Origin of the sequence: Paraburkholderia nodosa DSM 21604 (assembly GCF_000519185.1) — a bacterium.
Taxonomy (GTDB): Bacteria; Pseudomonadota; Gammaproteobacteria; order Burkholderiales; family Burkholderiaceae; genus Paraburkholderia; species Paraburkholderia nodosa.
On record NZ_JAFA01000010.1, the window covers coordinates 111,471 to 226,813 of the forward strand.

The 115,343-nt window shown below is 64.0% G+C and carries 98 protein-coding genes (2 of these 98 cut by a window edge); 29 read left to right on the top strand and 69 right to left on the bottom strand.

Annotated elements, in window-relative coordinates; all coding sequences use genetic code 11:
- On the bottom strand, positions 1–349 hold the beginning of the coding sequence (locus tag A3CW_RS0116895; protein WP_028204626.1) for an ATP-binding response regulator. It extends 1,664 nt beyond the left edge of the window; the window shows 349 of its 2,013 coding nt (coding positions 1–349); it begins with the start codon at positions 347–349; its stop codon lies off the left edge, out of view.
- A gap of 578 nt (positions 350–927) precedes the next feature.
- Here A3CW_RS0116895 and A3CW_RS46570 point away from each other — a divergent pair.
- The 5 genes from A3CW_RS46570 (at position 928) to A3CW_RS0116920 (ending at position 4,952) form a co-directional block, all read left to right on the top strand.
- Entirely contained in the window at positions 928–1,725 is a 798-nt protein-coding gene (locus A3CW_RS46570) for an acetoacetate decarboxylase (protein ID WP_051481520.1), read from the top strand.
- A 34-nt stretch (positions 1,726–1,759) separates the two neighbouring features.
- Entirely contained in the window at positions 1,760–2,542 is a 783-nt protein-coding gene (locus A3CW_RS0116905) for a 3-hydroxybutyrate dehydrogenase (protein ID WP_028204627.1), read from the top strand.
- A 26-nt stretch (positions 2,543–2,568) separates the two neighbouring features.
- Positions 2,569–3,831, top strand: coding sequence for a DUF3734 domain-containing protein (locus tag A3CW_RS46575; protein WP_051481521.1), 1,263 nt, complete (start codon positions 2,569–2,571; stop codon positions 3,829–3,831).
- A gap of 164 nt (positions 3,832–3,995) precedes the next feature.
- Complete coding sequence (locus A3CW_RS0116915; RefSeq protein WP_028204628.1) at positions 3,996–4,457, top strand: hypothetical protein; 462 nt, start codon at positions 3,996–3,998, stop codon at positions 4,455–4,457.
- A gap of 117 nt (positions 4,458–4,574) precedes the next feature.
- Positions 4,575–4,952: a hypothetical protein gene (locus A3CW_RS0116920; protein ID WP_028204629.1), complete on the top strand. Its 378-nt coding sequence runs from the start codon at positions 4,575–4,577 to the stop codon at positions 4,950–4,952.
- A gap of 41 nt (positions 4,953–4,993) precedes the next feature.
- On the opposite strand, the gene A3CW_RS46580 is transcribed toward A3CW_RS0116920, so the two are convergent.
- From A3CW_RS46580 to A3CW_RS0116975, 11 genes are all read right to left on the bottom strand, one after another.
- Complete coding sequence (locus tag A3CW_RS46580) at positions 4,994–6,160, bottom strand: alginate O-acetyltransferase AlgX-related protein (protein ID WP_035513181.1); 1,167 nt, start codon at positions 6,158–6,160, stop codon at positions 4,994–4,996.
- Positions 6,161–6,164: 4 nt separating this feature from the next.
- On the bottom strand, positions 6,165–7,574 hold the full coding sequence (locus A3CW_RS0116930; protein ID WP_028204630.1) for an MBOAT family O-acyltransferase: 1,410 nt from the start codon (positions 7,572–7,574) through the stop codon (positions 6,165–6,167).
- A 4-nt stretch (positions 7,575–7,578) separates the two neighbouring features.
- A complete protein-coding gene (locus A3CW_RS0116935; protein ID WP_245623671.1) occupies positions 7,579–8,319 on the bottom strand; it encodes an alginate O-acetyltransferase AlgF in 741 nt (246 codons plus the stop codon).
- A gap of 43 nt (positions 8,320–8,362) precedes the next feature.
- The gene (locus A3CW_RS0116940; protein ID WP_028204632.1) at positions 8,363–9,013 is read right to left on the bottom strand and encodes an SGNH/GDSL hydrolase family protein; all 651 of its coding nucleotides are present in this window, start codon (positions 9,011–9,013) and stop codon (positions 8,363–8,365) included.
- Positions 9,014–9,057: 44 nt separating this feature from the next.
- Positions 9,058–13,056, bottom strand: a complete 3,999-nt coding sequence (locus tag A3CW_RS0116945; RefSeq protein WP_035513214.1) for a cellulose biosynthesis protein BcsC — start codon at positions 13,054–13,056, stop codon at positions 9,058–9,060.
- A gap of 13 nt (positions 13,057–13,069) precedes the next feature.
- A complete protein-coding gene (bcsB, locus tag A3CW_RS46585; protein ID WP_081771696.1) occupies positions 13,070–15,397 on the bottom strand; it encodes a cellulose biosynthesis cyclic di-GMP-binding regulatory protein BcsB in 2,328 nt (775 codons plus the stop codon).
- A 40-nt stretch (positions 15,398–15,437) separates the two neighbouring features.
- Positions 15,438–17,804, bottom strand: coding sequence for a cellulose biosynthesis cyclic di-GMP-binding regulatory protein BcsB (gene bcsB / locus A3CW_RS46590; protein ID WP_051481523.1), 2,367 nt, complete (start codon positions 17,802–17,804; stop codon positions 15,438–15,440).
- Positions 17,801–20,026, bottom strand: a complete 2,226-nt coding sequence (gene bcsA / locus A3CW_RS46595) for a UDP-forming cellulose synthase catalytic subunit (protein ID WP_245623672.1) — start codon at positions 20,024–20,026, stop codon at positions 17,801–17,803. Before bcsA ends, bcsB (A3CW_RS46590) begins: the two co-directional genes overlap by 4 nt.
- Before the next feature lie 17 nt (positions 20,027–20,043).
- On the bottom strand, positions 20,044–20,490 hold the full coding sequence (bcsR, locus tag A3CW_RS0116965; RefSeq protein WP_028204634.1) for a BcsR/BcsP family cellulose biosynthesis protein: 447 nt from the start codon (positions 20,488–20,490) through the stop codon (positions 20,044–20,046).
- A gap of 97 nt (positions 20,491–20,587) precedes the next feature.
- Positions 20,588–21,007 carry a cellulose biosynthesis protein BcsD gene (bcsD, locus tag A3CW_RS0116970; protein WP_245623673.1) on the bottom strand — a complete coding sequence of 140 codons (420 nt, stop codon included), beginning with the start codon at positions 21,005–21,007 and terminating at the stop codon, positions 20,588–20,590.
- Positions 21,008–21,469: 462 nt separating this feature from the next.
- Positions 21,470–23,086: an MFS transporter gene (locus A3CW_RS0116975; RefSeq protein WP_028204636.1), complete on the bottom strand. Its 1,617-nt coding sequence runs from the start codon at positions 23,084–23,086 to the stop codon at positions 21,470–21,472.
- A 211-nt stretch (positions 23,087–23,297) separates the two neighbouring features.
- On the opposite strand from A3CW_RS0116975, the gene A3CW_RS46600 reads away from it, so the two are divergent.
- Positions 23,298–25,376 (top strand): esterase/lipase family protein, encoded by a 2,079-nt coding sequence (locus tag A3CW_RS46600; protein WP_081771699.1) that lies wholly within the window; start codon positions 23,298–23,300, stop codon positions 25,374–25,376.
- A 13-nt stretch (positions 25,377–25,389) separates the two neighbouring features.
- Here the strand turns inward: A3CW_RS46600 and A3CW_RS0116985 are convergent, their stop codons facing one another.
- Positions 25,390–25,842: a monooxygenase family protein gene (locus A3CW_RS0116985; RefSeq protein WP_028204637.1), complete on the bottom strand. Its 453-nt coding sequence runs from the start codon at positions 25,840–25,842 to the stop codon at positions 25,390–25,392.
- A 61-nt stretch (positions 25,843–25,903) separates the two neighbouring features.
- Here A3CW_RS0116985 and A3CW_RS46605 point away from each other — a divergent pair, with 61 nt between their 5' ends.
- From A3CW_RS46605 to A3CW_RS50190, 5 genes are all read left to right on the top strand, one after another.
- On the top strand, positions 25,904–26,467 hold the full coding sequence (locus A3CW_RS46605) for a TetR/AcrR family transcriptional regulator (RefSeq protein ID WP_035513183.1): 564 nt from the start codon (positions 25,904–25,906) through the stop codon (positions 26,465–26,467).
- Between the two features lie 75 nt (positions 26,468–26,542).
- Positions 26,543–27,661: a patatin-like phospholipase family protein gene (locus A3CW_RS0116995; RefSeq protein WP_035513184.1), complete on the top strand. Its 1,119-nt coding sequence runs from the start codon at positions 26,543–26,545 to the stop codon at positions 27,659–27,661.
- 114 nt (positions 27,662–27,775) lie between these two features.
- On the top strand, positions 27,776–28,513 hold the full coding sequence (locus tag A3CW_RS0117000) for a glutathione S-transferase family protein (RefSeq protein ID WP_245623674.1): 738 nt from the start codon (positions 27,776–27,778) through the stop codon (positions 28,511–28,513).
- A 19-nt stretch (positions 28,514–28,532) separates the two neighbouring features.
- A complete protein-coding gene (locus A3CW_RS0117005; RefSeq protein ID WP_028204640.1) occupies positions 28,533–29,315 on the top strand; it encodes a phosphoribosyltransferase in 783 nt (260 codons plus the stop codon).
- A gap of 353 nt (positions 29,316–29,668) precedes the next feature.
- Positions 29,669–30,520 (top strand): lipase family protein, encoded by an 852-nt coding sequence (locus tag A3CW_RS50190; protein WP_081771711.1) that lies wholly within the window; start codon positions 29,669–29,671, stop codon positions 30,518–30,520.
- 24 nt (positions 30,521–30,544) lie between these two features.
- Here the strand turns inward: A3CW_RS50190 and hydA are convergent, their stop codons facing one another.
- The 5 genes from hydA to A3CW_RS0117035 form a co-directional block, all read right to left on the bottom strand.
- Positions 30,545–32,020 (bottom strand): dihydropyrimidinase, encoded by a 1,476-nt coding sequence (hydA, locus tag A3CW_RS0117015; protein WP_028204641.1) that lies wholly within the window; start codon positions 32,018–32,020, stop codon positions 30,545–30,547.
- Positions 32,021–32,064: 44 nt separating this feature from the next.
- Positions 32,065–33,567 carry an NCS1 family nucleobase:cation symporter-1 gene (locus A3CW_RS0117020; protein ID WP_035513185.1) on the bottom strand — a complete coding sequence of 501 codons (1,503 nt, stop codon included), beginning with the start codon at positions 33,565–33,567 and terminating at the stop codon, positions 32,065–32,067.
- 79 nt (positions 33,568–33,646) lie between these two features.
- Positions 33,647–34,924 carry an NAD-dependent dihydropyrimidine dehydrogenase subunit PreA gene (preA, locus tag A3CW_RS0117025; RefSeq protein WP_028204643.1) on the bottom strand — a complete coding sequence of 426 codons (1,278 nt, stop codon included), beginning with the start codon at positions 34,922–34,924 and terminating at the stop codon, positions 33,647–33,649.
- Positions 34,925–34,986: 62 nt separating this feature from the next.
- Positions 34,987–36,381 (bottom strand): NAD(P)-dependent oxidoreductase, encoded by a 1,395-nt coding sequence (locus A3CW_RS0117030; RefSeq protein WP_028204644.1) that lies wholly within the window; start codon positions 36,379–36,381, stop codon positions 34,987–34,989.
- Between the two features lie 123 nt (positions 36,382–36,504).
- Positions 36,505–37,770: a Zn-dependent hydrolase gene (locus A3CW_RS0117035; RefSeq protein ID WP_028204645.1), complete on the bottom strand. Its 1,266-nt coding sequence runs from the start codon at positions 37,768–37,770 to the stop codon at positions 36,505–36,507.
- 348 nt (positions 37,771–38,118) lie between these two features.
- Between A3CW_RS0117035 and A3CW_RS0117040 the strand changes: the two genes are divergently transcribed.
- Positions 38,119–38,838: a TetR/AcrR family transcriptional regulator gene (locus tag A3CW_RS0117040; RefSeq protein WP_028204646.1), complete on the top strand. Its 720-nt coding sequence runs from the start codon at positions 38,119–38,121 to the stop codon at positions 38,836–38,838.
- Positions 38,839–38,880: 42 nt separating this feature from the next.
- Here the strand turns inward: A3CW_RS0117040 and A3CW_RS0117045 are convergent, their stop codons facing one another.
- Positions 38,881–39,657 (bottom strand): AraC family transcriptional regulator, encoded by a 777-nt coding sequence (locus A3CW_RS0117045; RefSeq protein ID WP_028204647.1) that lies wholly within the window; start codon positions 39,655–39,657, stop codon positions 38,881–38,883.
- Positions 39,658–39,779: 122 nt separating this feature from the next.
- Here A3CW_RS0117045 and A3CW_RS46615 point away from each other — a divergent pair, with 122 nt between their 5' ends.
- From A3CW_RS46615 to A3CW_RS0117090, 8 genes are all read left to right on the top strand, one after another.
- On the top strand, positions 39,780–40,727 hold the full coding sequence (locus tag A3CW_RS46615) for a DMT family transporter (RefSeq protein ID WP_051481526.1): 948 nt from the start codon (positions 39,780–39,782) through the stop codon (positions 40,725–40,727).
- A gap of 213 nt (positions 40,728–40,940) precedes the next feature.
- The gene (locus tag A3CW_RS46620; protein ID WP_035513187.1) at positions 40,941–41,429 is read left to right on the top strand and encodes a MaoC family dehydratase; all 489 of its coding nucleotides are present in this window, start codon (positions 40,941–40,943) and stop codon (positions 41,427–41,429) included.
- Positions 41,426–43,120, top strand: a complete 1,695-nt coding sequence (locus A3CW_RS0117060) for a PHA/PHB synthase family protein (protein ID WP_028204648.1) — start codon at positions 41,426–41,428, stop codon at positions 43,118–43,120. Before A3CW_RS46620 ends, A3CW_RS0117060 begins: the two co-directional genes overlap by 4 nt.
- Before the next feature lie 273 nt (positions 43,121–43,393).
- The gene (locus A3CW_RS0117065; protein WP_028204649.1) at positions 43,394–45,310 is read left to right on the top strand and encodes an NHL repeat-containing protein; all 1,917 of its coding nucleotides are present in this window, start codon (positions 43,394–43,396) and stop codon (positions 45,308–45,310) included.
- A 94-nt stretch (positions 45,311–45,404) separates the two neighbouring features.
- Entirely contained in the window at positions 45,405–46,046 is a 642-nt protein-coding gene (locus tag A3CW_RS0117070; RefSeq protein WP_028204650.1) for a PadR family transcriptional regulator, read from the top strand.
- Positions 46,047–46,048: 2 nt separating this feature from the next.
- Positions 46,049–47,416 carry an FAD-dependent oxidoreductase gene (locus tag A3CW_RS0117075; RefSeq protein WP_028204651.1) on the top strand — a complete coding sequence of 456 codons (1,368 nt, stop codon included), beginning with the start codon at positions 46,049–46,051 and terminating at the stop codon, positions 47,414–47,416.
- A 1,827-nt stretch (positions 47,417–49,243) separates the two neighbouring features.
- A complete protein-coding gene (locus A3CW_RS0117085) occupies positions 49,244–49,825 on the top strand; it encodes a hemerythrin domain-containing protein (protein ID WP_028204653.1) in 582 nt (193 codons plus the stop codon).
- Positions 49,826–50,059: 234 nt separating this feature from the next.
- The gene (locus A3CW_RS0117090; protein ID WP_028204654.1) at positions 50,060–50,821 is read left to right on the top strand and encodes a YoaK family protein; all 762 of its coding nucleotides are present in this window, start codon (positions 50,060–50,062) and stop codon (positions 50,819–50,821) included.
- Positions 50,822–50,858: 37 nt separating this feature from the next.
- On the opposite strand, the gene A3CW_RS0117095 is transcribed toward A3CW_RS0117090, so the two are convergent.
- The 3 genes from A3CW_RS0117095 to A3CW_RS0117105 form a co-directional block, all read right to left on the bottom strand.
- Positions 50,859–51,155 carry an H-NS histone family protein gene (locus A3CW_RS0117095; protein ID WP_028204655.1) on the bottom strand — a complete coding sequence of 99 codons (297 nt, stop codon included), beginning with the start codon at positions 51,153–51,155 and terminating at the stop codon, positions 50,859–50,861.
- A gap of 118 nt (positions 51,156–51,273) precedes the next feature.
- Complete coding sequence (locus A3CW_RS0117100; RefSeq protein ID WP_028204656.1) at positions 51,274–51,603, bottom strand: hypothetical protein; 330 nt, start codon at positions 51,601–51,603, stop codon at positions 51,274–51,276.
- A gap of 83 nt (positions 51,604–51,686) precedes the next feature.
- The gene (locus A3CW_RS0117105; protein WP_028204657.1) at positions 51,687–52,280 is read right to left on the bottom strand and encodes a J domain-containing protein; all 594 of its coding nucleotides are present in this window, start codon (positions 52,278–52,280) and stop codon (positions 51,687–51,689) included.
- A gap of 197 nt (positions 52,281–52,477) precedes the next feature.
- Between A3CW_RS0117105 and A3CW_RS52360 the strand changes: the two genes are divergently transcribed.
- Positions 52,478–52,645 carry a hypothetical protein gene (locus A3CW_RS52360; RefSeq protein ID WP_154677963.1) on the top strand — a complete coding sequence of 56 codons (168 nt, stop codon included), beginning with the start codon at positions 52,478–52,480 and terminating at the stop codon, positions 52,643–52,645.
- A gap of 58 nt (positions 52,646–52,703) precedes the next feature.
- Here A3CW_RS52360 and A3CW_RS0117110 read toward each other — a convergent pair whose 3' ends face one another.
- From A3CW_RS0117110 to A3CW_RS0117125, 4 genes are all read right to left on the bottom strand, one after another.
- Positions 52,704–52,901: a hypothetical protein gene (locus tag A3CW_RS0117110; RefSeq protein ID WP_028204658.1), complete on the bottom strand. Its 198-nt coding sequence runs from the start codon at positions 52,899–52,901 to the stop codon at positions 52,704–52,706.
- Positions 52,902–52,982: 81 nt separating this feature from the next.
- On the bottom strand, positions 52,983–53,276 hold the full coding sequence (locus A3CW_RS54560; RefSeq protein WP_051481527.1) for a phasin family protein: 294 nt from the start codon (positions 53,274–53,276) through the stop codon (positions 52,983–52,985).
- 420 nt (positions 53,277–53,696) lie between these two features.
- Positions 53,697–53,981 (bottom strand): hypothetical protein, encoded by a 285-nt coding sequence (locus tag A3CW_RS51015; protein WP_081771700.1) that lies wholly within the window; start codon positions 53,979–53,981, stop codon positions 53,697–53,699.
- A gap of 165 nt (positions 53,982–54,146) precedes the next feature.
- The gene (locus tag A3CW_RS0117125; RefSeq protein WP_028204660.1) at positions 54,147–54,527 is read right to left on the bottom strand and encodes a BON domain-containing protein; all 381 of its coding nucleotides are present in this window, start codon (positions 54,525–54,527) and stop codon (positions 54,147–54,149) included.
- 198 nt (positions 54,528–54,725) lie between these two features.
- Between A3CW_RS0117125 and A3CW_RS0117130 the strand changes: the two genes are divergently transcribed.
- A complete protein-coding gene (locus A3CW_RS0117130; RefSeq protein ID WP_028204661.1) occupies positions 54,726–55,241 on the top strand; it encodes an RrF2 family transcriptional regulator in 516 nt (171 codons plus the stop codon).
- Between the two features lie 96 nt (positions 55,242–55,337).
- Here A3CW_RS0117130 and A3CW_RS0117135 read toward each other — a convergent pair whose 3' ends face one another.
- Both A3CW_RS0117135 and A3CW_RS0117140 read right to left on the bottom strand, forming a co-directional pair.
- A complete protein-coding gene (locus tag A3CW_RS0117135) occupies positions 55,338–56,543 on the bottom strand; it encodes an NAD(P)/FAD-dependent oxidoreductase (RefSeq protein WP_028204662.1) in 1,206 nt (401 codons plus the stop codon).
- Between the two features lie 157 nt (positions 56,544–56,700).
- A complete protein-coding gene (locus tag A3CW_RS0117140) occupies positions 56,701–57,885 on the bottom strand; it encodes a TIGR03118 family protein (protein ID WP_028204663.1) in 1,185 nt (394 codons plus the stop codon).
- Between A3CW_RS0117140 and A3CW_RS52365 the strand changes: the two genes are divergently transcribed.
- The gene (locus A3CW_RS52365; RefSeq protein WP_154677964.1) at positions 57,884–58,042 is read left to right on the top strand and encodes a hypothetical protein; all 159 of its coding nucleotides are present in this window, start codon (positions 57,884–57,886) and stop codon (positions 58,040–58,042) included. The genes A3CW_RS0117140 and A3CW_RS52365 overlap by 2 nt on opposite strands.
- Here A3CW_RS52365 and A3CW_RS46640 read toward each other — a convergent pair.
- The 3 genes from A3CW_RS46640 to A3CW_RS0117155 form a co-directional block, all read right to left on the bottom strand.
- Positions 58,033–59,352 carry a tetratricopeptide repeat protein gene (locus A3CW_RS46640; protein WP_081771701.1) on the bottom strand — a complete coding sequence of 440 codons (1,320 nt, stop codon included), beginning with the start codon at positions 59,350–59,352 and terminating at the stop codon, positions 58,033–58,035. The genes A3CW_RS52365 and A3CW_RS46640 overlap by 10 nt on opposite strands.
- 201 nt (positions 59,353–59,553) lie before the next feature.
- On the bottom strand, positions 59,554–62,283 hold the full coding sequence (locus A3CW_RS46645) for an MGH1-like glycoside hydrolase domain-containing protein (protein ID WP_051481529.1): 2,730 nt from the start codon (positions 62,281–62,283) through the stop codon (positions 59,554–59,556).
- Positions 62,284–62,374: 91 nt separating this feature from the next.
- Positions 62,375–64,336 carry an amylo-alpha-1,6-glucosidase gene (locus A3CW_RS0117155; RefSeq protein ID WP_028204664.1) on the bottom strand — a complete coding sequence of 654 codons (1,962 nt, stop codon included), beginning with the start codon at positions 64,334–64,336 and terminating at the stop codon, positions 62,375–62,377.
- Between the two features lie 309 nt (positions 64,337–64,645).
- On the opposite strand from A3CW_RS0117155, the gene A3CW_RS0117160 reads away from it, so the two are divergent.
- On the top strand, positions 64,646–66,409 hold the full coding sequence (locus A3CW_RS0117160; protein ID WP_081771702.1) for a tannase/feruloyl esterase family alpha/beta hydrolase: 1,764 nt from the start codon (positions 64,646–64,648) through the stop codon (positions 66,407–66,409).
- Here the strand turns inward: A3CW_RS0117160 and A3CW_RS0117165 are convergent.
- The 6 genes from A3CW_RS0117165 to rbsK all read right to left on the bottom strand — a co-directional run bounded on the left by A3CW_RS0117165 (position 66,406) and on the right by rbsK (position 72,534).
- Positions 66,406–67,437: a substrate-binding domain-containing protein gene (locus A3CW_RS0117165; protein ID WP_028204666.1), complete on the bottom strand. Its 1,032-nt coding sequence runs from the start codon at positions 67,435–67,437 to the stop codon at positions 66,406–66,408. The genes A3CW_RS0117160 and A3CW_RS0117165 overlap by 4 nt on opposite strands.
- Positions 67,438–67,635: 198 nt before the next feature.
- Entirely contained in the window at positions 67,636–68,601 is a 966-nt protein-coding gene (gene rbsB, locus A3CW_RS0117170; RefSeq protein WP_035513188.1) for a ribose ABC transporter substrate-binding protein RbsB, read from the bottom strand.
- A gap of 107 nt (positions 68,602–68,708) precedes the next feature.
- Entirely contained in the window at positions 68,709–69,668 is a 960-nt protein-coding gene (locus tag A3CW_RS0117175) for an ABC transporter permease (protein ID WP_035513189.1), read from the bottom strand.
- 43 nt (positions 69,669–69,711) lie between these two features.
- Positions 69,712–71,226 carry a sugar ABC transporter ATP-binding protein gene (locus A3CW_RS0117180; protein ID WP_028204669.1) on the bottom strand — a complete coding sequence of 505 codons (1,515 nt, stop codon included), beginning with the start codon at positions 71,224–71,226 and terminating at the stop codon, positions 69,712–69,714.
- Between the two features lie 10 nt (positions 71,227–71,236).
- On the bottom strand, positions 71,237–71,635 hold the full coding sequence (gene rbsD / locus A3CW_RS0117185; RefSeq protein WP_028204670.1) for a D-ribose pyranase: 399 nt from the start codon (positions 71,633–71,635) through the stop codon (positions 71,237–71,239).
- A gap of 8 nt (positions 71,636–71,643) precedes the next feature.
- Positions 71,644–72,534, bottom strand: a complete 891-nt coding sequence (gene rbsK / locus A3CW_RS0117190) for a ribokinase (RefSeq protein WP_028204671.1) — start codon at positions 72,532–72,534, stop codon at positions 71,644–71,646.
- Positions 72,535–72,772: 238 nt separating this feature from the next.
- Between rbsK and A3CW_RS0117195 the strand changes: the two genes are divergently transcribed.
- Positions 72,773–73,693: a 3-hydroxyacyl-CoA dehydrogenase family protein gene (locus tag A3CW_RS0117195; RefSeq protein WP_028204672.1), complete on the top strand. Its 921-nt coding sequence runs from the start codon at positions 72,773–72,775 to the stop codon at positions 73,691–73,693.
- Between the two features lie 19 nt (positions 73,694–73,712).
- Here the strand turns inward: A3CW_RS0117195 and A3CW_RS0117200 are convergent, their stop codons facing one another.
- Positions 73,713–75,170, bottom strand: a complete 1,458-nt coding sequence (locus A3CW_RS0117200) for a sigma-54 interaction domain-containing protein (RefSeq protein ID WP_028204673.1) — start codon at positions 75,168–75,170, stop codon at positions 73,713–73,715.
- 357 nt (positions 75,171–75,527) lie between these two features.
- Between A3CW_RS0117200 and A3CW_RS0117205 the strand changes: the two genes are divergently transcribed.
- Positions 75,528–76,928: a GntP family permease gene (locus A3CW_RS0117205; RefSeq protein ID WP_028204674.1), complete on the top strand. Its 1,401-nt coding sequence runs from the start codon at positions 75,528–75,530 to the stop codon at positions 76,926–76,928.
- A gap of 24 nt (positions 76,929–76,952) precedes the next feature.
- Complete coding sequence (locus A3CW_RS0117210; RefSeq protein ID WP_028204675.1) at positions 76,953–77,744, top strand: 3-hydroxybutyrate dehydrogenase; 792 nt, start codon at positions 76,953–76,955, stop codon at positions 77,742–77,744.
- A gap of 34 nt (positions 77,745–77,778) precedes the next feature.
- On the opposite strand, the gene A3CW_RS50200 is transcribed toward A3CW_RS0117210, so the two are convergent.
- The 17 genes from A3CW_RS50200 to A3CW_RS0117295 form a co-directional block, all read right to left on the bottom strand.
- Positions 77,779–78,558, bottom strand: a complete 780-nt coding sequence (locus A3CW_RS50200) for a hypothetical protein (protein WP_051481530.1) — start codon at positions 78,556–78,558, stop codon at positions 77,779–77,781.
- 187 nt (positions 78,559–78,745) lie between these two features.
- Positions 78,746–81,706, bottom strand: a complete 2,961-nt coding sequence (locus A3CW_RS0117220) for a bifunctional diguanylate cyclase/phosphodiesterase (RefSeq protein ID WP_028204676.1) — start codon at positions 81,704–81,706, stop codon at positions 78,746–78,748.
- Positions 81,703–82,947, bottom strand: coding sequence for an ABC transporter substrate-binding protein (locus tag A3CW_RS0117225; RefSeq protein ID WP_035513228.1), 1,245 nt, complete (start codon positions 82,945–82,947; stop codon positions 81,703–81,705). The genes A3CW_RS0117220 and A3CW_RS0117225 overlap by 4 nt, the downstream gene beginning before the upstream one ends.
- 349 nt (positions 82,948–83,296) lie before the next feature.
- On the bottom strand, positions 83,297–84,532 hold the full coding sequence (locus A3CW_RS0117230; RefSeq protein WP_028204678.1) for an MFS transporter: 1,236 nt from the start codon (positions 84,530–84,532) through the stop codon (positions 83,297–83,299).
- 481 nt (positions 84,533–85,013) lie between these two features.
- A complete protein-coding gene (locus tag A3CW_RS0117235; protein WP_028204679.1) occupies positions 85,014–86,165 on the bottom strand; it encodes a GGDEF domain-containing protein in 1,152 nt (383 codons plus the stop codon).
- Between the two features lie 211 nt (positions 86,166–86,376).
- The gene (locus tag A3CW_RS51020; RefSeq protein ID WP_028204680.1) at positions 86,377–86,715 is read right to left on the bottom strand and encodes a type II toxin-antitoxin system RelE/ParE family toxin; all 339 of its coding nucleotides are present in this window, start codon (positions 86,713–86,715) and stop codon (positions 86,377–86,379) included.
- On the bottom strand, positions 86,715–86,999 hold the full coding sequence (locus A3CW_RS0117245; RefSeq protein WP_028204681.1) for a type II toxin-antitoxin system Phd/YefM family antitoxin: 285 nt from the start codon (positions 86,997–86,999) through the stop codon (positions 86,715–86,717). Before A3CW_RS0117245 ends, A3CW_RS51020 begins: the two co-directional genes overlap by 1 nt.
- An 83-nt stretch (positions 87,000–87,082) precedes the next feature.
- Positions 87,083–87,967: a sigma-70 family RNA polymerase sigma factor gene (locus tag A3CW_RS0117250; protein ID WP_028204682.1), complete on the bottom strand. Its 885-nt coding sequence runs from the start codon at positions 87,965–87,967 to the stop codon at positions 87,083–87,085.
- A 27-nt stretch (positions 87,968–87,994) separates the two neighbouring features.
- A complete protein-coding gene (locus tag A3CW_RS0117255) occupies positions 87,995–88,771 on the bottom strand; it encodes an SDR family NAD(P)-dependent oxidoreductase (RefSeq protein ID WP_028204683.1) in 777 nt (258 codons plus the stop codon).
- Between the two features lie 161 nt (positions 88,772–88,932).
- The gene (locus A3CW_RS0117260) at positions 88,933–89,559 is read right to left on the bottom strand and encodes a hypothetical protein (RefSeq protein ID WP_028204684.1); all 627 of its coding nucleotides are present in this window, start codon (positions 89,557–89,559) and stop codon (positions 88,933–88,935) included.
- Between the two features lie 141 nt (positions 89,560–89,700).
- On the bottom strand, positions 89,701–90,585 hold the full coding sequence (locus tag A3CW_RS0117265) for an SMP-30/gluconolactonase/LRE family protein (protein ID WP_028204685.1): 885 nt from the start codon (positions 90,583–90,585) through the stop codon (positions 89,701–89,703).
- Complete coding sequence (locus A3CW_RS0117270; RefSeq protein WP_028204686.1) at positions 90,582–91,349, bottom strand: SDR family NAD(P)-dependent oxidoreductase; 768 nt, start codon at positions 91,347–91,349, stop codon at positions 90,582–90,584. Before A3CW_RS0117270 ends, A3CW_RS0117265 begins: the two co-directional genes overlap by 4 nt.
- Positions 91,350–91,437: 88 nt before the next feature.
- Complete coding sequence (locus tag A3CW_RS0117275; RefSeq protein WP_028204687.1) at positions 91,438–93,846, bottom strand: glycoside hydrolase family 3 N-terminal domain-containing protein; 2,409 nt, start codon at positions 93,844–93,846, stop codon at positions 91,438–91,440.
- A 107-nt stretch (positions 93,847–93,953) separates the two neighbouring features.
- Positions 93,954–95,084, bottom strand: coding sequence for an ABC transporter ATP-binding protein (locus tag A3CW_RS0117280; RefSeq protein WP_028204688.1), 1,131 nt, complete (start codon positions 95,082–95,084; stop codon positions 93,954–93,956).
- Positions 95,085–95,129: 45 nt separating this feature from the next.
- Positions 95,130–95,960, bottom strand: coding sequence for a carbohydrate ABC transporter permease (locus tag A3CW_RS0117285; protein WP_028204689.1), 831 nt, complete (start codon positions 95,958–95,960; stop codon positions 95,130–95,132).
- Between the two features lie 3 nt (positions 95,961–95,963).
- Positions 95,964–96,881: a carbohydrate ABC transporter permease gene (locus A3CW_RS0117290; protein WP_028204690.1), complete on the bottom strand. Its 918-nt coding sequence runs from the start codon at positions 96,879–96,881 to the stop codon at positions 95,964–95,966.
- Positions 96,882–96,941: 60 nt separating this feature from the next.
- Positions 96,942–98,237 (bottom strand): extracellular solute-binding protein, encoded by a 1,296-nt coding sequence (locus tag A3CW_RS0117295; protein ID WP_028204691.1) that lies wholly within the window; start codon positions 98,235–98,237, stop codon positions 96,942–96,944.
- A 313-nt stretch (positions 98,238–98,550) separates the two neighbouring features.
- Here A3CW_RS0117295 and A3CW_RS0117300 point away from each other — a divergent pair, with 313 nt between their 5' ends.
- Positions 98,551–99,600, top strand: a complete 1,050-nt coding sequence (locus A3CW_RS0117300) for a LacI family DNA-binding transcriptional regulator (RefSeq protein ID WP_028204692.1) — start codon at positions 98,551–98,553, stop codon at positions 99,598–99,600.
- On the opposite strand, the gene A3CW_RS0117305 is transcribed toward A3CW_RS0117300, so the two are convergent.
- The 10 genes from A3CW_RS0117305 to A3CW_RS0117350 all read right to left on the bottom strand — a co-directional run bounded on the left by A3CW_RS0117305 (position 99,579) and on the right by A3CW_RS0117350 (position 109,635).
- The gene (locus tag A3CW_RS0117305; RefSeq protein ID WP_028204693.1) at positions 99,579–99,968 is read right to left on the bottom strand and encodes a type II toxin-antitoxin system VapC family toxin; all 390 of its coding nucleotides are present in this window, start codon (positions 99,966–99,968) and stop codon (positions 99,579–99,581) included. The genes A3CW_RS0117300 and A3CW_RS0117305 overlap by 22 nt on opposite strands.
- Positions 99,968–100,198 carry a type II toxin-antitoxin system Phd/YefM family antitoxin gene (locus tag A3CW_RS0117310; RefSeq protein WP_028204694.1) on the bottom strand — a complete coding sequence of 77 codons (231 nt, stop codon included), beginning with the start codon at positions 100,196–100,198 and terminating at the stop codon, positions 99,968–99,970. Before A3CW_RS0117310 ends, A3CW_RS0117305 begins: the two co-directional genes overlap by 1 nt.
- Positions 100,199–100,898: 700 nt before the next feature.
- Positions 100,899–101,117: a hypothetical protein gene (locus A3CW_RS0117315; protein WP_028204695.1), complete on the bottom strand. Its 219-nt coding sequence runs from the start codon at positions 101,115–101,117 to the stop codon at positions 100,899–100,901.
- A 29-nt stretch (positions 101,118–101,146) separates the two neighbouring features.
- Entirely contained in the window at positions 101,147–102,277 is a 1,131-nt protein-coding gene (locus A3CW_RS0117320) for an ABC transporter ATP-binding protein (RefSeq protein ID WP_028204696.1), read from the bottom strand.
- Positions 102,278–102,373: 96 nt separating this feature from the next.
- Complete coding sequence (locus A3CW_RS0117325) at positions 102,374–103,711, bottom strand: GH1 family beta-glucosidase (protein ID WP_028204697.1); 1,338 nt, start codon at positions 103,709–103,711, stop codon at positions 102,374–102,376.
- Between the two features lie 68 nt (positions 103,712–103,779).
- The gene (locus tag A3CW_RS0117330; protein WP_028204698.1) at positions 103,780–104,610 is read right to left on the bottom strand and encodes a carbohydrate ABC transporter permease; all 831 of its coding nucleotides are present in this window, start codon (positions 104,608–104,610) and stop codon (positions 103,780–103,782) included.
- A complete protein-coding gene (locus A3CW_RS0117335) occupies positions 104,607–105,632 on the bottom strand; it encodes a carbohydrate ABC transporter permease (RefSeq protein WP_028204699.1) in 1,026 nt (341 codons plus the stop codon). Before A3CW_RS0117335 ends, A3CW_RS0117330 begins: the two co-directional genes overlap by 4 nt.
- Positions 105,633–105,738: 106 nt before the next feature.
- A complete protein-coding gene (locus tag A3CW_RS0117340; RefSeq protein WP_028204700.1) occupies positions 105,739–106,986 on the bottom strand; it encodes an ABC transporter substrate-binding protein in 1,248 nt (415 codons plus the stop codon).
- Positions 106,987–107,161: 175 nt separating this feature from the next.
- Positions 107,162–108,253 carry a LacI family DNA-binding transcriptional regulator gene (locus tag A3CW_RS0117345; RefSeq protein ID WP_028204701.1) on the bottom strand — a complete coding sequence of 364 codons (1,092 nt, stop codon included), beginning with the start codon at positions 108,251–108,253 and terminating at the stop codon, positions 107,162–107,164.
- A 227-nt stretch (positions 108,254–108,480) separates the two neighbouring features.
- On the bottom strand, positions 108,481–109,635 hold the full coding sequence (locus A3CW_RS0117350; protein ID WP_028204702.1) for a porin: 1,155 nt from the start codon (positions 109,633–109,635) through the stop codon (positions 108,481–108,483).
- 860 nt (positions 109,636–110,495) lie between these two features.
- Here A3CW_RS0117350 and A3CW_RS0117355 point away from each other — a divergent pair.
- Positions 110,496–110,786 carry a BON domain-containing protein gene (locus A3CW_RS0117355; protein ID WP_028204703.1) on the top strand — a complete coding sequence of 97 codons (291 nt, stop codon included), beginning with the start codon at positions 110,496–110,498 and terminating at the stop codon, positions 110,784–110,786.
- 76 nt (positions 110,787–110,862) lie between these two features.
- Here the strand turns inward: A3CW_RS0117355 and A3CW_RS46655 are convergent, their stop codons facing one another.
- The 4 genes from A3CW_RS46655 to A3CW_RS0117375 form a co-directional block, all read right to left on the bottom strand.
- The gene (locus A3CW_RS46655; RefSeq protein ID WP_051481532.1) at positions 110,863–112,128 is read right to left on the bottom strand and encodes an ABC transporter permease; all 1,266 of its coding nucleotides are present in this window, start codon (positions 112,126–112,128) and stop codon (positions 110,863–110,865) included.
- 24 nt (positions 112,129–112,152) lie between these two features.
- Positions 112,153–113,673 (bottom strand): sugar ABC transporter ATP-binding protein, encoded by a 1,521-nt coding sequence (locus A3CW_RS0117365; RefSeq protein WP_028204704.1) that lies wholly within the window; start codon positions 113,671–113,673, stop codon positions 112,153–112,155.
- Positions 113,674–114,648 carry a substrate-binding domain-containing protein gene (locus tag A3CW_RS0117370; RefSeq protein ID WP_028204705.1) on the bottom strand — a complete coding sequence of 325 codons (975 nt, stop codon included), beginning with the start codon at positions 114,646–114,648 and terminating at the stop codon, positions 113,674–113,676.
- Positions 114,649–114,720: 72 nt separating this feature from the next.
- Positions 114,721–115,343, bottom strand: the 3' portion of a protein-coding gene (locus A3CW_RS0117375) for a LacI family DNA-binding transcriptional regulator (protein WP_028204706.1). Its footprint extends 445 nt past the window's final position; only the last 623 of its 1,068 coding nucleotides appear in the window; its start codon lies beyond the right edge, outside the window; the stop codon is at positions 114,721–114,723.

A 115,343-nucleotide genomic window follows, 5' to 3' on the forward strand; every position in this document is an offset into this window, starting at 1 on the left:
ATTCGAGCTTGAAGGCCAGCACAATGCCGACGGTCGCGCCAAGCGCACCGGCGCACCGGAACGCGAACACCACTGGGAAGTACGGCCGGAACACCGGACTGGTCTGCGCAAGGCTGAATTCCCAGAAGCCGAAACACACCCAGATCAGGGTTCCGAGCACCAGCGCAGCACGGCGAAAGTCGGCAAAACGCCGGCCATATTCCTCCGTAAATTCCCGTTCGACCTGCGGATCCTCGAAGCGGGCGGGCCAGCAAAGCATATCGACCAGCCATGCGCGAACCGCGCTGGGCGCATGCGAGCGTTTGAGGAATGCCGATTCCGTCGCCGATTGAAACCTGAATATGCTCATCGCATCTCGCCGGTATGCTCGCTGGCTAACGAAGCAGGAAGCACGTCTCGTGCTTAGGCGTGCCAATCCATTCTAGTCGGTCACAGCCCGCCCCGCCCGCTTCCCCGCCGGAAGCGAGGATATCTTACGCCAGGCCGTCCATAAGAGATGTCATATAACATGGTGTTCGGCGCGCGCCGATCCGGTATCGCTGCGGATCTTTCCAGGCAACCCGCATACTTCGCATTCCTGCTTAATTTAGACGAAGTACACCTATGCCGGATCGAGGCGTTCCTTCCCTGTGCGAAGTGGCGAGCCTCCTCTGCCAATCCACGCATTAATCTATTTCCCGTTTTGAGCAGCATTCATCATATGTTTCGGGCGCAACGAACGTAATGTCATGATTAAACTGCAAAAGTTGCCATACGCGAGGTTGTGCCAATCACACGAAAATGACGCTGGGATGGCCAAAAAACTTTCAATTTCCTTTTTATTTAACGAAATTGAAACGGTGTTTTATCGTCATAAATGCGATCGTGTCATGTTTTCCCTCTAATATCTGTCGCGACGTTTTCACGCAGCCTAGCCTGGAGAACAATATGGATCTGGCAAGAATCCGTCGCGATGCGTTCGCGATGCCCATGCACAACCCCGCGTATCCGCGGCCGCCGTTTCGCTTCGTCAATCGCGAATATTTCATCATCACGTACGAGACCGATCCCGATGCGGTGCGCGCCATCGTGCCGGAGCCGCTCAAGCCGGAAAACAATCTCGTGCATTACGAATTCATCCGCATGCCCGACTCGTCGGGTTTTGGCGACTACACCGAAAGCGGACAGGTGATTTCCGTACGCGATCCGCAAGGCCGCCTCGCGAATTACACGCATTCGATGTATCTCGACGACGAAGGCCCGATTGCCGGCGGCCGTGAAATCTGGGGCTTCCCGAAGAAGCTCGCGCGCCCCGTGCTCGCAGTCGATGGCAACGACACGCTGCTCGGCACGCTCGATTACGGCACGCAGCGCATCGCGACCGGCACGATGGGCTACAAGCATCACGTGCTCAACAGCGAAGACGAGCGCCGCAAGCTCGCCGACACGCCCAACTATCTTCTCAAGATCATTCCGCATGTGGACGGCACGGCGCGCATCTGCGAGCTCGTGCGCTTCTATCTGCGCGACGTGACGGTGCGAGGCGCATGGAGCGGCCCGGCCGCGATCGAGCTGCATCCGCACGCGCTCGCGCCCGTCGCCGATCTGCCGGTGCGCCGCGTGGTGGGAGCACGTCACGTCATTGCGGACCTCACGCTCGATATCGGCGAGGTCGCCTTCGACTATCTCGCCGCGACATCGAGCTACGACGCGGCCTTGGGCGAACCCGAAGCCGAGCTCGCCTGATCTGTTTATCAATCGCTTTTAGTAAGGAATACGCATGTCTTTGAAAGATAAGGTTGCCGTCATCACGGGCGCCGCCAGCGGCATTGGCGAACATTGCGCGCGCACGTTCGCGAGCCAGGGTGCGGCGGTCGTGATCGCCGACCTCAATCTCGCGAACGCCGGAAAGGTGGCGGACAGCATCGTAGCCGCGGGCGGCAAGGCCCTTGCCGTGGCGATGGATGTCACCAACGAGGAAGCCGTGAATGCTGGAATCGACGAAGCGGCGAAAGCGTTCGGCGGGATCGACGTGCTCGTGTCGAACGCGGGCATCCAGATCATCAGCCCGGTGGACGAGTTCCCGTTTGCCGACTGGAAGAAGATGCTCGCGATCCATCTCGACGGCGCGTTTCTCACCACCAAGGCCGCACTCAAGCATATGTACGGCAGCGGCAAGGGCGGCTCGATCGTCTACATGGGATCCGTCCACTCGCACGAGGCGTCGAAGCTCAAGGCGGCTTATGTCACGGCAAAGCACGGTCTGCTCGGCCTGGCCCGCGTCGTGGCGAAGGAAGGCGGACCGCGCGGCGTGCGCGCCAACGTCGTGTGCCCGGGTTTCGTGCGTACGCCGCTCGTCGACAAGCAGATTCCCGAGCAGGCCAGGGCGCTCGGTATATCGGAAGCCGACGTCGTCAAGAACGTGATGCTCAAGGACACCGTGGACGGCGAGTTCACCTCGCTCGACGACGTGGCCAACACGGTCGCGTTCCTCGCGGGCTTCGGGTCGCAGGCGTTGACGGGCCAGTCGGTGCTCGTCACGCACGGCTGGTCGATGCACTAAGCAACCAACGAACGAAGGAAGAACGTATGCGCAGCAGCAATCTAACCGCCCGCACGGAGCGCAAGCCGTTTGAGCTGCCGCGCTACGATGAAATCGCCCTTGTTTTGCAGGGCGGCGGCGCGCTCGGGTCCTATCAGGCCGGTGTGTTCGAAGGGCTCGCGCAGGCCGGCGTCGAACCGCATCGCATTGCGGGTGTGTCGATCGGCGCGCTCAACACGGCGATTATTGCGGGCAACGAGCCCGCGCGGCGCGTCGAAGCGCTGCGTGGTTTCTGGGAGTCGATCTGCCATCCGCTCGACTGGTTCGGGAACCTCGGCGCGCTCGCCATGCCGCTGTTCAACCATCAGGAATTGTCGCGCCGTTGGGCCAGCATGTGGGCCGCGGGTCGCGCACTCACCGAAGGCCAGCCGGGGTTTTTCGCACCGCGCCGCCCGCTGCCGGTCGCGGGCTGGCAGAAGGCGACGCCGAGTGCGGTGAGCTACTACGACACCGCCGCGCTGAAGTCGACGCTGCAACGTTTCGCCGACTTCGACCGTATCAACGACGGCCCGATCCGGGTGTCGGTGGGCGCCGTGAACGTGCGCAGCGGCAATCTCGTCTATTTCGACAACGCCAAAATGCGGCTCGAGCCCGAGCACTTCATGGCATCGGGCGCGCTGCCGCCTGGTTTTCCGGCCGTGGAAATCGAAGGCGAGTACTACTGGGACGGCGGCCTCGTGTCAAACACACCGCTCACGGAGGTGCTGCGTGACGCGGACCACAAGGACACGCTCGTTTTCCAGGTCGATCTATGGAGCGCGAGCGGCAACGTGCCCGCGGATTTCCTGGACGTGGCCGAGCGCGCCAAGGACATTCAATATTCGAGCCGCACGCGCGCCATCACCAACATGCTTGCCGATCGGCAAAAGCACGCGCGCTTTATCAAGGAACTCCTCGAGCACGTTCCCGCCGAGGCGCGCCGCAGCGATCCCCTCTTCGGGCTCGCCGAGAAGGTGGCCGATGGTTCGTCGATCAATGTGGTCCATCTGATCTACAAGAACAAACCTTACGAAGGGCATTACAAGGACTACGAATTCAGCGCCGACACCATGCAAGAGCACTGGTCGAGCGGCGTCGAAGACATTCGCGCGTCGTTTGCGCAACCGGACTGGTTCGCGATACCGAGCCGCGAGCAAGGCTTCGTCACGCACGACATCCATCGGCGCGCGGGCGAAGTGCCCGAGTCGGATCGCGCCGAGCTGAGCGCCGGCGCCTCGGGACAGGTGGATCTGACCCGCAAGGTCGCGTAGGGTAGAAATGTTAGTGGACATATCAACCTCCTACGATTGACGAGAGGCCGCTCCGCCCAAAAGGTGGAGTGGAGCCTCGATGTGCGCCGCCAGGTCGCAGACATCAAGCCGCTGAAATCCTATCCTTGCAGTTGTCCGAGTACCAATTGCACAGGAGCCGCAGCGTGGAAAACATCAAGCCCTTCCGCCCCGGATCGAAGGCGATACCGTCTTTCCACCTCGCACACGTTCGCTCCCTGATTAGGTGTCCCGGCACGGGTGGCAACGCAATCGATCCGGCTCCGAATAACACGGCGCTCACCTGCGAGACGCGCGTCGCCGGTCAAGTGACCGTTCTCCTGCCCGGTGGAAACGTGAGTCACGCGCTTGCCTTCCAGTCCCCGGCTTGCGACGAAGTCCCTTCGCTCCGCCTCGCACACGGTGTCCTGGATGGGACCACCTACTGGTTTCGCTGTTCCGACGCTCCGGAAGTGCCTGGCGATTCGCCCTGTTTCCGGGCGTACTTCGCGTGCGAGGGCACGTGGTTCTTCTTCTACACCCAGGACTGCGCGCTGCCGTTCGGGGCGGAGGTCAGCTTCTCCGAAGACACCCAGCGGGCGACGTGGAGCGTTGCGAGTGCGGCTTGAGGCGACGACATAGGCACGCGCTTGAGGGTTTTCCTTGACGTCGGGCCCGGCAACATCGCCAATGGTTGACCGACGGCGGACGTGCTAGGCTCCCTTCAAACAACTCCGGAGACTGCGATGCCGTTCATCTGCGAAAACGTCGAATGTCGTGCCGTGCTGGCTCGCGGGCAGGTCAGATCCAGTCAGGAGGACAAGGGTTGGTGTTTCTACTGCCCGGACTGCAACGCCCGCAACGAGTTGAAGGATGTCGGCATGCCTGATGGTCCTGCCCAGCTGGTTCAGCCAGAAAGACCCAGCCCTCCGCACAGGATCATCGCGACGGCTCGCCCACTGGAGGACGGCAGGTACGCAGCGCAATTACGCGTGCAGAGGGCGCTCGCGATAAAAGGCACATATGCGGTCGAGGAGCGCTGGGAGGAACTCGGCGTGTTCATCAACGCGCAAGAGGCCGTAGCCCATGCGAATTCTTTCGCAGCCGAGCTGCTGAGGGCCTGATCGCAGGCGGCCTGCTGCATCGATTACCCGGACCGAAAATCTCAACGCGAAGCCATCGTGCCGACCGGACGGGATTTCGGTACGACAACGTCGTCTTCCGCTTCGAGCGGCGCCTGCAAATCCCGTTCGTCGAGTTCCCAAACCACGAGTTTGGGCGGCGTCTGGGCATACGCGGCGCTCGCGAAATACGCGCGCGCCGAGCCGCCGAACTTGGCGCCTTCGCTCGCGAAATTCCCCACGCCCTGGCCTAATGCCAACGCCAGTTGCGGCACGAAATCGGACGTCGTCGAATACGAGGTGCCGATGACCGCGATACCCGGCAGATCGGCATCGCCGAACAGGTCGTCCGCCGACGCAGCCGCCTGGGCCACGTGAAGGTAGGCCCGGCCAGTCACGATCTCCGCTCGCGGCTGCCAGGACACCGGCAACGCATCGAGCCCCGCCAGCCGCACGAGGTCGCCCGGCCGCCGGGCGGGCAGCTTGTCGGCAACGCGATAGCCGGGCTGGCTCGACACGCTCGAACCCGCCGGCTCGCCCATCGCCCGAATGCGCTGCGCCACCGCGCGCGCCGCGGCGCCCGCGCCGTCCTGGGTCCAGTGCGTGTCGGTCCGGAAAAACGCATCGCCCGGTACGCCGCGCAGCGCCGGGCCCAGGTCCACCACGGGCACGCCAACGGCTGCGAGACGCGCTGTCCAGTCGCTCAGGCGCGCACTCAGCGATGCCGGCCGATACAGGCCGCACAGATGTTGCGGTTCGATGCGCGACTTGTCGGGCACCACGGCGACGAGCAACGCAATGCCGCGACGCGCCAGTTCGCGCTGCACGGCGGCGACCGTTTCGGCGCGCGCCGCGAGATGGCGGTCGCCGTCGGCATACACATTCAGTTCGTCGCGCAGGAACAGCCAGCCGGGACAGCCTTGCCGCACGCGCGGGCCCAGATCGCCCAGCGTCAGCCAGCCCAGCGCGCGCTGCATGCGCGCGGCGTCGGCGGCGATCGGCGTATCGGCCATGCGGCTGGCGAGTTCCTTCGACACCGTGCCGTCCAGCATGCCCGCACGCGTGACGGCGTGAGGCAACAGCGCTGCCGTCGTCGACGCGAACCGGATATTGAAGAACAGGCCCGCGAACAGGAAGCCCATCAGCATCACGGCAACGACCTTGCCGGCGCGCGTAGCGGGTAATTGCGGTAGCGGCTTGGGATCTTCCATGGCGTCAGAACTGGAAGTAAAGGAAAGGCACCGCGCCGCGCGCGACGATCAACCCGAACGACAGCAGAAAGCCCGCGAGCGGCCACACGGCCTGCCACAACCGGCCTGGAGCCGTATCCGCGAGGCACTCCCAGCGCGATTGCCAGACCGGCAGCAGCACACAGACGATGCCCAGCGCGGCGGCCAGCCCATGCACGGGCCGCAGCAGCACGATCGTGGCGTCGCTGAAGCCGATTCCGTTCAAGCCGAACTGGCCACGGTACATGGCGAGCGCCGCATGAAAACCCACCGCGCGGAACAGCGTCCACGCGAGCATGACGAACACGAGCGTCAGCACGTGCGACAACCAGACCGGCACAACGGGCATGCCGGCGCGCCGCCAGAGCCGCGCCACCGTCAGTGCCACACCGTGAGCGATACCCCACAGCAGGAAGTTCCAGCTATCGCCGCCGTGCCACAGGCCCGCGAGGGCCATGGTCAGCAGCAGGTTCCGGCAGGTCTGCCACTCGCCATCGCGGTTGCCGCCAAGTGGGATGTACAGGTAGTCGCGAATCCAGCTCGACAGCGACAAGTGCCAGCGACGCCAGAAGTCCTGAATGCTGCTGGCGAGGTACGGATGGTTGAAGTTCTCGGGGAAGCGAAAGCCCAGCATCTGCCCCAGCCCGATGGCCATGGCGCTATAGCCCGCGAAATCGAAGAACAGCTGCAGCGTGTAGAAGCCGCAACCGAGCCACGCGTCTGCCAGCGTGGGGGCATGCATGGCGAACACCGCGTCGACGATGGGCGAAAGCGTGTCGGCCACGAGCACCTTCATGCTCATGCCCACCATGAGCCGCCGCGCGCCCGCTGCAAAGGCGTCCCAGTCGACCGTGCGCGACACCAGCTCGCGCTTGACCCACGCATAGCGGATGATCGGCCCGGCGATCAGGTGTACGAACATTCCTTGATAGGCCCCATAGCGGATCACACTGCGGTCGGCCGGGACCGTGCCGCGCTGCACGTCGATCAGGTACGAGACGGATTGCAGGACGATGAACGACAGTCCGATAGGCAACACGACGTGCTGCCAGGGAATCGGCCCCGCATGGCCTGCCGCCAGCACGCTATCGAGACTGTCGACCATGATGTTGGCGTACTTGTACCAGCACAGGACCGCAACGTTCACGGCGATGAAGACCGCGAGCCAGCCGCCGCGCGCACGCGGGCTCGGCGCGCGGTCGATGACCACGCCGCCGAACCAGCCGCAGAAGGTCAGCGCGATGAACAGCAGCAGAAAGACCGGGCTCCACCAGGCATAGAAGAACCAGCTGCAAAAGAGCAGCACGCCGTTGCGCCAGCGCGCGGGCGACATGACATAGATCGCGAGGAAGGCCGGCAGAAACAGCGTCAGGAATTCGAGGGACGCGAAAACCATGCGATCAGCGGCTCACCGCGTCGTTCGCGAAGAAGATGCGCGACTGCGCCCCGGCCGGCACGAGGAACACCGTATAACGCTGTCCCGCGACGAGCGTGCCCAGATTCAGCGGCTGGCCCACCGGCTGACCGCCGCAGGCGAGCTGCACCGACAGCGCGACAGGGTTGACCTGCCGGCGCTTGCTCTGGCCCGCGGCCACGCCGTCGAGCAGCACGATATCGCGGCCCGGCACTTTCAGCGTGGGCGTCGCGCAGTGCGCATCGAGGTTATAAAAGCCCACCGACGCTTTGAGCGCGTTGAAGTCGTCCGGCTTTTCGCGGACCGTCACGACCTGCGAACGCGCGCCCTTCTGTGCCTCGTCGAGCGCGACGATGCTGACGAACTCGCCGGGCTTTACGGTCGCGCTTACGTCCTGGTGCGCCCCGCCGGCCGTCAGCGTGCCGGCCACGGGTTTGCCCGCGGCGATCGGAAAGAAGCGGCTGGCCGGGTTCTCGGCATCGAGCGTCAGGCGCGCTCTCGAACCTGCCGAGGTCACATCCACGGGATGCGATCCGCCATCGACGAAACGCACGAACGACGAATCCTCCGCGGGACCGGTCGGGTACAGCGGGATATCGGCGGCCACGGCCGGTTCAATGGCGAACGGTACGGCCAGTTGGACGGCCAGTTGCGCGGACAGCGCGAAGCCGGACAGCGCAAGGCCGCGAACAACGAAGCGCAACGGCTGGGAAAGGACGTTTTTCATTGTTTTTCTCCAACTCTCGATGTGACGAAGCGGCGGCAGCGCCTTACTTCTGCTGGACGACCGGCAGCTTGACCAGCGCCTTCATGATGTCGGCGCCCCAGTACTTGTAGCCGGTCGTCGTCAAATGCTGACCGTCGACCGTCGCCCATTCGCCCGGCTTCGAAAACGTGAGCGAGTCGATGTACTGGCACGGCGCGACATTGGTGGCGAGGAACGACGAGAGCTGCTTCACGCGCGCAAAGGTCTTCTGGTACTTGCCGCCCTCCGTGCCCCACGCCGGCCCGACCCAGACGCACGCCGTCTTGCTGGCGGCCAGGTCTTGCGTGAGCGCCGTGACCTGCTGCCAAGCCCAGCTCTTGGGGAAATCGTCCTTGCCGTAGCCGCCGAACGTGTCCCCTTCGACGATGATGACGAGGTTGGCCTTGTTCGCCGCGATCAGTTGATCGATAGGCTGCGTCTTCGCGCTGTGATCGACGACGAGCGGCGCCTTGCCGTTACGCGTGGCGCCGCCGCAGGTGCCCGGGACCGACTTCACCCAGTCGCCCGGCACACTGCCGCACACCCCGTAGGTGTGCACCTGCGCGCCGGCGGCGATCAGCTGGTCCTGCAACGTGTCGATGAGATAGCCCGGCTCGCTCAGATGGCTGTCGCCAATCATGAGAAAGCTGAGACCTGCAAGTACGGAAGCAAGCATGAACTTAAGACTCCTGAAAAACGATCGATCTCCGATCGACCGGGCTACTGATCGTTGTAATGCGACTGGTAAGGCATGACCGGCATATCCAGCGATTTCGTCTGCGGTGCGAAGCTAAAGCGCAGATACAGCCCAGCCACCCACTGGCGGTAGCTGGACGAATTGTTGGCGCCCACCGACGCGCCGCCCGTGAGGTGATTGCTGAAGCGGTATTCGGCCGCGGCCAGCAGGTTGTAGCCAATGCCGGTCTTCGACTGCGCGGGATGGACCGCGCCGTCGCTCAAGCCAAGCGACGACGCTGCTGTGACGGCGGCCGCCTGCAGCGTGCCGTCGGTCGGGAAGTACGGCGCGCCAGCCTCGTGGTAGTACTGCAGACCTGCCGAGCCCTGCAGCTTGTAGGTCCAGCGATCCGAGCGCTGCGCCCACGTGATGGGCACGGTGAACGCGTAGAAGCGCTGCGGACTGAAATAGCCGCCGTTGCCGTAGGTGAAGTTGTTTTGGTCGTGGCGGTAGAACTCGCCGCTCAGATTCATGCCGATGGTCAGCATGTTGCTGGCGCTGCGCAGCAGGTACCAGTACGTGCCCGCGCCGACCTCGGCGCCCTCGTTGGACTGGACGCTATAGCCGTCCAGGTACTTCACGGAACCGTAGCCGTAGAAGCCGAAATCCTGATTGTCGAGGCCGATCGCGCCATGCAGCCCCGTGGCGGTCACGCCGCCCCAGCGCAGGCCCGAGCGCGCGTCGGTCGAACCGGCGAACGACGTGATGCTGTCGGTCACGGCGCGGCGCGACACGCCTGCGTTGAACCAGCTGCCCGCCTTCGCATCGATGGCGCTCCTGAACGACACGCCGCCGACGACATTGGTGTACTGGAAACCCAAAGGCGTCGTGCCGATGTCGAACGCCCACTTGCGCGTCTCGTAGCCCACGCCCAGACCCACGCCATGGGCGCTCTGCGCACCGGGCGCGGCGACCGTGCCGTCTTTCTGCGCCTGCGCGGCGACCGGGCCGCCGCCGAACTGGCTGCTGCTGTAGACATCGGTGCCGAGCGTGCCGCCCTCGAGTTCCACTGGCGTCACGCGCAACGACAGCTTGCCGTTGCCGACCGGCAGCAAGGCTTCCAGCGGCTGCTGCACATCCGTCAGTTGCGAGGTCCCGCCGGCGCTGTTGTTCGACGAGACGAACAGGCCGCCGCGAATTTCCGGCGAGCGCTCCGAGCGGATATCGTCGAGTTCGTTGCGCATGTCGTCGAGCGAGATGGCGCCCTCCTGAGGCGCGCTCGTGGCCTGCGCGTCCTGCGGCGCCTGCTCGCCGATCGGCGTGCCGGCCACGGAAGGCAACGCGGACGCACGCGCCGCCTTCGACGTCGTTGCAGACGCGAGACCGGAAGCCGTTCCCGCGTCGTTCGCGAGCGCGCCATCGGACGCAGCGCCCGCCGTGCCCTGCACGGCAACCGCATTGACAGCCGGCTGGCGCTTCTCGCGAGCCGCACGGCGGCGGCGATCGTCGTCGTGCACAAAGGGATTGCCCGCCACATGGACGCCTTGCGCCTGCACGCCGAGCCGCTTTTCCTTGGCCGCGATGGCCGTCACCAGCAGCGACTGTGCCTCGCGGGTCTTGCCCTGCATGACGTAGATGCGCGCGGCGCCCGCCAGGACGTCCGGATCGTTCGGCGCCTTCGCAATGGCCTGTTTCAAGGCGGCGTCCGCCACGCCGCCGTTGCCGGCCTGCACCGCCGTCATCGCCACGCCCAGCTCCAGACCGGGGTTGTCGGGGTCGTTCGCGAGCGCCTTTCGATAAAGCGACAGTGCCTTGTCGTACTGGCCGTCGGCGGCATACATGCGCGCCAGCGCGGCGTTGGCCAGGCTGTCGTTGGGCCGCTTCGCGAGCACCGGTGCGAGCGTGTCGTAGGCCTGCGCAAGGTCGCCTTGCTGGCGTTGCTGCTCGGCCAGACGCACGGCGTAGAGGTAGTTCAGATCGTCCAGTTGCCGGCGCTGGTCTGCGGTCAGCGTCTCGCCCTGCAACCCGCGGATCACGTCCTGGGCCTGAACGTTCTGGCCGGTCTTGAGCAGCAGGCCCGCATAGGCCAGTTGCACATCGGGACCGCTGCCCTTCAGGCCGCCCGGCATCAGCCCATGCATCAAGGCCATGGCGCGCGGTAGATTGCCCGCGTCGACATAGGCCTGGGCCAGCGCGCTCACCCGCGCCGGGTCCTTGCCCGCCGACGCTTCGAGCCGCGCCAGCATGTTGCGCGCGTCGTCCAGATTGCCGTCGCGCGCCAGTTGTGAAGCTTGCGCCGCCACCGCCTGGAAATCGATCTGCTGCGCCGTCGCAACCATGTTCGGCGTGCGCGCGGCGGTGGGAATGCGCGCCATCGTGTCCTGCGCGCGCGTCCAGTCGCCCATCTGCATGGCCAGCAGCGCGCTTGCGTAGAGGGCGTCGGGATTGTCGGGGTTCGAGGCGAGCAGGCCGTCCACGAGTTCCCGCGCCTCGTCGGCGTGGCCCTGCCTCAGTTCGTAGCGCGCCAGTTCCAGACGGATCCACGGATTGTCGGGATCGCGGCGCTGCGCGTCTTCGAGGATCCGTCGCGCGCCGTCCAGATCGCCGCGCTGCTCGGCGGCGTCGGCGCGGCCCGCGGCGACGGCGGCACGCAAACGGTCGAGGCCGCCGATGCCGGCCTGCTGCTCGGGCGGCATGCCGTCGACCCACTTCTGGGCCTCGTCGGCGCGCCCCGTTGCGGCGAGGATATCGACGAGCCCGCTCACCGCCTCGCGGTTGTTCGGATGTGCCGCCAGCACCTCGCGGTAGACCTTTTCGGCGCGGACCAGATCGCCCTGCGCCGCATACAGCCGGGCCGACGCATTGCGGCCGCCCGGCTCCGCGGGGTCCATGCGCAGCGCCTGGTCGAGCTTGCTGCGCGCGGCGGCGTAGTCGCCCACGCTTTGCGCGCCTTCGGCCTGGTTCACCAGCAGCCAGTAGCGGGACGAAGCGAGCGCCTTGTTCCAGTTCGCTCCGGCGCCCGGACGCGCGACGGCGCGCGCGAGCAGCGTCTGCGCCTGCGCCAGATCGCCCTGTTGCATGCGCACCAGACCCAGCCCGCCGAGCGCATCGGTGTCGTTGGGTTTGTCGCGCAGCACATCGGTGAAGCATTGTTCGGCGGTCGTGATGTCGCCCGCCTTGAACGCCGCGAAGCCGCGCGTCAGGCGCGGGTCCATGACCGGCACGGCAGGGGCGCCCGCCGCACGCGGCGAGAGCATCTGATGGCGAATTTCATCGTCATCGGGATGCAGCTTCAGATAGTCCTCGAACCACGACTTGTTCTTCGGCGTGGGCGTGACCCAGGTCAGCACGGAGCGCCAGGCTTCCGTGGCCGCGCCGCCGATGTCCGGGCGCACGGCCAGCTTTTCCAGCAAGGCGACGCCCGCCGCACGATAGCGTTCGTCGCGCACCTGATGCTGGGCCAGCGCCAACTGGGTATACGGATCGGGCGTCTCGGCGTTCAGGCGCGTCAAGCCCTGAATGGCCGGATCCACGCCGCCGTCCGTATAGCCGAGGAAGGTGTAGTACTCGCGCGCCACACTGCCCCGCGGGGCCTTGCCGCCCAACGCCTTGTCGTATTGCGCGATCGCGGCCGCCAGCGCCTTCGGGTCGTTCTGGTTGACCGCGTCCTGCGCCATCTGGCGCGCCCGGGCGAACGTGGACTTGGCGGGCTCCACGGCAAGACGCAAGTCCTGCTCGAGCAGCGGCACGAAGCGGCTGTCGGGCGCAGCGGCGCGCAGCCTCGCCAGATAGTCTTTGGCGACCGCAAACTGCTTCTTGCCCAACGCGATCGACCCCATGCCATAGAGGCCTTCGGGCTGCTTCGGGTCAGCCAGCAGCAGTTTCGACCAGGACTGCGCGGCCAGATCGGGTTTGTCATGCGCCTGCCAATAGCGGCCCTGCTCGAGCAGCATGCTGGAGCTGGCGTTCTGCGCCCACGCGGGGTGGCTGACCGAGGTGAGCAACAAGCCCAGAACACAGGCCTGGCTGCGGCTGACTAACATGAAGGTTTCCTGATTATTGTTGCGCGTGCTGCCTGGCGCGCAGCCGTGCCTCGGCTTCGGCATCGCGCCGCGCCTGACGGCGCCGCAAGGCCACGAACCCACCTGCCGCCAGCAGCACGAGCGCGACGACACCGAGCGCCTTCAGCAGCGAGGCCAGCGACACGCCGAACGAAGCCAGCCACCAGTCGAGGCCGCGCCACAGGCCCAGATGCCCGACGTAGTACGTGTGCTCGCCCACGAGCGCATCGACTTCGGTGCCGCGGATCGACACGAGGCTGCCCTGGATGGGCTGCTTGTCGTAGTTCGGCACGCGCAGCAGCGCCGCGGCCGCATCCTTGAGACCGTCGGGTTGATTGCTGACCAGCATGACCACGCTGCGGCCCTTTTCCTTCGGCGACTCGAAACCCGCCAGCACGGCGCTTACGCCCGGCCCCGTCCAGGCGAGCGACAAGCGCCCGGGTGCCGAATCGAGACGCGGATTGGCGTGGAACCACCCACGCACGCGGCCCGGCAGATCCGAGAGTGAGAACTGCGCGCCGTGGTCGTACGCCGCGGGCATGTACGCCGCCCAGTCCTTGAGCCAGGCCTGATCGGCACCCGAGGCGATCACGAGCAGATCCTTCGCCGCCGGCATGGCGTCGATGCGCTGGCCGCGCAGCACGGTCACGCCGCGCGCCGGATAGCCGGTCGAGTCGCCCATGCGGCCCATCACGGCCAGATACGTGCTGTACTCCTGCGCCCCCGCATTGGCGCCGAGCACGACGTCCGTGTCGGACAGGTCGGCCATGCGCGTGAACGGGAAACCCGCCTGGGCGAACGCGGCCAGGTTCGGCATCGCGATGTAGTGCGGATACCTCGACAAGTCGATCGTCGATTCGGGATCGATCGCGCCGCGCACGTTGTCGATGATGATGTCCCGGCACTCGCCCTGCTTGATGTAGTCGTACATGTAGCGGAACTGCAGCTGCGTGTTCGGCTGCAGAAGCGACTCCAGCGGCACTTCCAGTTTCGCCTGACGCGGCAGGCTGCTGTCGGGCAGCACTTCGGCGCGCAGCTTGTCGCCGCCTTCGAGGCGCTCGAGCGACAGCAGCGGAATCGACTTCATGAACTGATCGCTGACGCTGAACAGCAGCGACGAATTCACCATGTAAGGCTGCGGCGTGTAGCGGTAATGGAGGTCGATCGGCACGTTGGGCGCGTGCCAGCCGAACAGGTCGGGCGGCACGCGCGTATTGATGCGAATGAGGTCCGGGCTGTAGCCCGACACGCTCAACTGTTTGGTGTCGATCAGCTCACCGAACGATACGGGGCGGTCGGTGCGCAGCCAGCGCGGCGCATCGTAGGGCTTGCGCGGCGCGAGATCGGCGAAATGCGTGATGAGCGCGCTCGAGCCTGCCAGCGTCTGGCTGCCCGTGACCAGCGCGTCGGCCGCCTGCTTGAGTTCCTTGCCGTCGCGGCCCATGACGAGCAGCAGCTTGCCGTTGGGATCGTTCGGGTTGCTGACGATGGCGAGCGTCGGACCTTGCAGCGGCGCTCCGGCGAGCGCCGCCTGCTGCGCGCCTTCGACGATGACGACCGCGTTGCCCTGCGCGGGCACGGTGGAGAGCGACACCGGGAAGTCCGCGCCGCGATAGCTGGCCAGCGCGCCGAACCACGACGACACGGCGCCCGCAGCCTCGAGCGCGGCCGTATCGGGATTGCCAGCGAACACGACCGGCAGGTTCAGCCGGCGGATGTCCTGGCCGTCGAAGAACGGCTTGGGCAGGCGCGCCAGATCGTTGGCCTGCGGCAGCGGCTGCGTATCGACGCTCAGCGTGCTTTCGTTGCTGATGTTGGCCCACAGGCTCGAATGCAGCGGGTCCTCGCACTGCGTGGTGTAGTGCCCGATCAGTTGCAGACGCAACTTGCTGTTCGAGGTGAACAGATACGCCGGCAGCGCGATCGTGCGCTGCAGGCTCGCGCCGGCCGTGTCCTTCGGCACCGCGATCGAGGCCGCCACCTGGTCGTTGACCAGCACGTTGATGTGCGAGAGATCGGGCAGCAGCGCCGGCGAATAGGCATAGCGCAGATTCAGGCGCGCACCGCTCACGACCTGATCGTCGCGCACGCCGACCGGCAGCGTATTGCTGCCGTCGACGCCGCGCAGGTTGAGCGCGTATTGCGCACCCAGTTGCCGCAACGACCAGGTCACGGTCGTTGACGCCGCCGCAGCCGCAGCGGGCTGCGCCTGCGCGTTGTTTGCGGCGTTGCCGCTCGCCGCGGCCTGGGCGTGCGCCGTCGAGACGAAGGCGCAGCCAAGCAGCAGTGCCGGCAACGCCCGCAATACCGGCTGTACGGTCATGCAACGCGCGAGGCGTGCCCGGGAAATAGCCGGCCGTCTTTTAAACATGAGAACCTCGTCGTCCTTCTTCACGATGCGATGTCTGGGGAATGTCCAGATTCAGGCGTCTCAGGGCGCGCCGATGCAGGAGTACGCCGCCGAGCAAACCGATGAGCACGACGCTGACGAGCGTCGCCGCGAGCAGCAGCACGATGTGACTCGCGAAGAACCACTCGATCGCGAGCCGAAGCGGCAAGGAGCCGATGAAATAGCTCTGGTCCTTGTTCAGCGTGGTAAGGATGCCGTCATTGACGACCACGAGGCTGCCGCCGATCGTGTCGTCGACGCGGTAGTGGCGCGCTTGCAGCGCGTCCGCGACCGCGCTGAGGCCGCCCGGCGTGTTGCCCGATACGACCACCACGCTGCGGGCATGCGCGAGCGGCGACTCGAACCCGGCCACCATGCCGTCGTGGTCGTCGCTGCGATAGAGCGCGGCGATGTCGGCCTCACGCCTGGCTTGTGCCTGGCCGCCCGTCAGCTTGTCCCACCAACCGGCGAGCCCGTTGCCGGACGGCGGAGCCGGAGCGAAGAACCCGCGCGGCAAGTCGCTGCGCCACGCCTTGAGCAAAGGCTGGTTGTCGCCCGAGGCCAGCACGAGCAAGTCCTTTTGACGCAGCGATTCGACCTGATCCGCATTGGCCACCGTCACGCCCAGCACCGGATAGCCGGTGGCCTGCCCCATGCTGCCCATCAGCGTCAGATACGCGGAGTCGTCGTCCGCGGCCGGCTGCGTGGGCAGGATCACCGCGGTTTCGGACAGATCGGCGAGGCGCGTGAACGGAAAGCCCGCGTTGGCGAACGCGCCCAGATCCGGCATTGCCGTGTAACGCGGCAACTGCGAAATATCGATCGTCGAAGTCGGATCGATGGCGCTCAGCAGCGGGCCGCCGGGCACGTCCTGCCAGTGGTCCTTCGTCTTGACCGGCTCGTAGCGATAGTCGAATTGCAGCGTCGTCAGCGGCGGCAGCAGATACGTCGGAATCCGGATCACGGCATGGCCGTCCGATGCGTCTCCCGGCAGCGGCAACGCCGCGATCGGCGTGTTGCCTGCCAGCACATTCAGCGCCGAATGCGTCGACTCCGGGCGCGCCGTATAGCGATAACGCAGATTCAGCACCGCGCCGCTGTTGTTGAAACCGAACAGGCCCGGCGGCAGGCGCAGGTCCACGTCCATCGCGCCGGGCCGGAAACCCTGGATCGTGAACCGGTCCGCCGGCAACAGTTCGCCCAGCGCCACCGGGCGGTCGCCCGGCAACCAGTTCGGTGCGTCAAAAGGCTGGCGCGGTGTTGCGGCAACGGGACCGTCGATGCGGACCTGCGGGCCCGCCAGCGTCTTCGCGCCCAGCACCAGCGCCAGCGCCGCCGTGCGCAGTTGCGGCTCGTCGCGGCCCGCGACCAGCAGCAGCTTGCCGTTGGGGTCGTTGGGGTTGGGCACGATCGCCAGCGTCGGGGCGTCGACGGCGAGCGGGGCCAGGCCCAGGGCCGGCAACTCGTCGCGCAGCGCCAGCACGACGGCATGGCCATGTGCGGGCAGCGCGCCGAGACTCGCGGTGAAGTGCGAGCCGCGATAGCCCGCCTGCGCGCCCAGCCACGAGGCCACGATCCCCGCGGATTCGAGGCGCCGCGCGCCCGGTGCGCGCGGCAGCACGACGGGCAAATTCACGCGGCGCTCATCGCGCGCGTCGACGAACGGCGCGGGCAGTTGCGACAGGTCGCTGGAGACCGCCGCCGGCGCCACGGTCAGTTCGAGCGCGCTATTCGGGCCGGCTTTCAGCCAAAGGTCAGGACTCAGCGGATCGTTGCCTTGATCGCTGGCTTTGCTATGGGCAATCAACTCGAGGTTGAGGTGGTTGAACTCGCCGAGCAGCGACACCGGCAAATCCACGCTCACCTGCGTCGACGTGCGCGGCGCAGGCTGCGGCAACGCAATCGTCGCCCCCACCACGCTGTTGAGCAGCACATTGAGGTGCGAGAGCGCGGGGAGCAAGGTGGGCGAATAGCGGTAGTCGAGCACGAGCCGCGCGCCGACCACGCGCTCGTCACGGCGCAAACCGAAGTCCATGCCTCCATAGGCGTCCTCGCCGAGCAGCGTCAGCCCTTGCGCAGCGTTTTGCCGTAGTAGCGGGATGCGGTAGGTATAGGTATCGCCGGAGTCGGTAGCGGGCTGCGGCTGCGCCGATGCAGGCGCTTCGGCCGTCACGGCCTGCGACGCAAACGGCGGCGCCGATGCGGCCGGCGCGCTGGGCGCACTCGCGGCCAGCGCAACGTTGGCGCCGAACGCGAGCACGGCGAGCACCGAACCCAATCGCGGCGCCAACCGGCGCGCGCACGCCAGGGCGCGCGAAGGCAACAGATGGACGGGACTCACGATTGCTTCGATCCCAACTCGCCCGCCTGCGCCTCGGTCGAACGTACGAGACGCTCGCGTGAGCCCATCAGCAGATGCCTGAACAACTCCTTCAGGCCGCGCACGCCGACGCCGAGCACCTCGAACAGGCTGCGCAACGGCCGGTCGCGACGATAGCGGCCCCAGGAAGCAATCCAGCTGTCGGCGCGCGAGAAGGTCACGCGCATCAGGTCGCGTTCCTGATCGATTGTCAGGGCCGGGAAACTCACGCCCACGGTGCGGCCGCGGCACACCTGGACCTCGGCGGGGAACCTGCCCTCGTAGTCGTCGCGGAACACCGAGACCACGACGCGCTCGCCACGCTGAGGCAGCGGCGCGTCCTCGGGCAGCACGAGTCCGAGCCCGCCGTGCGAATAGTCGCTGGTCTGGCAGACAACGCGACGCCCGTCGGCCAGACGGATGGCGGCCGGCAACTCGATCTGCACGCGCGGCATGAGGCGCAGTTGCCTCGACTCGGACGCCACGCCTGCCGCCGCGCTCAGGTTCATGACGTTGTAGATCACCCAGACCAGGTTGAACAGAATACTCATCGCCTCGGGCCAGCCGGGACTGCGGATCAGACCGGCCACCCCCACCGCGAAGCCGGCAAGGTTGATGAGCAACAGAACGATGTAGGGCCGCGCCATCGCCCAATCCAGGAAGGACTGCCGGATCACCCCGCCCTTGGACGTCACGTTGAAGCCTCTACTGCCGGGAAACAGCACGGCCTGGAGCGCGGGCAGAATCACGTACCACGCCAGCACCGTTTCGTAGACCTCGCTCCAGAACGAATGACGGAAGCGTCCCTGAATGCGCGAGGCGCCGATGCTCGAAATCACGAGATGCGGCACGGCATAGGCGAGCACCATCAGCGCCGACGCATGAAAGACGTGCGCGCCGAAGAACAGATAGGCCATCGGCGTGATCAGGAACACGATGCGCGGCAAGCCGAAGAAGAAGTGCATCATCGCGCTGAGGTAGCACAGCCGTTGCGGCAGCGTCAGCCCCGAGATCAACAACGGGTTGAACTGGCGGAAGATCTCCGCCATGCCGCGCGCCCAGCGAATCCGCTGGCCGATGTGGCGGCCCAGGCTCTCGGTCGCGAGGCCCGCCGCCTGCGGAATGGCGAGATAGCCCGTGTTGTAGCCCTTCATGCTCATCTTGAGCGCGGTCAGCGCGTCTTCGGTGACGCTTTCGGTCGCGACGCCGCCCACTTCGTCGAGCGCGGAGCGCCGCAACACCGCGCAGGAACCGCAAAAAAACGCGGCATTCCAGAGATCGTTGCCGTTTTGCAGCACGCCATAGAACAGGTCGCCCTCGTTGGGCACCTTGCGGTAGGTTTCGAGGTTGCGCTCGAACGGATCGGGCGAATAGAACACGTGCGGCGTCTGCACCATGGCCATCTTCGGATCTTTCAGGAACCAGCCCATGCAGATCTGCAGAAACGAGCGCGTGGTGACGTGATCGCAGTCGAACACGGCGATGTACTCGCCGTGGGTCTTCGCCAGCGCCGCGTTGAGATTGCCCGCCTTGGCGTGCGTGTTGTCGGGGCGGGTCAGATAGTCCACGCCGGCCTGCTCGCAGAATGCCCGGAACTCGTCACGGCGGCCGTCGTCGAGCAGGTACACGCGCAGCTTGTCGGCGGGCCAGTCGAGCAGCGTCGCGGCCAGCACCGACTGCCGCACCACGTCGAGCGGCTCGTTGTAGGTGGGGATATAGACGTCCACCGTGGGCCAGGCCGACGTATCGGCCGGCAGCGGCGCAGGCCGGCGATGCAGCGGCCAGAGCGTCTGGAAGTAGCTGCACAACAGCATGAGCACCGCGTAGCCTTCGGCCAGCAACAGCAGATAGCCGAAGGTCCTGTCCAGCGAGTTGGTGAAGGACAGGGTCTGCGTCACGCGCCAGTACAGGTAGCGCAGCGACATGAATACCGACAACGCCACCAGCGACACGGTGAGGACGCGGCCGCGCACGCGGCTCAGCGCGATCGCGACGCCCATGCACAGGATGGCGAACAGCCACTGCTTCGACACCGCCAGATGGACCGTCATGGCCGACGTGAACAACAGCACGGCCGCCAGCGTCACGAGCACGCGTGACCAGCGCGACGCGAGAAGCGACGCACCCGCTTGCAGCAGTGTGTCGTCCCAGTCTCCGGCATCGTCACTTTGCCCCGCACCGGCCGCTTGTCGTTGCGGCCGCAACGATTTCCGCCTGGCGATCATGGCGCACCACGCTGCGCAACATCGCCACGAGGTTCATTGCGTTCCATGAGGCGCGCAAACACACTGCTCAGCGCGGCGGACTGCTGCACCGCGACGACAGGCTCGGGCGTGGGTTGAACGACAGGCTCTTCGAGTGCGGCCTGTTCAGCCGGGAGAGGTTCGGACGCGGCAGCGGGCATGGCGCAAACCGCGTCGGGTGACGCCTCGGTCGTAACGGGCGCATCGAGCGCATCAGCCGTAACGGGAAGATCGGCCGGATCAGCGGCGTCGGCCTGCGCCGACGCGACAGGCGCGGGTGCGACGAGATCCGGCTCCGCCGCGTCCAGCGTGGACCAGCGCCCACGCAGACCTTGCGTCTGCTCCGCCCTTTCCACTTCCCGGTACTGCGATGGGCTTGCGTCCGCTACCTCGAAAAGATTCGCAATGTCCGATGCACTGCTCATGCCCCGACCCCGTAGTATTCGTTGTGCTGTCCATCAAGGCGCGTCATGCGCGCAGCACGTTTTGTGTTTTTTTACTGAACTGCCGACCTGCCGACCTCTACTTACCAAACAGGAAAACCATCGTGCCCGACGCATCCGCAGGACCCGCCGTGGTCATGCGCAACTGAGTGTCGGCGCCCAACTGATGCATCCACGCTTCATAGGCCCCTTCGAGGAACGCCCCGGCCCACGCCACGTTCTCCGCGCCGAATACGGCCGTGAGCGGTGCGTGGTAATGCGTGAGCACCAGCCAGTCCTGAGCCTCGCGTATCTCGACCCGGCCCCAGTCCAGCTCGCCCCACACCTGATTCATGGCGTCCCGCATCGCAGCCACGGTGGCCGCCTCACCAGGTGCATATTGATGCGCGAATTGACCGCCCGCAGCGCGCATAAGCTGGGTCAAAAACCTGGGCGTCAGGTTCTGCGTCAACGCTTGCGTGAGGAACGACAGGAACGGACGCCATTGCGGTGCTGGCATGGAATTCATCACCTATTCATGCGCCCGGAAAGGAGACGCACAGGGTCAACAGAATTTGCAGAAGCAGCCATAGTCACCATTCGGGCAGTGACCGGCGTTAAGCGCAGGCGATCCTTGTGGGTGATTCCGGAAGAACGGCGGATCAACTGACGCGCGGCGGATTATACGTATTATTCTCGCCGTGTTTATTATTTAATTTGTCTTCAGCGCTAAATTTGTCACGCGTGCGCGACAAATCAAAAAGCGAAAACGTTTGCGCATAAAAAAGGGGCGCGCCAATTTAACGCCGCATCGAATTCATTAACCCATACCGCCGGCTTCCTCGAATACGAAACACGAATTCGGTCGTTTTCATTTTGAGCTGGCAATTTCGCCGCGCATTTATAAATTCACCTGGATTCGCTAATGATTCATGCCGAAGTGTCATTTCCGCGAATTCGATCAGGTGCAAACGTTTGCAGCTCATTTCCTGTGCTGTATGGCTAGCGCCGCAATACCCGCTCCAGCGAATGCGCACGCGGCAGACACAATGGCGACGGCACGCAGCGCGTCGATCATCGCGTCCGCTTCCGCACGCGCCACCAGCGTTGCGTGCGGCGTGCCGGCGCCGTCCGATGCGAGCCCGCCTTGCCCATCCGGCTCCAGCAGCTGCCGCGTCTCGCGTGCGTCCACCGGCACGTGCAATGCGTCGAGGCGCGACGCCAGCGCTGCGTGATGCGACCACACGAACACGATGCCGAGCACCGCCACCGCCAGCAGGCTCGCCACGCGTGCAACGGCATTGTTGATGCCGGATGCGACGCCGGTGCGCTCGCTCGACACCGAGCCCATCACGGTCGTGGTGAGCGGCGCGACGGTGATCGTCATGCCGAGCCCGAGCACCGCGAGCGCAGGAAAGAATCCGGTCCAGTAGCTGCCGCGCACGAACGGCAACGCCAATAGCGTGAACCCGAGCCCGGCGACGCCCGGGCCAACGGTCAACAGCGCGCGCGAGCCAAAGCGGCTCGTCAGGCCACCGGTGAAGCGCGACAGCAAGCCGATGATGACGGGCACCGGCAGCAGCGCCGCGCCCGCTTCGGTCGCGGTGAAACCATGCGCGCGGATCAGCGTGAACGGCAGGAAGAAGAATGCGCCGCCGAGCCCGAAGTAAAGCAGCAGTGTGACGAGGTTCGCGCCGGTGAAGTCGCGCGAACGGAACACATCGAGCGGCATCATGGGGTTGGCGCTGCGCGATTCGATCATGACGAACGCCGCGAGCACGAGCACGCCGGCGCCGATTGCGACCAGTACGACCGGATGCTGGAAACCTCGCGCCGACGCCTGGGTCAGCCCGAAAGTCAGACTGGCGAGTCCCCCGGCCGCGGCCAGCGCGCCGGGCCAGTCGAGCTGCCCGGGCGCATCGGGCCTGTGGCTGTTGGGCACCGATGAAATGGCGAGCGCGATGGTTAGCGCGGCGAGCGGGACGTTCAGGAAGAAGATCGCGCGCCAGGAAAATGCATCGACGAGCCAGCCGCCCGCCACGGGCCCCACCGCCGACGTGATCGCGCCGACGCCCGCCCAGGTGCCGATCGCCCGGCCACGCGCTTCGTCGTCGAACACCGCGCCGATGATCGCGAGGCTGCTGGGTACGAGCAGCGCCGCGCCGATGCCTTGAACCGCGCGCGCGGCGATCAGCGCAGCCGCATTCGGCGCGAGGCCGCAAGCCGCCGACGCCAGCGTAAACAGCGCGATGCCCGCGATGAACACCGTGCGGCGGCCAAGCTTGTCACCCATCGACCCGCCGACCAGCACGAGGGAGCCGAGAAACAGCAAATACGCGTTGACGACCCATTGCATCGCGGCGACGCTCGCACCGAGTTCGCTCTGAATGGACGGCAGTGCGACGTTGACGACGGAGCCGTCGATGAACGCCATGCTCGAACCCAGGATCGTCGCCGCGAGCGCGAGACGCTTGCGCCGGCACGGACGGTCGACTGAGGTGGGCTGCGTGCGGATGACGAGCTCGTCGCACGGGCTCGCCTGCGCGGCGACGACATGCGCGCCCTTCGGCCCGCTTTCAACAAGATCCGGGTTGGCCAAGTTCGCTCCCGTGTCGATCGATGGTGACTAGAGTCTGTTGATGCCAGCGGCGCGAGTCAACCCGGGAGAGCGCATGGGCGTCGGCCGCGGATCACCGTGCGGACGCGATCCAGATCAGGCTGGTATACATCGGTCTGCCGGCCACCGCGCTGCGCCGTCCCCCATTTCGCCACACGCTTGAGCGCGACCGCGCGAATGGCCTGGATCCTTCATGACGCGCCCTTACCCATCACGCATGTCGCGTTGCCCGCAGTTAGCCCATCTGTCGGCCAATGTGTCGGCCCTCGTCGTTGCCGCGCTGCTATGCGGCTGCGCGATGGTGCGCGTGAACTCGCTCGGCCCGCAGCAGTACTTTGCCATGCGTCGGGGAGATATTCTCTCGACCGGCCAGTTGAGCGCGGCGACACAGGCCACGTTGCGGGTTGCGGCCCTGGACGAAAGTTCGTGCCAGAGTGCGCCGCAAGCGTGTATCGATACGATCGCAACCGTCGGCGGACTCAGTACCGAACAGCGCCTTGCCTGCCTCGCCGAGTTATCGCTCCAGATGGCGCTCGAGCAAACGCCGCCTGCCGGCGCCCCCTGGACCGACGCGCAATTCGATTCGTGGCTCAAGACAGCGCGATACGCGTACGCGTTTCTGTTCCTCGGCCAGCGCACGGCGGGCGAACGGGCATTCGAGGACCGCCAGACGCAGGTTCGCGACTACTACAACTATGCGGTCCAGGAGCTTGCCGGCGCGCTGTTTCTGCGCGGCACCACCACTGAAACGACCACCGGCCAGCGCGATCCGGCAAAGCAGTTCATAGCAGGCTGGACCATCCATGTCGACCTGAGAGAGGTCCGGCTGCCCGAGGGCGTACGCGAACTCAGCGAAGTCATTCCCGCCTCGGGACTGTCGTTCGCGGGACTCCACAGTACCTATCGCCGTGACGGTCTGGGTGCGGATCTGGTTGCGGTCACGCAGCCCGCCCAACCCGACCCGGATAGCGCGACGACTAACAGCGCAGCGACAAGCGCTGAAGACGATGCAAATGCGAACGCAGGCGCAACCATCTGGCTCGCACCCGGCTCGCGTCCATTCAATGAAATGCCTTCGCCGAACGTCACCGCACTGCTGCTGTTCGGCAATGGCACGCTCGAGCAGCTGCTCGATTCGCACGACGTGGTGTTCTCCGCCTACGATCCGTTTCGCGTAGAGAGCGTAGAGATCAATGGCGAGACCGTGCCGCTCGCGGCCAACTTCAGTGCGGGCTACGGCATCTGGCTTGCCCGCTCCGGCTTTGCCAGGCAGTCCTTGCGTTCGCTGCTCGGCCGCACGAGGGGCATCGATCGTCCGCGCATCTACATGATGCAACCGTTCGATCCGGACCGGCGCATCGTGCTGATGCTGCACGGGTTGGCCAGCAGTCCCGAGGCGTGGGTCAACGTCGCCAACGACATTCAGGGCGACGAAATGCTTCGCCGGCATTTCCAGGTCTGGCAGGTCTACTACCCGACCAACGCGCCCATTCTCGTGAACCTCGCGAGGATACGGCAGGCCGTGCAACTGACACTCGCGCATTTCGATCCCGCAGGCGAGCTGCCAGCGTCGAACGGTATGGTGCTGATCGGGCACAGCATGGGCGGCGTGCTCGCGCGGTTGCTCGTGTCGTCCTCCGACGACGTTCTGTGGATAACCATCCAGAACAAGTACCTGCCCGAAGGCGTCGACATCGTGCGCGAGGATGAGCGGCTCGATCGTCTGCTGCGCTTTACGCCGATGCCACAGGTCGAGCGCGCGATCTTCATCGCCACGCCGCATCGCGGCACGCCGTTCGCGAGCAATCGCCTGTCTCGCTGGGTCGCAAACCTGGTGCGCCTGCCGCTTGCGCTGTTCAAGGAGATCGACGAGATGCTGCAGAGCGCCACCAACGCCGATAGCACCCAGCGGGCCGGAAAGACCATCCCGATTCCCAACAGCATCGAGCAGTTGCGGGAGACCGATCCGATCATCCAGTCGATTTCACGACTGCCGATCAGCCCCGATGTGTGCTTTCACTCGATCATTGCGCGACGCCGTGCGACGGGCCCGCTCGAAGATTCCGATGACGGGGTCGTCCCCTATCGCAGCGCGCACCTCGATGGCGCGCTCTCCGAAAAGGTGATCGTTTCGGGACATAGCGTTCAGGAAACTCCTGAGGCGATTTTCGAAATCCGCCGCATTTTGCACGAGGATATCGAGGTGTTTGATAACCAGGGCGCACACGAAGGCGCTTGCGGCAGGCCCCAGGCTGTGCGTGAGATGCCGTGAATGGCGCCTTCGTCTAGTCCGCCGCCATGCGCTTTCGCGCGGTCATAAAAGGTCCGGTCGGCTGGCGCGCCGGCGCGAAGCGGTCGAAGCCCACGGGGCCGGGCATGTCGATATAAACCGCCTCCATTCCTTGCCGGCTATAGCTTTCATGCCAGAAGCCCGCGCCGCCGCTGTCGCGCAGAAACTCGCCCCACCAGCGCGAATGCGGCGCGCTGCGGGTAAAGGCTTCGAGACTTTCGAGGTCGCGCCAATACTGGCGGATGCCGACATGATTGAGGGCGAAGAGGAACTGCTCGCTGGAGAGCAATCCCTCAGGCGGATTCAAATCGATTTGCCGCAAGCCTTTGCCGATGCCGAACAAGGTCGCGATCCCGCGCATCCGGCGCACGCGAAAGCCCAGGATGATGACCACAAGATTCGGGTACGTGCTGAGGTCGACGGACCTACGGGTAACAGAGGCTTGCATGGCGGCTCCCGGTTGTTTACGCTGTAAGCATAGCCCCGAATGATTACAGTGTAAACAACAAATGAGCGATTCGAATTTGTCCCTCCGTGACCGTCTGGTCGATTGCGCGCTGGCCTTGCTCGAACAGGGCGAAAGCGACGTCAGCCTGCGTGCGGTGGCGCGGGCCGCCGGCGTTTCGGCGATGGCGCCCTATCGCCATTTCGAGGACAAGGCGGCGCTGATGGGCGCCGTCGCGCTCAAGGGCTTTGCCATGCTGGAGGCAAGCGCCGAGCGCGCCAACGAGGCCCACGACGCGCGCGAAGCGCTCGAGGCGCAGGGCGTGGCCTACGTTGGCTTCGCCCGCGCGCATCCTGCGCTGTTCCGGCTGATGTTCGCGGACGGGGCAGGACTCGCCTTGCCCCATGAGGATTGCCGGGGCGCTTATACGCTGATGGCACGCAACGTGGCGGAACTGGCGCCGCATTGCGTCGAGGCGGGGGTGCTCGCCTGCTGGGGACTGGTTCACGGTCTGGCGACGCTGGCGCTCGACGGAAGAATTCCGGCCGATCCGGCCGGTGAGCGTGCGGCGATCGCGCTGATAACCCACGCGCTGAAGGCCGCGCCGCCCGCCCTCGCCGGTTCCTGAGGCGGCATCCGCAGCACGCGCATTCCCTCTCGCGCGTACGATTGCCGGCAACGCGATGACGACGAGAGAGGAGCCATGGCGACAGAGGAATCCACGAGCGGCGTGCAGCAGTCCGGCCCCAAAGTCGCGCTTGCCCTGCAAGGCGGCGGCTCGCACGGCGCCTTCACGTGGGGCGTGCTCGATCGATTGCTCGAATCGACATCGCAGGGCACGCCGTTCAGTGTGGAGGCGATCAGCGGCGCGAGCGCAGGCGGAATCAACGCGACGCTCTGCGCGGCGGGCCTGGCCAGCGGGGGCGCCACGAAAGCGCGCGAGAGGCTGCGCACCTTCTGGGAAGCGGTGTCGCGCGCCGGGGAGCAGGCCGGCAATGCGCTCTTCGGCTTTTCCGAGCCCGGGCCGTTTGGCGGCTGGAATATCGACTGGAGTCCTGGCGCCATCTTCTCGGAGATCGTGGGACTCGTCGCTTCGCCTTACAACAATCCCTTCTATCGCGATCCGCTCGGCCCGGTGATCCGCTCCGCGCTCCCGGAATCCGATCTCTCCACGCTCAACGCGAAGAGCGGGAGCCCGCAGCTTTTCATTTGCGCGACCAACGTACGCACCAATGAACGCACCATCTTTACGCAGCCCGAAATTTCCGTCGATGTGCTGCGCGCTTCCGCATGCCTGCCAAGCGAATTCCGCACCGTGAACGTCCACGGCGTGCCGTACTGGGATGGCGGCTATCTGGGCAATCCGCCTTTGGCGCCGTTGATCACCCATGCCCAGGACCTGATCCTGATCCTCGTGAATCCGTTCGTGCGCCACGACATGCCGCCGAAAAATGCGCGCGGCATTCTGGACCGGCTCAACGAAATCGGTTTCAACGCTTCCGTCGTGCTGGAGATCAACGCGATCGAAGCGGTCAACCGCGTGCTCGACTCGGTTGGCGAGGAAGCCGCGAGCCAAAGCCGCTTCAAGACCGTCAGGTTTCACCTGATCCGCGACGACGACTTTCTCGCGCAGTTCGGCTTCGTTTCCAAGAGCAGCACGTCCTGGTCGCTACTCAAAACGCTGTTCAACCGTGGACGCGAGGTGGCGGACGGGTGGCTCAAGAAGGACTACGCAAATCTTGGGCAAGCGTCTTCGCTCAGCGTCAAGGATGCGCTGCTCGATCCCACGCTCAAGCAGGTCAGCGGATCGCAAACGCAATAAAGCGCGTGGCGTAACATTCGGGCCTGGATCGGCTGAGCGGGGCCAGCGCGCTGGCCCCGCTCGCCTTGAGGGAGCAGACCAATGCCGTTCGCATATATCGACGTCGAAACAGCCGTGCAGCGTGATGGCTTGCGCATGGTCGTGGTAGGTGGCGTTCCGAGTCCCTGGAGCGAAGCGGCCAAGGGCATCCTGCACATCAAGGGTATCGAGTGGGCTGCCGTGCGACTCGCCTACGACAGCGAGACACTGAAGCAGTGGACCGGGGAACTGAGCGCGCCCGCGCTCATGGTCGGTCAGGAGCGACCGCGCCGCGGTTGGGCGGATATTCTTCTACTCGCGGAGCGGTTGGTGCCCGCACCTTCGTTGTTGCCGGAGGACCCCGCCGAGCGTGCTCTGGCTTTCGGCCTCGCGCATGAACTGTGCGGTGAAAGCGGTTTGGGGTGGTCTCGCCGCCTGCAGCTGATTCATGCGGGTTTGCAGAATCATGGTGGCTTCCCCGAGCGGGTCGCGAAATATCTGGGCAAGAAGTACGGGTACAGCCCGCAAGTCGGTGCGGCTGCGGCCGGCAGCGTGAAGGCAGTGCTGGGGATGCTGACTGCGCGCCTGAAAGCTCAGCAAAAGGCAGGCTCTTCGTATTACATCGGCGACTCCGTGACCGCGGTCGATGTCTACAGTGCCAGTGTCCTGGCGCTCTTGCGCCCGCTGCCGCACGACGTGTGTCCGATGGACGCGACCGTGAGGACCGCTTTCGAAACGCGGGATCCGGAGACCGACGCGGCATTGGATTCCATCTTGCTCGAGCATCGCGATCTGATGTACGCGCGACATCTTGCGTTGCCGCTATCGTTGTAGGTGAACGGAGCAAAACCAGGTGAACACAGAATTTGCCAGACTTCCCGTCTACTTCTATGGCTACGATGACATTGAAACGTTTTGCCTGTCTAAAAGAGAGCAACTGGTTCAAGAAAACATAGGTTTGATACTCGGCATCTTGCGCGGAGGCGCCATACCGGCCCTGATGCTTTCGCAGATGTTGGGCCTGCCCGTCGAGTTTGTGCACTACGATCGACGGGAAACCAAGGCTGAAATCAACAACAAGAAAGTGTTTGATCTCGTCGACGCCTGCATCAAGGAAGGCAGGAGAATCCTGCTGGTGGACGATGTTGCCGGCGTTGGATATACGCTGGCCAACTGCTACGAGTATTTGCTTTCTTTTGTTAAAGACGAGTCTTTGATCAAAGTGCTGACGCTGGTGCACCACGTCGACAGTAGAACGGTGGCGGACCACTACAAAGACTGTTCTTCAGTGCGCGCTGTATTGCCCTGGGAGCGGTATGTCACCAGCCGCCAGTGCCTCGATGATTTCGTGAAGGCGGAAGCGGCACTGCTAGAGGATCAACGCTATAAGAAGACGTTGGCCATCGACGATTCCGCCTACCCGTTGAACTTGAAGCATGAATGGAGGGTGGATTGCCACGTGGAATTCAAAGGTGACCACAACTCACTATTCGATACCATCAAAGCCGTTGGGCCAGAGGAGATTTATTGCAACAACGAATCCCTGATAGGCCTCATTCTGGATGAATTTCCGTTTTCCATAATGTATAAAACAATTAAAAACAAGCGATACAGAATAAGTGCCTTTGATCAATGACTGATTCGGCACTCGCCGCCCCTGCAAGCACTCAACCAGGCGTAGTGACGCGTTGTAAGAAAATCGGTGCTCGCGTTACGAACGATTGCGATCCTCCCCAATCAGTGCAAACGCTGAGGGCATCTGATCACGAAAATCTGTGACCTATGGATTCAAGGTCCGATTCCTAACCAGGCAGTCCGGGCGAATGAACTGTTCCAGACGCTGATTGGCCAGAACACGTTCGAGGCCGCGAAGATCGCGTGGCTGTCCATCAGCCGGTGATGCGTCAAGATGTGACCGAAACGCTCGCGTCGATTTCGGCGCCGAAATCCGCGAGCACCTCATTTCCCAACGATACCACCGAGGTGCACATGCCTATCCCCTACGACCCATCGCGCGACGCGCTCGACTCACCGGAACTCAGGCCGACTGTGTTCACTGCCGGTGGCAACTACGATATTGACGGACTGTGCGCGGAGTTCGCGCGGCTTGCCTATATACGCTACGAGAAAGGCGGCGCTGAACTCCAGCGGCTCGAACAGGCGCTCGCCCTGGTGAGTTTTGAAGGCGCTGCTCCCTTCAACAATGCCGACGACGACACGCATGGCTTCGGCGCAGTGAGGCGCTCCGATGGCCTCGCCGTGCTCGCGTTCCGGGGAACGGAACCGCAGTCGCTTACCGATATCGCTCTCGACCTCGAAGGCAGCTTGTCCGCCTGGACGGAAAGCGCCGGCCAGGTTCATGCTGGATTTGCACGCGCCGCGCGCGGCTTGCGCGAAGCAGCCGATAACTGGTTGCAAACGACCACGGCGACGCGAACCCAACTCATCTTGACGGGCCATAGCCTCGGTGCGGCCATCGCGACGCTCTTTGCCAGCCTATGCACGCCCAACGCCCTCGTGACGTTCGGTTCGCCACGCGTCGGCGACGCGGCGTTTGTCGCCACGCTCGCCCATGTCGACATCACGCGCTATGTCGATTGCTGCGATCTCGTCACCGATTTGCCACCGCCCGTTGGCGGATACGTTCATGCGGGAGCGTCGAACTACATCACGCGCGAAGGCGAACTGGCACCGCATGCCGACGATGCTTTCGTGCAAGCGGACCGCGCCGCCGCGCGCGACGACTATCTGCTCCAATACGCGTGGCGCATCGGTGACGTCATGGTGCGCGACCTCGCGGATCACGCCCCGATCAACTACGTGAGAAGTCTGGTTCCCTGAAGCGACACGTCGCCGTCAATCAGACTAACCGAGCCCTTTTGCGTCGCTAGTCGCATCCCCCTCACGATGCACGGGCTGCGTCTCCTTCAGGCTCTTCGCGAGCCGCGACGCCTGCAGATAGCCAGGATTCGCAGGCCGCTTCAAGTAACGCCCCGCCCCGCGCCGCGCCCGCAGATCGCCGTTCGCCCACACCAGTTCACCTTGCGAGACCGTATGCGTGGGCACGCCGCGCACCGTCAAGCCTTCGAAGACGTTGAAGTCGACGTTCTGATGATGCGTCTTCACCGAGATCGTGCGCGTGGCCTGCGGATCCCACACGACGAGATCGGCATCGGCGCCGACAGCCACCGTGCCCTTGCGCGGATACAGGTTGAAGATCTGCGCGGCGTTAGTGGAGGTCACCCGCACGAACTCGTTCGGCGTGAGCCGGCCCGTGTTCACGCCCTGATCCCACAGCACCGCCATGCGATCCTCCACGCCGCCGCACCCGTTCGGAATCCTTGTGAAATCATTGCGGCCCATTGCCTTCTGCGAAGCACAGAACACGCAGTGGTCGGTCGCCGTAGTGTGCAGCAGCCCGCCTTGCAGCCCGCGCCAAAGCGCGTCGCGATGCTCTTTCGTACGGAACGGCGGGCTCATTACGTGGGCAGCAGCGCGCGTCCAGTCCGGGTCGCGATACACAGACTCGTCGATCACCAGATGCCCGGCGAGCACCTCACCGAACACGCGTTGCCCTTCGCTGCGCGCGCGGGCGATCGCTTCGAGCGCATCTTTCGCCGAAACATGCACGATGTACACCGGCACGCCCAGTACCTGCGCAATGCGAATTGCCCGGTTCGCCGCCTCGCCTTCGACTTCGGGCGGCCTTGAAAGCGGATGCGCCTCGGGCCCCGTGAAGCCGCGCGCAAGCAGCTGCCGTTGCAACTGGAAGACAAGTTCACCATTTTCAGCATGAACGGTGGGCAGCGCACCCAGTTCGAGCGAGCGCGCGAAACTGTTCACGAGAATCTCGTCGTCGGCCATGATGGCGTTCTTGTACGCCATGAAGTGCTTGAAGCTCGACACGCCGTGTTCGTTCACGAGCAGCCCCATGTCGCGATGCACGCTCTCGTCCCACCACGTCACCGCCACGTGGAAGCCATAGTCGGCGGCCGCCTTTTCGGCCCAGCCGCGCCACTCGCGAAACGCGTCCATGAGCGGCTGCTTCGGGTTCGGAATCACGAAATCGATGATCGACGTCGTGCCGCCCGCCAGGCCCGCCGCCGTGCCCGTGTAGAAGTCGTCGCTCGCCGTCGTGCCCATGAACGGCAGCTCCATGTGCGTATGCGGGTCGATGCCGCCCGGCATCACATACTGGCCGCCCGCGTCAACCACGGTCGCGCCCGCGGGCGCGTCGAGGTTTTCGCCCACGGCCTGGATCACGCCGCTTTCGCAGAGCACGTCCGCGCGCCAGCTCTTGTCCGCATTGACGACGGTGCCGCCTCGAATCAGGATCGCCATGATGCCAAGTCTCCTTCAGTTGAACGAATTCGCGCTGCCACAACTCACGCGTTTGCCACGCTCGGGCGCCGGCTCTTGCCGAGCTTCATCATCACGCCGTAGACGAGCGCCGCGATCGCGAGTCCCACGAACCACGCATAGGTGTAAATGCTTTTGAATGCGTCGGGCACGGAGGGAAACACATTCGGGAACGCGGTGTAGAGAAAGCCCGGCAGATTGGGCAGCACCCCTAAGACCAGCGCGACGACGGCTGCCAGGTTCCAGCCGTTCGAGTAGGCATATTCGCCGTTCTCCTCGAATAACTCCGCAGTATTCAGGCGCGTGCCGCGAACGAGGAAGTAATCGACGATGAGAATGCCCGCCACGGGTCCGAGCAGCGCCGAATAGCCGACGAGCCAGGTGAAAATGTAGCCCTGTGTGGTGGCGAGAATCTTCCACGGCATCATCAAGATGGCGATACCCGCGGTGATGAGCCCACCCGCCTTGTACGAAATGGCCTTGGGCCAGAGGCTCGAAAAATCGTAGGCCGGGCCGACGAGATTCGCGGCGAGATTGCAGCACATCGTGTCGAGCGTGAGGATGACGAGCGCGATGCCCACGCCCACGCCTTCCATGCGGCTCGTGAGATCGATAGGGTCCCAGATCGCCTTGCCGTAAATCACCACCGTGGCCGAAGTCACGACGACCGAGACCACCGAAAGCAGCGCCATCGGAACAGGCAGACCAATGGCTTGCCCCACGAATTGGTCCTTTTGCGTTTTTGCGAAGCGCGTGAAATCGGGAATATTGAGCGCGAGCGTGGCCCAGAAGCCCACCATAGCCGTGAGACTCGGCCAGAACGTCGCCCAGAAGAGCCCCGCCTTCTTGCCGCCAGCGGCGAACTGGGAAGGTTGCGAGAGCATCGAACCCACGCCGCCCGCCTTCGAACAGGCCCACCACACGAGCACCACGCACATCACGACTTTGATGGGCGCAGACCAGCTTTCGAGCCAGCGGATCGAATCGGTACCGTGCAGGATGAAATAGAGCTGCAGCACCCAGAACACAAGGAAGCACGCGCCCTGGCCGATCGAGATGCCGAGAAACGGTAGCGCGTCGCCCACCAGCGCGTTGTGCGTGAGAATATTGGCGAGCGTATAGATGGCGCTGCCGCCAAGCCACGACTGGATACCATACCAGCCGCACGCCACGATGGCGCGCAGCATGGCGGGCAGCTTCGCGCCCTGCGTGCCGAACGAGGAACGCACCAGCACCGCGTAGGGAATGCCGTATTTCGTGCCGGCGTGGCCGATCAGCAGCATCGGCACGAGCACGATGAGATTGCCGAGCAGCACCGTGAGCACGGACTGCCACGGTGACATGCCCTGCTCGGTGAGCCCGGCCGCGAGCATGTACGAGGCGATGTTCATCACCATGCCCACCCAGAGCGCCGCGAAGTGATACCAGCGCCATGTGCGCTGCGCTGCGCCGGTGGGCGCGAGATCGTCGTTGTATAACTCGCTTTCGGCGCGGCGCACGCTGGCGTCGCCTGTCAATGGCTGACTCATGGTTGCAGTTCTCCGTGGCTTGTCGTTGGTCTGGTTCGGCTCAGTTCGGCTCAGTTCGGCTCAGTGCTGATTCGTTGCGTCAGGCGGCTTTCGGATCGGCCACGCGCGCCGGATTGTTGGGATGCGTGGTCCAGTTCGCGTAGCGGCCCGAGTCGACGCGCTCCATCGTGATGCATTGGTCGACCGGGCAGACATGCATGCATAAATTGCACCCGACGCAGTTTGCGTCGACGACCTCGAAGTGACGCTTGCCGTCGCGCGTGGCGGTAATGGCCTGATGCGAGGTGTCCTCGCAGGCGATATGGCAGAGCCCGCACTGGATGCAGCGGTCCTGATCGATGCGCGCCTTGATGTCGTAGTTGAGGTTCAGGTACTGCCAGTCGGTGACGTTGGGCACGGCGCGGCCGCGAATGGCGTCGAGATTCGCGTAGCCCTTGTCGTCCATCCAGTTGGAAAGGCCGTCGATCATATCGCTGACGATTCGGAATCCATAATGCATCGCGGCGGTGCAGACCTGCACGCTTCCCGCGCCCAGCACGATAAATTCGGCGGCGTCACGCCAGTCGGAAATACCGCCGATGCCGGAGATGGGCAAGCCGTGCGTTTGCGGGTCGCGCGCGATTTCCGCGACCATGTGCAGTGCTATGGGCTTCGCGGCGGGGCCGCAGTAGCCGCCGTGCGTGCCTTTTCCATCCACGGTCGGCAGCGGCGCCATCACGTCGAGATCGACGCCCACGATCGAGTTGATCGTATTGATGAGCGAGACGCCGTCCGCGCCGCCCTTCATCGCCGCGCGCGCGCCGTGGCGTATGTCGGTCACGTTAGGTGTCAGTTTCACGAGACAAGGCAGGCGCGTGCCCTCCTTCACCCAGCGCGTGACCATTTCGATGTATTCGGGCACCTGCCCCACGGCCGCGCCCATGCCGCGCTCGCTCATGCCATGCGGGCAGCCGAAATTGAGCTCCACCGCATCGGCGCCGGTGTCTTCCACCTGCGGCAGGATCCACTTCCAGTCCTGCTCGGTGCACGGCACCATCAGCGATACAATGAGCGCCCGGTCTGGCCAGTCGCGCTTCACCTGCGCGATTTCCTCGAGGTTCACGTCGAGCGGGCGGTCGGTAATGAGCTCGATATTGTTCAACCCCGCAATGCGCTGACCGCGCCACGTGGTGGCGCCATAGCGCGAGCTCACGTTCACCACGTGCGGGTCGAGCCCGAGTGTTTTCCAGACCACGCCGCCCCAGCCCGCCTCGAAGGCCCGATTGACGTTGTAGGCCTTGTCGGTGGGTGGCGCGGAGGCAAGCCAGAACGGGTTCGGCGATTCGATGCCGGCAATCGTGCAACGCAGGTCGGCCATGATGCAACTCCTTCGTATTGTCTGGATTCGGTGTGTTGCTCGCCTGGATCGAGCTGCGCAGTTCAAGCGGCTTTAGCGGACTGACTCGCGAGGTAGCGGTCGATCGCGCGCGCGGCGAGCTTGCCGTCCTGCACGGCCTGCACGGTGAGATCGGTTGCGCCATGGGCTGCGCAGTCGCCGCCCGCGAATACGCCTTCGATGGATGTCGCACCATCCGCATCCACGGCAATGCGCGCGCCGCCCGCGGTAAGTTGCAGGGCATCGAGGCCGACCAGACCTTCTGGCAAGAGCTTTTGGCCAATGGCTTTCAGGACCATGTCGGCTTCTACACGCACGATCTCGCCGGTGCCGCGCAACGCGCCGTCCGCATCGAGCGCGGTGCGCTCGAACTCCACGGCCTGCACGCAGGTGTCGCCGGTAATGCGCAGCGGCTTCATCCATTCGATCAGCACCACGCCCTGCGCGCGTGCGAATTCCTGTTCGGCCCAAGTGGCGCTCATCTGCGCCGCGCCGCGGCGATACGCAAGCGTCACCTGCTCGGCGCCCAATTTGCGGCTTTGCACGGCGGCATCGATGGCCGTATTGCCGCCGCCGATCACCACCACCTTGTGGCCCACCGCAAGCGTAGAAAGATCGTCGGCTTCGCGCAGGCGTGCGATAAATTCCACAGCATCGCGCACGCCGTCGAGCGCTTCGCCTTCAACGGAAAGCGCTTGCGTGCCGCCGAGGCCCACGCCGATGAACACGGCGTCATACGCGGCTCGTAATTCAGTAAGCGTGACGTCACGGCCAAGCCGCTGTCCCTGACGTATTTCGATCCCGCCGATGGAAAGCAGCCATTGCACTTCGCGCTGTGCAAAATCGTCGACGACCTTGTACGCCGCGATGCCGTATTCGTTGAGGCCGCCCGGCTTTTCGCCGGCGTCGAACACGCTCACGCGATGCCCGGCGAGCGCAAGCTTATGCGCGCAGGCAAGCCCCGCCGGTCCGGCCCCGACCACGGCCACGCGCCGTCCCGTCTCGCTCGCGCGTTTGAAGAGCGCTGGCGCGCCGGCGGCTTCGCGCGCCATCTGAAAGTCAGTGGCATGGCGCTGCAGCGCGCCGATCTGGACTGGTTCGCCATCCTGATGATTCCGGACACACGCGCCTTCGCAGAGAATTTCGGTTGGGCAGACACGCGCACACGTGCCGCCCAGCGGATTCGCGCTCAATATGTCGCGCGCCGCGCCCTTGAGATTGCCATTGCCGATCTTGCGGATAAAGCCCGGAATGTCGATGCCGGTCGGGCAAGCGGCAACGCAGGGCGCGTCGTAACAGTAGTGGCAGCGGTCGGCGGCGATGACGGCTGCAATGTTGGAGAGTGGCGGCGCGACGTCGGCAAAATTGCAGCCAAGCTGTTCGGCCGTGAGGCCGCCAGGCGCGATGCCGTCGGCGGCATTCGAGTTGGGCTGGGACATCCGGATGCTCCTTGCGAGGCAAAACACGGGTCCGCCGGCTGTGCGCGACGCGCGCAGCCGGTACGTGGGGACAACGGGAAAGCAAACGCGGCTCTCAGGCCGCTTGCGTTGGCGTCAAAGGCGTCAGCCGGGTTCGCTCGCGCGTTCGAGCATGGCGTGCAGCAGCACGTTCGCGCCCGCCTCGATCCATTCGATCGTCGCATCCTCGACTTCGTTGTGACTGATGCCGTCGATGCATGGCACGAACACCATCGAAGTCGGCGCGACCGTCGCGAGATAGCACGCGTCGTGGCCCGCGCCCGAAACGATCTCGCGGTTCGAGTAGCCAAAGCGCTCCGCTGCCGCGCGCACGGAGTTCACGCAGGCCTTGTCGAACGGCACCGGTGCGTAGTAGAAAATCTGCTCGACCTGCGCTTCGAGCTTGCCTTGCCCGGCAATCCTTTCGATTCCTTCGCGCAATTCGGCGTCCATCTGCGAGAGCACGTCGTCCTCTGGATGACGGAAATCGATGGTAAAAAACACACGGCCCGGAATCACGTTGCGAGAATTCGGATGCACCTGCATCATGCCGACCGTCGCGCAGGCTAGCGGCGCGTGGCGCAGGCCAATTTCGTTGACGAGCTGCACGACTCGCGAGGCGCCCAGCAGCGCGTCGCGGCGGCGCGGCATCGGCGTCGGGCCCGCGTGCGCTTCCTGCCCCGTGAGCACGACTTCGTACCAGCGCTGCCCCTGCGCGTCCGTCACGACACCGATGGTCTTGTTTTCGGCTTCGAGTATCGGCCCCTGCTCGATATGCAGTTCGAACGCCGCGTGAATCTTGCGCCCGCCGCACGGCAGTTCGCCCGCATAGCCGATGCGCTGCAATTCCTCGCCGATGGTCTTGCCGTCGACATCCTTGCGCGAGAGCCCGTAGTCGAGCGTAAAGACGCCTGCAAACACGCCCGAGGCGACCATGGCCGGCGCGAAACGCGAGCCTTCCTCGTTGGTCCAGATCACGGTTTCAACGGGGCGCTCGGTTTGAATGCCGTGATCGTTGAGCGAGCGGATCACCTCGAGCCCGCCCAGCACGCCATAGATGCCGTCGAAGCGCCCGCCCGTGGGCTGAGAGTCGGCGTGCGAACCGGTCATCACCGGCGGCAGGTCGTTGTTGCGCCCCGCGCGGCGCATGAACACGTTGCCCATCTGGTCGACGCTCACGGTGCAGCCCGCCTCCTTCGCCCATTGGACGATGAGATCGCGCCCTGACTTGTCGAGATCGGTGAGCGCGAGACGGCATACGCCGCCCTTGGGCGTGGCGCCGATTTTCGCCATCTCCATCAGGCTGTCCCACAAACGCTGGCCGTTCACGTGAATCGCGGTCGTCAGCGCGGCTTCGCTTACTGCGTTCATGCGTGTCCTCCTTTCCGTGTTCGTCAAACGTGCATTGGTGCCACCTTCTGGGGCGGGAAGAGCCATGGCGGTGCACGCTCGAATGGCGCTTCGCGACTCCCGAAACCTCGCCCCGCGAATCCTGTCCGATTGGACAGGTTGTAGACGATAAACTTTGCGAATTCAATGCGGTGTTACCAGCGAGAAGCGTGCCATCGATGCTGCAGTGCGTGAAAACGCCCCGCGCTCCGCGCGTTTTCCCCGAGGGCGGTGAATGCACGAGGCGCTTACATCGTGACTACAATGAAGCCGACATGGGCGGCGCGCCAGCCGTGCGCCGCCTTTTCCCTTCTGAACGGACCGACCATCATGCGCGACGACGAACCCACCACGCGAGCCGCGGCCCACGCGATGCGCGTCACGGCGCTGATGCGGGAGGCCGCTGACGCAACGCACAAGCCGCGCCGGCGCAAAGCCGCCATTCGCGAGTCGAACGAAGCGCATCTGCTCGCCTGCGCGGAAGCCGTGTTCGCCGAGCGCGGCTTCGAAGGCGCGAGCACGGCGCTGATCGCGGAGCGCGCGGGCCTGCCGAAGGCCAATCTGCACTACTACTTCCCGACCAAGCTCGCGCTCTACTGGCGCGTGCTCGACGATCTGTTCGAGGAATGGAACGCGGCCGCCAACACTTTCGACGCGAGCGACGATCCGGTCGAGGCCATTGGCGGTTACGTGCGCGCGAAGATGGAACTCTCGCGGCGCAGGCCGCTCGGATCGAAAGTGTGGGCGAACGAGATCATCAGCGGTGCGACGCATATGCAGGACATCCTGCTCAAGCGTGTGAAGCCCTGGATGGAAACGCGCGTGAAGCTGATCGACCGCTGGATTGCGGAAGGATTGCTCGCCCCCGTCGATCCGAAAACCCTGCTTTTCATGATCTGGGCGACTACGCAGCACTATGCCGATTTCGAGGCGCAAATCCGCGCGCTCTCGGGCAAGCGCGCGCTTTCATCGGCGGGGTTCGAGGCGAGCACCGAGGATGTGGTGCGGTTGATTTTGCGCGCGTGTGGAGCGCGTTCGCCTGGGCTTTGAACGAAGCGCGCCCTCGCTCCGAGGATTTCTGCGGCCGTTATCTCAGCGATAAAACTCCGAAGGCGCGACGCCGAAATGCCGCTTGAACATCGCAGCAAACGCGCTCTGGCTCGTGTAGCCGTGATCGAGCGCAACGGTGACGATCTTCTCGCCGCGCGCGAGTCGCTCGAGCGCCAGAAAGAGCCGCGCATGCCGGCGCCAGCGCCCGAGCGTCATGCCAGTCTCGCGCTGGAACGCCCGGTGCAGCGTGCGCTCCGCCATGCCCAGCCTGTGCGCCCAATCCGCGACTTCGTGCGGCGCATCCGGCGCGTCGATGATCGCGTCGCAGAGCGTGCGCAGTCGCGTGTCGACAGGCCAGGGTAAATACAGCGGCAGACGCGGTATGACCGCGAGTTCGGCGAGCAACAAACGCATGAGCAAATCGTGACGGCCGCCCGGCGCGTAGTCGAGCGGCACGTCCACCGCGCCGAGAATCAATTCGCGCAGTAACGGCGGCACCTCGACCACGCAACTGCCTTGCGGCAAATCCTTCGCGGCCCCGGGTTCCACGAACACGGTGCGCATGCGCACGTTGCCGCTCATCCGTACCGTGTGCTCGAGTCCGGCATCGAGCCATACGGCGCGCGTCGGCGGCACGACCCAGCGGCCCGCCTGCGCTTCGATCAGCATGACACCCTCGACCGCATAGAGTAGCTGCGCACGCCGATGGCTGTGCGTGGCGACGAACGCGCCGTGCGGATAGTCGGCGGCGAGCGCCGCGACCGGCATTGGCGTGTCTTCGAACGGAACGTGCACGTCCGGCGGCGGGAGGGCAGTCATCGACGTGGAGGTTGGCTGGCAGTTTCGCGACAGGGGTTGCCATTCTAGCGTGAGACAGACCCCGTTCGCGGCGGGCAATCTCATCGTTCTTCCACTCGCACGACTGTGTTCAGGAGGCACCGATGCCCGCTCCTTCCTCGCGCTCCGCGCTCTATTCATTCTTTCCCCTTGCGGCGATTGCGCTGTGGTCCGGCAACGTCATGGTGTCGCGCCTGTCCGCGCACACCATCGATCCGTATGCCATCACCTTCTGGCGCCTCGTGCTCGCCGTTGCGCTGATGAGCCTCTTCGTGCCCGCGGGTGCGTGGCGCAACCGCGCTGCCATTGTTCCGCAACTGCCGAAGCTCGCTTTTCTCGGGCTGCTCGCGATGGCGCTGTTCCAGTGCCTGTCCTACGAAGCCGCCAAAACGACGACGGCCACCAACATGGCGATCATGACCGCGCTCGTGCCGCTGCTCACCATGCTGCTCTCGGTCGCGCTGCTCGGCGAAACGCCGACGGCTGGCATGGCCAGTGGCGGCGTGCTGTCGTTCGCGGGACTCGTCTGGCTGATCACGGCCGGCCATCCGGCGGCGTTGCTCGCGGGCGGCGTGCATGCGGGCGATCTGCTGATGCTTTGCGCCAGCGCCGCCTACGCCCTCTATGGCGTGCTGCTCAGGCGCTGGCATGTCGGCCTGCCTTCGTGGCAATCGACCTGGATCCAGGCGATCGCAGCGTTGCTCTTCATGCTCGTGCCGATGCTGCGCCTTCCGCTCGCTGAAGCGTTGCCCACGCGCGCGAGCTTGCCGCTCATCGCCTACGCCGGATCGCTGGCTTCCGTCGTGCTCCCGTTCTTCTGGATGCAAGGGGTGAAGCACCTCGGCCCGAACCGCTGCAGCATGTACATGAATTTGCTGCCCGTATTTACGGCTGCGCTCGCCTTCGGCGCGTTCGGCGAGCGGCTGTATCCGCATCACCTCGTGGGCGGCGGCGTGGCGCTCGCCGGCGTGCTGCTCGCGCAAACGTGGCGCGCGCCGCTTGCCTCCCTTTTTCCGCCCCATTCCGAAACAAACGATGGCGCGAAATATTAAAACCATGGCGTCCAATCGCAAATGCGAGATCCGCGTTTGCCGTATCGTGCGATTTCGACCATGAACCCAGTACCGACGACACTTCGTGTGAAGAATCACGACATGACGGTCGGGCCGCGACAGCATTCTCCGCCCCGCTACGCGAGGTGATCGTCTTCCCCGCACGGACCAGCAAGACGGCTGAACGCGATCACCATTTTCTTAGGATCACGTATGAACGATATTGCAGGATACGACTTCGAAGACCTCGCACCAGGGATGAGCGCGAGCTTCGCCAAGACCATTACCGACGCGGATATCGTGCTGTTTGCCGGCGCTTCGGGCGACAACAACGCCGTGCACATCGATGAAGAGTTCTCGCGCAAAACGCCCTTCAAGGGACGCATTGCGCACGGCATGCTCAGTGCAAGCATTATTTCCGCGGCCATCGCCGGCCGCTTGCCCGGCCCCGGCACGATCTATCTCGGGCAGAACCTGCGTTTCAAGGCGCCGGTCAGGCCGGGCGATACGGTGCAGGCGACGGTGACGGTGCGCGAACTCATTCCAGGCAAGCGCCGGGTCGTACTGGACACCGTTTGCACCGTACAAGGCAAGGTGGTCATCGACGGCGACGCGCTCGTCATGCCTACTTCGCGCGCGGATCGCGCCAGCGAAGCACGTTGCGCAGACGCTTCGACGAATACCGCAGTGGAACCGGCATGAGCAATCACTTCAATATGCCCGACGAGGTCGCGCACGGATTTTCCCGCTCGGCGAAAGACTTCCTGAACGCATTGGCCGGCACCCCGGCAAGCGCAGCCGTTGCGCCGGCTGTATTGCATGAAGCCGGCGCGCGCTACTGGGAACAGCAGTGGGCGCTGTGGACGAACATGCTGAACCCGCAGGCGGCAGCCAGTCAGGCATGCCGCGACCCACGGTTTCGGGCGAACGAATGGACCAGCAACGTCTGGTACAACCTGCTCCGCCAGAGCTACCTGGCCAACGCGGGCCTGCTCGAAGACATGGTCGGCGCGACAGGCTATGACGAGAGCGAAAAGCACAGGCTGCGCTTTTTCATGCGCCAGTTCATCGATGCGGCGAGCCCCACCAACCATGCCGCGACCAATCCCGAAGCGATCCGCACGGCCATCGAGTCGAACGGCGAAAGCCTTCGTATGGGCATGACCAATCTGTTTGGAGACCTCGCGCGCGGCGCCATTACGATCACCGACGAAGCCGCCTTCGAGGTGGGTCACAACGTTGCCGTGTCCAAAGGCGCGGTGGTCTTCGAGAACGCCCTGTTTCAGCTGATCCAGTACGCCCCGCTCGGCACGCACGTAGCAAAGCGTCCTTTGCTGATCGTGCCGCCTTGCATCAACAAGTTCTATATCCTCGACCTTCAGCCTGAAAACTCGTTTGTGCGCTTCGCCGTCGAGCAGGGACAAACGGTCTTCATGGTGTCGTGGCGCAACCCCGGTGCGGAAGCTGCACATACGACCTGGGACGACTATCTGGAAACGGGCGTGATGCAGGCAATCGATGTGGCGCTTGCGATCAGCGGTGCGGACAAGGTCAACACGGTAGGCTGGTGTGTGGGCGGAACGATCCTCTCTTCGGCGCTTGCGGTGATACGCGCGCGCAAAGAAGAGAAGGTTGCGAGCCTGACGCTTCTGACGACCATGCTCGACTTCACCGATCCGGGCGATCTCGGTGTGTTCATCGACGAGCAAACCGTGTTGCAGCGTGAGCGTTCGATAGGCAGTGGCGGCATCTACCCGGGGCGAGAACTCGGCTTCGTGTTCCAGATGCTGCGCGCCAACGATCTGATCTGGCCTAATGTGATCAACCACTATCTGAAGGGAAAGAGCCCGGCGGCGTTCGACCTGCTCTACTGGAACGCCGACAGCACCAATCTGCCCGGCCCGATGTACACCTGGTACCTGCGCAATATGTACCTCGAAAACAACCTGCGCGAGCCCGGCAAGCTCACCATGTGCGGCGTGCCGGTCGACCTCGGCCGCGTCGACATGCCGGCCTATGTGCTGGCGACCCAGGAAGATCACATCGTGCCGTGGAAATCGGCGTGGCGCAGCACCCGGCTTCTTGGCGGCGAAACCCAGTTCGTGCTGGGGGCGAGCGGACACATCGCCGGCGTCATCAATCCGGCGACGAAGAACAAACGGAGCTATTGGGTCGACGGCGGGGTCGACGGCGTGAACGGCAATCGTGAAAGTGACGCCGACGGATGGTTCGCTTCCGCGCAGCAGAGTTCAGGCAGCTGGTGGAATCACTGGATCGCGTGGCTACGGCCGCATGCGGGTGGTCAAGTCAAGGCGCGCACGAAGCTGGGAAGCACGAAGTTTCGGCCGATAGAGTCCGCACCGGGCCGTTACGTCAAGGCCCGGGCGAATTGAGTCCACGCGCACGAGTAGTCATGGCTCGTGCTACGTTTTCCTGATTACCTCCCGTTGACCCAATACACGCTGATGCGCACTGAATGATTCGCTGCGCATCCTTTATCGAAATCCATGAACGGGTTGAAACGCTGAACGCGATTTACTGACTACACTCCAGATACACGCGCTCACAGAGCACGACCTCCCGATTGCGGTGTGCCTTCATTATCGGTCACTTTATGCGCCGCGATTCACGCCATCGCGGCGCGATGTCTATGGGAACCCCAGCGCATGTTCAACAACCGGATTCGCGCCGCATTGCTGGGTCTTTTCGTCACTGCAATTGCACCTGCCAGTCATGCGCAATACACGACTGACTGGCTCGCCAACAGCTTCGGCACGCTCGCCGCACACGTCGGTAACGGCGCGCGCTCGTTGTGGGTCGCGCCCGAGGGTGTCATCTATACGTCATCGCGCTGGGACGAAAACGCGGGCGGCGTCGCGCTCTATCAGAACGGCGCAACGCTCGGCACCATCGGCGCGCACGACGAGTTCCAGGGCAGTGCGATCACGGGCAACGCGACGTCGATCTTCGTCGCGCTCGGTTATAGCCGGGCGTTCGGCAGCGGATCGGTGGGCCGCTACAGCCGAAGTTCGAAAACACGCGACCTTCGCATTGCCGTGAGCACGTGGACCGGCATCCAGAACGCGGACGTGATCACCGGCCTCGCGACAGCGGGCACACTCCTCTACGCCAGCGACTATTACGGCAACCGCGTACGGGTGTACACGACCGACGGCGTCTGGCAGCGCGACATCGGCGTCCAGCAACCCGGCGCACTCGCGGTCGACGGTGCGGGCAACCTCTGGGTCGCGCGCGCAAACGCCGGCGTGATCGCGCAGTTCAGCCCGGCTGGCGCGCCGATGAACACGATCCAGATGGCCGCGGGCGCCCGGCCATCGGCACTCGATTTCGACGCACCGACGAGCCAGCTGCTGGTTGGCGACGAGGGGCCCGACATGAACATCAAGTGTTATGCCCTGACCGGGGTGCCGGCGCTGGTCGGCACGTTCGGCGTGCAGGACGGCTATCTCGACACCACGACGGGTATCAAGGGGCAGGTCGGCGACAAGCGCTTCACGCGCGTCGCCGGTATCGGCAAAGATGCCGCCGGCAATCTGTACGTGCTCAACAACGCATGGGGCGGCGACTGGGACCTCGGCCGCAACGGCAGCACCGATATTCATTCGTACAACTCATCGGGCACGCTGCAGTGGACCTTGCAGGCACTCAACTTCGAGGCGATCGCGGCGCCCGACCCGGCAACCGATGGTGCGAACTTCTACAGCGGCAACAACATCTACGCGGGGACATCGGGCGGCACGTTCGTAGCCAACACGATCGATCCGTTCAGCTGGCCGGCCGACCCGCGCCTGAACATGAACGACTATCAGCGCGGCCAGCTGTTCGCGCAACTCGTGGTGGTGGGCGGCAACCGCATTCTCGTCGCCTCCGGGCAGAATCCCGACACCTTCAACTTCTTTCATTTCCAGCCGTCGAGCGGGTACATTGCCATTCCCGACGGCTCGATCCCAGGCAAGGCGTTCAATACGAATACGAAGGTGACGGGCGGCTTCGCGATCGACGGCAATGGCGACGTCTGGGCCGGCCTCGACCGGACCAACCAGATCTACCACTACCCGCTAACCGGCTTCGACGCGAACGGCAAGCCATCATGGGGAGCCGTCAGCGCGATCCAGATCCCGCGGACCGTGCGCCCGCTCACGCGCATCATCTACCAGTCGGACAGCGACACGATGATCCTCGCGCAAGGCATTGCCGGGAGCTGGGACTGGACAGCCATGAACGGACACATCGAGATCTATCACGGCTGGAAAGCGGGCAACATGAGCGCGCCGGGCCCGGTGATCGATCTCACCAGCGCGAATCCGAAATCGATCGCGGCGGCGGGCCACTACCTGTTCGTGGGCCATGTGCATACGGTGCCGAATATCGACGTGTTCGACCTCGACACTGGCAGTCTCGTCACGACATTGACAAACTCGAACCCGTCGGCGATGGATGTCGGCAACGACGTGGATTCGATGTACGGCATTCGCGCGTACCTGCGCTCGACCGGCGAATACGTCGTCACGAAAGACAATTACAACGGATCGAGCGTCGTGGTCTATCACTGGCACCCGTGACCCCTGTCCTTGAAGGAACTAGCGTGCTTGCGCGCCGCCTTGCATTTCCGCGCATCTAGTCATAATATAACTAGACACAAAGTTACTAGCCGCCATGCTCCGACATTCGCCGCTCGCCCTCGCCGTTCTCGCCATGCTGACCGAAGCGCCGATGCATCCCTACCGGATGCAGCAGCTCATCAAGGCGCGCGGCAAGGACGAAGTCGTCAACGTGCGGCAGCGCAACAGCCTCTATCAGACGATCGACAGGCTTTTGCGCGGCGACCTGATCGCCGTGCGGGAAACGGAGCGCGACGGCGCGTTTCCCGAACGCACGATCTACGAAATCACCGACGCCGGGCGCGACACGGCCCGCCTGTGGCTGCGCGAGCAGCTCGCACAGCCCGCGCGCGAATTCCCGGCGTTCCCGGCGGCGCTCTCGCTGCTGCCCTTGCTGCCGCCCGACGACGCCCGCCGTCAACTCGAAACGCGCGTGGCGGCCCTCACGCGCGAACTCGCCCGCATGGACGCGTTGTACGCGAGCGCCGAGGCGATGCAGGTGCCGCGCCTGTTCCTGCTCGAAGGCGAACTCATGAGAGCGACGCTCAAGACCGAGCTCGACTGGGTCACGAGCGTCGTGGGCGACCTGAAAGCCGGCCATCTCACGTGGAGCGAGCCCTGGCTGCGCGAACTCGCCGAGCGTTTCGCACCGCCGTCGGACGCGCCTGCCGCCCGCGAATCATCGAAGGAGAAATAGCCATGTCGAACGTCAGCCCGCACACTCCGCTCTCGGTCATGATCATTGGCGCGGGAACCGGCGGCCTGTGTCTCGCGCACGGCCTGCAACGGGCCGGCATCGACGTTCAGGTGTACGAACGGGATCGCACGCGCGTCGACGGTCTGCAAGGCTATCGCGTCGGCATCGATCCGCACGGTCTCGCCGCATTGAAGGCCGCGCTGCCGCCTGAACTCTTCGCTACGTTCCTCGCCACCTGTGCGCGCACGCCACGCTACTTCAACATGCTGACGGAGCGCATGTCGGAGCTGCTCTCGGTCGGGATCGGCGCAAGCGAGATCGACGGCGGGAAGTCCGTGAGCCGCATGACGCTGCGTCAGGTCCTGCTAACCGGCCTCGAAGATCGCGTGCACTTCGACAAGACCTTCGTCGAATACGAGCAGCACGCCGATGGCCGCGTGACTGCGCGCTTTGCCGACGGCACGAGCGCGAGCGCCGATGTGCTCGTCGGCGCGGACGGCGCGCGCTCGAAGGTGCGAAGGCAGTTGCTGCCGCACGCAAGGCTCGAGAACACCGGCATCGTGAGCATCGCGGCCAAAGTGCCGATGACCGAAGAAAACCGCGCGCTGCTGCCGCCCAAGGTACGCGACGGCATTACGCTGATCTCGGCGCCGAAGGGCTACGGCGCGATCATCCACGTGATGGCGTTCAACTGGGACCGGGGCGGCGCCAGGTCCGGCGTCGGCGGCAACGACGCCGCGTTGATCGAACGCTGGCCGGGCCTGCTCTACGACAACACACGCGACTACCTGATGTGGGGCGTGTGGGGTGCGCGCCGCAACGTCCCCGCCGACCCGACGAAGCTCGAAGCGCCGGCCCGGCTCGCGCTCGCCATGCAGATGACCGACGGCTGGCATCCCAATCTGCGCGCGTTGATTCGCGCGTCGGACCTCTCGACCACTTTCGCCCTGGACGTGCGCACTTCGGTGCCCGTCGAGCCCTGGCCGGCCTCGAACGTTACCGTGCTTGGCGACGCGATTCATCTCATGACGCCGGGCAGAGGCGTCGGCGCGAATACCGCGCTGCGCGATGCGCAACTGCTCGGCTCGCAACTCGTGCGGGTAGCGCGCGGCGAGCTGGCGCTAGTGGATGCGATTGCCGGCTATGAAACGCAGATGCGACGTTATGGCTTTCACGCGGTGGCCGAATCGCGCAAACAGTTCGACGAGCGCGACGCAATACATCGGCCCATTGTCGGACGCTTCGCGCTCGGTGCGATGCGCACGGCAATGCGCGTCGTCAACAATGTGCCGCCCCTGAAGCGGCGCATGATCCATTCGGAAAACCGCCTTCGCGGCAGCGAAGAAGAAAACACAGTGGCTTCGCATTAGGACACGCTGCCGGGCCTGACCCCGCTCAGCTATGGACGTAGCCGACTTCCCGCTTAATTAAAAGCGTTTATTGAAAGCGCTTTGTTTGCCCGAACCAACGCCATTCGCTAGCATTTCTTCGCCAACCTGGCCCATCTCAGCTGCTAGCCCGGACAATCCACCTATAGGCTACGTCGTTTACCGAGCCTGCAAATCATACGAATGGCATTGATTCGCAATGCGAATCAAGTGAGCGAAGACGTGGCCTTCCAATCGCCGTATCCTGCAGCGATACGTCATTGCGTTCCGTTTATGAGTAGCGGAGTCGCAATGAAGATAGTTCTTCTGAACAACTCCGACGACACGCACCGGGGGAGCGCGTTGCGGCACATCGCTTGCGCGCCTCTTTAACCAACGCGCGGAGCGGATTTGCGCGGGCAAGTCGGGCGTTTGAAGCGGCTTGCGCGAAATAGGGGGGGAACGATGAACCGATCAACGAAGCAGACCGTGGTATGGGTGCTCGCTTTGGCCCTGTCGGGTGCGGCTTATGGTGCGGCCGGTGGCAATGGCGGTGGCAATGGCGGGGGGAACGGCGGCGGTAATGGTGGAGGCAACGGCGGTGGTAACGGCGGAGGCAATGGCGGCGGCGCGGGTGCGGGTGCTGGTGCTGGAGCGGGCGGTGGCCACGGCTCTGGGTCGGGCTCTGGGTCGGGCTCTGGGTCAAGTTCAGGATCAGGCTCTGGGTCAAGTTCGGGATCAGGCTCAGGATCAAGCTCGGGCTCCGGCGCAGGTAGCTCTGGTGCCGGTAGTTCCGGCGCGGGTAGCTCCGGTGCGGGCAGTTCCGGCGCAGGCAGCTCCGGCGCAGGCAGTTCCGGTGCAGGCAGTTCCGGTGCAGGCAGTTCCGGCGCAGGCAGTTCCGGCGCGGGTAGCTCCGGCGCAGGCAGTTCCGGTGCGGGCAGCTCTGGTGCAGGCAGCGCCGGCGCAGGCAGCTCCGGTGCAGGTAGCGCCGGTGGAAGCAGCGCCGGTGGCAGTAGCGCTGGTGGCAGTAGCGCCGGTGCAGGCGGTAGTTCGAGTGCGGGTAGCTCCTCAGGTAGCGCGAGTGCAGGCGGCCCCGGTGGACCTATGGGCCGCGGCAGCTCACCAGGTATGAGTGCACGGACGGCCATGGTCGAAATCGTGCCGCCTCCTCCACCGGCGCCGATCGTAAGCGCACCGGTGACAAACGCATATAGCCCACCGCCGCACGCGCCCGACTCGGATTATCGTCCGAATGCGTTGGTGATACCCACACCAGCCCGGAACGACAATGCCCCGCCACCGAGTGTGACCACGTCGGTCCGAGGCACAGCCAGCGGGGCACCCACCGCGCCGGTTGCGAACTACGCGCCGCCGGCCCCGGCCCCTGTTGCGGTCGCGAGGCGAGCTGCCGCGCCGGTTGCAAACGACTACGGTCCGCCGGGCGTGGGCGGCACGGGCAGCGGCCCGGGTCGTGCGCGGGCTGCGAACAACTATGGGCCGCAGGGCGCGGGCGGCGCAACCAAAGCGGGTTTCGCCGTGGATACGGGCGGGTATGAACCGCCAATTCTGACGCCGACGAGCACGCCATAAACGCATTCAGGCTCTCGCGCGACACATCGCTTCGGTATCGGCACGGTGACGCATCGCCGTGCCGAAATCCTGTGTGGCAGCGCCGATGAGCGGCCCGCACCGCGAGCACAAATTGACAAAAATCAATGCATCTTGAAACGCCGGGCGCATAGTGAATCAGTCGCGGCTGACCACGCAGCGCCGTCCCCACTCGCACCGCTCCCTTACTCCAGGTCGGCCGCTCCTCTCACGGAGCCCGACATGGAACTCGCCACCCGACGCAGTGCGACACAAGTCATCTTGATCGAACACCGCCGCCTGACGAGCATCGTCAGCGGCATGCTGCACGTGGTCGATGGCATGGCGTCCGGCTTCGGCCTAAGCAGCGCGATGCTGATGCGGGCGATGCTCTACTACATCAACGAATTCCCCGAGCAGGTTCATCATCCGAAAGAGGAGCAATACCTGTTCGCGCGGCTTCGAGCGCGCGCCGCAGAATTCGACGCGGTCATCGGGGAACTCGCGCGCCAGCACGAGGAAGGCAAGCTGCGCGTTCGCGCGCTCGAACGGGCGCTCACACGGTATGAACTCGCCGGCGCCGACATGCTGCCCGCGTTGCGCGAGGGCGTGTATGGTTACGCCGACTTCTACGCCAATCACCGGCACCTGGAAGAGTCCGTCATCCTGCCCGGCGCGCAACGTTATTTGACCGTATCGGACTGGGTGGAGATCGACGAGGCGTTCGGCGCGAATCGCGATCCGTTCGAGAGTCTGGAGACCGAGGACAATCTCAACGATCTTTACAGATTGATCGTCCAGACGATGCCCGAATCGCAAGCCTGAACGACCTCACCGCACTGCGCATCGTGGATCGCCGCCCGTCCGGCCTTGCTGACGCTCGATCGAGACCCGGGGCGTGCGCGAAAAAGACATGTGCAAGCGGATTACACGAATTCGCGACAACGTGGCGAGCCCTGCGGCAAACAACCGCACCCCCAGCGCCACGTGGCACTGGGCCGTGGAATCAGTCCGCGTCGTACACTGTGCGTTTCGACGCTCGTAGCCCGGAACGCCGTCGTGCCCATTCACTATCTGCGCAGCTTCACCTCTGTCGAACGCACCGAGCGGGCCAACCTGCGGCTCGGCCGTGCGCTGGCCTGGGTCGCGGGCGCAATCAATGCCGGCGGGTTCCTCGCCGTTGGGCAATACACGTCGCATATGTCGGGCATCGTCTCGTCGCTTGCCGACAGCACCGCGCTTGGCGATAGCGGCATCGCGTTGTCCGCTATCAGTTCCGTCCTTGCCTTTGCGAGTGGCGCCGCGACGTCCGCCATTCTGATCAACTGGGGACGCCGCCGTTGCGCGCGCAGCGTCTACGCGCTGCCGCTCCTGCTCGAAGCCGCCCTGCTCCTTTGCTTCGCCGCGCTCGGCGCGAATCTCGGCATCCATCGCGTTCTCTTCGTGCCGCTGACGGTGGCTGTGCTCTGTTACATCATGGGCGTGCAGAACGCCATGATCACGAAAATCTCGCACGCCGAAATCCGCACGACGCATGTGACCGGCATCGTGACAGACCTGGGAATCGAACTTGGGAAGGCGCTCTACTGGAACTGGGGCGTGCCGTCTTCGGCGTCGCATCACGTGGCGGCCGATATGCAGCGCGTACGCGTACTCGGCTCCCTGCTCGGAATGTTTTTACTTGGCGGAACGCTAGGCGCCGTGGCTTTCCGGCATTTTGGATTTGCCGCGGGCGTTCCCTTGTCGATGCTGCTGGTGATCCTGGCGAGCGTCCCGGTCACCGACGATTTGCGTCGCCTGCCGCTGCGCGACCTTTTTTGACGAATACATCGGTCGCCGGCGGCCAATACCCGCCAACTCACTCGCTTATCAAAAACCGGTCGCGATTCTTCGCGTCCTTGATCCAGTTCGGCGCGCGTCCCCTGCCGGACCAGGTCGCGCCGCTTGCGGGATCGCGATATTTCGGTGGCGCCGCGCTATGCGAAAGCCCCGACCTGCCGCGACGACTACCAAAGATGTCCTGCTGCGTGTACCCGAATTCGGCCACCTTTGCGCGGATATCGGCGAGAACCGTCTCGAACTCCTGCTGACGGGCGATGGCCGCCTGACGCTCGAGTTCCGCGAGTTGCGCCTTCAATTCCTTGTACGTTGCCACGAATCGTCTCCTGCGCGTGGACACCATTCGCTAATCATAGTGGCTTTCGCTCACGCCCCCTTCCAACGTGATCGCACGACTATTGCCGCGGCAAAAGCAAGCCCACGCAGCATACCGTTCAGGCCGTGACGAAGACGATTGCCCCCCCATCGGCAACCTGGGCGAACAACCGTACGAAACGATAGCTTTGCGCCTGGATAGTCAATTCGTTGAGCCCTGAGCGCGTGCCCTCCAGTATCGCCCGGGCCACCGGCTCCGGAATCGCGCCAAGGTGCGCCCAGTCTTCCTGCAGCAGCGCGGGATCGCCCAGATAGACCTCGTTTCTCCCGCCAGGCGTTCGAACGAGAATCAGGCTTCCCCCCTTGTCGAGCGCAATCTCCAGGTACTCGGACAAGGTCGCCAATGCCTCTGTGTCGACATCGCGGGCGGCATGTGAGTTCGAAGTCATAGGGTAGCCACGCTGAGTAGTATGTCGATCACTATCGTACCCCCGCTCCTGCCTGTTCGGCGCATTTTGGCAGCGGGACGCGTTCAGGGGTGTAACCCGAACATACCGTGCCAGATCGCACTAAAGAGGTTGGCGTGACGGCGATCGTCGGACTTTTGCGACTCCTCGTCGCCTGCGCCGTGCGATGAAGACGGCGGCGCAGCCTCGTCCGGCTCCGCGGCATTGCGCGGCGTGGCGTTGTCCGCCTGTCTCGACAGGTGCAGCGCGACTGCGCCGTCGGCAATGCGCCCGGCCAGTTGGGACTCGCAATCGCCGGCCAGCAGTGCGCCGAACACGACGTCGCGGTTGTAGCCCTGCTCCGCGAAGCGCATGGCCACGCTCACGTGCCGCGCATAAGCCTCCTGACGCGCCGCCTCCTGCAAGCGCGCCTCTTCTTCCCGCTCACGGACCATACGCCCCATCTCCTTCGCATAGACCGCGTCGTAGACGCCGCGCTGCGCCGGATCGGAAAGAATCGCGTAAGCCTCCTTGATCTCCTGGAACTGCGCATGAGCAGCGGCTTCGCGTCCCATATTACGGTCGGGATGCGCTTTCATCGCGGCCCTGCGGTAGGCCCGCTTGATGTCCGCGTCGCTCGCGTCGTCGCTTACGCCCAGCAAGTCATACAACGTCGCCATGGCTCGCACAAATTGAAGTGAGATGCGGTCGATCGTAGCATGTCGTCCGCATATGCATCGCACGTGCGATGGCCATCGCCAGCCGGCAATCGATCAATTATCCTAAGCAAACGGGCAGCGCATAGCGAAATCCGCCCGCGCCGCCGGCGCGCAGCACCGGGTTCTCAGCGCCGAACCCGCGTCCAGCGACACCACTCGTGGTGATCGAGATTGCGCAGCAAATCGGCCCTGCGCCGTTCGCGCCGGTAGTGAGCGGTGACACCAACTGCGGCTATTACGAGCACGATCGTGCCGGCAGCCATACCCAGCCAGGACTGGTCCACGTCAGCCTCCTCGGATCCATGCGGATCGCAACCCAATTGTGAGCAACGCACTCTGAATATAGCCGGTCCGTGTGACAGACTATGCGGCCTCGACCGCCAATCAGCGTACGCGGGCAACCGCTCTCAGGAGCGCATCGCCCTGAGGCGTCACGCGGGGCGTAGGGAAGCCGGATTCGGGCGTATCGACGATGACGAGGTGAAGATCGCGAAGCGCACCGAGTTCCTCCCGGTCTGGCTCGATCCGCCCTGGCGCATTCTTTATCAGCATCAACGTGGCAAGTTCGTGGGGGCTCAACATGTTATTTCCCTCCCGCTTGATCCTGTTTGATCACGCTTCTTCGCGACTGCGAGCGCACTCGCCGCGCAAACGCGATGCGAGCTACCGCAGCTTCGCCGCAGTCTCCGACGCGATGTCCATGCATGCGCGCGTGTACCCGGCCGCCTGCAAAGCAGCCCACGGCAATATCCCGACCTGGCTGCGGACAAATTGCTCGGGCGTCTGTGCGGACAACATGCCTTCGAAGTGCAGTTGCGACCCAGCGAATATCGCCCTGCAAGTCGCAAGATTCAGGCGTGAGAGTTCACAAAAACCATCGAATAGATGACCAGTCAACGTAGTGAACTTTGCGGCCGACGATTCGCTTCCCGCCGCCGCGAATTTTTGATTAGACATACTAATTTAACCCCCGTGCATTTCATCAATCATTATGTCTGTATCGACCGCGTTTGATGTATGGCTTCTCAACGCGAGTGGCGTTGCTCATTCAGAAGCGAATGCCGGTGTCGATCTAGAGCCTTGATTCTAACTTTGTTAAATCCGCCTCATGAATGCTAGTTGAGTCAGGAGTTTCCCCAATTCATTACGCAGACGGGTTCACCCCGAAGTATGGCGGCGGTAGAGGTCGAACAGGCTTGCGAAAAGCTGACTTGTCAGCCTGGATCCCAGCCAGTCAGACAAGAAGAGACGAATCACGGGTTTCGCACAGCCTGGTGACGCAAGACGTCAAACAACGCACCGCTGCGATGAAGGTTCATCGCAAGCGGATTATGAGTACAGCGCTGTTGCACCCTCGAGCGAGGATGAGCTGGCCATTCAATGCGCGGCGACTTTCACCGCGTTATGTTGCGCAAGCAACTCGCGTATGCGCGCCAGATGCAGATCGCCAACGGCCGTATGAACGGGCTCGACCTTTCGGGCACGACGCGCAGCAGGCGGCCACGCACCGAGGTATCGGCACAGCGCGGAAACGAACGGCCGCTTCCCTCCGCCAGCCAGCCGCTGGGTCGCAGTGGCAACGCGATCCGCCCCTACATTTGCCACCAGCCATTCCAACGCCTGACGGTCTTCGTCATTCACAATGCGAATTAGCGATTCCATGCGACGCTCCTACTGGACGTAAACACATACTGTGAATTTATACAGTATTTTGCGTCAGTGCAAGGCAAGTTTGAACTTGCTCCTGGGGAGCGTTCGCCGGGGTAAGGAAGAATCGGGAGTCGCCTTCTGGCGGCGTCGCCTCGGGTGGAGGCACGGCGAGACACACTACTGGCTGGCAGCGGCATCCCCTTCCTGCGCTTTCAAGCGGTTCCTCACTGCCGTCACGCCCAGCACCGGCCTTGCGGCATTGCCCGCGCGCGAGATCTGCCAGGTCTCCGGGACGGTGCCTGAAAGCGTGACGACGCCATGGCTGACCCGAATGTGAATGTTCGAATCGTCGAGATCCGGAACGCGCCTGATGGCACGGCGAACATCACGCACCACCGAGGTATCCGGCCGGCTTCCGGGTGTCGATGCCGAGACTCTTTGCACGGCCACACCGGCCGGCTCGCTCACACCGGTTTGCGCGTTCGCATTGGCAGCGCAGCTCGCGATAGCCACGAACACCAATGCACCGATCGTTCCGTTCGCACCGTTTCTGTTCATGCTGCCTCCATCGGGCCGAGTCAACCGAGGAAAAGCGCCTCTTCTACGCGTATGTTCGCACAGGAATTCGCGCGTCGCGTTCTCGATGGCCTGCCCCGCCACGCTGCCCGCCCGAGCGCATACGACGACGCAGCGGATGACTTCGGCGCCGCGCTGCGCTACCCTAACAACTCCGATACAGAAAGTCGTCGTATAACCATGTCACACATCAGCACGGGCGTCGAATACGGGCTGCATTGCCTGCTCTATCTTGCCGGCACGTCCGCCGGCGTGCGCGAGGCGAGCGTGCGCGACCTCGCGGAAATGCAGGGCGTGCCCGTCGACTACGCCGCCAAGCTCTTCACGCGCCTCGCCAAGGCCGGCATCGTCGAGTCGACCGAAGGCATACGCGGCGGCTTCAGGCTCGCGAAACCCGCGCGCAATATATCGGTGCTGGATGTCGTCGACGCCATCGACGGCGAAAAGGCGCTCTTCGACTGCCGCGAAGTGCGCCGGCAATGTGCCGTTTTCGACGACGAGCCGCCCGCATGGGCCACACGCGGCACCTGCTCGATTCATGCCGTGATGCAGGGCGCCGAGCGCGCCATGCGCGCGGAACTCAAGCAACACTCGATTGCCGATCTCGCCACCCGCGCGTATTCAAAGGCGCCTGCCAGCTATCACCATCACGTGGTCGACTGGTTCACCGAGCGCGCCGCCAATCGTCGCGGGTAACAACCGTCGCTTTGCCAGCCCTTCCAGCATGCGAAAAAACGCGGAGCCTCCAACGAGGCTTCCGCGTGCAATCAGACCCGTCGTTGTCCTGAAGGATCAGGCAACCACGATGCGCAGCGGATCTGCGGCGGCGAGCGCTTGCTCGCGGTCCGCGCGAGGCGGATAGATCCATTCGGAGTTGATCTGGTGCTTGAGCTTCTTCGCCTCGGCGCCCTGCAACTTCACTTCGCGCTCCCAACCTTCCGTGTAGACCGCGCCCCATGCGCCCAGATCCAGACAGGTCACGTACTTCGGCTGGCTATACGGAATCGGCGCGAGGCCTAGCAGATCGGCGGCCGCGTTGTGGCCTGCCGAGCGCCCCAGGTTCATCGCGTGCTGGCACGACATCATCGTGTGATTGCCTTCATCGTCGGTGGCTGCACGGGCGACGTCGCCCGTCGCGTAGACACCGGGCACGCCCTCCACCGCGAGATTGCGATCGACGTGAAGACGCCCTGTGGCGTCGAGACGGCCCGGAATCTGCGCGGTCAGCGTGCTCGCGCGCAGCCCGGCCGTCCAGATCACCGTGTGCGATTCGATACGCTGGCCGTCCATTGTCGTGACGCCGCCGGCGTCCACTGAAGCCACGCCCGAGCCGAGCTTCCAGGTCACGCCGAGCGAACCCAGCGCCTCTTCGATAACCGGACGCGGGCCCGCGCCCAGGTCGGGGCCGATCGCATCGTTACGCTCGACGATGATCACCTGCACATTCGCTTGCTCGCCCAGCGCCGCGCGCAGGCGTGCCGGCATTTCCGCAGCGGTCTCGATGCCGGTGAATCCGCCACCCGCCACCACCACGGTATTGCGCGCGGGCGAGTCGGGCTGGTTGGCCAGACTGCGGATGTGCGCTTCCAGTTCGACCGCTTCGTCGGTCTGGTCCACGCTGAAGGTGTGATCGGCGAGGCCCGGAATCGACGGGCGGAACAACCGGCTGCCAGTGGCCAGCACGAGGCGGTCATAGCCGAGCGTAGAGGACTGGCCATCCACGCGGGTCAGATCCACTGCGCGACGCTCCACGTGAATGCGCTCGACCGTGCCCTGAATGAACTTGATGCCAGTCGCATCGAAGATCTCCGTGAGCGGCGCCCGGAAGTTCGCGGGACCCTCTTCGTACAGTCGCGGACGGACATGCAGATGCGGGTCCGGTGCGACCAGCGTGATCTCCACGTCCGTGCGCCCCTGCTCATCGAGCAGCCGCGCCGCGCTCAGCGCGCTCCACATACCGGCGAAGCCGGCCCCAATAACAAGAATACGCTTCGACATTTGTGCCTCTCCAATGCAGGGATACGTGATATCGGTAGACTCGCGCCGCGCCTGCGCAACGCATAACTCGGATTCTATGAGTCGGAGTTTAAATGCGCAAGCCCCCTGTTGGGACGCACTGTTGACGAATCAGACAGCGATGCCGCGTTGCCAGGCGCTACATGCCCATACTCGTCCCTGCCCCCGTGCTCGTGCCCGTGCCGGTGCCCGTCGTCGTGACTGGGTTCGGCGTCGCATTCAAATCGATTCGTCCATACACGCCATCGGCCTCGCCATTCGGCCCCGCCGCGAAAAACAGTGTATTGGAAGGCTGGTTGCTGAGGTCGTTGCCGAACGCAATGCCCCACACGCCTGGCTCGACGAGCGCATTGCCGTTCGACCCATTGAGCGGCCCCATCGACTGGCCGTTCGATGCATTGAACGCGTTGATCGCGCCATTACCGAAATTGCCGATCAGTATCGCGCCGCTCATCGAGCCGAAGTTCGCGGGCGCTTGCGCAATGCCCCATGGCGCGTCGAGCGGACTGCCCGTTGCGAAGCGCTGCTTCAGGTTGCCCGCCGTGTCGTACACGTCGACCATGCCGAGCCCCGCGCCTGCAACATCGTCGTGCTTCGCCGCGTCCTGCATCGCATACGTGACGAACAGATTCGAACCGATCGCCTGAATGCCGAACGGCGCGAAGCCGGCTGGCATCGCCGGGTCCGTGAAGCCGCCGGGCATCGTAACCTTGTTGAATGAGGTATTGAAAACGTCGATCTTGTTGTTATGGAAGTCGGTCGCGTAGAGGAAGTTCGCGTTGTTCATCGTCGCGAGCGCGAGCCCCTTGTAAACGGCGCCGCCCGTGCCGTCGTCGTACATGACGAAGGCGTTGGTCGGCCCGACCGCAGGCGCCCACGCGGTGATGGTGCCGCCCTCGCCCGCGAAGATGAACGCGGCGACGCCGGACTTGCCGTTTTCCGTGACGGTGAAGCTTTGTGTGCCGTTGAAGACGATGCCCGTGGGCGATGCCGTGCCGTTCTTGCCGCTGGGTATCGCGACGATCAGCGATTGCGGCACGCCGTTGCCGTCATAGAGTGTTGCGACGTTGGTGCCATTGTCCGCGACCCAGGCAAAACCATTCGGATTGAAGGCGACACCCCACGGGTTCTTCAGATTCCCGTCGATGTGAGCGGCCGCCACCGCACCATCGGAAACGAGCGCCGTCGCCGCGAACGACGACGTGACCGGCACGCTCGCACTGCTGGAACCCGAACTGGAACCGGAACTGCCGCCACACGACACGAGCGTCGCGATGGCCGCACCACATGCTACGACGCCGAATACGGCGAGTAGAGACTTCATGACCGCACTCCTCGTTCAGTCCAAGGGACTAACGGACAAAGAACGAGGAGGACGCAGCGTTTATTCCAGCGAAGAAAAAGGGCTTGTTTCGCGGGCGATCGCAATGACTGAACTAGCTAGCGAAAAGCACATGGCGGGCAACGAGCGCTATGCGTGACTATCGGGCGCCTGCAGGCTCGCCGATGCCGGCGGCAATCTGCGCGGCGTACCAAGCAGGGCGAGCTGCTTCTCGTGCGGCGTCAGCGCGCCACTGTCGCGCTTGTCCGCTTCGGCATATTTTTGCGCTGCACGAGACAGATCGCCTTCGTCTTCCAGCGCCTGCCCCCACAGTTCATAAGAGGGCGCGAGATCGGGACGAAGCTCCACCGCGCGCGCCAGCTTGACGATCGCCGCCTCGTATTGTCCGTTGTCGACGAGCGCTTCTCCCCAGTCATGCAGGATGTTGACGTCGTCGTGATGCATTTCATCTGCGCGGTGAAACGCGCTTAGCGCTTCGGCATACCGGTGCGCGTGCAACAAGACGTCGCCGAGCAAGCGCTGGTTCTCCGCGGTACTCCACCGCTCGTGGGCGCCCGCGCGAAGCTCCTTGATCGCGGCGTCGATTCTCCGCTCCTGTTCGAGCGCAATGCCGAGATTGGCCCGCAAGACGGCCGAGTGCGGATACAGCAAAAGCGCGTCACGTGCCTGCTGTTCCGCCTCCTCGGCGCGGTTTTGCCTCAGCAGCAGCCAGCCTTTTCCAGCGAGCGCCCATTGGCGTTGCGGTGAGCCTGGCCGGCCGAGGACATCGTCATAAATGGCTTCGACGTCGCTGTAGTCGCATTGGCCCGGCGAACACCGTGTCTTTTGCACCGCCGTGAAGACATGGCTCGCGAGCGTATTCGGCTCGACAAGCCGCATGACCTCGATCGCGATGTCTCGCACCGACTGGTTGAAGTCCTTGCCGGTGAACGCGACGTCTTCGTGCATGGCGTTGAACGGGCCGTTTTCGATCTGGATATGCGCGACATACGCATCCGGGCTGTCGTTCACGTGCGTAATGCCGATATGGACGACCACGTCCTGCCTGTTCCTGAACAGCGTCGATTTCAGAAAGCCGACGATCGAGGCATAAGACATGTCTTGACCAGGTAGCTTGATATCCGGGCTGTCGTTATCGGCCAACGAGACATCGTGCGGAACCGCGTCGCTGTCGCTGCTGATGCCACGCATTGCCGAAAGAATTCGTTCTGCCAGGAATTCCGGGGTATAGCCGGTGTCGGCCAGCGCTTTCGGTGTTTCCACCGGGGGCACCAGCACGTGTTGCGTGAGCGCGCCGGAGATGACGAGCCAGCAAAAGGGAACGGTCAGGACCGCGATGACCCAGGTGAGCACAAAGGGCCACAGCTCCCGTGGCGCGCGGCCGATCAGCCCGACCAGAAACAACACATGAGATAGACCCGCAGGCCTGCGATCCGGAACGCTCGACATGTTGCACCTCGACTCGGCTGCAGTTGGCTGGGCCCAACTGTCGGTCGGCGTGAATGCATCGAGTGTGCCAGCGCAAGCGAACGCTTTACTGCCGGGCGTTTCGGCTAGGTTTGCGAATGTCGCGCGTGGCAGGTGTTATCCCCTGACCAACGCTTGAACACGGCGAGTGCCGGTTCGCAGCAGACACCTGCGAATGCGCGCTCACTTCACCGCCTCCACGTCTTCGACCTCGCCCGCCACCGGCACGTTGCCCGAGGGGCTCATCATGCGCGGCTGCAGCATCAGTGCGACGAGTCCTGTCCAGCCGGTCTGGTGCGATGCGCCGACGCCGCGCCCGTTGTCGCCATGGAAGTATTCGTGAAACAGCACGAGATCGCGGCAGCGCGGATCGGCCTGCAGCAGCGGGTACGCGCCCATCACCGGGCGCTCGTTGTTGCGGTCGAGCAGAAAGAGCGTCGTGACGCGGCGCGCCAGCTCGTCGGCGATCTGCGCGAGCGAAAGCTTCTTGCCCGAGCCGGTCGGATACTCGACGCGAAAATCGTCGCCATAGTAGCGGTGGAATTCGTACAACGACTCGATCAGCAGATAGTTGACCGGCATCCACACCGGGCCGCGCCAGTTCGAATTGCCGCCGAATACGCGCGAGTCCGATTCGGCGGGCAGGTATTTGACGCGGAAGTCGCAGCTGTTGTGCCGGTAAATGAAAGGCTCGTCGAGATGGGCGCGAGAGAGCGCACGCACGCCGTGGTCGGAGAGAAATTCGGCTTCGTCGAGCATCCGCCGAAGCAGTGCCTTCATGCGGTGCCCGCGCAATAGCGAGAGCAGCAAGGAATTGCCCTTGCCGGGCTCGTTCCAGCGCGACACGAGGCTGGCGAGGTCGGGCCGGTGCTGGAGGAAAAAGACTAGCCGCTCGCGCAGCCCCGGCAGACCGCCGTGCACCCGCTCCTCCAGCACCCGCACCGCGAAGAAGGGAATCAGCCCGACGATCGAACGCATGCGCAGCGGCACGCTGCTGCCGTCCGGCAGCCTCAGCTTGTCGTAGAAGAACTCGTCCACGCTGTCCCACAGGCCCGTCTCGCAGCCGTCGTCGCAACTCACCGCGCCCGCGATATACAGGAAGTGCTCGAAGAACTTCACGCCGATATCGACGAACACATGGTTTGCGAACGCGAGTTCGAGCGCGATGCGCATCAGGTCGAGCGCGTAAGCCGCCATCCACGCGGTGCCGTCCGCCTGGTCGAGGTGCCCGCCTGTCGGCAGCGGCGACGAGCGGTCGAAGATGCCGACGTTGTCGAGACCCAGAAAGCCGCCCTGGAAAATGTTGTGGCCGTCGGCATCCTTACGGTTCACCCACCACGAGAAATTCAGCAGCAGCTTGTGGAAGATGAGTTCGAGAAAATCCCGGTCCGCCTTGCCAGTGATCGCGCGATCGATTTCATACACGCGCCACGCGGCCCACGCGTGCACGGGCGGATTCGCGTCGCCGAACGCCCATTCGTAGGCGGGCAACTGGCCGTTCGGATGCTGGTAGCGGTCCTTCACGAGCAGCAGCATCTGCTTCTTTGCAAACATCGGATCGACCAGCGCGAACGCGACCGCCTGAAACGCGAGGTCCCACGATGCGTACCACGGGTACTCCCATTTGTCCGGCATCGAGAGGATGTCCGCGTTGCACAGATGCCGCCAGTCCGCGTTGCGCCCGCGCTGCCGCGCGGCGGGCGGTGTCGGCTGCAGCGGATCGCCTGCCATCCAGCGGTTCACGTCGTACTGGTAGTACTGCTTCGACCACAGCATGCCCGCCAGCGCCTGGCGCTGCACGAGCCTCGCGTCGGCGCTCTCGATGTCGCGCTGCAGCGCGTCGTAGAACGCGTCTGCTTCGGCAATGCGCTGCGCGAACAGGCCGTCGATGTCGAGCGCCACTTCCTCCTTCGGCGCGGACAGCGGACGCCAGCGCAACGTGACGACCGCGCGGCCGTGCGCGGCGATCTCGAGATGCACGCGCGCGGCCGCCTTCGTGCCCGCGTCGCGCCGGATCGCGTCGTTGTCGCCATGCACGACATAGTCGTCGAAACCGTCCTTGAATGGACCGGCGCCGTCCATGCCGAAGAGACGCTTCACGTTGGTGTCGTTCTCGCAAAACAGCCACTCGACGCGCTCGCCTCCCTGCGCGGCCGCCGTCACGACGAGCGGCTCGTGCGTGCCACAGTGCGCGACGACGTGTTCGCCGCCGGCCGACGAGACGAGCGTGAGCGAAGGCTTGCTGCCTGCGGCCTTCCACGACCACGTGTTGCGCGCCCAGAACTGCGGCAACACGTCGATCGAAGCGTGCTGCCCGGCGCGGTTCTCGACTGTCACGCGCATGACGATGTCTTCCGGCGTGTGCTTTGCATATTCGATCTGCACATCGAAGTAACATTGATCGTCGAATGCGCCCGTATCGAGAATTTCATATTCGGGCAAGCTGGCGCCGCGCCGCGCGTTTTCGTCGACCAGGTCCTGGTAGGGAAACGCCGCTTGCGGGTACTTGTAGAGCATGCGCATATACGAATGCGTCGGCGTGCTGTCGAGGTAGAAGTACAGCTCCTTCACGTCCTCGCCATGATTGCCTTCCTGATTCGTAAGACCGAACAGACGCTCCTTCAAAATCGGGTCGAGGCCGTTCCACAGCGCGAGCGAACAACACCAGTCCAGCCGCTCGTCGGCGAAACCGGCCAGGCCGTCCTCGCCCCAGCGATAGGCGCGCATGCGCGCGTGGTCGTGCGGGAAGTAATCCCACGCGGTGCCGTGCTCGCTGTAATCCTCGCGCACCGTGCCCCATTGGCGCTCGCTGAGGTACGGTCCCCAGCGCTGCCAGCGAGCGTAGTCGGCCGAGTACAGGCGTTGGCCTTCAACCGTGTGGATGAGGCCGGCGGCGCGCTGCAGCATGGGCATCTCCTTGAATTGGGGCGCGGCGCGAGCGCCGCGAGTCTCCCATGCTAGCGCGGTTGCCCGCAGGGCGTGCGCGCGGCGCTACGGATGCGGGCTAGCCGGCGTCGCCGAGCCGTTTGAGAACGCGCAGCAATTCGCCGAGCGACCATGCCTGGAACGGCGCGCCGCCGCTCTGATGCGGCGCATCGCCATCGGCGACCTCGGAAACATGGTCAAGCCCGGCGCGGTCGAGATGCGCGAGCAGCGGCGCGACGAACCGCTCGCGCGCGAGCGCGAGCTGCGCCGCAGTATCGCCGTTCACATACAGCCAGGCATCCACGAAGGGGCCGAGCAACCAGGGCCAGACGGTGCCCTGATGATAGGCGCCGTCGCGCTCCAGCACGCCGCCACGGTACTGCCCGCGATACGCGCGGTCCGACGGCGCGAGCGTGCGCAGCCCCATGGGCGTGAACAGATCGGCTTCGACCTGCGCCACGACCGGGCGCGCCGCATCGCCTTCGAGCAGCGCGAACGGCAGACCGCCTGCCGCGAAGATCTGGTTCGGTCGAATCGAGCGATCTGCCGTGCCGTCCACGTGATCGACATCGACCACGTCGAACAGCGCGCCCGTCGACGGATCGACGAAGCGCCGGGCAAACGAGGCGTTGGCGAGCGCTTCGAGCTCGCGCCAACGCGTATCCCATGCCGCAGCAATGCGCAGCGCGTTGATCCACAGCGCCTGAATTTCGACCGGCTTGCCGATGCGCGGCGTGACGACCCAGTCGCCCGCCTTCGCATCCATCCAGGTGAGCTGCACGCCCGGCACGCCGGCTCGCAGCAGGCCATCACGCGGATCGGCTGCGATCCGGTAGCGCGTGCCGCGCGCATAGCCTTCGAGGATGGCGTCGACGGCGCCCTGCAGCGCATGCCGCGCTTCGTGCGGCACGTTCCCGGCCGCGAAGTAGTCGTGCACCGCCACGATGAACCACAGCGAGGCGTCGACGGAGTTGTACTCGGGCGCGCCACCCGCATCGGCAAAGCGGTTCGGCAGCATGCCCTCTGAGACGGTCGCCGCCCATTCGAGCAGGATCGCGCCCGCCTCCTCGTAGCGCTCGTTCGCGAGCAACAGACCACGCATGGCGATGAACGTGTCGCGGCCCCAGTCGGTGAACCACGGATAGCCGGCGACGATCGTGCAGCCGTCGCCGCGCGCGACGACATAGGCGTTGGCCGAGCGCTGCAGGCGCGAGCCGAGCGACGCCCGGCGCACTTCTTCGAAACCGGCGAGCAGTTGCGCGCGGCTCGCCGCGCTTTCATTGCTGTCGAGCGAGGTATCGGGTGCGCGAGACAATGGTTGCGCGCGCAACAGCATCACCGCATCGCCCTTGTCGAGAGCGAACGTGAACACGCCTGGCGTCGCGAGATCCTCGATGCAGTCGAGACCGCGTTCGCGTTCGCGCGGGTAGCAGAAGTTGCGGTACCAATCCGGCGCATGCGTATAGGCGCCGTTCGAGCGCGCGACGACGGCGGGCAGATCGCCGTACGGTTGCCAGCGCACGTATTCGCCGTCGATCTGGGCGTGGAAGTCGAATGCGGGGTTCTCGTGGTGCAGCCCGTGATAGTCGCGACCCGAGATCAGCGGGCGGACTTTCAGCACGGCGCCGCCAGCCCCGGACGATGCATCGAGCCGCCAGCGCAGCACCGTCTCGCGGCTCGCCTTCGCCACGAACACTTCTGCCGTGAGCACGGCGCCGCCGTCCAGCCGGTAGCGCCACGTGGGCCACGGCGACGTGTCGAAGCTCGCGATGCGCTCCGAGGTATCGGGATAGAGCAGATCGGGCGCGTAGCGCTGCATCGTCAGCGCGGTCTTGCGCTCCCCGTCCTCGAGCCAGGCTTCGATGCCGCCCACGAGCACCACGCGGTTCGTGGGCGGCTGCGTAGCCGTGAGCAGCAGCGCGTGATAGCGGCGCGTACGCGCGGTGCCGACTGTGCCGGACGCGAATCCGCCGGCGCCGTCCGCTTCGAGCCATTCGTCGTCGAGGCGCTGCGCATCGATGGGGCTGTCAAGACGCGTCATCGGTTGTCCTACCCTCGTGGATCACCTGCGCAACGATACTCCCGCCGGCTCGGCGCCGCCAGAAAGCGGGTCGAAAGCACGAACCGCCAACATCCGCCAGCAGCGGGCAAACGGATCGTGCGCAAATTGGCGGGTGCCGCACGTACCAGCGACTATTATGGATTCACCCATCAAGCACCGGGCACGGGCGCGAATGCGGTGGCCGCGCCATTGCCTAAAGAAATACAGGGTATGAGTGCGTGGCGGCATAGGGGCCGATGCCGCGGCTTGCAGCGCCTTCTCCAGGCCTCACTGGAAGGAGACAACGCAATGAACTCGAACAGCGGGCTGTGGCGCGCTTGCAGGCTTGTGCCTTCGCGAGCCGGTGCGCTCTGTGTGCTGGTGCTGTGCGCCATCTGGAGCAGCGGCGCGTATGCGCAACCGGTGGCGGACTCGTGCCGCGACGCGGCGTGTGGACCGCACGGGACGCCGCCGCCGTCGAAAACGAGTTGCCCGCAATTGACCGGGCTGACCATTGCGGCCCGCAAGATCGACCTGCCGACCACAGGCGCCGTCGTCACGTCCACGACACAGATGGCGGCAAGCGGCAGCGGTGCGACCGCCACCGGCTCGTACTGTCTCGTCGCGGGCGCGATCCATCCGGTCGATCCGTCCGCGCCGGACATCCTCTTCAACATCGCGTTGCCGGACCAATGGAACGGCAAGATCCTGATGCTCGGCGGCGGCGGTTTCGACGGCTCGATTCCCGCCGTGACCGGCAACGTGCCGAGCGCGCCGGCCAATCTGCCGGGACCGCTGTCGCGCGGTTACGCGGTGTTCGCAAGCGACTCCGGGCACGAAGCGACCAACGGCGCGGTGAACGGCGCGTTCTCCGTCAACGCCGAGGCCTACGACAACTTCATGGGCGCGGCGCTGAAGAAAACGCATGACGCCGCGCTCGTGGTCATCAAGGCGCATTACGGCGCGCATCCGTTCAAGGCGTATTTCGCGGGCGGCTCGACTGGCGGGCGCGAGGCGCTGACCGTCGCGCAGCGCTGGCCGCAGGACTGGGACGGCGTGATCGCGTTCTATCCCGCCTATGACTTCACGACGCTGAGCCTGCAACAGTTGCGCGTGACCGAAGGCTTCGCAGCGCCCGGCGCGTATCTCGACACCGCGCAGCGCGCGCTGCTGCTCAAGGCGGTCATGCAGGCGTGCGACGGGCTCGACGGTGTCGTCGACGGCCTGATCAGCAACGTGCAGGCGTGCAACGCGACGTTCAACCCGGCAACGGCGAGTGTCGACGGCGCTCCCCTGCGCTGCGCAGGCGGTGTGGCGCACGGCGACACATGTCTATCAGACGCGCAGATCGCCGCGCTCAACACCATGAACACGCCGCTCGTGTTTGCGTATGCGCTCGAAAGCGGCGAAACGCAGTATCCGGGCTACAACGTATATGGCGCCGATCTCGGCGTGGGCAGCAGTTCGCCGCTCGAGCCGACCGTCACGACGCTTGCATTGGGCACGACGCAGCCCTCGTATCCACTGCAAAGCACCGCGATGTTCGACGGGCAGATCGCCGACGAGTTCGTCCGCTACACGGTCATGAACAACCCGAACTTCGACTCGCTCACGTTCAATCCCGCGCTCGCCGGTCAATGGTCCGGGCGAATCAGCATGCTCTCGGGACTCGACGCGACCGACGCGAACCTCACGCGCTTCATGCGGCACGGCGGCAAGTTGCTGATGGCGCACGGCACCGTGGACCAGACCGTCAGCACGCGGGCAACCGAGATCTACTTCGAGCGCATGCAACTGACGATGGGTTTTGGCGCCGTGGCGTCATTCGTGCGCTTCTATGAAATTCCGGGGCTGCAGCACGCCGTCGGCACCGAGTTCAACGCGTCATGGGATTCGCTCACGACACTGGAAAACTGGGTCGAGCACGGCACGCCGCCGGTGCACCAGGTGGTCACCGACACCGCGGGCGTGCCGGGCCGCACGCGGCCGCTGTGCCAGTATCCGGCGTGGCCCAGCTATAACGGCGCGGGCGACGTGAACAGCGCCAGGTCGTTTACGTGCGTGCAGGGTTAGCGCTGGTCAGGGCGCCCGCGCCGCTGCCGATAATGGATCTGCGCGGGCACCTGAATGGACTCGGGCGCGCCTTCGCCTTCGAGCAGCGAAAATACGCAACGCAGGCTATGTTCCGCGAGTTGGCCGCTGTCCTGCACGATGGCGTCGATGCGAAGCGGCAAGCAGTCGAGCAGCTGATGATCGTCGAAGGTCATCACGCGGCCCGGCGCCTGGGCGAGTTGATGCGCTTCGTTCACGAACTCCAGCAAGCCCTCGAGCAGCGTAATCGAACCGGCGAACAGCGCCTCGGGATAGCGCCCGTGCGCTTCGAACCAGGCCTTCATCAGCGCATAGCCCGACTCTCGCTGGTAGTCGCGCTGAAACACCCAGTCGGCCTGCTCCGCAATGCCATGCCGCTCGAGCGCGAGCCGATAGCCCGCAAGGCGGTCGCGGCTCGGTGACAGTTCTGGCTGGCCGCCGAAGAACACCAATTCCCGCACGCCTTGCTCGATCGTCTCGCCCACCAGTGCCGCCACCGTTTCGGCGGCATCGGTAATCACATAGGGAATCGCGCTCGTCGCCACGCGGCGATCGGCGAACACGATCGGCAGACGCTTGACCCACTTGTCGTAGCGCGGCGCTTCGGCCGTACACGGCACGACCACCACGCCATCCACCTGCTGCGCGACCAGATGCGCAAGGCCCTCGGTCTCGCGCACCGGATCTTCGTCGCTCGTCACGATCACGAGCTGATAACGGTAGCGCTCGCGGCATTGCCATTCCATGGCCTGGGCGAGCGCGGCGTGCGCCGAGTTGGTCAGATCGGGAATCACGAGGCCGATCGTGTTGCTGCGCCGCGAGCGCAGCGCGCGCGCCGACTGCGACGGCGTGAAATGATGGTCCCTCGCCACCTGCAGCACGCGCTCGACCGTCGCCGCCGAAATGCGGTAGCGCTCGGCATTGCCGTTGAGCACCATGCTGGCCGTGGTACGCGAAACCTCCGCGAGGCGGGCAATGTCGTCGATAGTCAGACGCTCGAACTGGGACACGCGGCGTTCCTGCTGGATGTGGGTTGGGGGTCGGGTGAACGCGGGAGCGAAAAGCCCGCAACGCGGCTGCAAGCCAGGGCAAGCCCCAAAAACGAAGCGCCCCGTGTGACACGGGGCGCGCGGTAGCCCTCAAGCGCGCGCGTACGCGAAGATCTTCGCGTCCGATGGTACTACGCTCGCGCGCGCCTGAAAACGTGCTTACTGCTTGTACAGGTTCAGCGGCACCGGAATGAACTTGTCGACCGGCTGACCGTCGACCACCTTCTTCGCGGCCTGCACGCCATACTGGCCGATCAGTTCGGGCTGCTGCTGCACGGTCGCGGCCATCTGGCCGGCCTTGACCGCTGCGATAGCGTCGTCGGTGGCGTCGAAGCCGACCACGGCCACGTTCTTCAGGCCCGCAGCCTGCAGCGCCTTCACCGCGCCCAGCGCCATTTCGTCGTTCTGCGCGAAGACGCCCTGAATGTCCTTGTTGCTCTGGATGATGTTTTCCATCACCGAAAGGCCCTTGGCGCGATCGAAGTCGGCCGGCTGCTTCGTGACGATCTTCACGCCGCCCTTTGCCGCGATTTCGTCGTCGAAACCGGCGCCGCGTTCGTTGGCCGCCGACGAACCCGGGATCCCTTGCAGCTCGACGACGTTGCCCTTGCCGCCCAGCTTGTCGGCGAGGAAATCAGCGGCCATCTTGCCGCCCGCCTTGTTGTCCGAAGCGATATGCGAGCTGACTTCCGCGCCGCTCACGCTGCGGTCGAGCGAAATCACCTTGATGCCCTTGCTGGTCGCTTCCTTCACGACGTTGGCCACCGCCGAAGAATCGGTCGGGTTGATGAGGATGACGTTGACCTTCTTCTCGATCAGGTCTTCCACACTCGCCTGCTGCTTCGCCGGATCGTTCTGCGCGTCGACGGTGATGAGCGTCACGCCGTCCTTCTTCGCTTCGTCTTCGGCGCCCTTCTTGAGCGAAACGAAGAACGGATTGTTGAGCGTCGAGATCGACAAGCCGACCGTGACCGCGCCGCCCGAAGCCGGCGCTGCAGCCGACGCGCCAGCATCGGCCGTGCTGCCCGGACCTTCCTTAGAGCAGGCCGCGAGGCCCAGCACGAGCGAACCGGCGGCGAGCGCCGCAAAGAGTTTCGAGATCGACGGCGAATTGTGCTTATGCATAGTCTTCCTCCTCGTTATATGTGGAGTGTGTGGAGATAAACAACTCAGGATAACTATTGATGCCAAACTGCCGCGCCACGCAAATGGAGCGTGGCGCGGCCTGGGTATTACGACGACTTCTTGTTGCCGCGATCGATCAGCACGGCAAGCAGGATCACGATGCCCTTGATGACCTGCTGATAGAACGACGACACGTCGAGCAGATTCAGGCCGTTGTTGAGCACGCCGATCAGGAGCGCGCCCACGAGCGTGCCGAAGATCCAGCCACGGCCGCCCGTGAGGCTCGTGCCGCCCAGCACGACCGCCGCGATGGCGTCGAGCTCGTAGCCCGTGCCCGCGGTCGGCTGCGCGGAGTTCAGGCGCGAGGTCAGCACCACACCCGCGAGCGCCGACATGACGCCCGCGATCGTGTACACCCACAGCTGGATGCGATCGACCTTCACGCCGGAAAGCTTCGCCGATTCCGCATTACCGCCCGTTGCATAGATATGACGGCCGAACACGGTCTTGCGCAGCAGGACCCAGAACATGCCGAACATCGCGAGCATGAGCACGACGGGAATCGGCACGAGGCGCGCGACATAGCCGCCGCCCAGCAGCGAGAAGAAGTCGCTGTTGAAGCTGCTGATCGGGCTGCCGTTCGACACGACGAGCGCGAGGCCGCGCAGCACCGTCATCGAACCGAGCGTGGCGATGAACGGCGCGACCTTGCCCTTGCTGATCACGAGACCGTTGGCGAAGCCCATCAGGCCGCCGGCCACGAGGCCGGCGAGCGTCGCGACGATGGCGGGCGTACCCGCGCTCAGCAGCGTCGCGATGATCACCGAGGAAAGCGCCAGCACGGAGCCCGCCGAGAGATCGATGCCGCCGAGCAGAATCACGAGCGTCATGCCGAACGCGATCAGCGCGTTGATCGACGCCTGCCGCATCACGTTGAGCAGATTGTCGACCGTGAGGAAGTCGCGGCTCACGATCGAGAGCGCCACGGAAATGATCAGCAGTGCTACGAAAGGTCCGAGCTTTTGCAGCGTCGCCCGGCTGCCGGGGGTGAGAGTCACTTGCGACATGTCATGTCTCGCTAGTTTTCAGTGAATGAGTCGGCGCCTTCGCTCAGGCCGCCACAGTTTGCGCAGCAGTCGCCGGGCCGTGGCCGCCGGCTGCGGCCGTCATGATCAGTTCCTGGGTGGCCGTGGCCGCTTCGAAGATGCCGTTCTGGCGTCCCTGATGCATGACGAGAATGCGGTCGCTCATGGCCAGCACTTCGGGCAGCTCGGACGACACCATCACGATGGCGACGCCCTGCTCCGCGAGCTGATTGATGATCGTGTAGATCTCGGCCTTGCCGCCCACGTCCACGCCGCGCGTGGGCTCGTCGAGCAGCAGCACCTTCGGCGGCTGCGCCAGCCACTTCGCAAACACGACCTTCTGCTGGTTGCCGCCCGAGAGGGCCTTGACGTCCAGTTCGGCGTCGCGCGTGCGCACGCGCAACTGCTTGATGAGACCGTCGACGGCGCTGCGCTCCGCGCGCTCGTTGACGAAGCCGAGGGTGGCGTACCGGTCCAGATGCACGAGCGTCGCGTTTTCGCGCACCGACATGCCGAGCACCAGCCCCTGCCGCTTGCGGTCTTCCGTGACGAAGCCAATGCCCGCCGCAATCGCGCCAGACGCGTCGCGCACGTCGAGCGGCTTGCCGTCGAGCGTGACCGTGCCCGCGCTCTTGCGGTTCGCGCCGAACAGCGTGCGCAGAATCTCGCTGCGGCCAGCGCCCATGAGTCCGGCGATCCCGAGTACCTCGCCCGCGCGCACGTCGAACGTAATGCCTTCGATATGGCCGTCATCCGCGAGACCGGCCACGCTCATGCGCACGTCGCCAGGCGCATGGCTGCGCTTCGGGAAACGCTCGCCAATCTCGCGGCCCACCATCAGGCGCACGACCTCGTCGAAACCGGTCTCGCGAATCGCGCGCTCACCGACGAAATGGCCGTCGCGCAGTACGCTGATCTTGTCGCACACACGGAAGATCTCTTCCATGCGGTGCGAAACGTAGACGATCGCCACGCCGCTCGCCTTGAGCGATTGCATGATCTCGAAGAGCGTTTCGATCTCGCGGTTCGTGAGCGCGGCGGTCGGCTCGTCCATTACGAGGACTTGCGCGTTCAGCGACAGAGCCTTGGCGATTTCCACGAGTTGCTGCTGACCGATGGAGAGCAGCCCCGCTTCGGTCTGCGGATCGATACGCTGCGCGCCGACCTTGTCGAGCCACTTGCGCGCCTCCTTGCGCATCGTCGCGACATCGACCATGCCGAAGCGGCTCGGCTCGCGGCCAAGGAAGAGATTCTCCATCACCGTCAACTGCGGGATGAGGTTCAATTCCTGATGAATGATGGCGATGCCCGCGCGTTCGGCCTCGACGGTGCTGCGGATCTGCACCGCGCGCCCATCGACGAGGATCTCGCCTGCATCGGCCTGATATACGCCGCTCAGGATCTTCATGAGCGTCGATTTGCCAGCGCCGTTCTCGCCCATCAGCGCGTGGATCTCGCCCGCCTCGATGCGGAAATCGACGCCTTCGAGCACCCGAACCGGACCGAACGCCTTGCCGATCCCCTGCATCATCACTTGCATCCTGGACCTCTCAGAAGATCACGCCCGAATGCAAAATCACATTCGCATAGGGGCTGCATTCGCCGGTGCGGATCACCGCCTTCGCCTCGCGGCAGCGGCGCTTGAATTCTTCGTGCGGCACGCTTTCCACGGCGATGTGCGCGGCGGCCATCTCGCGGCTGCGCGCCACCACGGCCGCGTTGTGCGTCTGCGCCTCGCTCGCGAACACCGCGCGCTCGGCCTTGAAGTCGGCGAGCACGCTGTCGAGCACGGCGAAGAAGTCCGGCACGCCCACCGCGAGCGAAACGTCGATGCATTCCACGCCGTCGGGAACCGGCAGCCCGCAGTCGGCGATCACGAGGCTGTCCGTGTGGCCCATGCGGGCCAGCACGCGTGCGATGTCGCGATTCAGATGTCCGTGTTTTTTCACTGCGAATCTCAGGCTTGCGTGTTCAAGAAGGCTTCGAGCTCGGCGAGCGGGGGCATGCCGCCCTGCGCACCGGCGCGCGTCACCGAAAGCGCGCCCGCCGCATTCGCGCGCCGCACGGCCTCGCCAATGCCGAGATGCCAGAACGCCGCGAGCGCGCCGTTGAAGGTGTCGCCGGCGCCGGTCGTATCGACGGCTTCGACGGTGAACCCCGGCTGATGCACGAGCGCGCCATCGGCGTCGGCGTAGTACGCGCCGTCTTTACCGTGGGTCATGGCGATGCGCATGGGCGAGCGCGCGATGACCTCGGCCCACGCGCCTTCCGGCGTTTGCAGCGCGGTGGCGAGTTCGTGCTCGTTGGGCGTCAGCAGCGTGGTCAGTTCGAGCAGTTCGCCGCTCAGTTCGACTGCGGGCGCGGGATTGAGAAAGAATGGCTTGCCGTGTTCGCGGGCGCGCCGCGCGGCGTGCAGCACCGTTGCGTAGGGCACTTCGAGTTGGGCGAGCACGACGTCGGCCTGGGCGATCGCGGCGCTTGCACGGTCGATGTCTTCGGGCGAAAGCTCGTGGTTCGCGCCAGGCACGACGATGATCGCGTTATCGCCGCCCGAGAGCGTGATCGACGCGATGCCGGTCGCTTCGCGACCCGTGCTCACATGCGCGATATCGACGCCTTCGCGCGCCAGCGTCGCCTTCATTTCGCCGCCGAACGCATCGGCGCCGACGCAGCCGATCATCGTCACCTCGGCGCCAAGACGCGCCGCGGCGACCGCCTGGTTCGCGCCCTTGCCGCCCGGATGGGTCGAAAAATGCGTGCCGAACAGCGTCTCGCCGAGCCGGGGAAACGTGTCGGTCGTGACAACCATGTCCATGTTGATGCTGCCCACCACCACTACGCGCGCCATTGCACTCCCTTTCCGCGGTTTCCCGCGCCTGCGGTTTTTGCCTTGCTAAAACGTAATCAGCTTGGGAGCGCAGTTATACCAGAGTCCTCACGCAGGTGAAATAGACCCAGGGTATAACCGGATACGCAGAACAATATGTCCCCGATTCTTGACGGCCAGCCGAAGCGGGGCGACGCCGTGCCATGCGAAGCGCTATGCTGTCGAACCCCAATCAGGAACAGCAAGGAGATCAAGAAGCATGAACAGAACGGTGACGGTGGCGGGCGTGATCGGCACGGGATTGATGGGCGTCGGCATCGCGACGCAATGTGCGCTGCACGGGCTGCGCACGATCGTCCATGACGTCGATCCCACCCGGCTCGAGAGTGTGTCCGTGAAGGCCCAGGCCGTGCTAGACGAACTGATCGACGCGGGCCGCATCGACGCGGCAACGGGCGCGGCCGCGCTTGCGCGTATCGAAACGAGCGCGATGCTCGAAGCCATGGCCGAAGCCCAGTTCGTCTTCGAGGCCGTGCCGGAAGTGCTCGATCTCAAGCACCGGCTCTATGCGCAACTTGGCGCGCTGCTGGCCCCCGACGCGATTCTCGCGAGCAACACGAGCGGCTTCGAGCCGGATCTGCTAGCCGGGCCGCTGGCCGCACCCGAGCGCTTCGTGATCGCGCATTTCTGGAATCCGCCGCACATGATCCCGCTCGTCGAAGTCGTGCCGGGGCGCGCGACCACGCCCGACGTCACCGCGCGAACCGAGACGCTCATGCGCGCGATCGGCATGGAGCCCGTGGTACTCGCCAAGGCGATCCCCGGCTTCGTCGGCAACCGGCTGCAATTCGCGGTGCTGCGCGAGGCGCTCAATATCGTGCGTTCGGGCGCGGCGAGCCCCGAGGTGGTGGATCGCGTGATGAAGGCGTCGCTCGGCCGCCGGTGGGGCATCGTCGGCCCGTTCGAGAGCGCGGACATGGGCGGCCTCGACACCTTCGTCGACATTTCCTCGCATCTCATGCCCGAACTCGCGAAGGACGAAGAGGTGATCGATTTGTTGCGCGCGCAAGTACAAGCGGGCCGCGTGGGTGTGCGCAGCGGCGCGGGCTTTTACGACTGGGACGAAGCGCATGTGGCGCGCGTGAAGGCCGCGCGCAAAAAGCTCATAGCGGGCGGGTGATTGCGCGGGACTCACGGCATCAAACGTCGATACCGAGGGCGACGATGCGCCGGTACAGCGTCGCGCGCGCCATGCCGATCTGTGCGGCGGCTTTCGTCACCTGGCCGCCCGCCGCGCGTAACGCTTCGGTCAGGAAGCGGCGTTCGTAATCGCGCATCGCTTCGTCGTACTGCTGATACTGCTGCACGCCAGTGTCGTCCTGCGTATCGTGCTGATCGCCCCGCACCTCGTCCAGGCGCTGCCCGCGCCCATCGCCAATGAAGCGCGCGAGCGAGCGCGCATCGATGCGCTCGCTATCCGACAGCAGCACCGCGCGCTCGAGCGTATTACGCAACTCGCGCACGTTGCCCGGCCAGCCATACGCACACAGCACGGCAAGCGCATCGTTGTCGAGTTCGAGATGCCCCGCACCGCTCTGCACCGCGAGCTTGTCGAGAATCGAATACGCCATCGCCTCGATGTCCGCCAGGCGTTCGCGCAGCGGCGGCACGCGAATCATCAGCACGTTGAGCCGATAGTAGAGGTCCGCGCGAAACCGGCCCTGCGCCACGAGCGCGGGCAGATCCGCCGAGGTCGCCGCAATGATGCGCACATCGGTGCGCACGATGCGATTCGAGCCGAGCGGCTCGAACTCCTGCTCCTGCAAAACGCGCAGCAATTTGCCCTGCAGCGCGAGCGGCATGTCGCCAATCTCGTCGAGAAAGAGCGTGCCGCCCTGGGCCAGCTCGAACTTGCCGATGCGCCCCTTGCGCTCCGCGCCCGTGTACGCGCCCGCCTCCGCGCCGAAGAACTCCAGTTCCAGCAGCGTGTCGGGAATCGCCGCGACGTTCACCGTCACGAGCGGGCCATCCGCGCGTCCGGACGCGCCGTGTATGGCGTGCGCAAGCAGTTCCTTCCCCGTGCCCGTTTCGCCCAGCAACAGCAACGGCGACGCGAGACGCGCGGCCCGGCGCGCCTGGCGCTTCACTTCGAGGCTTGCAGCGCTCGTGCCGATCAGGCTCGAAAAGCTGTACTTCGCGCGGCGCACCTGCGCGAGCGACTGGCGCGTGCTGATCAGTTCGGCTCGCAGCCGCGCGTACTGGCTGAAGAGCGGCGACAGTCCCTTGAGTTCGTTGAACAGCACGAAGCCGACGGCGCCGATCGTTTCGCCGTTGTCGTCCTTGATCGGCAAACGCGTGACGACGATCGGATCGCGATCGGTCTCGAGAATGTCGAGCAGGATCGGCTCGCCCCCCGTCACGACGTCGCGCATCATGCTGTTCGGAATGACGGCCTCGCAATCGAGACCGATCACGGCCGTGGGGTCGTCAAAGCCGAAGCGCGCCGCGTAGTGCTGGTTGATCCAGACCACGCGCGCGTTGCGATCGACGATCACGGTGCCTTCGCTGAACTTGTCGAGCGATTGAAAGAGCGATTGCATCGCCAGCTTGCGCACGTGGTCGTAGTCGGCCAGCAGCGCGGTCGTTTCGATTTCCATTCGGTGCTTTTCTCGGGGCGTGGTCTTGACGTAGTCCGGCACGGCCAGCGGATTCTCATTTTCGGGACGCATTATCTCAGAAATGAGATTGCGCCACGTCCCCTGAGATTTCCCGGCTTTGCGCGCGGGGTTGCAAGCGGCGGCGCGCTTTCTTCGCCTAAACCGTCTCAGTTTTGAGACTTGCTGCCGCCGCAACCATCCCGGCGCACCCTCGTGCCCCATGCCGCCCGTATGCGCGCCGCTTCGCACAAGGCTCTCCGGCCGCTGGCACATATCGTGCTCTATTGCGCGGTCGCGCCGGCTTCGGCGCGCGCGAACAACAAACAGACCTGCACGAATAAACCAACTGGAGACAAGATGTCCTTTGTGATTGTGATCGCCGCTTTGGCGTTCCTGATGTTCGTGGCCTACCGCGGCTACAGCGTCATTCTCTTTGCGCCCATCGCCGCACTGGGCGCCGTGCTGCTGATCGATCCCTCCGCCGTCGCCCCCGTGTTTTCCGGCATCTTCATGGAAAAGATGGTCGGCTTCGTCAAGCTCTACTTCCCCGTCTTCCTGCTCGGCGCGGTGTTCGGTAAGGTCATCGAACTATCCGGCTTCTCCGAGGCGATCGTGGCCGCCGCGATCCGCTACATTGGCCGCTCGCGCGCCAACGCTGTGATCGTCGCGGTGTGCGCGCTGCTCACCTACGGCGGCGTCTCGCTCTTCGTCGTGGTGTTCGCGGTGTATCCGTTCGCCGCCGAGCTCTATCGCCAGAGCAACATTCCCAAGCGCCTCATGCCCGGTGCGATCGCGCTCGGCGCATTCACGTTCACGATGGATTCGCTGCCTGGTACGCCGCAGATCCAGAACATCATTCCCACCACGTTCTTCAAGACCACCGCGTGGGCCGCGCCCTGGCTCGGCGTGATCGGCTCGATCTTCATCATCGTGGTCGGTCTCACGTACCTCGAATGGCGCCGCCGCAGCGCCATGGCGAAGGGCGAAGGCTATGGCACGTCGCTCGTGAACGAACCGGAGCGCGTCGATACCGGCAACCTGCCGCATCCGGCGCTGGCCATCGCGCCGCTCGTGCTCGTTGGCGTCGCCAACTTCCTGCTCACGAAGTGGATTCCGCAGTGGTACGGCGAAAGCTTCACCGTCGCGCCCGACGTGCTGCCCGGCATGCATGCGCCCGTGACGGTGGCCGTGAAAAGCGTCGTCGCCATCTGGGCCGTGCAGGGCGCACTGCTGCTCGGCATTCTGCTCGTCATCGTGACGGCGTTCGGCCGTGTGAAGGAACGCTTCGCGACCGGCACGAAGACCGCAGTGAGCGGCGCGCTGCTCGCCACGCTCAATACGGCATCCGAGTACGGCTTCGGCGGCGTGATCTCGGCGCTGCCCGGCTTCCTCGTGGTCGGCAATGCGCTAAAGGCCATTCCGAATCCGCTCGTGAATGCGGCCGTTTCGGTTTCTGCGCTCGCGGGTATCACGGGTTCCGCGTCGGGCGGCATGAGCATCGCGCTCGCCGCCATGTCGGACACCTTCATCAAGACCGCGCAGACCATGCACATTCCGATGGAAGTGCTGCACCGCGTGGTGGCGATGGCGAGCGGCGGCATGGATACGCTGCCGCACAACGGCGCGGTCATCACGCTGCTCGCGGTCACGGGCCTCACGCACCGCGAGTCGTATCGCGACATTTTCGCGGTGACCATCATCAAAACGCTCGCGGTCTTCTTCGTCATCGCCGTGTTCTATCTGACCGGTATCGTCTAACCGGCAACTCCACCAGGCCCACCCATGCATCTCCCCAACACGCTCTCCCTCGCCGGAAAAACCGCCGTCGTGACCGGTTCGACCAGCGGCATCGGCCTCGGCATCGCGACGGCGCTGGCTCGCGCAGGCGCCAACATCGTCCTGAACGGTTTCGGCGATCCTGCGGCCGCGCTCGCGCAAATCGAAGCGGCCGGCGTGCGCGCCGTGCATCACAACGCGGACATGAGCCGTCCTGCCGAAATCGAAGCCCTCGTGGCTTTCGCGGCAAGCACGTTCGGCGGGCTCGATATTCTGGTCAACAACGCGGGCATTCAGTATGTCGAAACGATCGAAAACTTTCCGGTGGAGCGCTGGGATCAGATCATCGCGATCAATCTGAGCGCGACGTTTCATGCGACGCGCGCGGCGCTTCCCATCATGCGCGCAGCAGGTTGGGGACGCGTGATCAATATCGCTTCGGTACACGGGCTCGTGGGCTCGGTCGGCAAGTCGGCCTATGTCGCGGCCAAGCATGGCGTGATCGGGCTCACCAAGGTCGCCGCACTGGAAACCGCGCGCAGCGGCGTGACCGTCAATGCGATCTGTCCGGGCTGGGTGCTCACGCCGCTCGTGCAGAAGCAGATCGACGACCTGGCCCATCGCGAGGCCATTTCCGTCGAAGACGCTACGCTGAAACTGCTCGGCGAAAAGCAACCGTCGGCAAGCTTTGCGACGGTCGAGCAAATCGGCGGCGTGGCGGCGTTCCTGTGCTCGGAGGCGGCGAACGAGATGCGCGGCGCCGAGCTCAAGGTGGACGGAGGCTGGCTCGCGCAGTAAAAGCGGCGGCGGCGCGCGAGCGACTTACAGCACGTCAATCGCGCGCCATGCGCCGCAGCGTCATGGCGTGCAGCCGGTGGCTGAGCCCTTTGAAGACACTGCTTTCGTGCGGGTCGCCGAAGTGGAACAGCACCGTGCACCGAACGCTGGAAGGCGCGCAGGCCTGATTCGCATGCAGCGAGCGCAAGCCCCAAATGAAGTAAAGATTACCCGGCTGCAACGTCACGACTTTCGCAGAAAGCCATTTCTGCACACGCGGTGAGCGCCAGATCCTCGCGAGCAGCTTTTCCACTATCGCCTTCTCGACGATATTGACGATCGCAAAGCGCCGCGCATTGCGTAGATTCGGAAACATCACGAGATGGCCGGCCAGTTCGCCCGGGTCATTGGGAATCAGGATCGGCAGCAGGATCGATATGGCGTACGAGTCGTAGTGGAAATTGTTCGAGTGACGGATGCCCTGTTTTCCCGATAGCACGCGCATCACCGGCAGAATCCGGTCGCTCGGCGGCGGCGTCCCCATCTTGCGCACATACAGCTGACGCAATAACGCATGCAGCCCCGCGTCTTCGAAAAGCGGGGCGAGACAGGTGCCCGTTATCCATTGCGCCCCGCTAAAGCCAAAGTATCGGGCGCCCTGCTGCCCCACCAGCTCGGCAACCCCGCTGCGCAGCTTCGCGAGCATTGCGGCTGGCACGATGTCATCGAGCACGCCCACTCCGTCGTCGTCCATCGACTGAGCGAGCGCCTGCGCACTCTGCACGTCTATCCGCGCGATTTCATCGAGCGGCCGTTCATCGTCCAGCACGTTCATTGCGGTCCCTCGCGCAGCCCGATCGGCGAATTCAGGCACACGGTCAATGCAGACCGTAAATTGAGGGAAAAAGCTTTCGTGTTCCGTACGTCTTCGTACAGAACGCCCGAACGCGTCGATTTATATGCTGGCTGATTATTTCGGGTCGTTCCGCAGTGAGTCGATGCGATGCCGCCGCATCGATTCGTTAGCGATCGCTTCGCTCCTGCTCGCCCGCCGCGCCTTCTGCGATCAACGGCCAGACCACCTGTTCGAACTGCTCGGGCTCGATCGGCCTGGAGTACAAATAGCCCTGCGCGAAATCACAGCCCATCGACTTGAGAAAATCCCGTTGTTCGACGGTTTCCACGCCTTCGGCGATGACCTGGATTCCCAGCTTGTGCGCAAGCACCACCATCGCCTCGCAGAGCACCTGATTGTTTTCGTCCACGCTCAGGTTCTGGACAAACGAGCGATCGATTTTCAGGTAGTCGATGTCGAAGCGTTTGAGATAGGCCAGCGAGGAATAGCCGGTGCCGAAGTCGTCGATCGAAATGCCAATGCCCGCAAGACGGAAATCGAGCAGCCTCTCATCGATATTCGATTCGGCCTGTAGCAGCAGCCCCTCGGTGATTTCCACCACCACGCTTTGCCCCGGCATGCCCTCGCGATCGAGATAGTCGTGCCACCGCACGCCGACCGTGCTGTCCTGGCGGACCTGCACCGGCGACATGTTCACACTGATCTGGAACGACGCATCGTATTGCTCGCGCCATACGCGCGCTTGTTGCACGGCTTGCCTGAACACCCAGTCGCCGATGGGAATGATCAGGCCCGTATCTTCGGCCAGCGGAATGAATTCCAGCGGACTGATCATGCCGCGCTCGGGATGCAGCCAGCGTAACAGGGCTTCCGCTTTGCAGACCCGGCCCGTTGCGAGGTCGACAACCGGCTGATAAAGCAGCCGAAGCTGATTGCGCGGCAGCGCCGAACGCAGGTCGCTGGTCAGGCGCAAGCGCGTTTCCGCCTCCAGCTGCATGTCGGGCGTGAAGTAACTGAAGCGGTTGCGTCCGGCATTCTTGGCCGCGTACATGGCCTGGTCGGCGTTCTTGAACAACGCGTCGAGTTCAAGCGTGTCGTCGGGGAAAACGGTGACGCCGATACTCGCCGAAATGTAGACCTCGTCCGCGCCGAGTTTGAACGGTTCAGTCAGTCTGCGATTGATATTGCGTACGGTCTGCTCGACCGCTTCCATATCTTCGAGATCGGGCAAGATCACCGTGAACTCGTCGCCGCCCAGTCGCGCGACGGTATCCAGATTTCGCACGCACGCGCTGATGCGGCGCCCGGCCTCGATCAGCAGCACGTCGCCGCGGTCGTGCCCCAGCGAGTCGTTGACCTCCTTGAAGCGATCGAGGTCGATCAACATCAGGGCCACGCGCCTTTGCGAACGGCACGCGAGCGCGGCCTCCTCGGTAAGACGATCGTGGAATAACTGCCGGTTCGGCAAACCCGTCAGCGCATCGAAATTGGCCTGCTTCCAGATGGTCGCCTCGAACGCCATCCGGTCGGAGAGGTCGCGACCGACTGCCAGCACCGAAGTGACATGGCCGGAGCGATCGATCTCAGGCGTGATGCGAATGTGAGTACATTGCTCCTGCCCGTCCTTTCCCGCCCACCGCAATTCGAACTGCGCGCTTTTTCCCGTCGCGATGACTTCGCCGATCTTCCTTTCGTAGACCAGCGCATTGGCCCCGCCGGGAAGCTCCGAAGGCCGCTTGCCGAGGACAGTGGCGAGATCGCATCCCGCCGACGTGCAAAAGGCCGGATTGGCGAAGGTGCGGCGCAGCTCGCGGTCATATCGCGTGATCGTATCGGGCGAATTCTCGATCAGCGTGCGCGACTCCCGTTCGCGGGCGACGAGTTCCGCCGTTCGGTCGACGACAGTCTGTTCGAGCGACGCATTGATTTCGTTGATCTTGTGGATCTTCTGCCTGATCGCCGTGCGCATGCGCTCAAAACGCTGCGCCAGGCGCGCCAGTTCGTCTGGTCCGCCAAGCGGGCCTTCCCCGTCCTTGCCATCGTCCTCGACGGCGCCGGCATCCTCGCCGGTGTCGTGCATGCGGCGCACCAGATCCTGGAGCGGCGCCGAAATGCTGTACGAAATAAAGTAGGCAAGAAAAATGGAAAGCAGAAACCCGGAGATGCCGACCACCACGATCTGGTTGCGTACGGCCTGTGCCTCTGCGGTGAGATTCTGTTCAGCGATCGTGCTGACCACGAACCAGCTCGTGCCGGGAATGCGCGCGTAAGCGGCAAGATAATGGCCGCCGCGCCTGGCTGCGAAATTGACGAACCGGCTCGACTCGCCCGACACGCGGTGGCGCGCGATATCCTCGATCAGGCCGGGCTCGGGCGCGGCGCCCGGGTTGGGCGACGACGCATGATTCGGGACTACGATGATCTTGTTGTCGCTCGCATCGAATACGAAAATTTCCGTTCCGCTGCCCGTCGCGACGTCGTTGAAAATCGTCGAGAAGTATTCCGGGCGAACGACCAGAACCAGACTGCCGATCTTCGCGTTGTCGCTCTTGTTATAGATGGCGCGCACCATCCCCAGGTTCTGCTGGCCGACGCCGTCGTCGTAGCTGCCCCAGTAGGTGCGTTCATGCGACTCTTCGGCAATGCCGACGAGCGCCGTCACACCCGAAGTCAACTGCGCAAATGCCTGCGTATCCAGAATGCGGTCTTTCTGGTCGAGCAAATATTTCTGGTTGATGAAATCGACCGATCCATAATGCTCGAGCAGCAAACGCGTCATGTCCTCGCGCGCCTCGCTCTGCTCCCTGGCGCTGCCGCTCGCCGCTCTCGACAACGCGCCCTGGACCCGGTCCGAAAGTACGAGAAGATTACTTTCCGCTTCGATCTGATGCATGCGCAGCTCGACATTTCTCGAAACCTGCCTTACCACTTCTTTCGAAAATATCTCCGCATTTTCCTTGATCGCCGCAACCGACTTTACATAGGAAATGCAGCCCGAAATGATAATGGGCAACAGCGCCAACAGAATGAATGCGGCAATCAGTCGATAGCGAATCTCGACGCGTCGAAGCAAATCCTGGCAGAGGTAGTCGAAAGCGCGTCGCAGCAGTGCGGAGATTGCATTCATTTGTAGTGCATCTTCGCTTCAGTCTTGACCGAGATGTCCAGGCGCTGCGCAGCCTGCCTGGGTGTAATTTTCCTGAGCAGCACATCCTGCATCAATTTATGCACCAGCTCAATCGTGTTGGAAGGAAGCGACGAATAATAGGGGCTTGCCGTGACCGGATAACGGCTGACCGCGTTCGTGTAATCGACGATCTCCACGTCGCTCACCACGGTGCCCATGCCTTGCTGAAAAGGCGAAATGTTGTGGCGTTTCCTCTGAAGAATCGGGAATCCCTTGCCGGCGATGAATTCCAGAAAACGCATGGCCGCGGCCTTGTTGGGCGTTTCGCAAACGGCGAAGCCCGTTTCGCTGCCGAGCACCGGCACGACGCGTTCGCCGCGCGCGTTCCATGGCGGCACGAACACGCCCACCGAGAAATCGTTTCCACGCAGCATGAGCCCGGCGGCCCAGCTGCCCTGGAACGCCATTGCCACCTTGCCTTCCTTGAAAAGGCGAATGCCCTCGTCGTAGCCCGTCGTCATGAACGACGGCTGCGCGTAACCGCGCTCGGGTATCAACGCGATCCTGGCGAAGATCTCGGCCACCTCCGGCGTGTCGAGGTTCAGCGTGCCGTCCGCCATTTTTTCTTTCCAGTGAGGCTCGCGCGCGACCACATTGTTGGCAAAGCCCGAAGCGAATGGCCCGTTGCCGAGCATGTTCGGAAAGCCGCCGCTCCACATCACCGGAATCATGCCCGCCTGCTTGAGCCTGGCGCACACCGCCAGAAACTCATCGAAATTCGTCGGCAGCGTGTCGATGCCGGCCTTGGCGAACATGGCGCGGTTGTAATAGATCATCGTCGTCGCCACGCCGCCCGAAACGCCGAAGCCCTTGCCGTCGCGACTGGTCCAGTCGGCCTTGAGCGGATCCAGCATGTTCTTCCATGCGGCGCTCTGGCGGACATCGGCGAGCACGCCCTGGTCGGCCAGCTCGGCGGCATAGGCGTTCGGATTGATGCTGACGAGGTCCGGCAGCGTGCCCGCCGCCACGCGCGGCTTGATGTTCCCCTCGACCGAGTTGCCGACCATGAACTGCACGTTCACGTGCACGTCAGGATTGAGCTTGTCGAACTCGGCGGCGATCTGGAGCATCTCCTCCGGCCAGTCCGGCGCCCAGATCAGCGCGGTGATGGTGGTCCGTACCGGCGCGGCCTTGCTGCTCTGGGCGCCGTTCTGCTGATCGCAACCCAGGAGCAAGAGCATGCCGATCAGACCAGACAGCAGCCAGGCAAACTTGATTCCGTGCACGTAACGCTCGCTTTCAGTTCGGGAATGGCGGACCCTGCGGAACGCAGGGGAACCACATTGCATATCGGCCGAAACCGGGCGTCACTTGAGGGGGTTACGCGTGAGCGTGGCAGGCGTAAATCGGCGAGCCTTGGGGGCGAACGATCATGCCCGTTCGCAAACGTTGGCGCGGCGCGATGCGCTAACGTGGTGCAATGACATCAGGTCCCTTTGCGCTGACCCAGAACACGCGTACGCGTTTCGTGCATCACGGGGCGGCGAGGTCGATGGCTCGCCGCCTTGCGTCGCTTTCGTAGCAATCGTTTCAATCGAGCGACGGGCTGCATTCGCATTCGAGCGCCGCGACCCGCGCCGGCCGCTCCATTGCCGCCAGCCGCTGCAACGTCACGAGTCCGAACACCGCGAGCGCGCAGCCGAGCACCAGATCGGCACGTATGCCCGCACGGTCCACGATCGTGCCGCCCACCAACGAGCCAAGCGCAATCGCCACCTGGATCACGCTCACGAACATCGCCGAGCCCGCTTCGGCGAGATCGGCCGTACCGCGCTGAATCCACACGGAGAAGCACAGCGGAATCGCGCCGAACGCCACGCCCCACATCAGCATCGCCGCGATCTCGCCAATTCGCACGTGGTCGAGCAGAATCATCGCCGAGAGCGCGCACAACAGCAGCGCCGTCATCGTCGCCACGGCAAACTTCAGGCGCGTGGCCACGACCGCCGAAGTCAGCGCGTTCGAGAAAAAGCCGATCACGCCGAATGCGAGCAGCAGCAGCGTGATCGCGCTCATCGAGAAGTCCTGCTGAAGCAGCGGGGCAATGAACGTGTACGTCGAGAAATGCGCGCCGAACACGAGCGCCACCATCAGCATGCTCAGGCGCACATGCGGGCGGCGCAGCAGCGTGGCGAAATCGGCGAGACGCAATGCGGCGACGGAAGGAAGCGACGGCACCAGCAACGCCTGCGCAACGAGCGCGAGCGCGACGAGGCCGCCCGTCACGAAGAACGACATGCGCCACGACGCGAAACCGGCGATAAAGGTGCCGAGCGGCACGCCGATCACCGTCGCGAAGGTCACGCCGGTCAGGATAATGGCCGTTGCGCGCGCGGCGTCGCTCGTATGCACGAGGCGGCCCGCCGCCGCGGTTGCGAGGGTCCAGAAGCCGCCGAGCGCCGCGCCGAGCATCGCGCGGCCAACCAGCATGAGCGCGAAATTCGTCGCAAGCGCGGAGACGATATTCGACGCGAGCAGCATGGCCGTAAGCAGGAGAAATACCTGCCGCCGGTCCATGCGGCCGGCAAACATCATCAGGCCCGGCGCGAAGATCGCCGCCATCACGCCCGGCGTGGTCACCATGAGGCCGGCCGTGCCCGGCGTCACGCCGAGGTCGCGGGCGATCTCGGTGAGCAAACCGACCGGCAGGAATTCAGACGTCACGAACGCGAATGCGCTGATCGCCACGGCAAAGACAGACAACCACTGGCGCAGTGTCGTCTCTTCGAGCCGCGCGGGCGCGAGATTGGGAGAACGGTCGTTCATGTTTCTATGACTGTTTTGTGTGTGGCGAATAATAAAAGCCATTGTTCGGCAATTTCGCACCAAAAAATGCGGAAAATCGCCGTTTAAATGGCCAATCGGGAATGACGTTTAAATTAACATCAAATAAAGAATTGCGTGCGGCCCTGCGATTAGCGGGGTCGATAAAAGGGTTATGAATGGAATGTGACGTGGCCTGCCGCGCGCCGCGCCGACGGGGCAGAGATTATGTCATTTCAGCGCCGGAAAAATAAACGTTATTTTCCGGGGACAAATGAGGCATCGAATCGATGCTTATGCCTGTCGCTGGATAGCAGGTTGAGGGCGCCGGGAAAGCGCCCGGTGAGGCATTGCCGGAAACCGGTCTTTTAAGTCAGGCTCGGCGCTTGCAGGCGCCCGGGTTCAGAACCGCGTCTGCACGCCCACGCGGGCGATGAACTGGTTAGGACCACTCGACGTACCATCGGGGTCGAGCGCGCCGATCTCAAGACGCGGGCCGTTCGACCGCCGCGACGGGTTCGCCCGGCGCCTTCTCGCGCTTGACGGCATACATCGCGAGATCGGCGCGGCGCAAGACTTGATCGACGTCCAGGTCGTCCGCCGCCACCGTCGTGAAGCCCACGCTCGCCCCAACGCTCACCAGCAGCCCCGGCGCAAGCTCGAACGGCCGCTCGATCGCTTCGGTCACGAAGCTGGCCCAATCGCGCGGCGCCCTGTCCACCTGAGAATCGACGATGACGAATTCGTCGCCGCCCATGCGGGCGACCCACGCGCCCGCGCTGGCGAGCATGCGCAGACGGCTCGCGACCTGCACGAGCAGCATGTCGCCGGCCTTGTGGCCATGCGCGTCGTTGACGAGCTTGAAGCCGTCGAGGTCGACGAAGAACACCGTCATGCCCGCCTTGAGGGGCGAGGCGCTCGCGGGTCCGGCTGCGCTGAACAGGCCATCGCGGTTCAGCAGTCCCGTGAGGGCGTCATGGCGCGCGCGATGGCTGTTTTCCCGTTCGGCCTTCATCGTCGAGATGAGCATGGCGTTCAGGTGGCGCGCGGCGGCGCTCATGGCGAACAGATAGAAGGGAATTTGCAGGAGCGTGAGCAGGAGCACTGGCTCGCCGCCCAGCAGCGCGCCAATGCAGCACGGGCCGAGCGAGAGGCAGATCATGACCGCCACCAGTCGCGGCGCCGCGAAATTGCGGAAGCAGATCCCGCCCACCATGGCGGCGGCGGAGAGAAAGGCGAGCGTAGCGGATACCCAGTCCCCGCTCATGGCGCTGACGAGCGCGCCATAGCCGACCGTCGCGCCCCACAGCGGCGCCAGGAGAATATAAAAGTCGGTGGGCGTGCTCTTGCCCTCCCTCGCGCGGCGGCGCGACAGGGTGAGCGTGGCGAGGCGCACCACGCAGACGAGAATTTCGGCGATGAGCCAGAACTTGAACGGCAGCGTGCCGTGCCGGCGGGCGAGCACCCACGCCACGGCCACGGTATTGGATACGCCGCCGAAGAAGATCGGCAAGGTTCCGAACAAGGTGCCGACAAGGGCGACACGGATTTCGTGCGGCGTGTCCTGACCGGGTTCGGTCAACCAACGGGCCAGCTTGCCGCGCGGCAAAGAGTAGATTTCGTTGCGGGAGCTCACATGCGTCACCGTCGGTCGTACCGCGCGCAAGACGGTTTCGCGTCTCGCGCCCTGAAAAGTGCGGGTCGTACGGCCGTGCGAAAGCAACGGGCGCCGCCTCCCTACTGCGATAACGGCGGGCTCTAAGGAAAACTTTAGGCAGGCGACGGGTGGAGAGTCATTGGTTGCGCTAGCAACCAATCGAAGATATTGGGCGTGCGCCCTATGCGATTCACATCAAGCGAAGCACGATTCTTTGGAGGAGCGCTTGCAGGTCGCGTCGCGTGTCGATCACGAGGTGAATAAAAACGGTGTCGTCCCGAACCTGATAGATGATCCGGTTCTTGCCCGCAAGTACCTGTCGAAAAGTGTCGCCGACAAAGCCTTCGAGTTCGGCAGGCAAGTGGCCGCTCTCCGGAACCTGGCGGATCTGCGCAATGGTGTCCTGGAGTTGAACCGACGTCTGACGCCAGGTCTCCCATCCCAATGCGCGGACGATATAGCTTCTCAGCTCATCGATGCCGATCCGCGCGGTCGGCAGGACGCGGTACTTCAACAGCGGCGCCTGCATTAGCGAAGCTTTTCCTGGCGGTCGAGCTCGTTGAGTTCTGCAAAGAATTCGTCGCCATCTACGTGGTCCGCACGCTCGATCTGTTTTTGGCCGATGGCCAGGATCTTCAGCAATGCGAGCGTCTGTTGAGTCGATTCATAGGTTCGCACGTCTTGAACAACGAGCTTCGCTTCGCCGTTCTGCGTGATGATGAGCGGCTCCCCTGAGTCGGTCAGATCCTTGACGATTTGCGCGGCTTCGCTCTTGAGGTAGCTGATTGGCTTCACGTGATCTGCGAGGTGCATGGGGTGCTCCCGTAGCAAGTCAAACAGGACTAAATTTAGACTATTATCGGTCCGATTGCACGCACTGCTTTTTAGGGGCTGGGTTAAACGGTTCGCAACGCCGCGCCATCCAGCACATAACGCGCAAAAAGAAAGTCCCGAATGCCGCTGACCGCATCGCCGGCGAAATCGAGCGCGACGAAATACGCCGGGCCGCCAGCCGGATCGTGGCGGTCGAACACCACAATGACGGGCCGCCCATCCACACATGCCGCTTCGAAGCGCCACTGTTCGGCGAGTGCGTACCGGTGCAGGTATTCGCCCACCTTGTCCCGGCCTTTCACGCGCAGACGGTTCACGAGGTCGAGTTGCACGTCGTCCGCCAGCATCGATCGCAGCGTGTCGAAGTCGCGCGCGTTGAAGCACGCCACATACCGTTCGAGCCGGCTGCGCTCCGCTTCGGCGAGCGCCGGCCCCGCCGGTGGCTCCGGCTGCGCGCCCAGTTCCCGCAGACGGGCACGCCCTCGCTGCAGCGCCGACTTCGCAGCGGGAAGGCTCGTCTCCATCACCTCGCCGACCTCCTCCAGCGAATACCCGAGCACATCCTTGAGGATCACCGCGCAACGCTGGGGCGGCGCAAGATGCATGAACGTATGCAAACTCGCCGCCGCGATCTCGCGATCCTGCTCCACGTCGCCCGGCGCCGCAATTGCCTCGTCGATCTCCGGCAGTCGAGCCGCGCCATGGCGCGCGTGCCGGCGCAGGAAATCCATCGCCGCGTTATGCGCGATGCGGAAAAGCCAGGCCTCCACATTGGTAATCGCGCCGGCGCTGGAACGCGCTTCGTAAGCGTTGAGCAGCGTGTCCTGCACCACGTCCTCGCCGTCGATGACCGAACCCGTCATCCTCGCGCAGTAGCGGTGCAGCCTCGGCCGCAAGGTGCCAAGCAGACTTTCGAAGGCTTCGAGGTTCGTCGGCATGCCCGGCATGAAAGCGCTCCTCGTGGTTGGTGGCGGCTAAACGTCCAGCGGCGCGATCGGGGTATCGCGCCGGAACCCGTAGGCTACGCCATCGGCGTAGCGCGGATCGGTCAGGAGCGTGGCAACGTCCTCGCCATATTGTTCCGGCTGAAGCGGCGCGCCGTAGCGCGCCAGATGCGCTTCGACCGTCGTGCCCTCCCGTTCGGCATAGGCCGCAGCAACCGCGCGCCCGAGGCCCGTTACGCCCACGAGTTGAAGCGGCAACAGGACCTGGAAATGCAGGCCGAGGTCGCGTGTGCGCGCAACGCTATTCGCGTTGTGCGCCATCAGCCAGATCATGCGCTTGGCGCCCATGTAGCCGCCCGAAAGGCGCATCCCCTCGGGGCGGATGGCCGGCAACGAAAGCACCAGCGCCGCGCCGCTCGAAGCGAGCAGCACGCGGCCGCCTTTGGGCATCGGCGCCTTCAATGCGGCCTGGATACCGTGAAGCGTGGCTTTGACGTCGTTGTTCCAGACGATGGAGAAGCTTTCGAAGGTCTGTTCTTCGATCGACCCCATCCAGAGCGTCGCCCCGGCATTGAGGACGAGCACCCTGGGGCGCAAGTCCGCGACGAGGCGGTCCATTAACGCCGCGTCCGTCGCGTCTCCCTGTACGGCTTTCGCGCCCAACTGCTCGACAGCAGCAAGGCCCTCGCTATCTCGCGCCAGAACGGTCACGTTCGCTTGCCTGCGAAGGAACGCCTCCACCATGGCAAGCCCCAATCCCCGGCTGCCCCCGGTAATCAGCACCGTTTGATCCTGAATCGTCTCCATCCTGCCCTCCTGTCTGGTCGAAGCCGGCACCCTCTGCGACCGGCATGCTAAAGACGGATGGGGAGGTGAAAACGGATCGGTGCGCTCAAAAAATTTTTCGGGTCCGGGAAACGATCGATATCGGGAACGCGTGCGAACGCGGGCGTTCCGCGGCGTGGCCGCTAACGGGCGACGATGATCGTCATCTCCGATTCGTACTTGATCCGCACGTGGCTATGGTGCTTGAGGGACTGCATCACTTCGATCAGGTCCGGGCGGCTGACCCGAACGGAGCGGGCCGTGCCGGACTTGTCCACGACGGTCAGGAGGTTGAGCTTGCGGTCGACGCCGGTGACTTGCGCCACGCCGCTGAAGACCCGAAGCACCTGGAAGTTTTCCTGGTCTGCGCCGGAGGAATGCTGGGTCATCGTTGCCGTGTGGGTCAGGCGCGTGACCGCTGCGCCCTCGGCAGGCGTCAATCCGGTGACGTACGGCTCCATGTAGTGGGTCGTCAGCTTGTCGCCGACCCGGATGACCTTGAGCACGTCGAGATGATCTTTCACATTGAAGCTCAGGTCGTCGTGACCCGGCACGGTTACGACGACAAGTGCATTCTTCTGATCGATCAAACTGATGGTGCCGCTTTCCGTGTCGACGGATGCCCCGGCCGGCACGGCCTCCGAGGCGGCGGAGGCGCCCTCGCCAGCAGCGCGGCACAGCGGCGCCGAGGCGGCAAAGAGGCCGCAGACGACGGCGGAGAGCGCCAGGCCGCGTGCGAACGCAATGCGCGTATTCGATCGGTAGAGCATGGTAGTCCCCTTGAAACGATCAGGTGCCACGCTTGCTGCGCCGGTCAGGGACCATGGCGTGTGCTCTCGGAGCCTAACACCGCAGGACGCCCCGGCCATCGGACTTTGGTCCTATAGGGTCAAGTCCGGGGCCGAGGCTGATCAACGCGCGAAGGCCACCGCACAGTTGGCCGGCGCCTGCCCCGGCACCGGCGAGCGGAACGTGAACAAGCCGCCCGCCAGCGGCTGCTTCTCGCGCTCGGCTGCCGTGAGCCCCTTCCACGCGGTGGAAACGTACACGGTCTTCAGATCGTCCCCGCCGAACGCGAGCTTCGTGATGTTCGCGCAGGGAAACACGATCTGACCGGCCAGTTCGCCCTCGGGAGAATAGCGGTCGATGCGCCAGCCGCCGAATAGCGCGACCCACACGTAACCCTCGGCGTCCACCGCCATACCGTCCGGGTGCCCGTCACCGGCAATTGCGGTGAAGAGGCGCTTGCCCGAGAGCGTGCCGTCAATCGCGACGTCGAACGCATACACGACGCGACGCATCGTGTCGTTGTGATAGAGCGTGCGGCCGTCCGGACTCATGGCCGGGCCGTTGGTGATCACGTAGCCGCTGTCCTGTGCGCTCAACACCGCACCTGCGTCCACGCGATACAGCGTGCCGCTCGGCGCTTCCTCGCCATCGTCCATCGAGCCGAACCACAGGCGGCCGCGCGCATCGGCGAAACCGTCGTTGAGGCGATTGCCCGGCAAATGCGGCTCGACATCCATCAGCTTGTCGAATTCGCCGCTCACGGCGTCGAAACGATACAGGCCGTCAGGCAGGCCGCACACGAATACCCGGTCCCCTAGCGGCGCGATGAAGCCGACCTGGTCGGGCGCGTACCACGTCGTGCGCTCCCCGGTCGTGACCACGAAGCGATGAATCCGGCGGCCCTTGATATCGACGAAATAGACTGCGTTTTCCGCGGCCTGCCAGAGCGGCCCTTCGGCCAGCTCCGCGCCGACCGGCCATACGCACACGGGATGCGGCATCGTCATTCTCCGTACCATCCCGCATCGACGAAGTAATCGCGCCCGGAGCAGCGCGAGGCGTCGTCGGATGCGAGGAACAAGGCCATGCGGGCGACGTGCTCGGGCTCGATGCGCAACTGCAGACACTGACCCGCGACGACCTTCGCCTCGCTCTCCTGCGTTTGCCACAGGTTCATCTGCCGCGGCGTTTTCACGGCGCCCGGGATGATGCAATTCACCCGAATGCCCGCGCCGCCCAGATCGCGCGCGAGGCCACGCGTCAGACCTTCAATGCCGGCCTTCGCGGTCAGGTAGATCGGCAGGTTCGGCAAGGCGACGTGCCACGACACCGAACCGAAGTTCAGGATCACGCCGCGTCCCGCCTGGCGCATGCCTCGCGCGGCGGCCTGCGCGCAGAAGAACTGGTGGCGCAGGTTGACGGCGATACGCTGGTCCCAGTAGCTCGCGGTCAGCTCGCCGATATCATGCCGGTCGTCGTTGCCCGCGTTGTTCACGAGCACGTCGATCGGGCCCGCGGTATCGACGATCGACGCGAACACGCTTTCGATCTCGTCCACGCTGCACAGGTCGCAGCGCTTGAACAGCGGCGGATGCTTCGCATGACGAATCTTTTCTTGAAGAGCGAGCGAATCGTGTTCGGCCACGTCGAGGAAGAATACGCGCGCGCCCTGCTGTGCGAATGCCTCCACGACCGCAGCGCCAATCCCGCTGCCGCCGCCGGTGATTACGACGGTTTTGTCCGCCAGGCTCGGATAGATTGCGTACGACATCAGATATTCCAGTGTTGACTTGTCAGAACCCAACCAGGGCGGCGAGCCGCAGATGGCTCGCCGCCCTGACCTGCCGCTTTGCTTCCCGTTACGAGACGACCTCGACCGCGCTCAGCATGCGCCAGTTGCGCGGGAGCGTTCGCGTGGCATTGCCTGCAACCGTGACCGCGCCGCTCAGATGGATGTCGCGGCTCGAACTGCCCACCATCAGATCGAACTTGCCCGGCTCGACGATGCGCTCGCCGCGTGCGTCGGTGAAATTGAACATATCGACGGGCAGCTTCACATTCACGCGAGTCCGCGCGCCCGCCGCGAGTGGCACGCGTGCAAACGCCTTGAGTTCGCGTACCGGCCGCGCAGTCGACGCGTGCTGATCGCGCACGTAAATCTGCACGACCTCCGTGCCGTCGCGCGAGCCGATGTTCTCAACCGTGAAGCTCAGTTCGACCGTGCCGTCTTCGAGCGGCACTTCGCGTTGCGCCACCGCGAGATCGCCGTAACGGAACTGCGTGTAGCCGAGGCCGAAACCAAACGGATAACGGCTTCCGAAGTGGTAGGCGATCGGCGTGCCCGCGCTCTTGAGGCGATGGTTGTACACATACGGCACGGCCCCTGCGCTCTTCGGCACGGAGAGCGGCAGACGGCCGCTGAAACCGGCGCGGCCCACCAGCAGATCGGCAAGCGCCTCGGCGCCGCGCTCGCCCGGCGCAAACGCCATGATCTGCGCGGCAATACGATCTTCGAGGCCGCCCAGGTTGTAAGGGCGGCCGCCCGTCATCACGACGACCGTAGGCGTGCCGCTCTCGACCACGGCCGTGAGCATTTGCAGTTGCACGCCCGGGAGTTCCAGGCTGTCCGTATCGGAGCCTTCGCCCACCGTGCCGGACTGGAACAGACCCGCCAGATCGCCTACGAACACGACGGCCACGTCCGCCTTGCGCGCGGCTTCGACCGCGGCGGGAATCGCTTCGGTATCCTTGCTGATCAACTCGTCGCGGTTGGCGTTGCCGCTCAGGTCGAGCGACACGTCGCCCGGGAAAACCGGCGCGCCCGCACGGCGGGACTTGATGATGTCGCAACCCTTGGCATGCAGCACGCGCGCCTCGCCCAGCAGCGCACGCAGTGCGCCCAGCGGCGTGGCGATCGAAGCGACCGACTGCTCGCCCGAGTTGATGAGGTGCACGGGGAAGCTGTAGCCCGCGAGCAGCGCGAGCGGATCGTCGGCGGTCGGGCCGATCACCGCGATTTTCTCCGCGCCATTGGCGTTCAACGGCAGCACGCCGCCTTCGTTGCGCAGCAACACCGCCGATTCGAGCGCGACCTGATACGCCGTATCGGCCGCCGCCGTGCCCTTCACATCCACGCGCTCGGGATCCACATACGGATTCTCGAACAGGCCAAGGCGGAACTTCGTGCTCAACACACGAGACACCGCGGTGTCGATCGTCGCTTCGGTAATTTCGCCGCGATCGAGCGCTTCTTTCAGATGGACCGCGCACTCGTGACCCGGCAACTCCACGTCGAGTCCCGAATTGAACGCGAGCGCCGCCGCCGACGCGCTGTCGTGCGCCACCGCATGATGGCTGTAGAGCAGGTCGACGGCAGCATAGTCCGCAACGACGAGCCCCTCGAAACCCCACTTCTCGCGCAGCGTATCGTGCAGCAGCGTGCGGTCCGCATGGCAGGGCACGCCGTCGATATCGTGGTACGCCGGCATGATCGAGCCCGCGTGCGCGAGCTTGACCGCCATTTCGAACGGCAGCAGAAACACGTCGTTCAACTCGCGCGGCCCGACATGCACGGGCGCATGATTGCGGGCGCCTTCGCTCGCCGAGTGGCCGACGAAGTGCTTGAGCGTGGCGAGCACGTCGCGCCGCTCGCCTTGCAGACCGTTCACGTAGTGGCACGCGAGCACGCCCACCAGATACGGATCTTCGCCGAGCGTTTCCTCGGTGCGGCCCCAGCGCGGATCGCGCGACACATCGAGCACGGGAGCGAGGCCCTGGTGGCAGCCGATCGAGCGCGCCTGCTCGCCGATGATGCGCCCCACTTCGCCCACGAGATTCGGGTTCCACGTCGCCGCGTAGTTCAGCGGCGAGGGAAACAGCGTGGCGTCCTTGATCATCAGGCCCACGAGGCATTCCTCGTGCGACATCACGGGAATGCCCAGGCGCGTGTCTTCGACCATCTTGCGCTGCAGCTCGTTGAGCGCGCGCACGCCCTCTTTGGGATCGACCGTGTGGGTGCCGAGCGGACGCGTGATCTGTCCAAGACCGTGCTCGAGAATCTGGTCCACCGTGAGGCTGTTGGCGCTTTGCGCGAAATCGATACTGCGCGCCTTGTGATCGCCGTCGGCCGAGAGCTTGAGCCACGCGGCGTGAAGCTGGGCAATCTTTTCATCGAGCGTCATGCGCGCGAGCAGGTCGGCCACGCGCTGCGCCGTCGGTGCGTCGGAGCGGCGATAAAGCGGAACCTCGGTGGTGTGTTCAAGCGACATTGCTTCACTCCCTGGTATTGCAAGAGACGGCATTTTTTCTTTCCGTCTGCTTAGTTGTGCTTTTGAAAATGGCGTTGCGCGGGCGCGCGGCGAAAGCCGCGCTCCGCTTAGATGAGACGACGCAGCGCCATATCGTGATCGTCGAACACGTGGCATGCCTCGGCTGGCAGCGCAAGCTTGACCACTTCATCGTGCGTCAACGCGCTGTCGCCGGGCACCTTTGCGATCAATGTCGCCGCGCCCGCGCCCGTCTGCGTCGCATGGATATAGCTGTGCTCGCCCATGTGCTCGACGAGCTTCACGCGGCACGCCAGCGTCTGTTCGTTGCGCGCATCGCCGGCCACACGCAGATGCTCCGGACGCACACCGAGCGTCACCTTCATGCCGGCGCGCGCACGCGAGCCGTCCACGCGCGCACGCACGCGCTCGCCGCTTTGCAGGTCGATGTCCACGCCGCCATCGTCGCCGCCCACCACCGTGCCCGCGAAGAAGTTCATTTTCGGCGAGCCGATGAAGCCCGCGACAAAGCGGCTCTTCGGATGGTGATACAGATCGAGCGGCGCCCCCACCTGCGCGACGCTGCCGTGTCGCTCCATGTGATCGCCCGCCTGCAGGAGCACGATGCGATCGGCCAGCGCCATGGCTTCGACCTGATCGTGCGTCACATACACGGCGCTCGCCTCGCTGAACTCGCGATGCAAACGCGCGATTTCGGTGCGCGTCTGCACGCGCAGCGCCGCGTCGAGATTCGACAGCGGCTCGTCGAACAGGAACACGCCCGGCTCGCGCACGATCGCGCGACCGATCGCCACGCGCTGGCGCTGGCCGCCGGAAAGCGCTGCGGGGCGGCGTTCGAGATAGGTATCGAGTTGCAGTGCGGCAGCCGCGCTGCGCACCTTCTTGTCGATGACGGACTTGTCGATTTTCGCCTGACGCAGACCGAATGCCATGTTCTCGTACACGCTCATATGCGGATAGAGCGCGTAGTTCTGGAACACCATCGCGACCTTGCGCTTCGCGGGTTCGACCTCGTTCATCCGTTCACCGTCGATGCGCAGTTCGCCGTCGGTGATCGATTCGAGTCCGGCGATCATGCGCAGCAGCGTGGACTTGCCGCAGCCCGACGGGCCGAGGAACACGCAGAATTCGTTCTTGCCGACTTCGAGGTTGGCGTCGCGGATCACCGCGTTGCCGCTCGCGTAGGCCTTCTGTACGTTATTGAGGGAAATGCTTGCCATATCGTTTTATGCGAAGTTCGGTTAGCGGTGCGGATCGCCCCTGAATCAGCCCTTGAGCGAGCCGGCCATCATCCCCTTGATCACGCGCTCCTGACCGAACGCGTAGGCAACGATCAACGGCAGCGACGTGAGCACGAGAACAGACAGCATCGAGGGTATGTTCGACGCGTATTGCCCCATGAAGTCCCAGATTGCGAGCGGCAGCGTACGGTGCTCGGACGTCGACGTGAGCATGTACGCGAAGATGAACTCGTTCCAGAGACCAATGCCGTTGAAGATCGCCACCGTGGCGAGCCCCGGTCCCGAAAGCGGGAAGAAAATACGCCAGAAAATGCGGAACGGACTGCAGCCGTCGAGCTGCGCGGCTTCTTCGAGCTCGCGCGGGATCTGGCGCATGAACTCGGTCAGGATGAAGATCGACACCGGCAGGCTGAGTGCCACGTACGGGCCGAGCAGCGCGAACTGCGTATCGTAAAGACCGAGGTTGCGCGTGAGCAAGTAGATCGGCACCAGCGTGGCATGCAGCGGCACGATCATGCCCGCGACCACGAGACCGAAGAGCAGCTTGTTCAGCCTGAAGCGCATGCGCGCAAACACATAGGCCGCCATCGCGCTGATGACGACGATCAGCGCGACCGACACGCCCACCGTGAACAGGCTGTTACGGAAATACGTGAAGAACGGCCCCTTCAGCACGGCCGCGTAATTGCCCCAGAACAGATGGCTCGGCGGCGCCCACACGGAAGTCGTGAAGGTCTCCTCCTGGCTCTTGAAGCTCGACACCACCATGAAGATGAACGGGACCGTCGTGACAGCCAGCCAGATCAGCGCGAGGATTGGAATCGTCACGCGGGGGAAACGGAATTTCTTGCTCATGGATCAGACCTCGGTTGCAAAGCGGCGCGTGAAGTACATCGACACCGCCGCCACTGCGATAACGATCAGGAACATCGCCGAGCCGATGGTGCTGCCGTAGCCGAGCTGGAACGAACTGAACACCGTGCGATACATGTAGGTGGCCATCACCTCGGACGAGCCCTCGGGGCCGCCGCCGGTCATGACGAAGACGAGATCGAAGTAACGCAGCGAGCCGAGCACGGAAAGGATTACGGCCGTGCGCACCGTGCCTTGCAGGTGCGGCAGCTTGATGCGCCAGAAGATGGTCCACTCGGAAGCGCCGTCGAGCAGCGCCGCCTCGTTCACTTCAGCCGGCATCGACGAGAGGCCGGCGAGGAACAGAATCATGTAGAAAGGCGCGTTCTGCCAGATGATCACGGCGATGGTCGCGCCCAGCGAGAAATGCGGGTCGCCCAGCCAGTCCTTCGCGAGACCATCGAGCCCGAATGCCTGCAGCGCCACGTTCAGGGGTCCGAAATTCGGATCGTAGATCTGCTTGAACAGCACGCCGATCGCCACACTCGACATGAGCAGCGGCAGAAAATAGAGCACCTTCAGTACGCGCGAGCCGCGGCCGGCCTTTTCCAGCAGCACGGCGAGCGCGAGCGCGACAGGAAGCTGAATGACGATCGAGGCGAGCGCGAGAATCACGTTGTTCTTGAGCGATTGCCAGAACACCGTGTCATGGGCGAGCCGCGCCCAGTTCGCGAGCCCCGTATAGCGGCCCGTATTGCCGAGGCCATTCCAGTCGAGCAGCGACAGCCGCAAGCTGGAAACGAGCGGATAAAGCAGGAACACGGCCAGCAGCAGCAGCGCCGGCGCAAGAAACACGACCGTGACGAGCGTTTGCGAGGAAAGCTTCAGCCGGCGTTCGGGTGTAGCGGAAAGTGCAATATTCACGAGCTTGTCTGCCGGCCGGCGCCTTGCGGCGCCAGCCGGACTTTTCCTGAGTGCTGGAGATCAACCGCCCTTCTTCGAAGCGGCTTCCATTTGCTGCGCGGCCGCCTCAGGCGTCACCGACAGACCGAACAGCGCCTGCGTCGTGTCCTTGTGCAGTTCGCCCAAGGCCGGCGGCAGGGCCTGGTCGTACCAGAGCTGCACGCTCGGCGCCGCGGCAAGCAACTGCTGCAGACGCTGCGTGAACGGATCGTCGATCTTGACGTTGTTGACCGGCGGGAGCTTGTGGTCATCCGACGCGCGTGCCTGCATCGCCTGGTCGTCGGTCAGCGCCTGGATCAGCTTGAATGCGGCGTCGGGCGTCTTGCACTCGGTCGAGATGCTCAGGAAGCCATCGCCCACCGTGCCGATCAGGTCGCGCGGGTCGCCCTTGCCGCCCGGCACGCTCGGGAACGGGAAGAAGTCGAGATCCTTCGAGAACGCCGGATCTTCGTTCGCGATCGTCGAAGCTTCCCAGGCGCCCATCAGTTCCATTGCGGCCTTGCCCGAGTACAGCAGACGGCGCGACGCGCCCGAGTCGTAATCGAGACCGTTGATGCCCGGCGCGAACGCGCCAGCCTTCACGAGCTCCTGAATGCGCTTGCCGGCTTCGACGAACGCCGGATCTTCGAAGCCCTTGCCCTTGCCTGCGATCGCGTCGCTCACGACCTGCGGACCACCGATACGGTCGACGAGGTACATGTAGTACATCGACCCCGTCCACTTGTTCTTGTTCGCGAGCGAGAACGCTGCCACGCCGTGCGACTTCAGCACGTCCACGACGTGCATCAGTTCATCCCACGTCTTGGGCGGCGTGATGCCGTACTTCTTGAACAATTCCTTGTTGTAGAAGATCACCGCGGCCGCAGCGTTTTCGGCCGCCACACCGTAGGTCTTGCCGCCGTACGTCGTGACGCTCCACGACGACTGCATGAAGCGGTTGCGATACGCCGGGTCCTTGTTCAGGTACGGCGTGAGGTCGACGATCTGACCGGATTTCACATACTCCTGCAGGCCGCCGCCGCCCCAGTTCTCGAACACGCACGGCGGCTGGTTCGCACCGAACGCCACCTTCAGCTTCGTCTTGTAGGCCTCGTTCAGGACGTGCGAATTCTCGACCTTGTAGCCCGGGTCCGCCTTCTCGAAGCGGTCCGAGGCGTCGCGGATGATCTTGCTCGACGACGCATTGGTCTGCTGATCCCATTCCGTGATCGTTTTCGATTCCGCCGCAACGGCGTTCGATACGACTGCAGACAGTGAAAACAGCAGTGCCGTGGCGCCGACAATCGCCCGCGCCTTGGAGAAACCTGGGTACGCCATGTTTGTGTCCCCTCTTATGGAATTTTGAGAGCTACCTGAGTTATCTGCGGGTTTAACGTTAGCCTTAACGTTAATGGATGTTAAGCCGAGACCTGAACTACGGCTATGCGGGATTTTCCTGGTGAGCCCCCCGCCGGAGCTTGCGCCCTGCGCAAGGTTGGTGCGCGCGGGAACGGTTGAACAGCGACGCATCTGCTAGAATAGCCAGCACATAAACGGTATCGCTAACGTGACGAGCGACCCATCCGCGGAGTAACCAGCGAGTCACGAGCGAGTCTTCGCAGACATGACCTCTCGTAAGCCCACACCACGCATGGCAAAGCAAACTCCCACGCTTGAACACGTCGCCAAGCTTGCCGGGGTGTCGCAGATGACCGCCTCGCGCGCGCTCAACGGACGCCCGGGCGTGTCGCGCGAAACGCGCGACGAAGTGCTGAGAATCGCTTCGGACATCGGCTATGTCGTGAACCGCACCGCCCAGAAACTCTCGGGCGGCCGCAACGGCATCATCGGCATCATCACGCCCACGCTCGACACGCAGTTCTCGAGCGAACTGGTGCTCGGCGCGGGCCGCGCGGCACGCGGCGCGGGCATGGAAATGCTCGTGTACACCGTGTTCGACGAAGACCGCCATACGCATCACGACCTGCTCGGGTTGATCCAGCAATTTTCCGACGGCATTCTCGCCATCCTGCCGCGCGAATCGCTCTGCCTCGAAGCACTCGCCACGGCCAAAGTGCCGGTGGTGGTGGTCGATCAGCGCGGCACCCTCACGGGCTTTCCTTCGGTATCGGTCGACAATTACGGCGGCGCCTGTCTCGCGGTCGAGCATCTCGCGGAACTCGGCCACAAGCGCATTGCGTTTCTTGCCGGCGACGAAACCATCGAAGGCGTGCGCGACCGCCAGCGCGGCTATCGCGACACGCTCGCCAAACTCGGCCTGCCGCGCGAAGACGCGCTGATCGCCGCCGGCGATCTCTCGCAAATGATGGCGTTCGACGTCACGTTCGACCTGCTCAATCTCTCCGATCCGCCCACCGCGATTTTCACGGCCAACGACCAGAGCGCGTTTGGCGTGATCGCCGCGGTCAGGGAAGCGGGCCTGCGCGTGCCCGACGACATTTCCGTGATCGGCTTCGACGACATTCCCATGTCCGAGCAGTTTCATCCTGCCCTCACTACGATTCGCCAGCCGTTCCAGCAAATGGCGCGTTCGGCCGTCAATACACTGCTCGCGCAGATCGCCGGCATCGACGCCGCTTCGCAGCGCATCACGCTGCCCGCCGAGCTGGTGGTGCGCGACTCGACCGGACCGATGCGAGCGCGGCACCGCCGCTCGCGTCACCAGATCGTTTCGACGTAAGTCGAGGCGCGCACCTTCGCATCGGAGGTCACGAGCGCGCCGCCGTGCGTGCGCGCGGTCGCGACGATCAGCCTCTGATGCGAAGTGAGCGCGGGCGGCAGCGTCGCCGCCCGGAACGCAATTTCGGAATCGACCGGAATCAGGCGCACGCCATCCAGCTTCAGAAACGTCGAGAGCCAGCTACGGGCGTCCATGGTGAGCCCGAGGCTGCCGGCCTTCACGAACTCCGCGATTTCGAGCGCGCTGATGGCCGAAATGAGGATCTCGCCGCCGTCGAGTTCACGGTCGATCGCATCGTGCGCGGCCTGACTCAGCGCTTTCTGCCTGCCGAGCCAGCACACGAGCGCAAGCGTGTCGAGCGTGATCATTACTCTTCCTGCTCGGCGGGAAGCGGTGCAAGCGCGTGCTTGAGGTTGAAATGCGTGATCGACGCGCGCAGCAGCTCGAGCGGATTCTCCGTCTTGCTGCGATACGGCCGGATTTCAATGGTGGGTTGTCCCCGGTCCGTCACGACGACGGTTTCGCCCAGCGTTTCGACCTGGCGGAACAGCTCGCAGGCGCGGGACTTGAAAATGGCTTTGGATACTCGCTTTTCCATGACGCTCTCCACCCATCAAAATTCTATCGGATTTTTATTGCATCGGGTCGTTGCGCATGCAACGAAATTCCTGCGCTTCGCGCCCCAATGACTCTTTATCGGCGTTGCCCAACGGTTTGCTACCTGAACTACGCTCCTGCAGCGGGGTATCCGGCACTCCCGCACGAACGGACTGCGGGTTTTTACCGGTAACATGTTTCGCCCGAATCCGCCCCGCGGCCCTTGCGCTTTCATATAATCGATCTGTCTGGTGAATACCCGTCAAGCAGCCCGAGTTGCGATCGAGCGACCCGCGTGGCACGACAACAGGGTGTGTTGCTTGCCGGCGGATATGCGCGAGTAGCGGTGTACGCTTCGCTTGCCGATACGGACGCTGCCGCAGGAAAGCGGAGCGTTGGGGGAGATGATTGCCCTTGCTGCAGACCGTCGATTAAGCAGAAACATAATAACGTTACCCTTAACGTTAATTCATGTTAAATGCCCCGTTCTGGCGCCGCCATGCGGGGTTTACCTGGGCTTGGCGATTTGACGCAGAGTCCGCGTAAACTCTGCCGGAACCCGGTCCAGCAAGGAAAGAGCGCCTGGCAGGCTGGCAACAGGGTACTGCAAAAAAGTACCGTTCCGGCTAACGTTAAATGTGCGGTAAGAAAAGTCGTAACGCCCATTCGCGACACTCGTAATCATCCCTGCCCCCATATCGTCACATTCGCTGGTCCGGACAATCCGGCGACTTCGACGAAGGCTCCGCATCGAAATGGACGATGAACGCATGCAGCGGCTCGCGCCGTTTCTCCTGGCGGTTGCGTTGCGGCTCGTGTTTCCTGTCCATCACGTCGCGCGTTTCAGGGGGCATCGCGGCCTGCCCGGACGGCGCATTTGCAGCGGACGCGAATTCGCCCTTCGACCCTTTGTTCGCCATGGCACTCTTCCCCTACGCAAACCGGCACGTCAAACGACGGCTCGAGCGTTTTCGCCCACTTCGGGGCGCTCGAACGCCACCGCCGCACCCTTCGCATCGAACAGCGTGACCGCGGACGAGGCCACCGTGATGCCCACGCGCGCGCCCGGCTCGTATTGCGCGTCCTTCTTGTCGAGCTTGAGCGCAATAGCGTGCGCCATACCGTCGAGGCGTGCGTGCAGGATCGACACGTCGCCCAGGTGCTCGACCAGTTCGACGCGAGCGGCAATGCCTTCGTCCGCGAGGCCAATGCTCAGGTGCTCGGCGCGCACGCCCAGGGTCAATTCGCCGTTCAGTGCGCGATCCGGACGGCCCGACAACGCGATACGGTGGCTCGCACCCGCAAGCGCGAGAACGGTTTGCACGCCGTTTTGCGACACGACCGTGGCACTGAGCATGTTCATTTGCGGCGAGCCGATAAATCCGCCGACAAAGCGGTTCGTGGGCCGGTCGTACAGATCGAGCGGCGCGCCCGTCTGCTCGATGTTCCCCTTGTTGAACACCACGATCTGCTCGCCGAGCGTCATCGCCTCGACCTGATCGTGCGTGACGTAAATCATCGTCGTGCCCAGTTCGCGGTGCAGCTTCGCGAGTTCGATACGCATCTGCACGCGCAGCGCCGCATCGAGATTCGACAGCGGCTCGTCGAACAGAAACACGCGCGGCTTGCGAACGATCGCGCGGCCAATCGCAACGCGCTGCCGCTGGCCGCCCGAGAGCGCCTTGGGCTTGCGCTCGAGCAGGTGCGTGATCTGCAGGATTTCGGCAGTGCGGCCCACGACCTCGCGCACTTCGCGCTTCGATTTGCCCGAGAGCTTCAGCGAAAAGCCCATGTTCTCCGCAACCGTCATATGCGGGTAGAGCGCGTAGCTCTGGAACACCATCGACACGCCGCGATCCACCGGCTGCAGATCGTTGACGCGTATGCCGTCGATCAGAATGTCGCCGCCGCTCACTTCCTCGAGCCCGGCGATCATGCGCAGCATGGTCGACTTGCCGCAACCCGACGGCCCGACGAATACCGTGAACTGTCCGTCGGGAATATGAAGATCGATGCCCTGAATGATCTGCGGACCTTCGCCATACGTCTTCACGACGTTGCGCAATACGAGTTCGCCCATTGTTACGTCCTCCTTGGTGCTCTTGCTTGTCGTCCCGCGCGAGGTTGGCGTGTCTGCCCTCTTCGCGCGGGTTACGGTGCTGTCTGTGTGCCCGCGTTAGCGCGCGGCCTCGGCGGCGGCATGCTCCGCGATGACCTCGCTATACCAGTGCGCGCTGTCCTTCAGCGTGCGCTTCTGGGTCTCGTAGTCGACGTACACCATGCCGAAGCGCTTGTCGTAACCGCACGCCCATTCGAAATTGTCCAGCATGCTCCATGCGAAATAGCCGGCCACGTCCACACCCTGTCGCGCGGCCTCGGACAGCGCGGCCAGGTGCAGATCGAGGAAGTGAATGCGGTCGGTGTCCTGCACGCGGCCGTTTTCGAGCACGTCTTTCGAGGCGCAGCCGTTCTCGGTGATGAAAATCGGCGGCAGCTTGTACTCGGCATTGAGCTTCGTGAGCAGCTCGGTCAGACCTTCCGGATAGACTTCCCAGTCCATGTCCGTAAAGCCGTGCACGCCCGGCGGACGCTTGTTGCCCGAAGCGCTCGCGAAAATTCGCGTGTAGTAGTTGATGCCGAGGAAGTCGAGCGGCGTGCCGATGATGCCGAAGTCGCCCTCGCGAATCACCTCTTGCGGGCCGTTCGCGCCGTACCATTGCAGCGCTTCGGCCGGATATTCGCCCTTGAAGATCGGGTCCATGTACCAGCGCACGAACTTCGCGTATTCGAGCGATGCGGCAGCGAGATCCTCGGGCGCGTCGGTCGCGCCGTGTGCCGGCGACTGGTTGAGCACGATGCCGAGCGGCGCCTTCACGCCATCGGCGCGCATGGCCTGAACGGCAAGGCCGTGCGAAAGCAGCAGATGATGCGCCACGTGTGCCGCCTTCTTCAGGTCGGCGTTGCCCGGTGCGAAGTAGCCCGTTGCGTTACCGAGCCATGCGGTACACCAGGGCTCGTTGTGCGTCGCGATCGAAGCCACGCGGTCGCCCAGCACGCTGCCGATCTTGCGGGCGTAGTCGGCGAAACGATAAGCCGTATCGCGGCTTTCCCAGCCGTTCTGCTCCGTTTGCAACGCTTGCGGCAAGTCCCAGTGATACAGCGTCGCGAACGGCTGGATGCCGCGCTCGAGCAAGCCGTCGACCAGACGCTCGTAGAACGCGAGGCCCTTTTCGTTGTACGCGCCGCGACCATCCGGCTGCACGCGCGGCCACGCAATCGAAAAGCGATAGGCATTGACGCCCATTTGCGCCATCAGATCGAGATCTTCTTCCAAACGATGGTAATGATCGCAGGCCACGTCGCCGCTCTCGCCTTTCACGACCTTGCCGGGCACGCGGCAGAACGTGTCCCAGATCGACTCGCCACGACCGTCTTCACGGGCTGCGCCTTCGATCTGATACGAACTGGTGGCCACGCCCCAGACGAAGTCTTCCTTGAATCGAAACGTCGACATAACGATAGGTATCCTGATTAGTCGTGTCCGTTTTTGCGTGAAGGGACACGAATTGAATGTAGAGAAATTCAGGCCTTGACCGCGCCGGTCGTCAAACCGTCGATCAAGCGCCGCGAGGTGAAAGCGAACAGCACCAGCAACGGCACCACGGCAACCGCAGAGCCCGCCATCACCGCGCCCCAGTCCGAATTGGTCGGGCTTTGCAAAATGCGCAGCGCGAGGGGCAGCGTGTACATCGAAGGCGAGCGCAGCACCACGAGCGCCGAGAGAAAGTTGTTCCAGGCCTGAATGAAGCTGATGAGACCGAGCGTGCCCAGTGCCGGCCCGAGCAGCGGCAGCACGATGCTCCAGTAGATACGGAACTCGCCGCAGCCGTCGATGCGCGCCGCCTCGATCAGGTCGGACGGAATGGCCGACGCGATGTACTGGCGCATGAGGAACACGCCGAGCGCGGCAGCCGCGCCGGGCACGTACAGCGCGCGTGGCTGATTGATCCAGCCGAGCAGGTTCATCGTCATGAAGGTCGGGATCATGCTGAGGAACGGTGGCACCAGCATGGCCGTGAGCGCAACGGCAAAGAGCGTTTTCTTGAAGCGGAACTCATACATCGCAAACGCGTAACCGGCCATCGAGGTGACGAGCAGCGTCAGCACGGTCTGGATCGTGGCCGTGTAGAAACTCCAGCCCAGATTGCGCCAGAACGGGATGTGACGCATGAGCGACGCCATGTTGTCGAGAAACGCATTGCCGAACCACAGCGGCGGCGGCATCGAGAAAATCTCGGAACTCGTATGCGTGGCGAAGACGAACATGAACCAGAACGGCGAGAACATCAGCACCGCGCCCGCCAGCACGACGGCGTAACCCGTATAACGCGCCTTGTTTTTCGACAGTTTCATCGCTGTGCCTCTTCTTTCATGCCGCTGCGGTGGAAAATGCGCGTGTTGAGCCACATCAGCGCGGAAATCGTGATAAAGAGCAGCCACGCGATCGAACTGGCCGTGCCGAAGTCGCCGTCGTGGAATGCCGTGCGATACATGTAGACAGCCGTCGTCAGGCCGGACTGGCTCGTCCCCATGCCTTCGTTCGGGAGAAGGATGAAGGGCTCTTCGAACAGTTGCAGCCCACCGATGATCGAAAGCGTGACCGCGAAGAAGATCATCGGCTTGAGAAGCGGAATCGTGATGCGCGTGAACTGTTGCCAGCCATTGGCGCCGTCAATGCGCGCCGCTTCGTAAATGTCCTTCGGAATGGTTTGCAGCGCGGACAGATAGAGCACCGTATTCCAGCCCACGTAGCGCCAGAACACGACGACGGAAACCGCCGGCTTCACGTTCGCCGGGTTATACAGCCACTCGATCGGTTTCGAAGGCACGATCCAGTGCAGCCCCGGAATCTTGCCGATCTCGGCAATGGCGAGATTGATCATGCCGAAGTCGGTCGAATACAGCGACGAGAAGATCAGCGCGATTGCCACGCTCGACGTGATGAAGGGCAGAAAATACAGCCCGACCACGAAATTGCGCCAGCGGCGAAATGCGGTTTGCAGAAAGAACGCCAGCGGCAGCGCAATGAGGTGCTGCGGCACGCCGGACATGACCGCCATCGAAACCGTGTTGTAGAGCGATTTCCAGTACCACGGGTCAGTCAGCGTGAACGTAAAGTTCGACAGGCCCACCCACTTCATGCTCGCCAGTCCCGCTGTCGCGTCCCAGCTCTGGAACGAGAGATACAGCGAAAACAGCAGCGGAAAGGCCAGGAACACCGCGAACAGCAGGAAAAACGGTGCGAGAAACAGGTACGGCGCGATCTTGACCGGATTGAGCCGCGGTTTGCCACGAGCGTGGGCGAGCGGCGCGAGCGTATCGCGCACGAGCCCTTCCCGGGAGACCTGTTCAGTTGTGGGCAGAGGAGAGTTCATCGATAGTTCCGTCCATTCGGGCGTGGCCGGCCGGGGCGACCGGCCACGCTGTTGCAGCGGGCTTCAAAGCGCGGCGATGCGTGCCGCGCCGTTTCATCAGAACCGCTTAACGGCGGATACGATGCGTGATCTCAGCCTGTGCTTCCTGCAGCGCCTGGTGGATGTCCTCGTTGCTGTCGACCACCTTGTCGAGCGCCGAGTGGACCGCCTCTTCGGCAACCTGGTCATACTTGCTGCGCTGGATCGCCGGGATATGCGAGGCCGCATCGCGCCAGATCAGGCGAGCCTTCTCGTTGCCGAGGAACGCCACGGGCTGCGCGAAGAAGTCGTCGTGCTGCGCGGAAAGCAGCGCCGGGAAGGCGTCGATCGAGCGGAACGAAGCGAGCTGCTCGTCCGGGCGCGTCGTCAGGAACTTGATGAATTCCCACGACAGCTGCTTTTGCGTGGCCTTCACCGGAATCGACCAGAACGTGCCGCCGAACGATGCATAAGCGCCGTCGGGCAGATTCGTTGCGCGCCACAGGCCCTTCGTATCCGGTGCGATCCACGACGAGAGGTGGCCGCCGAGCCATGCGCCCATCATTTGCGTTGCAACCGTGCCGCGCTTGAAGCTTTCGGCCCACTCGTTCGACCACGGCGTGATCTTCGCGTCGAGACCGAGATCGCGCGCTTTCTTCGCCAGCTCGAATGCCTTCACGAAACGCGGCGACGTCACGACCGGATTGCCGGCCTTGTCGAAGTACACGCCGTCGCCTTCCTTCAGGTCGGCGCGAATATAGATGTCTTCGATATCGCGCGACGATGCCATCAGGTACGCGCCCGTCGCCTTCTTGATCTTCTGCCCGGCCGCGAGATACGACTCCCACGACTTGGTCAGGTCGGCTTCGGTCACGCCCGCCTTGTCGAGAATGTCCTTGCGGTAGAACAGCGTGCCCGGACCGATATCGCCCGGCATGCCCACAATCTGGCCGTCCTGCGTGGTCGCCTGCGCGAACGTGTAGTTGATGAACTGGCTCTTGTACTGACCGGCGTTATAAGGCGGCTTGGCCAGGTCTTCGAGACCGCCGCCCGCTGCAAAGCGGCCAATGAAGCCGACTTCGACGGCCATCACGTCGGGCAGATCCGAGCTCGTTGCGAGCGCGGTGGTCATGGCGTTGTGGTGATCGGCGATCGCAAGCGACGACACCTTGATGTCGACGTCCGGATGCAGCTTCTTCCAGGCGGGAATCGCGTCCTTGATTTCCTGGTCGAGCTTCGGAAACACCGCGACATTCAGCGTGGTATTGGCATGCGCAGCCACGGTAGCCAGGCTGAGCAAAACTGCAGCGGCAGTGCCTGAAAAACGGAAATTCATTACATGTCTCCTGGTGAAACGTTTGTGAGTGACGTTCAATTGCTCCCCTGCTGCTACGAACTACTTCCCCTGTTGTATTGATTCGCAGTGCTTGACGCCCTGCTTTCCGCGCTTCCGGTGTTTGAAAGCGCTTTCACCGCAAAACTAAAAAAACGGCCCGATCTGGACGCGAACCTTATGCACCCTTGTCGTCCGGGCTCAACGACGGCCCGATGCGACGCGTCGTCTCGCGCGTCACCAGCGTGAGCGGAATGGGGCTCAGCGCGATGGGCTGCTTGCGGATCATCTGCACGATGCCTTGCGCGGCGAGACGGCCAATTTCATAGGTCGGCTGGCGCACGGTCGTCAGAGGCGGCGTCATGTACGAAGAAGTCGGCAGATCGTCGAAGCCGACCAGCGACACATCCTCGGGCACGCGCACGCCGCGGCGGAACATCGCGAGACGCGCGCCATACGCGGTCTGGTCGTTCGCGCAGAACACCGCGCTCAACGACGGCCGGCGCACCAACAACCGCTCCATGGCCGCAAGCCCGCCTGTTTCGAGGTAATCGCCCTGCTCGACCAGATCGACGTCGAAGCCGATGCCCGCCTGTTCCAGCGCGATACGGTAACCGTCGAGACGCTCGATCGCATCCTCGTGACTGCTCGGGCCGGCAATGAACGCGATCTCGCGGTGGCCCTGCTCGATCAGATGGCGGGTCGCGTCGCGCGCGCCCTGCAGGTTGTCGATCGGCAGGCCCGCCAGCGCCGTGCCGTTTTGCACCGAGCGTCCAAGCACCAGCATGGGCGCGTAGCGCGAGTATTCGGTGAGCGTCGGCTCGTCGAGTTGAGCGTGCAACAGAATGATGCCGTCCACGCGGCGCGCGATGAATTCTTCAAGGCGCGCTTTTTCGTCGACCACATTCCAGCGGCTGCTCACGAAAATCGGCGTGAAGCCCGGCTCGGAAAGCGCCTCTTCGATACCGCGCAGCCACTCGGCGTAAAACGGACTCGACACGGCCTGCGTCAGGACGCCGATGGTTTCGGTGCGGCCGCTCGCAAGACTGCGCGCCAGCACGTTCGGACGATAGTTGAACCGCGCGATCGCCTCTTCCACCGCGCGCTGCTTTTCGGGGAGAACCCGCGCGGTGCCGTTCAGGATGCGCGACACCGTGCTCGGAGACACGCCGGCAGCGCGCGCAATTTCTTCCAGCGTCACGTTGGGACCCGGAGTGGGTCCGCTCTGGACACTGGGCGCGCCGGATGCTTCGTTGGTGCCATCGGTCATGAGTTCCGCCTGAACATTGTCATGAAAGCGCTTTCAAACACTGAAAAAAGCGCTTCGAGATACGAATTCGAAGTGACTAACAGAAACGAATTGCGGGAAAAAACCGTAGAAAAAGCAGCCGGTGCGACCAGGGTGGAGGAGAGATCGCACCGGCCTCTCTATGAAAGAGAATTAAGCAGTACCTAACACAAAGAGATCACAACAACTACAGGTCACACGAAGTCAAATCAGAACATGTGCATGATGCCCGCGAACACGCCGGTCTGGCTGTGACCGTAGTTCGGGTTGTCGTTCGACGACGTGCCCGTCGCCGCGTCGAAGTTGTTGTTACCGTACGAACCGTTGCCGAGGTTGATGTTCGACGTCGAGCTGTTGTGCACGTAGCCGGCTTCCGCGTACAGGAACGTGCGCTTCGAGAGGTTGTACGTCGTGCCGAGCGTGAACAGCGTGGCGTTGCCGTTGCCGTTGTTCGCGTTCGCGTGGAACACAGCAGCCGTGATTGCCGAAGCGTCGTTCACCTGCCAGCCAGCGCCGATCCATTCGTGGTCCACCGCCGTCGGTGCGCGCACGCCAGCCGGCTGCGATGCATCGGTCACGCCCACGCTTGCGTTGGTGGCGCTCGGTGCGCTCAGGTGCTGGTAGCCGGCATAAATCTTCACCGGACCGATCACGTACGTGCCGCCGGCGAGAATCGAGCGCGAAGCCGAATACACGTTGTTGAACGACCCGTCTGCGCCGCGAACTTCGTCATAGATCACGCGGAAGTCGCCGCTGCCCCACGTATAGATGCCTTCGATCGCGTTCGTGCGGCCCTGGCCCGTCGGCACGCCCTGTGCGTTGACCGGCGCCGAGTTCCAGCTCGTGTTGTTGGTCAGCGAATACTGGCCCTTGAACACGAGGCCGCCGAACAGCGTGGGCGAATCATATTCGGCGCCGTTGGTCGTGCTGGCCCAGTTACGGCCGCGCACCAGCGTCGAGATCGCGTAACGCTGCATCAACTGCGGATCCGCGCCCCAGCTGTCCTGCGAAAGTTCGCCGGCGCCGAGATTACCCATCTTGAACAGACCGAAACGGTCGTTGCTGAAACCCACCGTGGCGTGACGACCGAACAGGTTGCCCGCCGAAGCGCCCGTCATCGTATTGAGCTGGCCTTCCAGCTGGAACACCGCCTTCGTGCCGCCGCCGAGATCTTCCGAACCCAGCAGGCCGAACCAGGAGCAACCCCAGTCGCCGCTCTGTGCGGAGAACTTGTTGCCACCCGGCAGGCCGGTTTCGTACTGCACGCCGTTGTCGATACGGCCATACAGTGTGACGCTGCTTTGCGCGTGCGCCATCGTCGTCGCAGCTGCCATCACCGACAATGCAATAAGCTTCTTTTTCATTAGCTATCCTATATATATTTTGGCGTCTCCAAACCGCGCAGGTCGCGTGCGCTCTACACGTTCCCTACCAGGCTGCCTCACTGAAATGTTCCGAATCACATTTCGAGGCGATTATAGGGACGCCCCTGCCCCGTGTATCGAACCGGCAGTCCAGGGAAAACTCTGTTACCGATAACAGTTGCGCGCCGCGCGGGCCCGGAGTAGACCCCCGCTTTGTGACCATTCCGTTATGGTCACAAAGCTCGCAACTCCGTTTGCGGTCGTGAGGGAAAATATGCGCAGCGAGGGAAATGTACTGAACACCCGTGCTACTTCGGCCAAATTGCGCTTGACAGCGCTTTCAAAAGCGACGCTCTGACGTTGTGAAGTTGCAACGACGACACGAGAATTTTTTGTCCGTTGTGTCCGCAGCGTTGCCGATCTACTGACAGCGCTGTCACCAGCAGGCCTCAGCAATAGCGACTATGATCAAGGTATACCCTGCCGGGCAACGAGTTGAGATTCTCCGGTAAGCACATTCAGCGCGGGACGTCGAATCGGTCCCGCGGGCTTTCCGGCTTCAGACCATCGCGCCACGCAAAACCCCGCGCCTCGACTCCCGCTGTTCCCCGCCACGTCGCGCGGCGACGTCCCGTCCGAACGCAATGCACCAGCACGCACCAGCGCAACTTTCGCCGGGCGACGGCACCGCCGTTCCCTACCCGGCTGGCAAAACCCTCGACGCGCCATCGCGGTGACCACTACGCCGCGCACCGCGCGGGCTGGTTTGCCCTCTGACTTCCGCGGTCCTGCGTTGAAGAGGACCGGAAGACTTGCTGCCGGAGTTGACCGGCACTTCTGCCACACTGCAAGGAGGTATCGTGAAAGCCATCATCACTTCCACGCTCGCATTACTGATTTCCAGCACCATGGTGCCGGCCGTTCAGGCTCAAGACTCGGGGGCAAACAACTCGCAACTCGCGCACAACGTCCGGGTCGCTTTCGCGCGCAATGGCGTCAACACTTCTCATATCTTTGTCTTCGCCCGAGGAGGCACCGTCACGCTGCTCGGATGGGTAGACGCGCACGAACAGGTCGCGCTGGCCGAGCGCAGCGCGGCTTCGGTCGAAGGCGTGCAATCGGTGGACAGTTGGCTTGCGCGTGGACGCTGAAAAGCGCGAGTTTGAATGAAACGGCGCGCGCACGGCGTTTATTTCGTACGCGCGTCGTACGCTATTCGTTTGTTGTTTATTGATCGCGCCGCGTAATCATCCGTTTAATCCAGCCGCCGCGCCCATAGTCGGTCTGCTGCAGAAACACGGCAATCACGATGATCAAGCCTTTGAGGACCAGCTGGGTATTGCTGTCGATATCGTTGAGCAACAGGATGTTGCCGAGAAAGCCGAATATGAGCACGCCCGCCACCGTGCCCGATATCCGCCCAACCCCGCCGGCCAGACTCGTCCCGCCAATCACAACGGCGGCAATCGCATCGAGTTCCCAGCCGGTCCCGGCATCGGCCTTCCCCTGGCGGTACTGCGCCGCATAGAGCACGCCAACCAGCGCCGAGAGCAGGCCTGAAATGGCGTAGGCCATCAGCTTGTAGCGATTGACGTCGAGCCCGGAAACCACGGCGCATTTCTCGTTGCCGCCTATCGCATACAGATATTTTCCGAACACCGTGCGATTCATCACGAAGCTGAATACGAGCGCGATCACGAGAAAGAAAAGCGCGGGAACCGGAATCAGATTGAACAGCAGCGCGCGCAGATTCTCGATATCGGCGGTCGCGTTCGTGCCGCTGTAAATCGAATAGACGGCGGTGTCCTGCCCGGCGATCAGCCGCGCGGCGCCGAGCACGCCGACCATCGCCGCGAGCGTGACAATGAACGGCTGCATGCGCCCGCGCGTGATGATCCATCCGTTGATGCTGCCCACCGTGAAGCCCGCGAGCGGCACGATCCAGAGCACGCCTGCAAGCGGCATGCGGTGCGCCGCGTGCAACGCGATATACAGGCACGCCAGCGCCGCGCACAGCAGCGCAATGCCGCCGCGCACCGCGCGCGCGGCGCCCGCATGCGCGCCATGCGAACGTTGCGGCCTGCGCCATGCACCGAGCACGATGTACACGATCGAGAACACGGCAATCGCATTGAGCACGAGCGAGGCATCAGTCGCCCGGTTCCATCCCTCCGTGGTCAGCAGCATGGCGGTCAGCACGCTGCCCAGCCCCATGATCGCCCCGACGGAAAGATCGATGCCCGCGGTGATGATCACGAGCGTCATGCCGATCGACATCACGCCGACGTTGGCGACCTCGCGAAACACATCGGAGATATTGGCGCTGGAAAGAAAGATGTTGCTGCCATCGGTCGAGTGAGGCGAGGTGAACGCGCCCACCACGAGCAGCAGGATCAGGCCCAGGTAGTACTTCAGGTGCGTCATGAGCGTGCTGAGTTGACGCCTGCGCGTTGGCGCATCCGGCTCGGCGACATGGTCCTGCACATGCAGCATGGTCAGTCTCCAGTCAGTATCGATTCAAGGCGAAGCGAGATTGATCAGCAGGTCGCCGGAAAAATCGCTGCGCGGCACGATCTGTTTGGCGCGCCCTTCGCACAGCACGAGAATGCGGTCGCACAGCAGGGTCAATTCGTCGATTTCGGAGCTGGCGATCAGCACAGTCACGCCCGAGCGCGCCGCGTCGAGTATCTGGCGGTAAATCTCCGACTTGGCGGCGACGTCCACGCCGCGCGTCGGTTCGTCGAGCAGCAGGATGCGCGGCTTCGTCATCAGCCATTTGCCGATGATGAGCTTTTGCTGATTGCCGCCCGACAGGCTATTGGCGCTTTGCGCGAGGCTGCGATGCTTGACCCGCGAGGCCCGTGCCTGTCCGGCGGCCCAGCCGTACAGCCGGCGCCGCTGGTAAAACGGAAAGCCGGGCACGCGCGGCAACGACGGCAGCACGATATTCGCTTCGAGCGACTGATCGAGCACGAGACCATCCTTCTTGCGGTCTTCGGTCACGAAGGCGAGGCCCGATTCCGCCGCTTCGTTTGGCGATTTGAATGACCGGTGCTGCCCCGCAATGGCAATCGCACCCTCCTGCCGGTAGGCCGAAATCCCGTAGATGGCTTCGAGCACTTCGGTCTTACCCGCGCCGAGCAGACCCGAGAGGCCGAACACTTCGCCCTCGCGCACCGCAAACGACACGTCGCGCACCATCGCGCGCGACGGTCCCCACAGCGAAAGATTGCGCACCTCCACACTCGTGCTGCGAGCGCGCGGCGCTTCGTCCGCGCCGCGCTCGGGCGGCGCGAAGTCCTTGCCGATCATCATCGAGACGAGCGCCGTCGAGGACTCCACCTGCGCGACTGGCAGCGTCGAGATGCGCCGGCCGTCGCGCAGCACGGTCACGCGGTCGGCCACGGCGAAGACTTCCCCCAGCCGGTGGCTGATCAACACGATGCCCATGCCGCGTTCGCGCAGTTGCCGCGTGAGCGTGAGGAGCGCGTGGGTCTCCGCGTCGGAGAGCGCCGAGGTCGGCTCGTCCATAATCAGCACCCGAGCTTCAGCCACCAGCGACTTGGCAATTTCCACCAGTTGCTTTTCACCCACCCGCAGCGCGCCGACCAGCGTATCGGGACTCGCGCGAAAACCCAGTTGGCCAAGTACGTTGCGCGCGGCCGTGCGCATGGCGCGCCGGTCAGGAAAGCCCCAGCGTGTGCGCGGTTCCTTGCCGAGGAATATGTTGTCGACCGCGGAAAGCGTATCGACGAGGTTCAGTTCCTGATGAATGACCGCGATCCCTGCATCGATCGCGTCGTTGACGCTCGCGAGGCGCGTGGGCACGCCTCGCACGCGTATCGTGCCGCTGTCCGGCGTATAAAGGCCGCCCAGCATCTTCATCAGGCTCGATTTGCCCGCGCCGTTCTCGCCGACAAGCGCATGCACTTCTCCCGCCACGACATCGAAGTCGACGCTCGACAACACGGCGCTGCCGTTGAACGAAATCGACAGGCCTGCCGCCTCGATGAGCGGCGTGGTGGCAGTGGCATTCATTCAGGAGTGGCTAGCAATATACGCCTTGGCGTTGTCGGCAAAAATGCCCTGGGTCGGCAACGTGACCTTCTTCGGGATCTTTTCGCCGTGGAGAAGCTTGAGCGCCTGGCGTATGCCTTCGGCGCCGGGCGTGGGGTACATGAACGTGCCGGCAAGCAGGCCTTGCGAGACCCAGGTCGCGCCCTCCTGCGGCAAGCCGTCGATGCCCACGAACTTGATGCTCTTGTCGCGCCCCGCATCCTTGGCCGCGAGATAAGCGCCGTAGGCCATGGGATCGTTGTGCCCGTAGACCACATCGATTTTTGGATTCACGCGCAGCACCGTCTTCATGTACTCGTAGGCCTTGTCCTGCTTCCAGTCGCAGTCCACGCGTTCGCCTATGAGCTTGATGCCCGACTCCTTGCCGATCACGCTCGCCGCGCCGTCGTGGCGGTCGTGCGCCGGTTGCGCGCCGAAGCCGCCCCAGACCTCGACGAAATTGCCCTGCGCATGACCCGGGCCACCCATCAGCTTGACGATGAAGGTTCCGGCTTCGCGGCCGATCTGCACGTTGTCGCCGCCGATGAACTGCGTATAGGATTCGCCGTTCACCTCGCGGTCGAGCACGAACACGGGAATGCCCGCCTTATAGGCCTTTTCCACCACGCCAGTGAGCCCCGCCGACTCCTTCGGCGAAATGAAGATCGCATCCATTTTCTGGGCAATGAAATTCTCCATGTCGGCATTCTGCTTGTCGGTGCGGTCGCCGGCGTCGGCAATGATCAGATCGACCTCGGGATGCTTGCCGGCCTCGGCTTTCATGTCCTTGTTGAACTGTACGCGCCAGGGCTCGACCGTGGTCACCTGCGAGAAGCCGAAGCGGTATTTCTTTTGCTGCCCGAACGCGGGCGCGCTGAGCGTCCCGAGAAGACCCGCTGCGCCGGCGAGCGGCACGGCGACCAGACCCACAATCAGAATGCGTCGTTGACTGTCCATTGCCCTGTCTCCTTTGTTGTCTGAACCGGGCGGCGCGTGTGGCCGGCCTCGGGTGCTGCAAAAAATAGAACGTTATAGCGGCGGCGCGGCGGAGGCGCGCGCCGCTTCGCCCCATTCGTCATACCGGACCGGGCCCGTGCTGTCGCGCACACGCAGGTCGGCACGCATGCGCAGGTGCACGATCTCCGGGTTCTCGCCCAGCAACTGCTTGTGCAGGAGATGCCAGATGCCGCGGGCTATCGCCTCGGCGGGCTGGCGAATCGAACTGATGCCGGGACGCAGCACCGACATCCACGGCGCGTCGTCGAAGGAAAGCAGCGAGATGTCGTCCGGCAGCTGCAGGCCCGCGTCGCGGATCGCCCGCAGCGCGCCGAGCGTCGCGACGTTCGCGCCCGTGAAGAGCGCCGTGGGGCGCTCGCGCGCGGCGAGCACGCCAAGCGTCGTCGCATGGCTTTCGGTATCGCTCATGCCGCACACCACGACGTTGGCGTGCTGCGCCAGCCCGGCACGCTGCATCGCGTCCTGGTAGCCCTGGGCCCGCTCGCGGCTGTTTACGAGGTCGAGCGCATTCACGATGAACGTGATGCGGCGGTGACCGAGCGCGATCAGATGCGCGGTGCCGTCCATCGCCGCGCGATGACTGTCGGTCGTGACCGTGTTGGCGGGAAAACTGCTGTCCACGCGATCGGCCATGA

Excerpts from the sequence above, each read along its gene's own strand:
- A3CW_RS0117280 (WP_028204688.1), bottom strand. The coding sequence starts at position 95,084 with ATGGCAAGCATTTCCCTCAATAACGTACAGAAGGCCTACGCGAGCGGC.
- A3CW_RS0117285 (WP_028204689.1), bottom strand. The coding sequence starts at position 95,960 with ATGAGCAAGAAATTCCGTTTCCCCCGCGTGACGATTCCAATCCTCGCG.
- A3CW_RS0117315 (WP_028204695.1), bottom strand. The coding sequence starts at position 101,117 with ATGGCGAACAAAGGGTCGAAGGGCGAATTCGCGTCCGCTGCAAATGCG.
- A3CW_RS0117225 (WP_035513228.1), bottom strand. The coding sequence starts at position 82,947 with ATGCTCTTGCTCCTGGGTTGCGATCAGCAGAACGGCGCCCAGAGCAGC.
- A3CW_RS0117220 (WP_028204676.1), bottom strand. The coding sequence starts at position 81,706 with ATGAATGCAATCTCCGCACTGCTGCGACGCGCTTTCGACTACCTCTGC.
- A3CW_RS0117200 (WP_028204673.1), bottom strand. The coding sequence starts at position 75,170 with ATGGAAATCGAAACGACCGCGCTGCTGGCCGACTACGACCACGTGCGC.
- A3CW_RS0116935 (WP_245623671.1), bottom strand. The coding sequence starts at position 8,319 with ATGAAAAACGTCCTTTCCCAGCCGTTGCGCTTCGTTGTTCGCGGCCTT.
- A3CW_RS46620 (WP_035513187.1), top strand. The coding sequence starts at position 40,941 with ATGAACGATATTGCAGGATACGACTTCGAAGACCTCGCACCAGGGATG.
- A3CW_RS0117325 (WP_028204697.1), bottom strand. The coding sequence starts at position 103,711 with ATGTCGACGTTTCGATTCAAGGAAGACTTCGTCTGGGGCGTGGCCACC.
- A3CW_RS54560 (WP_051481527.1), bottom strand. The coding sequence starts at position 53,276 with ATGTCTAATCAAAAATTCGCGGCGGCGGGAAGCGAATCGTCGGCCGCA.
- A3CW_RS0117100 (WP_028204656.1), bottom strand. The coding sequence starts at position 51,603 with ATGACTTCGAACTCACATGCCGCCCGCGATGTCGACACAGAGGCATTG.
- A3CW_RS51015 (WP_081771700.1), bottom strand. The coding sequence starts at position 53,981 with ATGGAATCGCTAATTCGCATTGTGAATGACGAAGACCGTCAGGCGTTG.
- A3CW_RS0116920 (WP_028204629.1), top strand. The coding sequence starts at position 4,575 with ATGCCGTTCATCTGCGAAAACGTCGAATGTCGTGCCGTGCTGGCTCGC.
- A3CW_RS0117065 (WP_028204649.1), top strand. The coding sequence starts at position 43,394 with ATGTTCAACAACCGGATTCGCGCCGCATTGCTGGGTCTTTTCGTCACT.
- A3CW_RS0116945 (WP_035513214.1), bottom strand. The coding sequence starts at position 13,056 with ATGTTAGTCAGCCGCAGCCAGGCCTGTGTTCTGGGCTTGTTGCTCACC.
- A3CW_RS0117365 (WP_028204704.1), bottom strand. The coding sequence starts at position 113,673 with ATGAATGCCACTGCCACCACGCCGCTCATCGAGGCGGCAGGCCTGTCG.
- A3CW_RS0117070 (WP_028204650.1), top strand. The coding sequence starts at position 45,405 with ATGCTCCGACATTCGCCGCTCGCCCTCGCCGTTCTCGCCATGCTGACC.
- bcsB (WP_081771696.1), bottom strand. The coding sequence starts at position 15,397 with ATGACCGTACAGCCGGTATTGCGGGCGTTGCCGGCACTGCTGCTTGGC.
- A3CW_RS0116995 (WP_035513184.1), top strand. The coding sequence starts at position 26,543 with ATGGCGACAGAGGAATCCACGAGCGGCGTGCAGCAGTCCGGCCCCAAA.
- A3CW_RS46575 (WP_051481521.1), top strand. The coding sequence starts at position 2,569 with ATGCGCAGCAGCAATCTAACCGCCCGCACGGAGCGCAAGCCGTTTGAG.
- A3CW_RS0117340 (WP_028204700.1), bottom strand. The coding sequence starts at position 106,986 with ATGAATTTCCGTTTTTCAGGCACTGCCGCTGCAGTTTTGCTCAGCCTG.
- bcsR (WP_028204634.1), bottom strand. The coding sequence starts at position 20,490 with ATGAGCAGTGCATCGGACATTGCGAATCTTTTCGAGGTAGCGGACGCA.
- A3CW_RS0117255 (WP_028204683.1), bottom strand. The coding sequence starts at position 88,771 with ATGGAGACGATTCAGGATCAAACGGTGCTGATTACCGGGGGCAGCCGG.
- A3CW_RS0117210 (WP_028204675.1), top strand. The coding sequence starts at position 76,953 with ATGCATCTCCCCAACACGCTCTCCCTCGCCGGAAAAACCGCCGTCGTG.
- A3CW_RS0117155 (WP_028204664.1), bottom strand. The coding sequence starts at position 64,336 with ATGACGCGTCTTGACAGCCCCATCGATGCGCAGCGCCTCGACGACGAA.
- A3CW_RS46640 (WP_081771701.1), bottom strand. The coding sequence starts at position 59,352 with ATGTCGAGCGTTCCGGATCGCAGGCCTGCGGGTCTATCTCATGTGTTG.
- A3CW_RS50190 (WP_081771711.1), top strand. The coding sequence starts at position 29,669 with ATGCCTATCCCCTACGACCCATCGCGCGACGCGCTCGACTCACCGGAA.
- A3CW_RS46570 (WP_051481520.1), top strand. The coding sequence starts at position 928 with ATGGATCTGGCAAGAATCCGTCGCGATGCGTTCGCGATGCCCATGCAC.
- A3CW_RS0117310 (WP_028204694.1), bottom strand. The coding sequence starts at position 100,198 with ATGGAAAAGCGAGTATCCAAAGCCATTTTCAAGTCCCGCGCCTGCGAG.
- A3CW_RS0117105 (WP_028204657.1), bottom strand. The coding sequence starts at position 52,280 with ATGGCGACGTTGTATGACTTGCTGGGCGTAAGCGACGACGCGAGCGAC.
- A3CW_RS0117110 (WP_028204658.1), bottom strand. The coding sequence starts at position 52,901 with ATGTTGAGCCCCCACGAACTTGCCACGTTGATGCTGATAAAGAATGCG.
- A3CW_RS0117045 (WP_028204647.1), bottom strand. The coding sequence starts at position 39,657 with ATGACTGCCCTCCCGCCGCCGGACGTGCACGTTCCGTTCGAAGACACG.
- A3CW_RS0117245 (WP_028204681.1), bottom strand. The coding sequence starts at position 86,999 with ATGCACCTCGCAGATCACGTGAAGCCAATCAGCTACCTCAAGAGCGAA.
- A3CW_RS0117335 (WP_028204699.1), bottom strand. The coding sequence starts at position 105,632 with ATGAACTCTCCTCTGCCCACAACTGAACAGGTCTCCCGGGAAGGGCTC.
- A3CW_RS52365 (WP_154677964.1), top strand. The coding sequence starts at position 57,884 with ATGACCGCACTCCTCGTTCAGTCCAAGGGACTAACGGACAAAGAACGA.
- A3CW_RS0117370 (WP_028204705.1), bottom strand. The coding sequence starts at position 114,648 with ATGGACAGTCAACGACGCATTCTGATTGTGGGTCTGGTCGCCGTGCCG.
- rbsB (WP_035513188.1), bottom strand. The coding sequence starts at position 68,601 with ATGCATAAGCACAATTCGCCGTCGATCTCGAAACTCTTTGCGGCGCTC.
- A3CW_RS0117135 (WP_028204662.1), bottom strand. The coding sequence starts at position 56,543 with ATGTCGAAGCGTATTCTTGTTATTGGGGCCGGCTTCGCCGGTATGTGG.
- A3CW_RS0117195 (WP_028204672.1), top strand. The coding sequence starts at position 72,773 with ATGAACAGAACGGTGACGGTGGCGGGCGTGATCGGCACGGGATTGATG.
- A3CW_RS51020 (WP_028204680.1), bottom strand. The coding sequence starts at position 86,715 with ATGCAGGCGCCGCTGTTGAAGTACCGCGTCCTGCCGACCGCGCGGATC.
- bcsD (WP_245623673.1), bottom strand. The coding sequence starts at position 21,007 with ATGCCAGCACCGCAATGGCGTCCGTTCCTGTCGTTCCTCACGCAAGCG.
- A3CW_RS46580 (WP_035513181.1), bottom strand. The coding sequence starts at position 6,160 with ATGGAAGATCCCAAGCCGCTACCGCAATTACCCGCTACGCGCGCCGGC.
- A3CW_RS0117260 (WP_028204684.1), bottom strand. The coding sequence starts at position 89,559 with ATGCTCTACCGATCGAATACGCGCATTGCGTTCGCACGCGGCCTGGCG.
- A3CW_RS0117330 (WP_028204698.1), bottom strand. The coding sequence starts at position 104,610 with ATGAAACTGTCGAAAAACAAGGCGCGTTATACGGGTTACGCCGTCGTG.
- A3CW_RS46600 (WP_081771699.1), top strand. The coding sequence starts at position 23,298 with ATGACGCGCCCTTACCCATCACGCATGTCGCGTTGCCCGCAGTTAGCC.
- A3CW_RS0117345 (WP_028204701.1), bottom strand. The coding sequence starts at position 108,253 with ATGACCGATGGCACCAACGAAGCATCCGGCGCGCCCAGTGTCCAGAGC.
- A3CW_RS0117295 (WP_028204691.1), bottom strand. The coding sequence starts at position 98,237 with ATGGCGTACCCAGGTTTCTCCAAGGCGCGGGCGATTGTCGGCGCCACG.
- A3CW_RS0117160 (WP_081771702.1), top strand. The coding sequence starts at position 64,646 with ATGAACTCGAACAGCGGGCTGTGGCGCGCTTGCAGGCTTGTGCCTTCG.
- A3CW_RS0116985 (WP_028204637.1), bottom strand. The coding sequence starts at position 25,842 with ATGCAAGCCTCTGTTACCCGTAGGTCCGTCGACCTCAGCACGTACCCG.
- A3CW_RS0117060 (WP_028204648.1), top strand. The coding sequence starts at position 41,426 with ATGAGCAATCACTTCAATATGCCCGACGAGGTCGCGCACGGATTTTCC.
- A3CW_RS0116930 (WP_028204630.1), bottom strand. The coding sequence starts at position 7,574 with ATGGTTTTCGCGTCCCTCGAATTCCTGACGCTGTTTCTGCCGGCCTTC.
- A3CW_RS0117320 (WP_028204696.1), bottom strand. The coding sequence starts at position 102,277 with ATGGGCGAACTCGTATTGCGCAACGTCGTGAAGACGTATGGCGAAGGT.
- A3CW_RS0116940 (WP_028204632.1), bottom strand. The coding sequence starts at position 9,013 with ATGCTTGCTTCCGTACTTGCAGGTCTCAGCTTTCTCATGATTGGCGAC.
- A3CW_RS0117075 (WP_028204651.1), top strand. The coding sequence starts at position 46,049 with ATGTCGAACGTCAGCCCGCACACTCCGCTCTCGGTCATGATCATTGGC.
- A3CW_RS0117205 (WP_028204674.1), top strand. The coding sequence starts at position 75,528 with ATGTCCTTTGTGATTGTGATCGCCGCTTTGGCGTTCCTGATGTTCGTG.
- A3CW_RS0117265 (WP_028204685.1), bottom strand. The coding sequence starts at position 90,585 with ATGACGATGCCGCATCCCGTGTGCGTATGGCCGGTCGGCGCGGAGCTG.
- A3CW_RS50200 (WP_051481530.1), bottom strand. The coding sequence starts at position 78,558 with ATGAACGTGCTGGACGATGAACGGCCGCTCGATGAAATCGCGCGGATA.
- A3CW_RS0117125 (WP_028204660.1), bottom strand. The coding sequence starts at position 54,527 with ATGAACAGAAACGGTGCGAACGGAACGATCGGTGCATTGGTGTTCGTG.
- A3CW_RS0117175 (WP_035513189.1), bottom strand. The coding sequence starts at position 69,668 with ATGTCGCAAGTGACTCTCACCCCCGGCAGCCGGGCGACGCTGCAAAAG.
- A3CW_RS0116905 (WP_028204627.1), top strand. The coding sequence starts at position 1,760 with ATGTCTTTGAAAGATAAGGTTGCCGTCATCACGGGCGCCGCCAGCGGC.
- A3CW_RS0117230 (WP_028204678.1), bottom strand. The coding sequence starts at position 84,532 with ATGAACGACCGTTCTCCCAATCTCGCGCCCGCGCGGCTCGAAGAGACG.
- A3CW_RS0117305 (WP_028204693.1), bottom strand. The coding sequence starts at position 99,968 with ATGATCACGCTCGACACGCTTGCGCTCGTGTGCTGGCTCGGCAGGCAG.
- A3CW_RS0117130 (WP_028204661.1), top strand. The coding sequence starts at position 54,726 with ATGTCACACATCAGCACGGGCGTCGAATACGGGCTGCATTGCCTGCTC.
- A3CW_RS0117250 (WP_028204682.1), bottom strand. The coding sequence starts at position 87,967 with ATGCCGGGCATGCCGACGAACCTCGAAGCCTTCGAAAGTCTGCTTGGC.
- A3CW_RS0117085 (WP_028204653.1), top strand. The coding sequence starts at position 49,244 with ATGGAACTCGCCACCCGACGCAGTGCGACACAAGTCATCTTGATCGAA.
- A3CW_RS0117040 (WP_028204646.1), top strand. The coding sequence starts at position 38,119 with ATGCGCGACGACGAACCCACCACGCGAGCCGCGGCCCACGCGATGCGC.
- A3CW_RS0117020 (WP_035513185.1), bottom strand. The coding sequence starts at position 33,567 with ATGAGTCAGCCATTGACAGGCGACGCCAGCGTGCGCCGCGCCGAAAGC.
- A3CW_RS46605 (WP_035513183.1), top strand. The coding sequence starts at position 25,904 with ATGAGCGATTCGAATTTGTCCCTCCGTGACCGTCTGGTCGATTGCGCG.
- A3CW_RS0117180 (WP_028204669.1), bottom strand. The coding sequence starts at position 71,226 with ATGCAAGTGATGATGCAGGGGATCGGCAAGGCGTTCGGTCCGGTTCGG.
- A3CW_RS0117035 (WP_028204645.1), bottom strand. The coding sequence starts at position 37,770 with ATGAACGCAGTAAGCGAAGCCGCGCTGACGACCGCGATTCACGTGAAC.
- A3CW_RS0117270 (WP_028204686.1), bottom strand. The coding sequence starts at position 91,349 with ATGTCGTACGCAATCTATCCGAGCCTGGCGGACAAAACCGTCGTAATC.
- A3CW_RS0117275 (WP_028204687.1), bottom strand. The coding sequence starts at position 93,846 with ATGTCGCTTGAACACACCACCGAGGTTCCGCTTTATCGCCGCTCCGAC.
- A3CW_RS0117300 (WP_028204692.1), top strand. The coding sequence starts at position 98,551 with ATGGCAAAGCAAACTCCCACGCTTGAACACGTCGCCAAGCTTGCCGGG.
- A3CW_RS0117030 (WP_028204644.1), bottom strand. The coding sequence starts at position 36,381 with ATGTCCCAGCCCAACTCGAATGCCGCCGACGGCATCGCGCCTGGCGGC.
- A3CW_RS46645 (WP_051481529.1), bottom strand. The coding sequence starts at position 62,283 with ATGCCCATGCTGCAGCGCGCCGCCGGCCTCATCCACACGGTTGAAGGC.
- rbsK (WP_028204671.1), bottom strand. The coding sequence starts at position 72,534 with ATGGCGCGCGTAGTGGTGGTGGGCAGCATCAACATGGACATGGTTGTC.
- A3CW_RS46655 (WP_051481532.1), bottom strand. The coding sequence starts at position 112,128 with ATGCTGCATGTGCAGGACCATGTCGCCGAGCCGGATGCGCCAACGCGC.
- A3CW_RS46615 (WP_051481526.1), top strand. The coding sequence starts at position 39,780 with ATGCCCGCTCCTTCCTCGCGCTCCGCGCTCTATTCATTCTTTCCCCTT.
- A3CW_RS0117350 (WP_028204702.1), bottom strand. The coding sequence starts at position 109,635 with ATGAAAAAGAAGCTTATTGCATTGTCGGTGATGGCAGCTGCGACGACG.
- hydA (WP_028204641.1), bottom strand. The coding sequence starts at position 32,020 with ATGGCGATCCTGATTCGAGGCGGCACCGTCGTCAATGCGGACAAGAGC.
- preA (WP_028204643.1), bottom strand. The coding sequence starts at position 34,924 with ATGGCCGACCTGCGTTGCACGATTGCCGGCATCGAATCGCCGAACCCG.
- A3CW_RS0117140 (WP_028204663.1), bottom strand. The coding sequence starts at position 57,885 with ATGAAGTCTCTACTCGCCGTATTCGGCGTCGTAGCATGTGGTGCGGCC.